The organism is Lactobacillus sp. C449L (assembly GCF_059900815.1).
The window spans coordinates 230,230-345,572 of record NZ_JBWXGA010000002.1; the positions used below are offsets into that span (position 1 = coordinate 230,230).

The 115,343-nt window shown below is 36.7% G+C and carries 97 protein-coding genes and 1 riboswitch (2 of these 98 only partly in view); of the genes, 26 read left to right on the forward strand and 71 right to left on the reverse strand.

What is annotated here, in order from left to right:
• Nucleotides 1–1,236, forward strand: partial view of a KUP/HAK/KT family potassium transporter gene (locus AC2JF9_RS04495; protein WP_500725596.1) — the 3' portion only. It extends 798 nt beyond the left edge of the window; only the last 1,236 of its 2,034 coding nucleotides appear in the window; the start codon falls outside the window, past its left edge; its stop codon occupies nt 1,234–1,236.
• A gap of 101 nt (nt 1,237–1,337) precedes the next feature.
• Here AC2JF9_RS04495 and AC2JF9_RS04500 read toward each other — a convergent pair whose 3' ends face one another.
• From AC2JF9_RS04500 to AC2JF9_RS04540, 9 genes are all read right to left on the reverse strand, one after another.
• Nucleotides 1,338–2,090, reverse strand: a complete 753-nt coding sequence (locus AC2JF9_RS04500; protein WP_500725597.1) for a DUF2705 family protein — start codon at nt 2,088–2,090, stop codon at nt 1,338–1,340.
• A gap of 25 nt (nt 2,091–2,115) precedes the next feature.
• The gene (locus AC2JF9_RS04505; protein WP_500725598.1) at nt 2,116–2,871 is read right to left on the reverse strand and encodes a DUF2705 family protein; all 756 of its coding nucleotides are present in this window, start codon (nt 2,869–2,871) and stop codon (nt 2,116–2,118) included.
• 3 nt (nt 2,872–2,874) lie between these two features.
• On the reverse strand, nt 2,875–3,765 hold the full coding sequence (locus tag AC2JF9_RS04510) for an ABC transporter ATP-binding protein (RefSeq protein WP_500725599.1): 891 nt from the start codon (nt 3,763–3,765) through the stop codon (nt 2,875–2,877).
• Between the two features lie 476 nt (nt 3,766–4,241).
• A complete protein-coding gene (yhfZ, locus tag AC2JF9_RS04515) occupies nt 4,242–5,165 on the reverse strand; it encodes a GntR family transcriptional regulator YhfZ (RefSeq protein ID WP_500725600.1) in 924 nt (307 codons plus the stop codon).
• 380 nt (nt 5,166–5,545) lie between these two features.
• Nucleotides 5,546–6,859, reverse strand: a complete 1,314-nt coding sequence (locus AC2JF9_RS04520) for a YhfT family protein (RefSeq protein ID WP_500725601.1) — start codon at nt 6,857–6,859, stop codon at nt 5,546–5,548.
• 1 nt (nt 6,860) lies between these two features.
• The gene (locus AC2JF9_RS04525) at nt 6,861–7,232 is read right to left on the reverse strand and encodes a DUF2620 domain-containing protein (RefSeq protein WP_500725602.1); all 372 of its coding nucleotides are present in this window, start codon (nt 7,230–7,232) and stop codon (nt 6,861–6,863) included.
• 360 nt (nt 7,233–7,592) lie between these two features.
• Nucleotides 7,593–9,542 carry a M13 family metallopeptidase gene (locus AC2JF9_RS04530; protein ID WP_500725603.1) on the reverse strand — a complete coding sequence of 650 codons (1,950 nt, stop codon included), beginning with the start codon at nt 9,540–9,542 and terminating at the stop codon, nt 7,593–7,595.
• Nucleotides 9,543–9,638: 96 nt separating this feature from the next.
• On the reverse strand, nt 9,639–10,859 hold the full coding sequence (locus AC2JF9_RS04535; protein ID WP_500725604.1) for an MDR family MFS transporter: 1,221 nt from the start codon (nt 10,857–10,859) through the stop codon (nt 9,639–9,641).
• 179 nt (nt 10,860–11,038) lie between these two features.
• Nucleotides 11,039–12,508 (reverse strand): FAD-dependent oxidoreductase, encoded by a 1,470-nt coding sequence (locus tag AC2JF9_RS04540; RefSeq protein ID WP_500725605.1) that lies wholly within the window; start codon nt 12,506–12,508, stop codon nt 11,039–11,041.
• Between the two features lie 113 nt (nt 12,509–12,621).
• On the opposite strand from AC2JF9_RS04540, the gene AC2JF9_RS04545 reads away from it, so the two are divergent.
• Nucleotides 12,622–13,458 (forward strand): LysR family transcriptional regulator, encoded by an 837-nt coding sequence (locus tag AC2JF9_RS04545; RefSeq protein ID WP_500725606.1) that lies wholly within the window; start codon nt 12,622–12,624, stop codon nt 13,456–13,458.
• A gap of 50 nt (nt 13,459–13,508) precedes the next feature.
• On the opposite strand, the gene AC2JF9_RS04550 is transcribed toward AC2JF9_RS04545, so the two are convergent.
• The 10 genes from AC2JF9_RS04550 to AC2JF9_RS04595 form a co-directional block, all read right to left on the reverse strand.
• The gene (locus AC2JF9_RS04550; protein ID WP_500725607.1) at nt 13,509–14,771 is read right to left on the reverse strand and encodes a carboxylate--amine ligase; all 1,263 of its coding nucleotides are present in this window, start codon (nt 14,769–14,771) and stop codon (nt 13,509–13,511) included.
• 18 nt (nt 14,772–14,789) lie between these two features.
• Complete coding sequence (gene asnB / locus AC2JF9_RS04555; protein ID WP_500725608.1) at nt 14,790–16,739, reverse strand: asparagine synthase (glutamine-hydrolyzing); 1,950 nt, start codon at nt 16,737–16,739, stop codon at nt 14,790–14,792.
• Between the two features lie 105 nt (nt 16,740–16,844).
• A complete protein-coding gene (locus AC2JF9_RS04560; protein ID WP_500725835.1) occupies nt 16,845–18,245 on the reverse strand; it encodes a metallophosphoesterase family protein in 1,401 nt (466 codons plus the stop codon).
• A gap of 54 nt (nt 18,246–18,299) precedes the next feature.
• Nucleotides 18,300–18,785, reverse strand: a complete 486-nt coding sequence (locus AC2JF9_RS04565) for a hypothetical protein (RefSeq protein WP_500725609.1) — start codon at nt 18,783–18,785, stop codon at nt 18,300–18,302.
• 254 nt (nt 18,786–19,039) lie between these two features.
• Nucleotides 19,040–19,852: a phosphonate ABC transporter, permease protein PhnE gene (gene phnE, locus AC2JF9_RS04570; RefSeq protein ID WP_500725610.1), complete on the reverse strand. Its 813-nt coding sequence runs from the start codon at nt 19,850–19,852 to the stop codon at nt 19,040–19,042.
• A complete protein-coding gene (phnE, locus tag AC2JF9_RS04575; protein WP_500725611.1) occupies nt 19,852–20,655 on the reverse strand; it encodes a phosphonate ABC transporter, permease protein PhnE in 804 nt (267 codons plus the stop codon). Before phnE (AC2JF9_RS04575) ends, phnE (AC2JF9_RS04570) begins: the two co-directional genes overlap by 1 nt.
• Nucleotides 20,648–21,421 (reverse strand): phosphonate ABC transporter ATP-binding protein, encoded by a 774-nt coding sequence (gene phnC / locus AC2JF9_RS04580; protein WP_500725612.1) that lies wholly within the window; start codon nt 21,419–21,421, stop codon nt 20,648–20,650. Before phnC ends, phnE (AC2JF9_RS04575) begins: the two co-directional genes overlap by 8 nt.
• 19 nt (nt 21,422–21,440) lie before the next feature.
• A complete protein-coding gene (locus tag AC2JF9_RS04585) occupies nt 21,441–22,376 on the reverse strand; it encodes a phosphate/phosphite/phosphonate ABC transporter substrate-binding protein (RefSeq protein WP_500725836.1) in 936 nt (311 codons plus the stop codon).
• A 320-nt stretch (nt 22,377–22,696) separates the two neighbouring features.
• Nucleotides 22,697–23,635: a phosphate/phosphite/phosphonate ABC transporter substrate-binding protein gene (locus AC2JF9_RS04590; RefSeq protein ID WP_500725613.1), complete on the reverse strand. Its 939-nt coding sequence runs from the start codon at nt 23,633–23,635 to the stop codon at nt 22,697–22,699.
• A 418-nt stretch (nt 23,636–24,053) separates the two neighbouring features.
• Entirely contained in the window at nt 24,054–24,521 is a 468-nt protein-coding gene (locus AC2JF9_RS04595; RefSeq protein WP_500725614.1) for a universal stress protein, read from the reverse strand.
• A gap of 161 nt (nt 24,522–24,682) precedes the next feature.
• On the opposite strand from AC2JF9_RS04595, the gene AC2JF9_RS04600 reads away from it, so the two are divergent.
• Nucleotides 24,683–25,483 carry a tyrosine-protein phosphatase gene (locus tag AC2JF9_RS04600; protein WP_500725615.1) on the forward strand — a complete coding sequence of 267 codons (801 nt, stop codon included), beginning with the start codon at nt 24,683–24,685 and terminating at the stop codon, nt 25,481–25,483.
• A gap of 19 nt (nt 25,484–25,502) precedes the next feature.
• A complete protein-coding gene (locus AC2JF9_RS04605; protein WP_500725616.1) occupies nt 25,503–25,979 on the forward strand; it encodes a nucleoside 2-deoxyribosyltransferase in 477 nt (158 codons plus the stop codon).
• Nucleotides 25,980–26,015: 36 nt separating this feature from the next.
• On the opposite strand, the gene AC2JF9_RS04610 is transcribed toward AC2JF9_RS04605, so the two are convergent.
• From AC2JF9_RS04610 to nagA, 6 genes are all read right to left on the reverse strand, one after another.
• Nucleotides 26,016–26,477, reverse strand: a complete 462-nt coding sequence (locus tag AC2JF9_RS04610) for a MarR family winged helix-turn-helix transcriptional regulator (protein ID WP_500725617.1) — start codon at nt 26,475–26,477, stop codon at nt 26,016–26,018.
• A gap of 4 nt (nt 26,478–26,481) precedes the next feature.
• A complete protein-coding gene (locus tag AC2JF9_RS04615) occupies nt 26,482–27,255 on the reverse strand; it encodes an SDR family NAD(P)-dependent oxidoreductase (RefSeq protein ID WP_500725618.1) in 774 nt (257 codons plus the stop codon).
• 335 nt (nt 27,256–27,590) lie between these two features.
• On the reverse strand, nt 27,591–28,817 hold the full coding sequence (locus AC2JF9_RS04620) for an ABC transporter permease (RefSeq protein ID WP_500725619.1): 1,227 nt from the start codon (nt 28,815–28,817) through the stop codon (nt 27,591–27,593).
• Nucleotides 28,810–29,703 (reverse strand): ABC transporter ATP-binding protein, encoded by an 894-nt coding sequence (locus tag AC2JF9_RS04625; protein ID WP_500725620.1) that lies wholly within the window; start codon nt 29,701–29,703, stop codon nt 28,810–28,812. The genes AC2JF9_RS04620 and AC2JF9_RS04625 overlap by 8 nt, the downstream gene beginning before the upstream one ends.
• Nucleotides 29,704–30,496: 793 nt before the next feature.
• Complete coding sequence (locus tag AC2JF9_RS04630) at nt 30,497–31,165, reverse strand: type 1 glutamine amidotransferase (protein WP_500725621.1); 669 nt, start codon at nt 31,163–31,165, stop codon at nt 30,497–30,499.
• Nucleotides 31,166–31,320: 155 nt separating this feature from the next.
• Nucleotides 31,321–32,478: an N-acetylglucosamine-6-phosphate deacetylase gene (nagA, locus tag AC2JF9_RS04635; protein WP_500725622.1), complete on the reverse strand. Its 1,158-nt coding sequence runs from the start codon at nt 32,476–32,478 to the stop codon at nt 31,321–31,323.
• Nucleotides 32,479–32,633: 155 nt separating this feature from the next.
• Here nagA and AC2JF9_RS04640 point away from each other — a divergent pair, with 155 nt between their 5' ends.
• Nucleotides 32,634–35,627, forward strand: coding sequence for a glycoside hydrolase family 31 family protein (locus AC2JF9_RS04640; RefSeq protein WP_500725623.1), 2,994 nt, complete (start codon nt 32,634–32,636; stop codon nt 35,625–35,627).
• A 145-nt stretch (nt 35,628–35,772) separates the two neighbouring features.
• On the opposite strand, the gene AC2JF9_RS04645 is transcribed toward AC2JF9_RS04640, so the two are convergent.
• The gene (locus AC2JF9_RS04645) at nt 35,773–36,702 is read right to left on the reverse strand and encodes a cytochrome C5 (protein ID WP_500725624.1); all 930 of its coding nucleotides are present in this window, start codon (nt 36,700–36,702) and stop codon (nt 35,773–35,775) included.
• A gap of 145 nt (nt 36,703–36,847) precedes the next feature.
• On the opposite strand from AC2JF9_RS04645, the gene AC2JF9_RS04650 reads away from it, so the two are divergent.
• Entirely contained in the window at nt 36,848–38,083 is a 1,236-nt protein-coding gene (locus AC2JF9_RS04650; RefSeq protein WP_500725625.1) for an MFS transporter, read from the forward strand.
• Between the two features lie 35 nt (nt 38,084–38,118).
• On the opposite strand, the gene AC2JF9_RS04655 is transcribed toward AC2JF9_RS04650, so the two are convergent.
• A complete protein-coding gene (locus tag AC2JF9_RS04655) occupies nt 38,119–39,354 on the reverse strand; it encodes an MFS transporter (protein ID WP_500725626.1) in 1,236 nt (411 codons plus the stop codon).
• Nucleotides 39,355–39,464: 110 nt separating this feature from the next.
• On the opposite strand from AC2JF9_RS04655, the gene AC2JF9_RS04660 reads away from it, so the two are divergent.
• Entirely contained in the window at nt 39,465–40,316 is an 852-nt protein-coding gene (locus tag AC2JF9_RS04660; RefSeq protein WP_500725627.1) for a helix-turn-helix domain-containing protein, read from the forward strand.
• A 91-nt stretch (nt 40,317–40,407) separates the two neighbouring features.
• On the opposite strand, the gene AC2JF9_RS04665 is transcribed toward AC2JF9_RS04660, so the two are convergent.
• The 4 genes from AC2JF9_RS04665 to AC2JF9_RS04680 form a co-directional block, all read right to left on the reverse strand.
• The gene (locus AC2JF9_RS04665; RefSeq protein WP_500725628.1) at nt 40,408–41,853 is read right to left on the reverse strand and encodes a glycoside hydrolase family 1 protein; all 1,446 of its coding nucleotides are present in this window, start codon (nt 41,851–41,853) and stop codon (nt 40,408–40,410) included.
• A 166-nt stretch (nt 41,854–42,019) separates the two neighbouring features.
• Entirely contained in the window at nt 42,020–43,465 is a 1,446-nt protein-coding gene (locus AC2JF9_RS04670) for a glycoside hydrolase family 1 protein (RefSeq protein ID WP_500725629.1), read from the reverse strand.
• A 24-nt stretch (nt 43,466–43,489) separates the two neighbouring features.
• The gene (locus AC2JF9_RS04675) at nt 43,490–45,460 is read right to left on the reverse strand and encodes a beta-glucoside-specific PTS transporter subunit IIABC (protein WP_500725630.1); all 1,971 of its coding nucleotides are present in this window, start codon (nt 45,458–45,460) and stop codon (nt 43,490–43,492) included.
• Between the two features lie 132 nt (nt 45,461–45,592).
• On the reverse strand, nt 45,593–46,471 hold the full coding sequence (locus tag AC2JF9_RS04680) for a PRD domain-containing protein (protein ID WP_500725631.1): 879 nt from the start codon (nt 46,469–46,471) through the stop codon (nt 45,593–45,595).
• Nucleotides 46,472–46,725: 254 nt separating this feature from the next.
• Between AC2JF9_RS04680 and AC2JF9_RS04685 the strand changes: the two genes are divergently transcribed.
• The 3 genes from AC2JF9_RS04685 to AC2JF9_RS04695 all read left to right on the forward strand — a co-directional run bounded on the left by AC2JF9_RS04685 (nt 46,726) and on the right by AC2JF9_RS04695 (nt 50,870).
• Nucleotides 46,726–47,673, forward strand: coding sequence for a class A sortase (locus AC2JF9_RS04685; protein WP_500725632.1), 948 nt, complete (start codon nt 46,726–46,728; stop codon nt 47,671–47,673).
• A 1,074-nt stretch (nt 47,674–48,747) separates the two neighbouring features.
• A complete protein-coding gene (locus AC2JF9_RS04690) occupies nt 48,748–49,569 on the forward strand; it encodes a MucBP domain-containing protein (protein ID WP_500725633.1) in 822 nt (273 codons plus the stop codon).
• Nucleotides 49,570–49,796: 227 nt separating this feature from the next.
• Nucleotides 49,797–50,870 carry a P1 family peptidase gene (locus tag AC2JF9_RS04695; protein ID WP_500725634.1) on the forward strand — a complete coding sequence of 358 codons (1,074 nt, stop codon included), beginning with the start codon at nt 49,797–49,799 and terminating at the stop codon, nt 50,868–50,870.
• Between the two features lie 59 nt (nt 50,871–50,929).
• Here AC2JF9_RS04695 and AC2JF9_RS04700 read toward each other — a convergent pair whose 3' ends face one another.
• The 7 genes from AC2JF9_RS04700 to glpK form a co-directional block, all read right to left on the reverse strand.
• The gene (locus tag AC2JF9_RS04700; protein ID WP_500725635.1) at nt 50,930–52,156 is read right to left on the reverse strand and encodes a phosphopentomutase; all 1,227 of its coding nucleotides are present in this window, start codon (nt 52,154–52,156) and stop codon (nt 50,930–50,932) included.
• Nucleotides 52,156–53,322 (reverse strand): alanine racemase, encoded by a 1,167-nt coding sequence (locus AC2JF9_RS04705; protein WP_500725636.1) that lies wholly within the window; start codon nt 53,320–53,322, stop codon nt 52,156–52,158. The genes AC2JF9_RS04700 and AC2JF9_RS04705 overlap by 1 nt, the downstream gene beginning before the upstream one ends.
• A complete protein-coding gene (locus AC2JF9_RS04710; RefSeq protein ID WP_500725637.1) occupies nt 53,322–54,419 on the reverse strand; it encodes an aminotransferase class V-fold PLP-dependent enzyme in 1,098 nt (365 codons plus the stop codon). Before AC2JF9_RS04710 ends, AC2JF9_RS04705 begins: the two co-directional genes overlap by 1 nt.
• The gene (locus AC2JF9_RS04715) at nt 54,406–55,305 is read right to left on the reverse strand and encodes a phosphotriesterase family protein (protein ID WP_500725638.1); all 900 of its coding nucleotides are present in this window, start codon (nt 55,303–55,305) and stop codon (nt 54,406–54,408) included. The genes AC2JF9_RS04710 and AC2JF9_RS04715 overlap by 14 nt, the downstream gene beginning before the upstream one ends.
• Before the next feature lie 340 nt (nt 55,306–55,645).
• Entirely contained in the window at nt 55,646–56,008 is a 363-nt protein-coding gene (locus tag AC2JF9_RS04720; RefSeq protein WP_500725639.1) for a PRD domain-containing protein, read from the reverse strand.
• Nucleotides 56,009–56,521: 513 nt separating this feature from the next.
• A complete protein-coding gene (locus AC2JF9_RS04725) occupies nt 56,522–57,295 on the reverse strand; it encodes a tyrosine-protein phosphatase (RefSeq protein ID WP_500725641.1) in 774 nt (257 codons plus the stop codon).
• 33 nt (nt 57,296–57,328) lie between these two features.
• On the reverse strand, nt 57,329–58,831 hold the full coding sequence (glpK, locus tag AC2JF9_RS04730; protein ID WP_500725642.1) for a glycerol kinase GlpK: 1,503 nt from the start codon (nt 58,829–58,831) through the stop codon (nt 57,329–57,331).
• 146 nt (nt 58,832–58,977) lie between these two features.
• Here glpK and thiD point away from each other — a divergent pair, with 146 nt between their 5' ends.
• The 8 genes from thiD to AC2JF9_RS04770 all read left to right on the forward strand — a co-directional run bounded on the left by thiD (nt 58,978) and on the right by AC2JF9_RS04770 (nt 66,374).
• Complete coding sequence (gene thiD, locus AC2JF9_RS04735; protein ID WP_500725643.1) at nt 58,978–59,790, forward strand: bifunctional hydroxymethylpyrimidine kinase/phosphomethylpyrimidine kinase; 813 nt, start codon at nt 58,978–58,980, stop codon at nt 59,788–59,790.
• A gap of 396 nt (nt 59,791–60,186) precedes the next feature.
• The gene (locus tag AC2JF9_RS04740) at nt 60,187–60,879 is read left to right on the forward strand and encodes a type 1 glutamine amidotransferase (RefSeq protein ID WP_500725644.1); all 693 of its coding nucleotides are present in this window, start codon (nt 60,187–60,189) and stop codon (nt 60,877–60,879) included.
• Nucleotides 60,880–60,945: 66 nt separating this feature from the next.
• Complete coding sequence (locus tag AC2JF9_RS04745) at nt 60,946–61,917, forward strand: LacI family DNA-binding transcriptional regulator (RefSeq protein ID WP_500725645.1); 972 nt, start codon at nt 60,946–60,948, stop codon at nt 61,915–61,917.
• A gap of 160 nt (nt 61,918–62,077) precedes the next feature.
• On the forward strand, nt 62,078–62,386 hold the full coding sequence (locus tag AC2JF9_RS04750; RefSeq protein WP_500725646.1) for a PTS sugar transporter subunit IIB: 309 nt from the start codon (nt 62,078–62,080) through the stop codon (nt 62,384–62,386).
• Nucleotides 62,386–63,675: a PTS sugar transporter subunit IIC gene (locus tag AC2JF9_RS04755; protein ID WP_500725647.1), complete on the forward strand. Its 1,290-nt coding sequence runs from the start codon at nt 62,386–62,388 to the stop codon at nt 63,673–63,675. Before AC2JF9_RS04750 ends, AC2JF9_RS04755 begins: the two co-directional genes overlap by 1 nt.
• Nucleotides 63,647–64,741, forward strand: a complete 1,095-nt coding sequence (locus AC2JF9_RS04760; protein ID WP_500725648.1) for a DUF871 domain-containing protein — start codon at nt 63,647–63,649, stop codon at nt 64,739–64,741. Before AC2JF9_RS04755 ends, AC2JF9_RS04760 begins: the two co-directional genes overlap by 29 nt.
• 11 nt (nt 64,742–64,752) lie before the next feature.
• Nucleotides 64,753–65,085 (forward strand): PTS sugar transporter subunit IIA, encoded by a 333-nt coding sequence (locus tag AC2JF9_RS04765; RefSeq protein WP_500725649.1) that lies wholly within the window; start codon nt 64,753–64,755, stop codon nt 65,083–65,085.
• 56 nt (nt 65,086–65,141) lie between these two features.
• A complete protein-coding gene (locus AC2JF9_RS04770) occupies nt 65,142–66,374 on the forward strand; it encodes an alpha-L-fucosidase (protein ID WP_500725650.1) in 1,233 nt (410 codons plus the stop codon).
• Between the two features lie 720 nt (nt 66,375–67,094).
• Here AC2JF9_RS04770 and AC2JF9_RS04775 read toward each other — a convergent pair.
• The 7 genes from AC2JF9_RS04775 to AC2JF9_RS04805 form a co-directional block, all read right to left on the reverse strand.
• Nucleotides 67,095–67,844 carry a LiaF transmembrane domain-containing protein gene (locus AC2JF9_RS04775; protein ID WP_500725651.1) on the reverse strand — a complete coding sequence of 250 codons (750 nt, stop codon included), beginning with the start codon at nt 67,842–67,844 and terminating at the stop codon, nt 67,095–67,097.
• Nucleotides 67,844–68,299, reverse strand: a complete 456-nt coding sequence (locus AC2JF9_RS04780) for a LytTR family DNA-binding domain-containing protein (protein ID WP_500725652.1) — start codon at nt 68,297–68,299, stop codon at nt 67,844–67,846. Before AC2JF9_RS04780 ends, AC2JF9_RS04775 begins: the two co-directional genes overlap by 1 nt.
• 218 nt (nt 68,300–68,517) lie before the next feature.
• Nucleotides 68,518–70,338 (reverse strand): FAD-binding protein, encoded by a 1,821-nt coding sequence (locus AC2JF9_RS04785; protein WP_500725653.1) that lies wholly within the window; start codon nt 70,336–70,338, stop codon nt 68,518–68,520.
• A gap of 24 nt (nt 70,339–70,362) precedes the next feature.
• Nucleotides 70,363–72,006 carry an FAD-binding protein gene (locus tag AC2JF9_RS04790; protein ID WP_500725654.1) on the reverse strand — a complete coding sequence of 548 codons (1,644 nt, stop codon included), beginning with the start codon at nt 72,004–72,006 and terminating at the stop codon, nt 70,363–70,365.
• A gap of 26 nt (nt 72,007–72,032) precedes the next feature.
• A complete protein-coding gene (locus tag AC2JF9_RS04795; RefSeq protein ID WP_500725655.1) occupies nt 72,033–73,151 on the reverse strand; it encodes an NAD(P)-dependent alcohol dehydrogenase in 1,119 nt (372 codons plus the stop codon).
• Between the two features lie 422 nt (nt 73,152–73,573).
• Nucleotides 73,574–74,869, reverse strand: coding sequence for an adenylosuccinate lyase (gene purB / locus AC2JF9_RS04800; RefSeq protein ID WP_500725656.1), 1,296 nt, complete (start codon nt 74,867–74,869; stop codon nt 73,574–73,576).
• Between the two features lie 4 nt (nt 74,870–74,873).
• Nucleotides 74,874–76,163 carry an adenylosuccinate synthase gene (locus tag AC2JF9_RS04805; RefSeq protein WP_500725657.1) on the reverse strand — a complete coding sequence of 430 codons (1,290 nt, stop codon included), beginning with the start codon at nt 76,161–76,163 and terminating at the stop codon, nt 74,874–74,876.
• Between the two features lie 193 nt (nt 76,164–76,356).
• Between AC2JF9_RS04805 and AC2JF9_RS04810 the strand changes: the two genes are divergently transcribed.
• On the forward strand, nt 76,357–77,349 hold the full coding sequence (locus tag AC2JF9_RS04810) for a GMP reductase (protein WP_500725658.1): 993 nt from the start codon (nt 76,357–76,359) through the stop codon (nt 77,347–77,349).
• Nucleotides 77,350–77,481: 132 nt separating this feature from the next.
• Here the strand turns inward: AC2JF9_RS04810 and scrK are convergent, their stop codons facing one another.
• From scrK to AC2JF9_RS04850, 8 genes are all read right to left on the reverse strand, one after another.
• On the reverse strand, nt 77,482–78,360 hold the full coding sequence (gene scrK, locus AC2JF9_RS04815; RefSeq protein ID WP_500725659.1) for a fructokinase ScrK: 879 nt from the start codon (nt 78,358–78,360) through the stop codon (nt 77,482–77,484).
• 75 nt (nt 78,361–78,435) lie between these two features.
• Entirely contained in the window at nt 78,436–79,560 is a 1,125-nt protein-coding gene (locus AC2JF9_RS04820) for a glycoside hydrolase family 172 protein (RefSeq protein ID WP_500725660.1), read from the reverse strand.
• 9 nt (nt 79,561–79,569) lie between these two features.
• Nucleotides 79,570–79,974 carry a PTS sugar transporter subunit IIA gene (locus tag AC2JF9_RS04825; RefSeq protein ID WP_500725661.1) on the reverse strand — a complete coding sequence of 135 codons (405 nt, stop codon included), beginning with the start codon at nt 79,972–79,974 and terminating at the stop codon, nt 79,570–79,572.
• 9 nt (nt 79,975–79,983) lie between these two features.
• Nucleotides 79,984–80,811 carry a PTS system mannose/fructose/sorbose family transporter subunit IID gene (locus tag AC2JF9_RS04830; RefSeq protein ID WP_500725662.1) on the reverse strand — a complete coding sequence of 276 codons (828 nt, stop codon included), beginning with the start codon at nt 80,809–80,811 and terminating at the stop codon, nt 79,984–79,986.
• The gene (locus AC2JF9_RS04835; protein ID WP_500725663.1) at nt 80,804–81,592 is read right to left on the reverse strand and encodes a PTS mannose/fructose/sorbose/N-acetylgalactosamine transporter subunit IIC; all 789 of its coding nucleotides are present in this window, start codon (nt 81,590–81,592) and stop codon (nt 80,804–80,806) included. The genes AC2JF9_RS04830 and AC2JF9_RS04835 overlap by 8 nt, the downstream gene beginning before the upstream one ends.
• Nucleotide 81,593: 1 nt before the next feature.
• Nucleotides 81,594–82,088: a PTS sugar transporter subunit IIB gene (locus tag AC2JF9_RS04840; RefSeq protein WP_500725664.1), complete on the reverse strand. Its 495-nt coding sequence runs from the start codon at nt 82,086–82,088 to the stop codon at nt 81,594–81,596.
• Nucleotides 82,089–82,264: 176 nt separating this feature from the next.
• A complete protein-coding gene (locus AC2JF9_RS04845) occupies nt 82,265–84,988 on the reverse strand; it encodes a sigma 54-interacting transcriptional regulator (protein ID WP_500725665.1) in 2,724 nt (907 codons plus the stop codon).
• A gap of 90 nt (nt 84,989–85,078) precedes the next feature.
• Nucleotides 85,079–85,993 (reverse strand): LysR family transcriptional regulator, encoded by a 915-nt coding sequence (locus tag AC2JF9_RS04850; protein ID WP_500725666.1) that lies wholly within the window; start codon nt 85,991–85,993, stop codon nt 85,079–85,081.
• Nucleotides 85,994–86,110: 117 nt separating this feature from the next.
• Between AC2JF9_RS04850 and vprA the strand changes: the two genes are divergently transcribed.
• Nucleotides 86,111–87,550: a vinyl phenol reductase gene (gene vprA, locus AC2JF9_RS04855; RefSeq protein ID WP_500725667.1), complete on the forward strand. Its 1,440-nt coding sequence runs from the start codon at nt 86,111–86,113 to the stop codon at nt 87,548–87,550.
• A gap of 59 nt (nt 87,551–87,609) precedes the next feature.
• Here the strand turns inward: vprA and AC2JF9_RS04860 are convergent, their stop codons facing one another.
• From AC2JF9_RS04860 to AC2JF9_RS04870, 3 genes are read right to left on the reverse strand one after another with little or no spacing between them, the layout of a single operon-like run.
• The gene (locus AC2JF9_RS04860) at nt 87,610–88,860 is read right to left on the reverse strand and encodes an MFS transporter (protein WP_500725668.1); all 1,251 of its coding nucleotides are present in this window, start codon (nt 88,858–88,860) and stop codon (nt 87,610–87,612) included.
• Nucleotides 88,861–88,873: 13 nt separating this feature from the next.
• Complete coding sequence (locus AC2JF9_RS04865; protein WP_500725669.1) at nt 88,874–90,355, reverse strand: FAD-dependent oxidoreductase; 1,482 nt, start codon at nt 90,353–90,355, stop codon at nt 88,874–88,876.
• A 14-nt stretch (nt 90,356–90,369) separates the two neighbouring features.
• Nucleotides 90,370–91,623, reverse strand: a complete 1,254-nt coding sequence (locus AC2JF9_RS04870; RefSeq protein ID WP_500725670.1) for an MFS transporter — start codon at nt 91,621–91,623, stop codon at nt 90,370–90,372.
• Nucleotides 91,624–91,757: 134 nt separating this feature from the next.
• Here AC2JF9_RS04870 and AC2JF9_RS04875 point away from each other — a divergent pair, with 134 nt between their 5' ends.
• Complete coding sequence (locus tag AC2JF9_RS04875) at nt 91,758–92,675, forward strand: LysR family transcriptional regulator (RefSeq protein ID WP_500725671.1); 918 nt, start codon at nt 91,758–91,760, stop codon at nt 92,673–92,675.
• 19 nt (nt 92,676–92,694) lie between these two features.
• On the opposite strand, the gene AC2JF9_RS04880 is transcribed toward AC2JF9_RS04875, so the two are convergent.
• The 12 genes from AC2JF9_RS04880 to lysA all read right to left on the reverse strand — a co-directional run bounded on the left by AC2JF9_RS04880 (nt 92,695) and on the right by lysA (nt 105,585).
• Nucleotides 92,695–94,398, reverse strand: a complete 1,704-nt coding sequence (locus tag AC2JF9_RS04880; protein WP_500725672.1) for an adenine deaminase C-terminal domain-containing protein — start codon at nt 94,396–94,398, stop codon at nt 92,695–92,697.
• Nucleotides 94,399–94,459: 61 nt separating this feature from the next.
• Complete coding sequence (locus tag AC2JF9_RS04885; RefSeq protein WP_500725673.1) at nt 94,460–95,515, reverse strand: ABC transporter substrate-binding protein; 1,056 nt, start codon at nt 95,513–95,515, stop codon at nt 94,460–94,462.
• 28 nt (nt 95,516–95,543) lie between these two features.
• Nucleotides 95,544–96,587, reverse strand: a complete 1,044-nt coding sequence (locus tag AC2JF9_RS04890) for an ABC transporter ATP-binding protein (protein ID WP_500725674.1) — start codon at nt 96,585–96,587, stop codon at nt 95,544–95,546.
• Between the two features lie 12 nt (nt 96,588–96,599).
• Entirely contained in the window at nt 96,600–97,388 is a 789-nt protein-coding gene (locus AC2JF9_RS04895) for an ABC transporter permease (protein ID WP_500725675.1), read from the reverse strand.
• Entirely contained in the window at nt 97,381–98,211 is an 831-nt protein-coding gene (locus AC2JF9_RS04900) for an ABC transporter permease (RefSeq protein WP_500725676.1), read from the reverse strand. The genes AC2JF9_RS04895 and AC2JF9_RS04900 overlap by 8 nt, the downstream gene beginning before the upstream one ends.
• A 239-nt stretch (nt 98,212–98,450) precedes the next feature.
• Entirely contained in the window at nt 98,451–99,515 is a 1,065-nt protein-coding gene (locus AC2JF9_RS04905; RefSeq protein ID WP_500725677.1) for an aspartate-semialdehyde dehydrogenase, read from the reverse strand.
• Nucleotides 99,512–100,702, reverse strand: a complete 1,191-nt coding sequence (locus AC2JF9_RS04910; RefSeq protein ID WP_500725678.1) for an aminotransferase class I/II-fold pyridoxal phosphate-dependent enzyme — start codon at nt 100,700–100,702, stop codon at nt 99,512–99,514. The genes AC2JF9_RS04905 and AC2JF9_RS04910 overlap by 4 nt, the downstream gene beginning before the upstream one ends.
• A gap of 15 nt (nt 100,703–100,717) precedes the next feature.
• A complete protein-coding gene (gene dapB, locus AC2JF9_RS04915) occupies nt 100,718–101,476 on the reverse strand; it encodes a 4-hydroxy-tetrahydrodipicolinate reductase (protein ID WP_500725679.1) in 759 nt (252 codons plus the stop codon).
• Entirely contained in the window at nt 101,476–102,399 is a 924-nt protein-coding gene (dapA, locus tag AC2JF9_RS04920; protein ID WP_500725680.1) for a 4-hydroxy-tetrahydrodipicolinate synthase, read from the reverse strand. Before dapA ends, dapB begins: the two co-directional genes overlap by 1 nt.
• 14 nt (nt 102,400–102,413) lie before the next feature.
• Nucleotides 102,414–103,556: an N-acetyldiaminopimelate deacetylase gene (locus AC2JF9_RS04925; protein WP_500725681.1), complete on the reverse strand. Its 1,143-nt coding sequence runs from the start codon at nt 103,554–103,556 to the stop codon at nt 102,414–102,416.
• A 4-nt stretch (nt 103,557–103,560) separates the two neighbouring features.
• On the reverse strand, nt 103,561–104,271 hold the full coding sequence (gene dapD, locus AC2JF9_RS04930) for a 2,3,4,5-tetrahydropyridine-2,6-dicarboxylate N-acetyltransferase (RefSeq protein WP_500725682.1): 711 nt from the start codon (nt 104,269–104,271) through the stop codon (nt 103,561–103,563).
• 9 nt (nt 104,272–104,280) lie between these two features.
• Complete coding sequence (gene lysA, locus AC2JF9_RS04935; RefSeq protein ID WP_500725683.1) at nt 104,281–105,585, reverse strand: diaminopimelate decarboxylase; 1,305 nt, start codon at nt 105,583–105,585, stop codon at nt 104,281–104,283.
• 96 nt (nt 105,586–105,681) lie between these two features.
• Nucleotides 105,682–105,858, reverse strand: a riboswitch (Lysine riboswitch).
• A gap of 173 nt (nt 105,859–106,031) precedes the next feature.
• Here lysA and AC2JF9_RS04940 point away from each other — a divergent pair.
• From AC2JF9_RS04940 to AC2JF9_RS04955, 4 genes are all read left to right on the forward strand, one after another.
• Nucleotides 106,032–107,384 (forward strand): aspartate kinase, encoded by a 1,353-nt coding sequence (locus AC2JF9_RS04940; RefSeq protein WP_500725684.1) that lies wholly within the window; start codon nt 106,032–106,034, stop codon nt 107,382–107,384.
• Between the two features lie 17 nt (nt 107,385–107,401).
• Nucleotides 107,402–108,388 (forward strand): diaminopimelate epimerase, encoded by a 987-nt coding sequence (gene dapF, locus AC2JF9_RS04945; RefSeq protein ID WP_500725685.1) that lies wholly within the window; start codon nt 107,402–107,404, stop codon nt 108,386–108,388.
• Nucleotides 108,389–108,506: 118 nt separating this feature from the next.
• Entirely contained in the window at nt 108,507–109,337 is an 831-nt protein-coding gene (locus AC2JF9_RS04950; RefSeq protein WP_500725686.1) for a CAP domain-containing protein, read from the forward strand.
• A gap of 183 nt (nt 109,338–109,520) precedes the next feature.
• Nucleotides 109,521–110,417 (forward strand): alpha/beta hydrolase, encoded by an 897-nt coding sequence (locus AC2JF9_RS04955; RefSeq protein ID WP_500725687.1) that lies wholly within the window; start codon nt 109,521–109,523, stop codon nt 110,415–110,417.
• A 137-nt stretch (nt 110,418–110,554) separates the two neighbouring features.
• Here AC2JF9_RS04955 and AC2JF9_RS04960 read toward each other — a convergent pair whose 3' ends face one another.
• Nucleotides 110,555–111,952 carry an APC family permease gene (locus AC2JF9_RS04960; protein ID WP_500725688.1) on the reverse strand — a complete coding sequence of 466 codons (1,398 nt, stop codon included), beginning with the start codon at nt 111,950–111,952 and terminating at the stop codon, nt 110,555–110,557.
• A 13-nt stretch (nt 111,953–111,965) separates the two neighbouring features.
• Nucleotides 111,966–112,694, reverse strand: a complete 729-nt coding sequence (locus tag AC2JF9_RS04965; RefSeq protein WP_500725689.1) for a gamma-glutamyl-gamma-aminobutyrate hydrolase family protein — start codon at nt 112,692–112,694, stop codon at nt 111,966–111,968.
• 244 nt (nt 112,695–112,938) lie between these two features.
• Between AC2JF9_RS04965 and AC2JF9_RS04970 the strand changes: the two genes are divergently transcribed.
• Nucleotides 112,939–114,036: an SLC13 family permease gene (locus tag AC2JF9_RS04970; RefSeq protein ID WP_500725690.1), complete on the forward strand. Its 1,098-nt coding sequence runs from the start codon at nt 112,939–112,941 to the stop codon at nt 114,034–114,036.
• Here the strand turns inward: AC2JF9_RS04970 and AC2JF9_RS04975 are convergent, their stop codons facing one another.
• Nucleotides 114,037–115,343, reverse strand: partial view of an ATP-binding cassette domain-containing protein gene (locus AC2JF9_RS04975; RefSeq protein ID WP_500725691.1) — the 3' portion only. 250 nt of this gene lie beyond the right edge of the window; only the last 1,307 of its 1,557 coding nucleotides appear in the window; its start codon lies beyond the right edge, outside the window; it ends in the stop codon at nt 114,037–114,039.

Sequence of the window (115,343 nt, forward strand, 5' to 3'; positions counted from 1 at the left end):
TGGATTTTAGAAAATCCAAATTACCAAACTCATGGCGGTGAACTTAATCCGTTTTTTGAAGCGGTACCTACTAATTTGCGTTTGTTTGCGATTATTTTAGCAACAATTGCGGCAATCATTGCTTCCCAAGCTTTGATTACTGGTTCATTCACCTTAGTTTCCGAGGCTAGCGGACTTAAGTTCTTACCCCGGATGAAAATCAACTATCCGACAACAGAACATGGCCAGATTTATATTCCTTCGGTTAATAAAATGATCTGCGTAGCGACCATCGCCATCGTGCTCTTTTTCAGAACTTCCGAGCACATGGAAGCAGCTTATGGGCTATCGATCACGGTAACCATGCTTATGACGACTTTGCTCTTATTTGAGTACTTGGGGTCTCGCCATTTCCCATTAATACTGCGAATCTGCTTCTTACTGGTCTTTGGCTTTATTGAAGGCATGTTTCTGGTTTCCAGCTTAACTAAATTTATGCACGGTGGTTACGTCACTGTTTTAATTGCTGGTTTTATCGGCGTTATCATGTTTATCTGGTACTTTGGTAACAAAGTTCGTGATAAACACGAAGGCGCACACAGTTATGTACGTTTAGATGAATATACCGATATGCTGACGGAATTAAGTCATGACGATGATTATCCAGTTTATGCGACTAATTTGGTTTACATGGCAAAGGTCAAATACAACAAGTTTATTAAACGAGAAATTCTCTATTCCATTTTAGATAAAAGACCTAAGCGAGCAGGCGCCTACTGGTTTGTTTCTGTTAACATTACCAACGAACCATTTACCGCAAAATATGCAGTTAACACGTATGGCACTAAAAATGTAATTAATGTTCAACTTTTTCTCGGCTTTAAAAAGCAAACTAGTGTGAACGTCTACTTGCGCCAGATTGTTCATGATTTAATCAAAGACGGTACCATTGAAGCACAACCGCAAGAATATACAACTACACCCGGAAGAAAGGTTGGTGACTTCTCGTTCGTTATTGTTAATGAAGTTGTCAGTCCGCTTACTAAAATAAAAGGCTTTGAAAAGTTGATGCTCAGGGCTCGAATTTGGCTACAAAATCTTTCTTCGAACCCGGCGTCCTGGTTTGGTCTGGAATATACTGATACGGTTGTTGAGCAAGTTCCGCTTATTTTGGGTAAACCTAAGAAAAATTGGCACATTAGACGAGTTGCACCACGCGATTACTCTCATTTAAAAGAACAAGAATTAGAAAATTAATACTTAAAAGAACAGTTTCTTAATATCTAAAAAACCATTATCTAATCCTAGATAATGGTTTTTTTATGCAATATTTGCAAAATTGTTCAAAAAGTTAGCTTTTAGAAACTTTTTTTGCGAAAGATGAGATACCCAATGATAAAGAAGACCACTGTGTAAATAATTGCTGCTAACCATATGCCCAAATTAGTTAAGTTAGTGTTCAAAATGTACTCACTATAATTGTAATATTGTCTGGTTAGGTTAAGAATATTAAACGGGTTCCACTTCATCATGCTTGCCACCTTAACCAAGTCTACCGAAACGGTTTGGCCAATTAAAACAATCAAAAAGCTGACCGTAATGACAACTGCATTATTATTAATTAAGCAAGAAAGTAGAAAGACCACAGTGATAACTAGCATTGTGGTTAGCATGTCGACTAGCATTGTCATTAACATGTTTTCCCATAGTGGTTGTTGATATGTATAAATCATAGTCCATTTTAATGTTGGAAATAAAATCATCTTCAATAATACAGTATAAATAATGGCCATTAGATGTAAAAAGACATTATAAATAAAAATGACCAGGTATTTTGCCAAGTAAACATAAATTTTACTCTTTGCTTTATAAAGCAAAGTTAAAATAGCATTATTTTGAAATTCCATGGAAAAAGTGGTTGAACCTACAATCACTAAAGTAAACATGATCCAATCAGGTGCATCAAAGCAAGCCATTATTACGAGTCTTGGTATGCCATTTCCTATTGAGTATGCAGTTATTATCATTAACAGTAGTAAAATGATCGGTGCAATCCAGGTGTTTTTTTTATGAACTAGTTTGTACATTTCTTGTTTTATGCTAAAAATCATTTTGTTTCACCGCCTTTTCTTAAAGTCAAGCACGGCGGCGCTTAAACGCGTAATAACCTAAAACGCTAAACAAGACACCATATAAGATTGTGGCCGTTATTAGTTGAATATTGGTTAAATGTGACGTAGTGATCAACGATTTTCTAGTTAACTGCTGTGAAATAAAAATCATGCTTAGTGGGTTCCATTTAATTATGGCAATTGCGGAAGGAAAAGTTTCCATTAAGGCTGCCGAGATACTTGAACCAAAGTAACATAAGACCAAACCGATACAAATTACGATTGCATTGACTTTAACTAACATAATCAAGAAAAACGACAAACCAATAATAAAAAAGCAATATAATCCTACTGCGCTCATATTAATCAGCAGGTTGCTAACCATAGTCTGACCTTGAATAATTTCTCCCCATTTGTATTTACCCGGAACAAGAACTAAACTTAGCAAAAAGGTAAATAAAACTGCAGCAATGCTTAAAACTATTGTGTATAAAAAGACAACAATAAATTTAGCTAGATAAATTTTTATTTTACTGGAGCTCTTATACAAAACCATAATAATCGTATTGTTGTTATATTCCATAGCAAAAAAAGCACTTGCAATAGCAATAATAATGATTGGGGTCCATTCAGTTGCCGCAAAGCTGTAAATTAGCGTTGTTCTATTTATTTTTCTAGTTAAGGCACTATAAGTCATAGCACCAAGCAGAAATAATAAACCATATAGGGAAATGCGCTCATGGTTAAATTTATAAAACTCTTCTTTAACAGCATTAAGCATGACTTAGCCTCTTTCCTTATCTAAAATATCAACGACTAGTCGTTCAAAGCTTGCTTCAATAGGCAGCATTTCTTTTAAATGGTTTTTATGCTCGAGAAGTACATCTTGAATTTTAAAAATGTCCGCTTGACCAACAATTAAATGCTGCTCCTTTTCAGTAAAGCTAATTTTATTTGTTTCGAGGATTTTCTTAGCTGCTTCATTGTTTTCAGTAGTTATCTGATATTGCTGTCGGCTGATTGCTTCAAAGCTATTTATGTCTTGGCTCAAAATAATCTTGCCTGCACTTATTAGCACAACCCTAGTCATCACTTTTTGCAGCTCACTTAGAATGTGGCTAGAAATTAAAAATGCAGTTCCATGATCAGCATAACTTTTTATCAGCTGCCTAACTTTAATTGTTGCTTCAATGTCCAATCCATTCATCGGCTCATCAAGAATAACCAAGTCGGGCTTGTTTAATAAGGCAATTGCAATGCCCAATTTTTGTTTCATTCCTAGTGAATATCCTTTAGACTTTTGTTTAATATAGGAATCCATTTGCAAAGCTGCGACAACTTGCGCCATGTCATCTTTACTATGAGCATACAATTCTAAATTTTCTTGCCCCGTTAAAAAAGGATAAATTGCAGGATGTTCAATTAGTGCACCAACTTTTGCTAAAGCGACATGGTTATTTTCGGTAACTTGTTCATTATCAACTGCAATCTTACCTGTAAACTTAGTAAGCCCAAGAATAGTTTTCATGATGGTCGTTTTGCCAGCGCCATTAGGGCCAACCAAACCAACAATTTCGCCTGGCTTAATATCAAACGTAGCTTTTTTTACAATCTCTGTGCGCCCAATATAAGTGCTAACGTTATCTACTTGTAGTAAATTTTTTGCTATCACCATTTTCTTTAAAGCTCCTTCAAGACACTTCTTTTAGTGTTATAGTCATCTAATACAATAATTATAACACAAAAAATAGAGAAACCACAACTACCAAAATAACTGTAATATCTAAAAAATTGCTTTTCATCTAACAATCTTATCTACTGTATGATGTTTTTACTGATTAGTAAATTTATAGAGCTTTTTTCGCTATGCTAAAAAACACCATTCCTTTCAGAATAGTGCTTTTCTCAATTACTATTTTTACTTATGTTTCGGAATAATGTCTGCGATAACACTAATAGCAAACAGCTCTGCGCACCTAGATAATATACCAATATACTGACATTTAAGTCATGGCACTGACTATCAAATTTATACAACTATTTTGTTTTTCATTAACAAAAACCCAAAATTCTTCAATTCTTGCAATTTAAAACAGTTATATAGAACTTACACCAAGAATGTAAATACAAACTTAGTGCAGTTTACCCCCTTTAATAATGAGGAATCATTTTCTTGGATACAACCTCTTTCTGAATCGAAATAATGTTCTCTTTTTCAATTATTCGCTTTAGTATCCTCTTTAATACTGGGTTGCCTTTTTTTATGACACATACAGCAGTACTTGCCAATTCATCCTCTTTCGACTTTTTTAAAAAAATATAATTTAAATGATTCAGTTTCTTATCTTTAATTTCATCAAAATTCCAAATACCAGCATCAATTTTTTTCTGCTCAAGAGCATAAATAAGTTGATGACTTGGTATTTCGACAAATTTAACATTCTTGTTCTTAGTAACGCATTCTGTAAGGATTTGCTGATCAAAAGAATTATGGTCTATTCCTACATGCATCCCGTCTTCTATATCAGAACTTTTTGGATTAGAAAATATAACTACGTGCTTTGACAAATAACTTTCCGCACCAAAATCTCTTATAATTTCAAGGTCCTTATCTTTTTTAACTGCACTCATAAAAGCTAATTTTGAAACAATTGCAAATTGAATCGAATTTTCTAAAATTAAGCCCATTCTTTCCTTAGAGCCACGAACATAAGCCATGCTAAGAGAAATGCCTGCCTTTTGAAAAGAATCATACATACCAGTAGCAAAGCCTTCATATAGTTTTGAATATGGTAAAGGCATGGTTCCACGTATCGTGCCACTAATAACAATTTCTTGTAGTTTCCTATAATTAATATATTGAACTACTGTTCCTTGACATCCCTTATTTACTGTCTTTATTATTTTTTCTTCTTTTAAATAGTTCAACGCATTTTGAACTGTCCCTCTTGACATACCATGTTTTTTTTGAAATTCAGAAATAATTGGCATGGATTCATTTGAATTCATTAGAATAAGATCACTGGCAATTAACTTAATTGCTTTTCCAGTTTTGCTAAGAAATTCCTCTTGCATCTATAAATCTCCTCTAAAATTGATGCTTTTTTATAATGATTTTAGAATATGGTTCTATTAATCCAAACTAGCCACATTCTCGTGTGTTCATAGCTATATTAAAATATTCAGAATTTTTCTAATGAATCTAAATTCTCATCTTTTAGTTTGAAGCAGGCATAACTGTCATTTTAATGGCTAACATATTACATTTTCTTTAAACCTATCAGTTAACTAACTAATTCAATATTGATATTGTTCTTAATAAATTTAATTACTAAGCAATTAGTTAGTGTTTAGCACCTATATGTTTTTCATTTGAACCTATTATAGTTTAGTTAGCAAATTTTGCCAATTATGTTGAAATTTCGTTTTTTTATCGCATCTACTTGCACTGCGCACTAAATTCCGGGAGGGGTCATGAGGTTAAACAATACTAGCACATTAGCAATTATTCCGACTAATAGGGCTCCTAACGGTCCTACAGCTAAAGTAACCATCTTCTTTTTAAATGTATTATTTAAAACGTATAGTCCAACAACGAATAAGGCTCCCCACGAAGGTGCTATAGCTGTAGCAGCAATTACACCACCTACTAAAAGCGCTATTTCTAACACTTTAGTTATTGATGTCCGTATATTATCGCCGGCATCACGCATCCCCGGAAACCTATCCAACAAAACAGAAAACTTAGTTAGAAGGAACACTTCAATAGTCATCCAAATTCCACCGGCAAGACAAGCTAAAAACGGATGTCCCGTTGCTGCTCCGATTGATCCAATTACAAAAACCATTTTTATTCCGGCAGGAGAATACGTACCGGTTGCAATTCCTGTAGTAACTACTAGAGGAATAAATCCTACTACTCGAGCAATTTCAGTCAAAGCAGCTGAATTAAATTCCTTTTTTTGGTATAGCGGTGCTGAAAGAGGAGATTCTGTTACTATAACTAATGAAGCTGCTAAAGCAAGTAATGCCCCTGAAAGTGCAAATAAATACCAGTACTTTTTAATTTGTTTAACGCGATCAGCAAATATATTTGCTAATTGAGTTTGTGTATCTGTCTGCTCTCTTTTGTCTCTCATTGCAAAAGTTATCATGAAAATCATACCAACCAATAAAGCAATTGCATTGGCATTTATTTCTATAGTATTTCCATTAGAAAGTTTAATCGATCCAAATTTTACTGCTAAAACTTGGGCTAAAACTGTAAAGCCAAAAGTGATTGATCCTTTTTTCCATCCATACTGCAAAGCTACTACAAGAGCAGGAAATACAGCAAAAGCTACCAATACAACGGAAGAAACTTGCCCTAAACTGTTTAAAAAATTATATGGCAAAATAGAGAACAATTTTTGAAGAGTTCCTAAACCGGCACCTAGCAATATTCCATATATACCGCCCACAATTCCAGAAAGAAGAATTGAATATTTTTTACCATCAGGTAAATAACTTCCGATAATATCTGTTCCTAAAAGTACTACGTGAATAATAATCACACCTGAGGCAATAGATTGGGGAATAAACCCAACAATATAACCTATTCCAAAGGCAAGTGCAGTTGTACCATATGCTGATTTGGTAATCTTGTTCTCTTTATATTCTAAGACAATTGGTCTTAGCGCATCATTAAATACAGCAATTTTTGTATTTGCCATAATTGTTGTCACGGCACATAAGGCAGCCATTACAAGTATGTTTAATATATTTACCATTCTATTTTTCCTCCTCGGATTCAAGTGCTTCAAGAACATTTGAAATAATAAACTCCATATCTTGAGACGTAAATCCAAAAGCGACCTTTCCATTTTTTACGCTTTGTTCAATTTCTTCTTTAGTAGCAGTTTTCCCAGGCATACCTAAAGTAACTGTTTTTTCACCTCCCAATATGGCAATCGCCATAGCTAAAGCACCGCCTCCACCAGTATTGCATGCGCCAAAATAGTAATCCGCAGCACCATTTTTTAAATCCATTGCTGCATCAATATCACTTTTAACTGAAATGTCATATTTACCTTTTCCATATTTCTTTACTAAATCTTCAATTGAATTTTTTTCAATCTGTCCACCTATTACAATCTTCTTCATTGTAGAAATCACCTTTTCCTTTTATACAAAATTTTGTATATTTGTAATACAACAATACATAGAGTTTAAATATATATCCGAGAGTAAATATATCACAGCCTTTTGTCTGTGTAAACCTTTTCAAATAAATTAAGAATCAAAAATATAAGCTTTAAATTGTAAACTCTTATTTGACTTTACTTATTCAAAAAAAATAATTATTTCGTATCTTTTCCAACTTATACGCTTAATATATCATTTTTCATAACTTCAACTGTCCTGCGCTTTATCATAAACTAAATTAGTTCATTCGATAATACACAAAAAATCCTCATCTTTTTGAAAAGACAAGGATTTCTTCATTGCTTAGCTTAAAACTAATTACCAGATTGCAACACGCTGGTCAGGATCAAGCCACATACCATCTTCTGGTTTAACATCATAAACTTTATAGAAGTCATCTTGACACTGAATTTGAACATTAGCACGTAGTGGACCGGGAGCATGAACATCAACAGCGGTTTGGCTCTTGATGGACTCAGTCAACTGCTTGTTAGCCCAAACGCGCGCAAAGTTTTCAAACAATTTCTTCAAGTCTTCGTTTTCGTTCTTAGCAGCTTCAACTGCAGCAGTTAAACCGCCTTGATCAGCAATGTTTTCTGAAACAATCTGCTTGCCGTTCAACTTAACTGGACCATATTCGATACCATCAAACAAGTCAATTTCATCTTGCGTACGCTTCTTGAATTCAGCATAATCTTCATCAGTCCACCAATTCTTCATGTTACCCATTTCATCGAATTGAGCACCGTTGTTGTCAAAAGCATGGGAAACTTCGTGAGCAATAACAGTTCCGATACCACCATAATTAGTCGCTCTGTCATGCTTCAAGTCATAAAATGGTGCCTGTAAAATGGCAGCTGGGAAAGTCAAATCGTTTCTTTGAGGATCATAGCAAGCGTTAACTAAGTTGCCGGGCATTGCCCAAACGGTGCGGTCAACTTCCTTATGCAATTGTTCAATATTATATTTTTGTTCTTCAATTGCAAATGCTCGTTCATTTGAATATAGACTGCCACCTTCATTTGCTGGAACAACTTTTAAACGATTGTATATTTCTTCAATTTTGTCAGGATAGCCAATCTTCAATTCCAAAGTATTAACTTTAAGAATTGCCTTTTTCTTGGTCTCCTCAGATAACCAACTATTGCTTTGTAGTCGTTCTTTGTATACGTCCAGCATCCGATGAATCATATCTTCAACGTCTTTTTTAGCATCAGCACCAAAATATGTTTGACCATAATAAGCTCCAACTACTTCACTAAAGGTTCCGTTGGCAATTTGATATGCTTGCTTTTCGCCGCTCTTAAGTTGTGGTTGACCTGATAATGCCTGGCTGAATGGAAAAGCAGCTTCGCGGAATTCTTGAGATAATTCAGAAGCAACACCGTTAATAAAGTTAACGATCGTCCAACCCTTGATTTCATCAAAGTTAGTTTCGTTAATCAGTTCATTGATATGGTCTAAATAACGTGGCTCTTCAACGATTATGCGCTCAGGTTCTTCGCCAATTGCTTTTTTCAAGTAGTAAGCAATTTTAAAGTCCTTGAATTTACCTTCAAACTCGTCAATTGCCATTGGGTTATACGACGCAGGATAATCTGCCCACTCTTCTGAAGACTTAACAACTTTAGCCAGCTTGCCATCAAATTTAATTGCAGCTGCAGCATATTTCTCAGCTTGATCTTCGACAACACCAGCCATTGTAAGCAAGTTTACTGATTGTTTTTGCAGAATAGCCAACAGTTTAGGCGCATCATCAGTTTCATAAGTTGTCGTGTCAGGAAGATAAGTGCCAGGTCCTGCAAAGTACAACGCATTGACTTTAGTGTTCTTCATGTCAGGCTCAACGTCAAAACCGAATGGCATTGACGCAAAGGTTGTAAGATCTGGTGCTTTCAAATTATAGTCAGAAAAATCTCTGATTTCTTCAAGAGCCGTCAAGTCATCCTGGACTGGATCAGCCCCATCGCTATTTCTCTTATCAAAGTCCTTAGCTAGCTGGTAAAGCTTCACTGCTTCAGCCATATTTGGAACATTAGGAACTTCTTTTTTACCAGAAGCAAAATCAGCTAAATCTTCCATTAAATGCTTTTCAACGTTAACATCAATACCATCGAATGATGCCATTCGTGAACGATCTTCAGGGATTTTGGTTTTTTCAAGCCATTCTGAGTTAACCGCTAGATAGATATTGTCTTGTGGTCTTGTACCAACTTTTGGCTCAATGACATCACCACTACCGCCACGAACCGCAAAAAAATTCTTCATTCAGAAAGTCCTTTCACTTTATTCAAAAATTAAAAATAGGCTAAATTAATATTATCATTTTAATCAATAGCCTAGTATTAAAAAGCCTTTACAAAGTTACCTAAATAGTTTGATATGCTTGCGTAATTTAGCATGGAGCGGTATAAGCATTAGCACCATCATAAAAATGCCACATGCTGCAACTACAAAGAACGGAATATAACCGGCTCGATCAATAATCATCCCGCCAAATAATGGTCCAAATGCTTGACCAATTCCACGCGCCACATTAATTTCGCCTTGATATTTTCCTTTGCTACCCATTGGCGATAAATCATTGATATATGCTGGTACTGCAGGAAAAGCAGTTGCTTCCCCTAAGGTCAAGACAACCATTGATAATGCAAAATGGGCAAAATCACGAGCAAAAATGAGCGTTCCAAAAGAAATTGCAAACATCACCGTACCAAAAACAATCTGGTGAAACAGGTTTTTAAAGAGATGCGGAAAGCGGGCCAAAATCACTTGGACTGTCACAATTATTGCCCCATTTAATGTCCAAAGCAGACTATACATATGAAAAGGTATGCCAAGTGATACCATGTAAACTGAAAGGTTAGATTCCCAGTTCATGTACATTAACCAAGTCACAGAAAGTGAAACCAGAAAGCCAACCATTAGCATCGCATTGTACTTAGGCATAGGTTCAGCTTTTGGTCTTTCACCCGTTGCTTTATTTTTTGCCTGACGTGCTTTATGAAAGTTGATAATTGGGCGATAGTGAACTGCGGCGTTAATACAGGCAATAGTAAACAATGAAGATGCCAGTATAAATAGAAATTCAATTGAAAAGTCATACAGATAGCCTACTAACAAGGTACCCGTGACAGTTCCGACATTCTGCGCAAAGTAGATTAAATTAAAAACATACCGACCGGGGTAGTTTTTTAGACTAGTGGCAATCGAGTCAATTATTGTACCATTCCAACCGCTGACAAAACCAGTGATAATTAACCAAATCCAGTATGCCGGCCAGCCATGGAAAAAGGCCATAAAAAATAAGACTAAGGCGTCAGTGCCCAGCCCAGCAACGATTAGCGGATATGGATTATAATGATCATAAAGTCGTCCAGCAGTAAACGAACCTAGTACATTACTTGCACAATTGCAAAATAATACCAGCCCAATTACTGATAAACTGATGTGTAACTGCTTATTAAGATAGACCGAAGTAAGAGGCCAAACAAAACTTGACCCAATCCTTGTTGCCAATTCACCTAGAAGCAACCAGCGCAATTTAACTTCATTTACACTATTTGATCCATGTGTATGTTTCATTTATTCAGTCCTTTCGGCTAAAATTCCATTTACCAGTTTAGCAAGAAGTGTCTCAAAAGAACACCCCCAGTTTGCTTTATTACTAATGCGAAAAGCACAATGGCAGTTTTGAGCACAAAAAAGATGATTACGACTTATGTCATAACCATCTTTTTCGTCTTATCTAATTAATTTGAAATTTAGCTTTTAATAAATCCGCTTGCTTTTTCACCGGCAATTCGCCCTGAATTCCAAGCAAAGGCATTGCTTAAGCCTTCAATTGTCGGATATGAAGAATCAAACATCCCTGCTGCATCATTACCAACTACATATACACCAGGAATTACTTCACGATTTTGCTTTAATGCTTCACAGTTCTCATTTACTAAACCGCCGCCAACAGTTCCTAAAGTAGTCGAGTTAGCTCTAATCGCATAAAATGGGCCATCTTCAATTCCAATAGACATAAACTTTTTGTTTTTATAAAAGTCAGTATCAGTACACTTTTTAACAAGTTGATTATAACGGTTAATATCTTGAACCATGTTATTCCTATTTACGTTTATCTTTACCGCCAGTTCGTCAATAGTATCCGCTTTAAATGCTACTTCTTCTTCAATTGCTTCGCTTATATCAGATTCTATTGTCTTAAATGGACCCACTCTGTGAGTCATCGGTTGTCCATCAAGAAGTCTAAAAGTCCTTTCAAAAGAACTAGTCCAATCTAAACTTTTTTCTTTCAAATAATCAACTAATTTTTGATCTAGTAAAAAGTAATAAAATCCACCATTTGAGTATACTGTATCACCCCAAAGGGCAAAGTCGTATACTAAATCTTCGTTTGTAAATCTCTTGCCTTCTTTATCAATCCAAAGCAATGGCAAACAGGTTAAGGTGAAAATAGTATCATTATGCCATTTAGGATTCTTTTTAGAAAATGCAGTTGCAGCATGGTTTTCAAAAATGCGCTTATAGTCATTGATGCCACCAGCTTCTTTGAGCATTCTTAAACCGTCACCAGTTGCTTTTCTTTCTCCCATTGAATAAAGATCATCAGAATCAATCGCTATGCTTTTAGCAATTTCTTCCTTACTACCAACAAAACCTCCATCTGCTAAAATAATTGCTTTTGTTAGTATTTTCTTTTTTTCACCTTTCGAAATCACTTCAATACCGGTAACTTTACCGTTTTCTTGAATAATTTTATTTCCCGCTGTTTCCGTCAGCAATGTTCCGCCAGCTTGAATAAAACTGTCTACAACACGCTGAAAGCCATTAAACTTATCAATAAACTGATGATAAGTTCTTGGATGCTCTTGATGAACTTCTTGTGTATTAGTAACTAGCTCTGTGTCAAGACCATTTTTCTTCATCCAGTCAATAGTAGATGCTGACTTCGCCAAAATTGCCTTGGTCAATCGGGCGTTAGATGAATGATGCGTATAATTAATTACTTCTTCATAGGCATCTTTTAGTGAGTATTTCTGTTCAGTTTCTTTTTGCGCCTTACTTTCTACTGCAAACAATCCTTGAGCGCCAAACATGCCTGCACCACCGAATTTATCTCCTTTTTCAAGTAAAGCAACATTAGCCCCATTTTGAGCTGCAGCCAAAGCAGCACTAATTCCTGAAGCACCAGCTCCAACAACTACAATATCAAATTTATCCATATTTGTTCTCCTTTTCACTATCTAAAGTAATTATAATGTTTTTTGTAAAAAGCGCTTTCTTAATTGTATTTACGCAGAGTTAAGGCTAGACTTTACTCTAAAGAGGTAATAATATGTATGATCACGACATTGACACTTTTATTATAGTTGCTGAAACCGGAAGCTTTTCTGCTGCTTCCAGAAAACTGTATATTTCTAAGCCAGCAGTTACTCAGCAAATTAATCTTCTGGAAAATAAGTTAAATTGTAAACTATTTTGTCGTGATTCTCATGGAGTCTATTTAACTGAAGCAGGAAAATTGTTTCTGGTCCAAGCAAAAAAAATTAAAGAACTTTGCTTAACAACCAAGCAAATGATACAGACATACCAAAACACTCTAACTGTTGGCACAGGTTATCTAAGCACTTCAAACCTATTAGATAAGTACTGGTCAAACTTCTCAAAAAATAAAAATGTTAAGCTCGAATTTCAAGAAATTAAAGACTATGAACAAATACCAGAAAATATTGATTTGATTGAAAGTGTCTACTCACAAGAGCCTATGCCAAAACAGGACTTTTTGTTTAAGCGAGTTACTACTACACCATTAATGGTTGGGGTTCCTCCCGAAAGCACTTTAGCAAAAAAAGATTCATTGACCTTAACCGATTTAGATAATCAAAAAATTTGGATTATTAAAAGCAATGTTCTACGGCAGTCTAGACAAATTCGGAAACTAATTCAAGATAATTGCCAAAATACTAGTTTTGTACAATATTCTGTCTACAATAAGGCGCAAATAAATGCCGCACTAATTGCTAATAATTTAATTTTGATTCATGAATCTCTTGCAAGTTCTTGTGCACCATTTATTATCAAAAGTATTGACTGGGATTTTGACGCAGACGTTGGCTTCTTTTATCGTAGCCAAGCAAGTAATATTACTCATCAGTTTCTCTCTGAAATTTAAGACAAAAAAAGATGATTACGACTTATGTCATAATCATCTTTTTAATTTATTTACTTTTCAAAAAATTGGCCCTTGTTAACTTGGTAATATTCCTTATACCGACCATTGTAATTATGGAACATATATCTCATCAATAACCAGCGTCTAAAGTTGCGATCCTTGTCATAAAAGACGGTCGTGCCATAGCGTCCTTCGTGAATCAGTTCTTCTGCTAACTGCTTTGCTTCATTATCGCGCGCGTATTGCTTAAAGACCTTAATTGGTAGGCCTAACCACAGCACATGCTTGGATTTCAACTTATTGCCAAAAACTGTTTCCTTGTCTTTCAAGCAGTCGTTAACGTAATCATCGACATACCATTTTGCCAAATTATAACCGTTCAAAGTGACATAAAAGCTCGAGCGGCCCTGACGCAGGTTGATTTCAAAGAACTTGTACTTGCCATCACGAGCATCGTACTTGATGTCAAAATTAGCCATACCAGTATAATTTAATTTTTCAAGAAAAGCTTCGACTTGCTCGTACAGCTTTTCGTTATATTCCGGTAAAATCGCCATGTAATTGCCAATCGCCTGCGGGGTCGGGTCTTCAAGCAGCGGATGTCCCAAACACATCATCTTGACATGATGGTCTTTATCAACGTATGCATTTAAAACGCGCATATTCGAATCGTCGCCAGGAATAAAATCTTGTGCAATCAAATCCGCCTTATATCCATTATCGTATATTTTGCCTACAATATCGCGCATTTCCGTTTCATTGTGAATCGTGAAAGCTTTTTTTCGACCTTCAAAGTGAACATCAAGCCAAGACACGGGGTCTTCTGGTTTCAATTCAATTGGATAACTAAACGGAAATTTTAAATAGTTCTCCGCCTTGAAGTCTGCCATGGTAATTATTTTTGTCTTGGGATAAGGCAAGCCATATTCTTCTGCTATTTGATAAAAGCCTTCCTTAGAAATCAGTTTTTCTAACAGATCATACTCAATGTATGGAACAACGAAAACTTCTTGGAGCTCATCTTTGTGCTTTGATAATAACTCGGCATAGCCATCCCCACAAGCAATTAAAATTACCGGTTCTTGATGATCCTGGTATATTTTCATTTGCTCGTGCATCACATCCATGAAAGTTGGATCCTCACTAAAACCCGGATGTAATTCAACATTGACAATCTCGGAGTAGCGTGTCGGTGCTAATTGCGTATCTGCCAAAGCTTTAACATTAATGCCATATTCTTCGTTAAACGATCGCGCCATACCATACACGTTAATGTCGCTACCTAGTAAAATAGGTGTAAAATCTTGTTTCATTTGAAAATTTGCTCCTAATTAAACTAGCTTTCCTTGTTCGATTAAGCTAGCTACTTCTGGTTGTACCCTTTGGTACTTGGCTACTGTTTCATCGTAATCAACAAAGAACAACTTATACCAAACCAGGAATGTGTAAATTGCCCAAACTTGTCGGCGATGCGAACCATCACCATTGTAGTTATCTTCTAGCAACTTTAATATCTTGTCTTGTTCAAAAATATCTTTCACGAAATCACTGCTAAATAGTTCGCGCACCTGTTTATAAAAGCGGGGCTCTTGCAACCACTGTTTAATCGGGGTTGGAAAACCTAATTTTGGCCGCTTAGCCCATTCATCAGGTAGTACTTTTTCGGCTGCCTTGCGCAAGGCATACTTGGTATCATACTGATTAACTAGGTAATCAGTTGGAATTGAGTTGGCTCGCTCGGCAATTTTCTTATCAAGATATGGAACCCGAAGTTCTAATGAATGAGCCATTGAAATCTTATCGGCTTTTTGTTCAATATCGTTAAGCATAAAGTGATGTAAGTCGATATACTGCATTTGGCGGACATTATCAAGATCTTTAACTTTCTTAAAATCGCTTTGATAGATGCTATTAACCGTTAATTTATTGCGATATGTTGGTTTTAAAACGCCATTTGCATCTTCAGAAGTAAAAATCGTTGGATAATCCATATCGTAAATTACCGACTGGCCAACATAAAATTCACTTGGTTCCGCCAAGTTAGTATACAGATGTACTTTCCCCGGGAAATTAGGCATTTTCTTTATGCGGCGAGCTAATTTTACTCTAGTGTTCTTAGACAGCTTTTTGCATTGCGAAGTAAACGCCTTAATTACGCTGTTGTGTGTGTGCATGCCATAGTTAACGTATCCTGCAAAAAGCTCGTCAGCGCCTTCACCTGACAGAGCAACTGTAACATGCTTACGCGCCATCTTGCAAAGGTACCATAGCGGAATAATTGACGGATTGGCATCAGGCTCATCCATATGATATTGCATTTCCGCGAAATCATGCATTGCTTCATCAGCATTGACCTTGTCTGAATAAAACTTCCAGCCCTTCAAATCAGCTAACGCTTTTGCTTTAGAAGCTTCATCATAGGTTGCATCATCAAAAGAAATTGAAAAAACATCGTCAGGATTTAAAATACTGGTAATGTAACTGGAATCCACACCTTCAGATAAGAAAGCTCCAACTGGAACATCAGCGTTATGGTATAGCTTAACAGTTTCTTGAAGGTCTTCATTAATTTTATTAACAGTTTCTTCAAAACTCAGAGAATTAGCTTTATATTCTGCATCCCAATATTGGTGAGTTTTTAGTTTACCGGCTTGATATTCAAACCAGTGTCCTGCTGGAAAACGATAAATACCCTTAAAAAATGTTTCATGCAAATCATTGTACTGATTCATTAAATAAGGCTTAACTGCTTCTGAATTCAGCCTGCGCTTAAAGCCTGGAAAGGCAAGAAAGCTCTTGATTTCCGAGCCAATAATAAGATGACCATCTTCGTTTGAATAATAAAGCGGTTTGATTCCGAAAAAGTCACGAGCACCGTAAAGCGTTTGAGTGTTATCATCCCAAATTGCAAAAGCAAACATGCCACGCACCCGTTTAAGTAAGCCATCCATGCCCCACTCTTCAAAGCCATGCAAAAGAACTTCTGTATCGGTCTTAGTGGTAAAATCATGCCCTGCTTTAAGCAGTTCTTCTCTTAACGGTTTAAAATTATAGATTTCACCATTAAAAATAATTGCCCGCGTTTTATCTTCATTGTAAATTGGTTGGCTACCACCACGTAAGTCAATAATTGACAGCCTTCTGAAGCCTAATGCAACTTTGTCATTAGTGTAATAACCATCAGAGTTAGGCCCACGGTGCTTAATTGTAGCCATCATCTTTCCAATGGCGGCTTGCTTATCATTTATTTCTGGATTATAAAATGCGACAATTCCGCACATAGCATATCTTCCCTTGATTTAAATTACTAGTTTACTTCTTTTTTAAAAGTTTAGCTTTTCCATTATATGCTAAACATCGGTTAAATTCCAAATCCTCGTTTTTTGCTAAATGTAAAAAATTCTGCGTTTGCTGGCTGCACCATAACCGAAAACTTGAATAAAGTGTCGATGCAGGTCAATATTAACAACATAGCCCGCAAATTCAGTTTGATGATCAATTTGCCGCTTCCAATTTTTGTTGTACTTAGTGGTTAAAACATGGTTTGGTCCCATTAACGCTGAACAGTTGAAGATTATATATTGGATACCATTTATTCTAAATTGATCTTCAACATGACGATGACCGCAGAAATAAGCGATAATTCGTGCGTTTTTAACATTTGTAAAGTCAAAATCATTAGCCAAACGGAATTCAGGCGGAATGCCGTGACTCGAATGCATCTGACCTTTTTCGCCCTGATTAAAAGCAACTAACAGCTCGTGCAAAGAGCGTCCATTGTACTTCAATGCATTTGAGCCCTTGCGGTTAATTGGATTACCATGGCTCATAAAGACAATCTTTTTATTTGAAGATTGTTGTAAAATTTCAATAATTTCTTCAATTTGATCTTCTCTGACTGCTAAGGTGATTTTAGCATCGTAACGCTTTTGGCCTTGTGCATTCAGTATATAAGGTAAATCCGAAGTATTAACGGAAATGAACCGGACATCATCTACATCATAGTAGGAAACACCATGCTGGCGCGAAATATAATTTACGCCTTTTTGCGCGTACATTGTCGGCCACATGATTTTTTCAAACTCATTTTCCGGAAAAGATGCTTTTAAATCATGATGTTCATCATATTTATCGTTCTCATCGTGATTACCTTTTATCATAATAAAAGGCACCTTGTCTGACTTAAACGAATTACGCAGTTTGATTAGTTCGCTTTCACCCAAAAAGCCAGTGTCAGAACCATCAATCCAATCCCCTAAGTGCACTTTTAAATCCAGCAAATCGGCTTGATCTAAATATGAAAACTCATTGACATGGGTCAGACCATTCCAACCGTAAAAGTCGATACTATTACGATCTTTATAGTGAGTATCAGTGATTACACTGACGTTAACCGAGTTCTTGCCAGTGCGAATATGGCTCTTTACCCGCTTAACGAACTCATCTAAATACTCTTCTACAATAAAGCGCCGTCCGGTTTTACGATTGACAAAAGCGCGATATCTTTCTAATTCAAGGCTGAATTCACGAACATATTCTGGAGCCAACTTTTCAGTGCTTTCCAAGCTAAGGGCCTGATGCAAAACATCGTCTTCATCTTTATAAACGGTCAAATTATACGGCTGGCCATGAGGGGTACCCTGCTTGCTATCAACGTGATATTCTCCGACAATCAAATAATCTTGCATTGGATCAAGTGGTACATCTTTTTCATTAAATAAGTCACGTGCTCTGGTACCACGTGTTCGATTAAATAATCCTGCTGTGTACTTTAAAAAATTATTCATCATTCCGCCTCAAGCCAAAGAAAAAAGCTGGGCAATTGCCGCAGCTCCATTAATTTATGCGTTGTCTGCCAAAGCGTGGGCTGCTAAACCGATTGACAAAACCGCATCTTTAGACAATACTCCTTGCAATACTTTTGGCGCAATTGCTTGAACTGCACCAATCACTTTCAAGCTATAAGTAACCACGTGTAGATCAACTGAATCATTATAAAAACCGTCTTCATAAGGATTTTCATGATTATAAGTCAGATTAATCTGATCTTTGTCAACATACCCATCAACATGATTAGTTAAAACTCGGTCATGCAAGTCAGTTAATTGCTCCGACATTTTAATCAAAGTTAGTTTATGGTCACTCTCAGTTTCATAATATTGCTCTTCTGTCATTTCAAAGTACTCTTTGATTGGTTTGTGTAATACATGTAAACTGTCGATAGCACGATAAACAGCTTCTTGATCAAAATCTGTTTCTTTATTTAAAATACTTTCTTGATTTTCGGCCAAGTTATCGGCCAGAGTCATTGTATCTAACTTTTCCATGGTATCCTCCTAGAATTTAATCTATATTATACCAAAAAAACTACTATTGCACTTTTTATGAGAGATTTTTTTACTCTTTTATAACTTAGACGAGCAATATTTCAATTGAGATGGTTAAATGCACTTAAAAATACTTATTTTAACGAGTGATTTACTTGAGTTTGATTTAAAAGCTAGTTAAGAAAACTTCTTTAATATTATGAATAAAAATAGTGGGTCGCTTTCGCAACTCACTATTGTTGATTTTTAATATTTTAAACTAATTTCTTGCGTATCCAACCGGAAATCCAATCAATTACAATAACCATGATAATGATACCAAGCAAAATAATTCCTACTCGATTCCATTGACGATACTGCAATGCAATGATTAGCGGGTAGCCGATACCACCAGCTCCTACTAAGCCCAAAATTGATGCGGAACGAATCGAAACATCAAATCGGTACAAAGTATTAGAAATAAGTGCCGGTAATAAATTAGGCAAAACAGAAAACATGATTACGTTAACTTTCGAGCCACCAGCCGCTGTCACTGCTTCATTAGGACCGTCATCCAAATTCTCAATTGCTTCAGAAAATAGCTTAGCTAGCATCCCAACTGAATGAAATCCTAGTGCCAGCACCCCAGCTGCAGAGCCAGGTCCCACTGCTTTAATAAACATTAGCGCCAAGACAATTTCAGGAAATGACCGCACAATTGCCAAGACAATTTTACCGGTGCGCGATACATACCATTTTTTGTGTCTAGTATGAGCTGCCCAAAAAGCAAATGGCAGCGAAATAAGTGCTGAAATAAATGTTCCTAAAAACGCAATACAGACAGTATCCCATAGCTGCGAAACTAAGTCTTCGCCTGTACCATTATATACATATGACCAATCTGGGTGAAAAATCCCCGAAAAGATAGCTCCCGCAATTTGACCAGCAGTTGCTTTAATTCCGCCAAAATCAATACCGGTTCCTGACCAAATAATCAATGCAATCGTAATAATTGCTACTGACCAGTGCATGACACGCTTTTTTACATCAACTGGTTTGGGAGGTAGTTTTTTCATTGAAGTATCCATTATTTCATCAACGCCTCCCGAGATTTAGACGAAACGTAGTCGATTAGTACCACCACAATAATAATTACAATAATAATTGTTCCAGTCTTAGGATAATCAAAAATTTGCAGTGTTTCTTGCAAATATAATCCAATCCCACCAGCTCCAATGTAGCCAAGTACAGTTGAAGCCCGCACATTAATTTCAAAGGCATATAAGCAATACGAAATAAAATAAGTAATAACTTGCGGTAAAACTGCAAAGACAATAATTTGAAACTTATTAGCACCAACAGCCGTTAAGGCTTCAATTGGACCTGGGTCAATTGTTTCGATAGCTTCATAGAACAGCTTAACAACAATCCCAAAAGTACAAATAGCAAGTGCTAAAACACCCGCAACCGGGCCAATACCTACAATTGCCACAAAGATTGCTCCCAAAAGCAGATCGGGAATTGTTCTGATAATGTTCATAATCACCCGCAAAACACCGGTAATTGCTTTGTTTTTCACAATATTGCGAGCAATCAGCAACGAGTAAATAAATGCAATTGCCGATCCAATGACTGTACCCAAAATTGCCATTTTAATAGTTTCAAGCAAAAGCGGAATTACGGTGCTGAGATAATCCCAATTAGGGTGCAGCATTTGCAAAAAGATTTCGGTAAATTGACTAAAATTGCTAAACAATGCACCCAGACTGGTTTTGGTGACATTAGTAGAAACCACAAGACCCACAATAAAAAGAAGCATCCAAAGCAAGTTGAGAACATTAAACTTCTTTTTAGGCAAAGTCATTAGAGTTTCCTTATCCGAGCTACTCATCTTGGTCACCACCACTGTATATCTGGTCAAAGGTTGATTCAGGTGTTTCGCTCATTTTGCCGTCATAAATAACCTCGCCGTCGCGAACGCCAATTACGCGCTTACCAAATTCACGGGCTAATTGCACACTATGCAGGTTAATGACCACAGTCATGCCATGCTTTTCATTCAACATCTTAAGATCCTGCATTACGCGACGCGACGTTTGGGGGTCAAGTGAAGCAGTTGGCTCATCAGCAAGAATAATATCCGGATTTTGTGTTAATACGCGGGCAATGGCAACTCGTTGCTGTTGTCCGCCTGAAAGTTCATCAGCCCGCGAATATACCTTGTCCGCTAGATCAACTTGCTGAAGCGCATCATATGCCCGTTGCTTATCTTCTTTTGTAAAAAGATTTAACGTACTTTTCCATGTGGGATAATAGCCAACGCGGCCAGTTAAAACATTGCGCAAAACACTAGAACGTTTAACTAAATTGAAACTCTGAAAAATCATTCCAATATTTCGCCGTAGCATTCGTAATTCTTTGCCTTTTGCTTTAGTAATTGATTCACCGTTAATTAAAATATCACCAGTAGTAATATCGATTAATCGGTTAATTGAGCGCAAAAGGGTTGATTTGCCAGCGCCTGATAACCCAACAATAACGACAAATTCACCCTTATTGATAGTTAAATTAACGTCTTTTAAACCAACAACATCTTTGCCATAGACCTTTTTAACGTTTTTTAGTTCAATTACTGGCTTAATTGCAGAATCTGCCATTATATACTTCCTTTATATTTTACTTTTTAGTTGATTCGATAATTTTTTCGTATTTACGAACAGTATCAAAGTCACTATCTTTGCTAGTAACATAGCCTTCATGGGTATAAATGCTCTCTATCACTTTTCTACCCTTCTTTGACTTACCAATATCAATGAACGCCTTAGCCAGCTTCTTACGGAATGCCTTAGACATGCTTGGGTCAACAGAAATGGTGTCATTTGGAATTGGTTTAGTGAAGTAGATTGGAACAACCTGACTCATAATTTTAGGATTGTCTTTCTTAACAATTGTGCGGGCATCCTCAAACACAAAAGCTGCATCAGTATCACCATTTAAAACGTTTAAAACAGACTGATCCTGACCAGTAACTGTTACCAACTTACAGTTCTTCTTTACGTCAAGACCTTTTTCCTTTAATTCAGCAATTGGATATACGTATCCAGCTGAAGAAGTTGGGCTTTGAATTGAAATTGATTTGCCTTTTAAATCTTTCCAGGTTTTAATACCTGAGCCCTTCTTAACAAGGATTTCCGCACGATAAAAGTTAACTAAGTTTTTAGTTGGTTTGCCGCCAGGCTGTTTAACGCCATATCTTTGCGCTTGCAGTAAAACATCTGCTGCGCCTTGTTTATGAGCTAGAACATAACCATTTGGTGGCAAGAAACCAACATCAACTTTTTTAGACTTCATGGCTTCAACCACTGTATTGTAGTCTGTTGACATTGAAACATGAACTGGAATCCCTAAACGATCGGAAAGCATCTTTTCAAGGGGCTTAGCGCGTGATTCTAATTCAGTTGCCGCTTGACTAGGTACAAATTGTACATTTAATTCCTTTGGCGTGCCATTACTGCTACTACTTTTATCATTGCTCTTACTTGAGCAGGCTGTAGCCATAATTGCCACCAAAATAACAGCAATTCCGGCAAGCACTCTTCTTATTTTTTTCATCATGCCCTCCCAGACATAAAAAAAGACTTAATTTAATTTACACTATGCGTAAATTATACTAAGTCTCTTAATAACATTACTAACTAAAAAGCGAACAATACCTTCTTCTGCGGAAAAGCGAAAAGAAATGCTTGCCAAAGCACTAGTGAGCAACTTGCTTCGATCAAACTTTAGCATCTTTTCCACTCTCCCTTCGGTAGTTCGAAATTATTCTTACAAATAATAGCAGAAATATTTTATTTAGAAAAGTGATTTAGCAGAAAACTTATCTTTTCAATTAAAAGGGTAATTATTCATAATTTACCTAGTATTAGTAATTATTATTTTTTAGTTGAAGCGACAATTTTGTTATATTGACGAATAATGTCATAATCGCTATCCTTGGCATAAGTGTAGCCTTCTTGGTTATATACACTTTCAATAATCTTTTTACCCTCTTTAGACTTTGCGATTGCAATAAAGGCTTTAGCTAGCTTCTTTTGAAATGCTTTTGGCAAACTTGGAATAACCGAAATGGTATCGTTAGGAATACGCTTAGTAAAGTAAATTGGAACAACTTCGTTCATAATCTTAGGTTCATCGTTTTTGACATTATTACGAGCGTCTTCGAAAACAAAAGCAGCGTCAGTATCACCATTTAAGACGTTAAGCACACCTTGATCAGCGCCTTTTACCGAAACAATCTTGCAGTCCTTTGTAACGTCAAGACCTTTTTGTTTTAATTCAGCTACTGGGAAAACATACCCGGAATCAGAAGTAATATCCTGAACCGAAATTGACTTACCTTTTAGATCTTTCCATGTCTTTATGGCTGAACCTTTCTTAACGAGAATCTCGCCTCGATAAGAATTAACTAGTTCTTTAGTTGCTACACCTCCGGGTTGTTTAATTCCGTAACGAACCGATTGTAAAAGCAAATCAGCGGCGCCCTGCTTATGGGCCATAATGTAAGCATCTGATGGTAAAAAGCCAACATCAACTTTTTTAGATTTCATTGCTTCAACTAAGCCATTATAGTCAGTCGACATCGAAACGTGAACTGGAATGCCAAGGCGTTTGGATAAAAGTTTTTCCATTGGCTTCGCCCGCGCTTCAAGTTTATTTGCAGCTACGCTAGGAACAAATTGAACGTTTAGTTCCTTTGGAGTATTGTCACCTTTACTCGTTGACTTGTTGCCACTTGAGCAAGCAGTAACGCCAATTGTTAATAATACTAAGAAAAAAGTTAACAGACATTGTTTGATTTTGGATACTTTCATTTTTTACTCCTAAAAAATTGACTATTCGCGGTTATTTACCTACTTTAATTAACTTACCAACTGTCTGATTTTCGGTTTGAGACGTCATCTTCTTTCTAGCGCTGCAAGAGCCAGCTTCCATTAGTTGCAAGGCCCAATTTACATACGCATTTAGTGATATAAACTCGAAAACAGCAAATGAATAATCATTTGCCAAAAATCACTTGCGAAAAACTTACCTGATTTTGTTTCCTCCACTGTTCGACTTCCTTTCAAAAAATCCGTTCATTTCACAAAAATAATATCATAAATATTCGCAATAAACCAATTAAATAATGGTAATAGTATTATTAGTTCTGCTATAAATATAGAAAACGAACATTATTCAAAGGAATTTCGTCATACAAAAAGGCATACGACTATTCCGTATGCCTTGATTTTATTTAATTGGTTTATTATCAACATCGGTTCTAACAATGAGAACATCCGCAAGGGCATGCTGGTTGACATACTCAGTAACTGAGCCCATCAGCATTCTTTCAACAGCGTTTAATCCAGTAGCACCCATAATGATCAAATTGTCATGATGATCCTTAATAAAATCATAGGAGATGATGGCTTTAGGACTGCCATAACGAATGTGATAATCAAGATCATCAAAATTCAGATTGTCATGCGCCCAGGTTTGCAAGCTCTTCAGATATTCTTCGGCATCCTGTGTCATTTGGTAAACTGTATCACCTGTAATTAAGGTATCCTGCATCTCGCCTAAGAACTGTCTGGTATCAATTACATTTAAAACATCAAGATGCGCATTCCTAGTCATTGCAATTTTTACTGCTTTATCAAAAGACCGCTCAGCTGATTCTGAGCCATCAACTGGAACTAAAATCCTGTTTTGTTTCATACGGCGTCACCACTCTTTGGAAAATACTATTCTATTCAGACTTATTTTAACATAATTCGATTGCACATTACTTTTTTTATATATAATTGTTTGCGCATAGATTTATTGCTAAAATGATAACTAAATGTTGTTCATTAAAATGGTAAAAGGTGGAGGAATCAATGACCATAAAACTAGAGAATCAATTACTTGAAATTAAAAACGGTCGCAACTTCCGTGAATTAGGCGGTTATGAAACTACAAGCGGCCAGACAATCAAAAAGCATAAACTGCTCAGAAGCGCAAACTTAGCAACTCTTGACGAAGATGATCTTAATTTCTTACAAAACTACGGTGTTAAGTACATTGTAGACTTCAGAAGTAAAGACGAAGTTGAGCGTGAACCTGACCGGGTACCAGAAGGAGCAACTTATGACTTTGATCCCGTTTTTAGCCAAGATTTAACTGATTCTTCAAAGACCATTGACGAAATTTTAAGTGAAGAAGAGCAGGATCCCAAAGCTGGCTTTAAGCACATGTTTATTGCATATGACGACATGATTAAAAGCGCGTCTGCCCAGCAAGCATATCGTCGCTTTTTCGATATTTTGTTGGCCAACACGGAAGATGATAAAAGTGTGATTTTTCACTGTACTGCTGGAAAAGACCGAACTGGATTTGGGGCACTATTAATCTTATCCGCATTAGGCGTTCCTCAAGAAACGATTAGGCAAGATTACCTTTTTACTAATGCAGCAACCACTGACTTTGTTAACGGCTTTTTACAAAAAGCAAAAAATGAAGGTGCCAACGAAACTAATCTAAGCATCTTAAAAGACTTGCAAACCGTACATCCCGAATACATTGATCATATTATCGAAACATTAAATAAAAACTATGGTGGCGTGCAAAACTACATACATGATATTATAAAAATAACTGATGACGAGATCAGTATGTTGCGCAAAATCTATCTCAAATAGAATATAGAGGAGGATGAAGATGAGTAAAACAAAAACTGTATATTTTGGTGCTGGTTGGTTTAATGAAAAGCAAAATAAAGCATACAAGGACGCAATGAAGGCCTTGGAAGAAAATCCGACAATCGACCTTGAAAATAGCTATGTTCCGCTAGATCATCAATATCAGGGCATTAATGTTGCCGAGCATCCCGAATATTTACACGACCGTGAATGGGCCACTGCTACCTATCGTGGTGATTTAACAGGCATTAAAGGTAGCGATATTATGATTGGCGTTTATTTACCAGAAGAAGAAGACGTTGGCCTTGGAATGGAACTTGGCTATGCGATGTCACAAGGCAAGTACATTGTTTTAGTAATTCCAGATGAAGACTACGGAAAGCCAATTAACTTAATGAGTTGGGGCGTTTGTGATAATGCCGTTAAGATTAGCGAATTAAAAGACTTTGACTTTAACAAAGCACGCTTTAACTTCTATGACGGTGCAGTATATTAAATCATTGAAAAGGTCTAGGAAAATTTCCTAGACCTTTTATTGTTCGATACTTTTTCTTTTTTCAATTTTGGCTAAAGTTTTCGTACCTTCAACCTGCTTTTTTAAGATTTTTAGCAAACGTTGAACGGTAATGTCTTTAGTAAGTTCCGCAGTAATATGCGCATCAAATTCTGTTTCAATTATTTGCGCCTTTTTTAAGACCGCTTTGCCCTCAGACGTTATCCAAATATTAACTATCCTACTATCTTTTTTACTATTATTTTTTTTAACTAGCTTTTTGGCAACTAAGCGATCAATTAGCCGGCTGGGGTTTTCTGATCCACAGATAAGCAATTCGCCAATTTCTGAAATAGACCGCCCATTTTTCAAAGATAGTATTTTTAATACTTCATATTGACTTGGCGTGATATTTATCGTCTTTAGTCTGTGAGCATAGTTTAAATCGCCTTCTTTATCAACTGCTTTGATAAGGTAACGTAATTCTTCAATATCGTGCAAAAAATCACTCCAATTGCTTTTTCATTATATTATATACTAATTTTGCCATTTGTTTCCTAGGTAATAGTCTTGGTAAAAAAGTACTTGTAACATAATTATTAAAACCGTCAATTTTGGAAATTTTGCCCTTGTTTAACGCATTAATTGCCACTTGGACAACATGCTCTGGGGTTCGTAAATTACCATAGGACACGCCTCCACCAGCTGAAAAGAAATTCGTATCGGTAGCTCCGGGACTAATAGCAAGAACCTTTACATTCGTTTGAGCACATTCAGTCGCTAATGCCTCGGTAAAAGATAAAACAAAAGCTTTACTTGCAGCGTAGACTGCCATAGTTGGGATAGGATGGTAGCCAGAGGTCGATGCTACATTAATAATTGTGCCAGTATCTTGTTCCACCATTGGTTTCAAAAAGAGCTTAGTTAAATCAAATACGGCTGTGACGTTCAAATTAATTTGCTGGTGTTGTTTCTCGTAGCTTAAGTCATTTACGCTACCACTTAAACCAAACCCGGCACAGTTCACTAAAGTGTCAACAAAAATATTTTCTTCCTTAACTAAATTAAAAATCTTTGGAGCACTTTCTTGCTCTGACAAGTCAAAACAAAGAATTTGTACTTTAACTTTGTACTCCGTTTCTAATTTTTGCTTTAAGTCTGCTAATCGCTTTTCTGACCGAGCAATCAATATTAAGTTCTGCTTTTCTTTAGCATAATATTCTGCAAATGCCTTTCCTATACCTGAAGACGCGCCTGTAATTAATGTAAATTTTTCCATATTTTTTCCTCACTTAAATATATGTCTAAACATGTATGTTTAGACATATATTACACCGAAAAAGAATAAAGATAAAGATATTTTGCTTACAAAAAGGTTCAAAAAATGAAACGACGCAAGAAAATAGCTTTCTAGTTCATTTTCTCTCTCAAACTACGTTATAAAAACTAAAAAGGCAGCGAAGTCACTGCCTCTTGTTTGACTGAAAAATTAGAAATGGTATGGTTTCATCAAAATTAACATTTGTTCTGATTTTATCTATTACGCAAAAGAAACCAGTAATTTTAATAAAAAAATACCAAGGCGATTAATTCAACCTCAGTATTTCTACCAAACTAAGCTTTACTATATGAAAGTCCACGCTTAAGCCTTTTCCAAAGACTGGTATCATCCGTTTGCAAAATTACGCCCTGATAAATCTTACTGATGTACGTTGTTAAGCAGACAATGGCCACCACCAAAACTAGCAGTGAAACCGCAACTTCGATCATGCTGACGTGGCCGTTAATTACTCTTAGCGGCATCACAAATGAAGAAAAGAACGGCACGTACGACAGGATTTTGGCAAAAATTTGTTCAGGATCCTGGAAAAACATAATGGTGAGAAAGAACGCAATTATTGCAACGGTAGCAACTCCTGAAGCAGCTTTGGAAGAATCTTCCGGTTTGGCTACCAAAGCTCCTGAAAATGCAGCGAGAATAGTATAGATAACTACGCCAAGAACTAAAAAGACCAAGTTGACATTAAGCAAATTGCCCAGCACCTTGTTAATGATTTGCTCGTTGCTGATGAAAAAATGAGCGGTTTTTTGGGCGGTTTGCGCAATTTTGTAAATTATTCCGCCTCCAATAATATAGATAACCACTTGTGTAAGAATTACGCCAAATATACCGAGAATTTTGCCGACAAAATATTTGGCTGCCGTAGTACTGGAAAAGATGATCTCCATAATTTTAGTGCCCTTTTCGGCGGCTATTTCCTGGGCCGTTATGCTGCCGTATAAAATTAAAATCATGTAAACCATCATTACCATTGCAAAAAAGGAAATATACTTAGCTAATTTGTCGTCTGCCTGCCTCTTTTCAATCACTTCACTGTATCGTGGCTGCTGCCTTAGGGCGTTGAACTGTTTTGGCGAAAGTTGCGCTTTTTGGATATTGAGCTGGCTTTGCACCGTTTGCGTGTAACCTTGAATTTTCGCCTTTAATGCGCTATCAATTTCCGAAACACCATGATAATTGGTCTGAACTTGCCCATTGTCTAATTTGAATATAACATAGCCCGCTACTTTTTCGTTTTTCACCGCCTTTTGTGCACTTTTTTCAGTCTTAAATGCTGCACTTACCTTGGCTTTATTTTGTCTGATAAAGTTTGCGCGCAGCTGTGAATTCTGACTCACCACCGCGATTTGGTCATTATCAGAACTGCTATTTTCACCAAACATTCCGCCGAAAAATGAGAATCCAACTAGCAAAAAGGGTGTTAATACCAATATAACAAAGGACCACGACTTAATTTGGTGCCAGTATGTTTGCCGCGCAACAAGCCACATTTTATTCATGTTCTTCACCTGCTTCCATTCTGAATATTTCGTCTAAACTCGGCGGCTGCTGACTAAATTCTTCAATATAGTTACCATGAGTCAGCTCGTTAAAGACTTCCGGACCGCTTTTTTCATTATCGAGCCGTAAGAGATAGCGGTCGTGCTTTTGCTCAACCTTTTGCACATGTGGCAATTGTTCAAGTTCGGCTTGTGTCTTGTCTGTTTTAACAAAAATTTCTGTCTTGCCAAAAGACTCACGTACCGTTTCCAGTTCACCGCTTAAGACTACATGGCCGTTTTTCAGCATGATTAATGTGTCGCAAAGCTCTTCGACATTTGTCATATCGTGACTCGAAAAAATAATAGCCGCCTGTTGCTGTTTCGCATTTAAAATTGCCCTTTTTAGGAGATCGGCGTTAACTGGATCCAAGCCACTAAACGGCTCATCCAGAATAAGCAATTTTGGCTGATGAATCAGCGTACAGATTAACTGAACCTTTTGTTGATTACCCTTAGACAAAGTCTTGATCTTGTCATTTTTTTGGCCCTTAACATCAAAGCGCTTAAGCCAATCATCTATTTGCGGTGTGATTGCTTTAGCAGTGCAACCCTTTAATTGGGCCAAATAAACAATTTGTTGTTCAACTGTCATTTTTGGAAGTAAACTTCGTTCTTCTGGCAAATAGCCAATTGTATTAAAAGTTTTTTCAGTAATTGGCTGATTCTGCCACGTAATTCTTCCGACATAGTGAAGAAAGTTTAATATACTGTGAAAAGAGGTAGTTTTGCCAGCGCCGTTTTGACCAATTAAACCCATAATCTGTCCAGGTTCAACTGTAAAATTAACGTCTTGCAGTGCGCATAAAGAGTTGAATTCTTTGCTTAAATGTTCTACTTTTAACATTGCTAGCCTCCTTATTAATATAAGCTTAAAATACCCTGATTATACCCTAGTGATTAATATAAGTCTAACCATTTTTTAATTTCATATAGATAATAGACTGATCTTTTCATGGTAGAGACTGCAAAGCTTTCATTATAAGGAAATCCACCGTTAATATCGCAATGGATTAGTAAATCAGCTTAATCTTGTGCAATTTCTTGAGCAAACTTTTGCTTAAACTGCCTTTATTTGGTCTGCAATTTGCTGGTAAAGAGAAATTTATTATCTATGTTTATTACTCGTACCCTATTGTTCATATCATGCTATAACAAAAGGCAGCGAAGTCACTGCCTTTTGTCTGGGTAATAAAATTAGATATAGTATTGACCATGTTCTAAAGCAGATTCATCAAAATTAACTACTTTAAATACATAGTTATCAAATGAGTACATCCAGTTATTACGATAATCTTCATAGTCTTTATAAGCTTTCGACCTTTTGAGTGCTTCAATAGCATCTGGTTCGTCTATATCTGCTTCGTCTATAAACGCTTTTTAAGAAACTCCAGTAACTCTCTTAATTTCGAAAACTTTTCATCATTCCATCCATTTAAAAGGCTGTGCTTGGAAACATGATTTTTCCTACGAAGCCAGCAATTTCACTGCTTAAAACTGCATAACCATAACGTCCACGCGTATAGGGCTGAGGGTACTGCCACCAAGTTTGGTATCGGCCTATACCTCCAACGCCATAACTGGCAGTTCTTGCTTTTTTAGAAAATCCATAGTTAATCTACAATGACAGTTGCAGCTGATTAAAATGAAGCAAGGTAATCTAATATTTCAAACATTGCAGCTTTATTTTTTTCTGGCACCGAAGTTTCCATAATCTGTTTAGCAGATTGGTTGAAAACTGAGCCAGCAAGATATTGCGCATCATTAACGACAATTTCTTTAACATTGTCGCTTTCCGGCTCTAAATGGAATTGTAAGCCAACAGCCTGATGACCTAAAACAAATCCTTGATTGGTCAAATTATCATTTGAAAACAAAACTTTTGCCTCTTTAGGTATTTCAAACATTTCTTCATGCCAGTGCAAAACAGTCAATTCATGCGGTAAGCCTTTAATCATGCTTGTTTGCAAGCTAACCGGGCTCCAGCCTACTTCTTTGACGGGGGCTTTTTTAACTTGATAGCCCAAAGTCTTCACTATTTGCTGTGCCCCATAGCAAATTCCTAAAATCGGAACTTGTTCATCCAACAACTTTTTAATTAATTGTCGTTCCTGCTTAATCCACGGCAAATCATCGTTAGGACTCATTGGTCCACCTAAAATAACCAAAAAATCTGTTTCTTCCGCTGTAGGTAAAATACCGAACTGATACGGATGATAGACGTAGAAATCATGGTGGTGCAAATGAGCCCATTCTTGTATAGAACCGGGACCTTCATTTGGTGTGTGCTGTAAAACGTTAATAATCATAATGAACCTCAAAAAAACATAGCATATTATATTTAGTATATTACTCTATGTTAGCCTTGGTTGTATAAATAAACTCACAATTTTCACCAATTGCTCAATCAAAAACTCCTGATAGGTAATAATCTATCAGGAGTTTTTAAAGTTATGATATTTAATTACTTGGCAATGTACCGCGACTTACCATTTAAATATGTTTCAGCCAAAGTCATATCTGGATTCAGTACAATAAAATCAGCTGCCTTATCTGGCGCAATTGAACCACATTTATCTAGAATATTAGCACTCTTAGCTGGAGCATAAGCAGCCATCATAATTGCTTCTTCTGGAGTAGCTGCATTCCAATCAACAACGTTCTTTACCGCAACATTTAACTGCAAAATACTGCCAGCAAGATTGTTACTGCCTTTAAGACGAGCCATTCCATCTCTAACATATACTGGCAGTTCGCCCAGCATGTAGTCGCCGTCAGGCATCATTCCAGCCTCCATACAGTCGGTAATTAAACAAATGTGCTCTGGCCCTTTAAGTTGTATAAGAGCACGAACCATTTCCTTTTTAACGTGGTGACCATCGCAAATTAGTTCATCAGTAACATTATGCAAAGACATAGCCGCATTTGAAATTGAGGAATCATGGTGAGACGGATCAGGCATCCCATTGAAAGTGTGTGTGAACATAGTTGCACCAGCTTCAACACCAGCTTTTGCTTCAGCATAGTTTGCGCTTGAGTGTCCTAAGGAAACAACAACGCCTTCTTGGACAACTTTACGAATAAACTCTTTGGCACCTTTTCTTTCTGGCGCAAGTGAAATTTTGTTAAGCAGTCCGTTCGATTTTTCACGCCAGTCGTTAAATTGGTCAATATCTGGATCAAGCAGATACTTTGGATTTTCTGCACCAGCATGCTCGGCTGTAAAGTAAGGCCCTTCAAAATGTAAGCCCTGAATTTTGGCACCCGTTCCTTCGCCCTTGTGGGCACCAAACATCTCACAAATTCCGGATAACGTATCAGCATCTGCAGTATAAGTTGTCGGCAACCAGCTTGTAACGCCTGAACGCAAAAAGCCTTCAGCTAAATGGTTAATTCCGTCCCAGTCACTCACCATAACATCTTCTTTGAGCGAGCCGTGAACATGGGTGTCAACTAAACCGGGCGCAATCCACTTACCTCGATAGTCCAAGATTTTACCTTCTGGTTTCTTGTCTTCAGGATAGTAATAACCAAACTTACCGTCGTCTTGAACTTCTAGATAGCCGCCTTCTTCGGTTACATTTTCAAGAAAGAACTTGTCTGCTTGAATAAAATAGGTCATAATTTTTTGCCTTTCTCTTAAAGTTTTATTTTTGGTATTTATAAGATAATTTTATCCTAATAAACTGGTATTTACCAGTTCAACCACAAATACTACAAAAAGTTTTAATTTTTTAGTTATAATGGTAATAGGTAGACTAATAGGAAGCTAAAATTATGATAAATAACACGCAAACAAACGAACATCAATTAGGGGCATTGACTGGGGCAAACAGATGTGAAAACTATTATGAACTATACTTTGCCACTGGTGAAGTTGCTCATTTTTATATCTTGGCGGATGGCATCTTTCGCCTTTTTATTGATCCAAATAAAGTATTTAATGACAACCATACCTCGTTTATTCAATTAGCTAACTTTGACAATACTGTTTTTGAGCGTTCGCAAGTACGCGCAACCAGCGATTCATTGATTATTCACTCAGGAAATTATCAAATCATTTTTGGTCAAAAACCAGTGGTGCTGAGTATTTTTGACGAATCTTTGCACAAAACCATATTGTCGCAAGCACAGCCACTTGAGCTAGCAGATAATCAAACTAGTGAATATTTAGTTCAAAATAAAAATGAATTTTACTTCGGCGGTGGTCTACAAAATGGTTATTTTAGTCATAAAGGCCACAAAATTGACATTAAATGTGACCGAATTACCGGAAAAGATGGCGTAATTAGTCAAGTGCCATTTTTTTGGTCGAATGCCGGCTTTGGTGAATTGCGCAATACAGCACAAGTTGGTACTTATGATTTTGGCAAACAAGATCATAATTTAACTACACTTAGTCACCATGACCAAATTTTTGACAGCTTCTATCTTATCGGAAATACGCCACAGTCAATTCTGACAAAATATTATCAATTGACTGGCAAGCCAACTTTGTTGCCAAAATACACTTTAAAATTAGGACATATCGGTAATTTCTGCACGACATTATGGCAGCCAAGTCAGGCAGCAGTTCGTAATGCAACTAGAATTGGCAATGATTTTTATACGCGGACTGCCGATGAAAATGCTGCTTCAGGTAAGGCATCATTAAATGGCGAAGAAAACTATCAGTTTTCAGCTCGTGCCATGTTAGATCGTTACCATGCGCTGCACTTTAACTTAGGCTGGTTTGTTCCAAACTATGGCGTGCAAACCAATTCTGACCAAGCTCTTAGCTTTTTTAATGACTACGCCTTAAATCAAGGTATTCATCCCGGTTTCTGGCATAAAGATGATGTAACCATCCCAGAAAAAACTGCTTTTGCCTTCACTGATAACAGTGCTTTGACTGCATTAGACTCGGAAAAATTAAAAAACAAGCTACCAGACCAACGTTCCTTTGTTCTCAATAGCAATAACTTCATGGGTATGCAAAAAGAGTCGGCACTCGTTTATGGTGATGTCGGTGGAAACTGGGAAAACATAGCAACTCAAGTTGCAGGCATCATTGGCTCAAACCTTTCCGGTCAGCCACTTACTGGTGCTGCAATTGATGGCATTCACGGCGGCGGAAATGCGCAAATTAATGTACGTGACTTTGAATGGAAAGCTTTTACACCGCTTTTATTTAATCTTGATAATCAAGGTGACTTCAGTAAAACACCATTTGCTTATAATAAGAACATCGTCGATATCAACCGGGCGTATTTAAGGCTACGTGCTAAGCTAGCCAGCTACTTACATACACTCAATGTACAAGCACGTGCTGGTTATCCAATTTTACGACCACTTTTTATTGAATTTGCTGAGGAGCAAGTAAATTATACTGATCAATTTGACAGTGAATTTATGCTTGGCAGTAGTCTTTTAATTGCGCCAATTTCTTGTGGCCGGGAAGACGCTGCTGGCAACGCCCGTAAAGATAACCTTTATTTGCCAAACGCGCACACGATGTGGATTGATCTCTTTACAGGTGAAAAGTACGGCGGCGGTCGCGTTTATAACACTTTGTCATACCCAACTTGGCATTTACCAGTTTTTGTTCGTGGCGGTAGTATTTTTGATTTTGGTAACCGCGATTATCTTTTCTATCCACAAGGAAATAGCGAAACGGTAATTTATGATGATGACGATAGCAGTGACTTTGAAGAAAATCATTGCCAGACTCATCTCAGCAGTGCGGTGAATACCGAAAAGCTAACAATTACAGTTGATCCAGTCGAGGGCAATTATTCTAGCTTTAAAGCTGAGCAGACCACTAATTTGACTATCTTGTCAGATTCTTTTCCTGACAAAATTACAGTTAAACTAAATGATCAGACCATTCCGATGCACTTTTACAGCTCGGCTAGCACTTTTAATCAAGTGGATGAAGGGATTTTCTTTAATGCCAACTATTCACTGCCTGAATTTGAACAATATCATGGTAAAAAGCAACAAGCCATTCAAATCAAGATTGCAAACCATGATGTTACTTGTACCAGAATCCAGGTGGTTATTTACAACTATTCGTATAACAATAAAGTCATGCTAGGCGAAATTACCAGTGGACTTTTACCATCACCTAAATTACCAGCAGTTGATGCAGGCAAAATAACAGCACATTCGTTCGAACTGGCATGGTCGAAAGCCAGTGAGGTTCAAGTTGAAATTAACGGCATTCTCTATACCGGAATTCGGGGTAATAGTTTCACGTTTCATGAGTTAAAACCTAACACTCGTTACATTATTCGCATGCGTTACGTATCTCAGAATAAAGTGTCAAAATGGTCTGAACTCTTTGGTATAATTACCAAACACGCTGCCGAGGATTACGCTATTGAAGATATATCAGTGGCATGCAATTTCTCAAGTCGACTAGACCATCCGCTGGAATATCTAACTGATTTAAAGCCAGCTAGCGAATGGCAAACTGAACAAGCAATTTCTCTCGACAATCCATTGATACTAACATTTACTTTTAATGATATTGAAAAGTTAAGCCGCATGTCATTTGTTCCGCGTAACATTGACCATAGTGGAGATCCAACTGATATTAGTCTCGCTATTTCAAATGATGGCGTGAATTACACGACTTATGTAGAACATCTCCAATGGAAAGCAGACAGTAAAAATAAAGTGATTGGCTTACGTGATGTTCGCGCTAAATCGGTTAAACTTGCCATCTACCAGTCTTCTGGCCCAATTATCGCAGCAAGAGAAGTAATCTTTTTCCGAGCTAAAAGCTAGCTTGAAACTTACGCTTTGATTGCTTAAGTTAATTTCAAGTGGTGCTAAACTTATAAAACAAAAAGGCTAACAACTGTTAGCCTTTTTTGCACGCAAAATTTCGTTTTTCTAGAGTAAATAAAAGCTGGACGTCAGCTCAAGGAATTTACTCGAAACGGTCTTGCTTAATCACTCGGTATATAGAAATCACTAAAACCAAAACCGCACAGAGCATAGCAACATAAGCCATCGGCCCGATGCTAATGGCAGCTTGGGCTTGCGCATTGGTCATGTGATTTTCCATTGCGTATTCAACAATCCACTTGCTAAGCAGACGCGGCGTCAAAACAAAACTAACTGTTGCCACAATTGCTGAAACAAGGGCAGTATTTCTAGAATACGGTTCACGGAAAAACTGCGCCATAACACAAAAAGCTGGAGCAATCATTAAAAGTAAAATCCACATAATAATAAGCCTTCCAGCACCACTACTCATCATTTGCGCACTATTAGTTGCGTAGCGATATTTGCCCCACAGCTGCCCTCCAGTAAAAGTGTTAAGCAAGCTCAAAATGTATGAACCGCGTTGACCATAGACACCTCCTCGATTCGACAAAATACCTTGAACGACTTGTAATCCATCGGTTGAACCAGCTGCGGGAAAGTTAACAGTTACTACTTTTTTCATATAAGTAGCTAGAAACATAAGAATTGCGCCACCAAATTGCAGTGCCCGCAACATATTTAACTTTCGCTTAGCTTTCATGGTGAATTCTAAACTAAGAACCCGATTGGGATGATGACTGTGACCAATAACAAAAATCCCAATCGTGACAATAACTGCTAATAAAGCTAATAGCCACCATAACTTAGCCATCACAAAGAAAATGGCTAGCACTACTATTGCTACTCCGACATATGGGCGATCTGAAAATATTTGCCAGAAATTCAACTTTAGGTGGCGATAATCTGTACGAGTTGGAGCACTAGCAGTTTCTTTACTGCGCTGATTTAAAGTATGGGGTTTCGCAGTTGCAGCTTTATGAACCTGTCTTTTACGATATTCACGCCTAGTTATGTGTGAATCTTTACTCATATAGCACATCTTCCTTTCAGATTGAATATCCTATCACGTTTTTTAAGCCAGATGATAGTTTTAGCAAATTCTTAGCAATTTTTTTGTGCTAGAATAAAAAAAGATAGTGTTTTTTAAAAAGTTAAAAAAGAAAGATGAGGATGTTTTGAAAAGTTCTGATAAACTACCTGATGGTTGGCACAAGGCTTTTTATACTTTATGGCTAGGCTGTTTCATTACTGGCATGGGCTACTCAATGACCATGCCGTTTATATCGCTTTTTATTGCTGATCTTGGTCATTATAGCCAATTACAAATTAGCCTTTATTCTGGACTTGCATTTGCCATGACTTTTATTGCCCAGGCAATAGTTTCTCCTTATTGGGGAAATCTAGCTGATCGCAAGGGACGCAAATTAATGTGTATGCGCGCCTCAGGTGTCATGGCTTTGACAATTACAGCAACTGGCTTTGCGCCTAATGCCATGTACATTGTGGTGATGCGGTTTATTCAGGGAGCTTTTTCGGGATATATCAATAACGCAACTGCATTAATCGCCGGCGAAACCCCTCATCAAAAAAGTGGCTGGGTAATGAGCCAAATGATGACTGCGGGAACAGCAGGAAACTTAGTTGGACCGCTTTTAGGAGGTATATTATCTAACTTCTTTGGCAATTGGCTTGGTGGGGCTTGGGGCTACCGCATTCCATTTTTCATTACGGGCTTTTTAATGGTTCTTGTCTTTTTAGGATCAACTTTCCTGGTCAAAGAGGACTTTACGCCGATTTCACGTGAAGAAATGAAGCCAATGAAAGAAATCATGCACACTTTGCCTAACGTCAAGTTAATTGTAGCTATGTTTGCCACTACTCTACTTGTACAAGCAGCAAACATGTCTATTGATCCAATTGTTTCTCTTTACGTAAAGTCAATGATGCCTAATAGTAAAAACATCGCTTTTGTAGCCGGAATTGTTGCTGCCACACCAGGTCTTGGTACCTTAATTGCAGCTTCAAGAATCGGGCATAAAATGGATGAAATCGGGCCATTAAAAATTTTACGCGTTGGTCTTCTGATGGGAGCAATTTTATTTGTACCAATGGCACTTACTCACTCACCGTGGCTACTTGCTGGTCTGCGTTTTTTACTGGGTATCGCCAGTGCGGCAATGTTACCAGCTGCTCAAACTGTTTTAACTCTGAACACTCCGGCAGAAAGTTTTGGTCGAATTTTTAGTTATAACCAATCTTTTCAAGCTGTTGGCTCAGTTTTTGGTTCGATTATGGGATCAACTATATCAGGTGTATTTAATTACTCAGCGGTATTCTGGACAACCGGCTGTACTCTACTTATCAACTTTATTTTAATCATCTTTTTCAGCCTTAGAAAAGTAAATAGATAATCACAAAAAGTCTAATCATCAGAGATTAGACTTTTTTATGCTTTTTTCACCTTGTTCATTACAGCAAAAGTAATAATAAAAATCACGACACTAGTGACTAATAGTGCCCCTAACGCGTAGTCTATCTGACTCACAGCTGAAATTGTTGTAAATGCAGTTGTCATTAAGGGACCAACAACAACGAGAATCGTGTTCAATAACCCAACTGATGAAGCTAAAATTTTGCGATCAACCGTCCCTACCATCCACTGCGTCAATTTGGGACTGGCAATACCGCAGAAGAATCCAAGTAAAGAATAGATAACTAAAATAAAAGTGATTTGCTTACCTATCATCGCCATAATCACACCGGTTGCTGAAGCAGTCGCAAACAAAGCCACAGCATATAGTGAAACGTTTTTAAATAGCTTTGTTCCAAAAATGCTTCCAAGGGCCATGCCAATAGCCGCAATTGCTCCTAAAAGTGCAATTGTAAAACTGTAAGTTCCAATTATCATTTGCTCTCGATTACCTGCAATAACAATTGAAACTAATGGCTCTATTGTACTTAAAATACCATTTAAAAGAGCACATACAAGAGTTGTAGTAAGCAATCCTTGGGCCTTTTTTACCTGCTTAAACGATAAGGCTAAAGTCTTAAAAAAGTTTTGATCATCAACTTCTTGGTTGTCAAAGGGAGTTTCTTTTTTATGCTTACGAGCTAAAGTTAAGTAAATTAACCCGGCCACAATAAAAGTTAGCCCATTGGCTACTGCTAAAGCTGAATAGGACATAAATAAAAGCATCCCTGAACCAACGAATTGAGCAATCATGGTAATTACTTGCGAAATACCGCTAGTAAAGCCTTCTGCTTCGGCGACTTGGTCTTCTTCAACAAGCCCAACAATCAGTGGTGTCACTAACCCAGATGAATAAATGCCTACTGAATCAGAAATAAAGTTAATGACAATTACCATCAGTACAAGATTCCAACCAGCGATGTTCTGGTTAAATAGAATTCCAACAAATAAATACAACCCGCCTCTAATCATTGCTAGCCAAACGGTTTTGCCATACTTATCGCGCGTGCGGTCGGCCAAATACCCACCAAGACTAGAGAAAAGCCTTGGAACAGACTCCGAAATTGCTATCAGTGATAGCGCAAGAGAATAATTTTTAAGCTTGCTGGCATATGTCATCAAAGCTAGATAAAAAAGAATATCACCAGCGGTTGATAAGATGCTGGCAATTGAGAACTTGCGATAATTTTTGTTTTTAATAAATACATCCATAGTTTTCTCTCCTAGTTAATTTGTTGATATTTTTAATTATATTTGAGATATAATTTTCAATATCAAAATGTCATATATGACATTTTTATTTTTAAAAGCAGGTTAATCAAATGACTATTGGAGATTTACTAAAACAATATCGAACCGCGGCGGGAAAAACGCGCAAAGCATGGATTGGCAACATTATCAGCCCCTCTTTTTATTCAAAAGTCGAAAAGAATGCAACCCGAATTTCAGCCGAAGACTTGACTGAAATTTTGCGCTATAACAACGTTAAAATTGCAGATTTTTTTGCTGAATTAGATTACCAAAGCATGACTGACGATGATTTATACAATATCCTGGTTCAACAAATTGTCAACGCATATTACCAGGCTGATAAGCAAAAAATGCAAGACATTCGTCTATCTCTTGTTGACAGTGCCTTGCCAAAAAAAGAAAAGCTAATATTAGATATTGATGCCTTTTCAACTATTATTAATGATTCTTCCAAAAAGTTGAGTCCTAAACTTAAAAACCAGTTGAAAGAAGAATTCTTTAATGCTGAAGAATTAAACAAAGACTCGTTAGAAATATTTTGCAATTTCATGTATTTTTACGATTTTGAAAGTAATCTAACCATTACTAGGAAAATCATTAAGCAATTTAAAGCTAGTACTGATTACATAATTCAGGGAATTGTATTAGCCATCTTAAGTAACATAATCATTATGTGCATTGAGCGTAAAAATTATGATGCTACTAAAGAATTCTTAAAAGCAGCATATGAAATTCCCGTTAGCCCCGAAGTGTGTTTTTATAAAATGATGATCTCAGTACTTAAAAATCTAATTAGCTATCATTACAACAAAAAGCAAGAACTTTTAGATAAATGTGAAAGTACACTGCAGCAATTTGCACAAATTGGAATGGAGCAGTTTGCTAAAGAAGGACATGATTTTATCGCCGAAAATAAAGGCTAATAAAAATGTAAATTTGAAATTCCAAACAAAAAATGAACCAAGTTCTACTTTAATCATAGAATATGGTTCATTTTTATTGTATTAAATTAATCTATGCTAAATCAGCGCCGTTAGTTTTGATAACCTTCTTGTACCAGTCAAAGGACTTCTTCTTGTAACGGTCAAAAGTTCCATTACCTTCGTCGTCTTCATCAACATAGATAAAGCCGTATCGTTTGGACATTTCTCCAGTTGAAGCACTGACTAAATCAATACAGCCCCATGGTGTGTAACCCATTACGTCAGCACCATCAGCAATTGCTTCTGAAATGGCTTCAACGTGTTCACGCAAGTAATCGATACGGTAGTCATCAGCTACATAGTGGTTTTCATCGGGCTGATCAACCGCACCCAAACCGTTTTCAACAATGAACAATGGCTTTTCATAACGGTCTGATAGCTCATTAAGAGCAATTCTTAAACCAGTTGGGTCAATTTGCCAGCCCCATTCACTTGACTTCAAGAACGGATTCTTAACGCCACCCATTAAATTACCGTTAACTTCTTCATGGTTTTCATGCGTAACATCAACAACAGAAGACATATAGTAGCTAAAACCGATATAGTCAACTGGATTCTTAGCTAATAACGCTAATTCTTCTTCTGAACAGTCCAGATCAGACAGTTTAACACCATTGCTAGCTAGCAAACTTTCAGTATATGCAGGATAATGACCTCTTGCTTGAACGTCAGCACAGAAGAAGTTATTTGCTTGATTGTTTTTCAAAGTAGCTAGTTGATTAGCAGGATCAGAATCAAAACTGTAAGTCGTGGTGTAAGCAATCATACAGCCAATCTGCAGACTGGCATCTAATTCATGACCAACCTTTACTGCTTTCGCGCTAGCAACAAATTGATTGTGCCAAGCTTGGAAAATATTCTTCTTATTATTTGCACCATTACTTGTAGTCAGGCCCTGACTAAAAATTGGAAAATGCGATGCACTGTTAATTTCATTAAAAGTCATCCAGTATTTAACTTTGCTACGGTAACGTGTCAGCACAGTCCGAGCAAAACGCTCGTAAAAATCAATTAACTTCTTATTCTTCCAGCCACCGTATTCTTTAACTAGATTTAATGGCATTTCATAGTGTGAAATGGTGATTACCGGCTCAATGTCATTTTTCAAGCACTCATCAATTAAAGCATCATAGAATTCGAGTCCAGCTTCATTAGGTTTTTCTTCATCGCCCTTTGGAAAAATTCGTGGCCAAGCAATTGACATTCGATAACACTTAAAACCCATTTCGGCAAACAGCGCAATATCTTCTTTGAAACGATGATAGTGGTCGTTTCCAACATGATTTGGATAAACTTTATTTGCATCAATAGTGAAATCAAAATCAGGTGAAGCAACAATTTTTATTCTGTCCTTGCCACCAGGTAATACATCAGCAAGTGATAAGCCTTTACCACCTTCTTGATAAGCACCTTCTAGTTGGTTAGCAGCAGTAGCTCCGCCCCACAAAAAACCTTCGGGAAAATTATTCGTTTTCATAAAACAGTCTCCTTTTTACTATTTAAGATTTAACAGCTCAACAGAAACAGTTCCATGTTTCACAAAAAAGCGAAATTAGCTCATTTTATTTACGCAATTCACAAATTAAAACAGTGCTAGTCACGATGAAGACGTCAAATCTCTTACTTCAGTTACAGTTAGACACCTAGGCTAAATCAGCACCATTAGTCTTAATAACCTTCTTGTACCAGTCAAAGGACTTCTTCTTGTAGCGATTAAAAGTGCCTTTACCTTCGTCGTCTTCGTCAACATAGATAAAGCCGTAACGCTTAGACATTTCTCCAGTTGAAGCACTGACTAAATCAATACAGCCCCATGGTGTGTAACCCATTACGTCAGCACCATCAGCAATTGCTTCTGAAATGGCTTCAACGTGTTCACGCAAGTAATCGATACGATAGTCATCAGCTACATAATGATTTTCATCAGGTTGATCAACCGCACCCAAACCGTTTTCAACAATGAACAATGGCTTTTCATAACGGTCTGATAACTCGTTAAGAGCAATTCTTAAACCAGTTGGGTCAATTTGCCAGCCCCATTCACTTGACTTCAAGAATGGATTCTTAACGCCTCCCATTAAGTTGCCATTAACTTCTTCATGGTTTTCATGCGTAACATCAACAACAGAAGACATATAGTAGCTAAAACCGATATAGTCAACTGGGTATTTTGCCAATAAGTCAAGTTCATCTTCAGTACAATCAAGGTCGCTTAGCTTAACGCCTTTGCTGGCTAGCAAGCTTTCGGTATACGCAGGATAATGACCCCTTACTTGAACATCAGCGCAGAAGAAGTTATTTGCTTGATTATTCTTTAAAGTAGCTAGTTGGTTAGTCGGATCTGAATCAAAACTATAAGTTGTAGCATAGATTATCATGCAGCCAATTTTTAAGTTGGCATCTAATTCATGCCCAATTTTTACTGCTTTGGCGCTAGCAACAAATTGATTGTGCCAAGCTTGGAAGACATTCTTCTTATCATTTGCCCCATTGCTTGCAGTTAGGCCTTGGCTCATGATTGGAAAATGGGCGGCACTGTTAATTTCGTTAAAAGTCATCCAGTATTTAACTTTGCTATGGTAACGTGTCAGCACAGTCCGAGCAAAGCGTTCATAGAAGTCAATTAACTTCTTATTCTTCCAACCACCATATTCCTTAATGAGATTTAATGGCAGTTCGTAGTGTGAAATGGTGATTACTGGTTCAATGTCATTTTTCAAGCACTCATCAATTACAGCATCATAGAATTCGAGCCCAGCTTCATTAGGTTTTTCTTCATCGCCCTTTGGAAAAATCCGGGACCAAGCGATTGACATTCGATAACACTTAAAGCCCATTTCCGCAAACAGCGCAATGTCTTCTTTGAAACGATGATAATGATCAATTCCGACATGATTTGGATAAACTTTATTTGCATCAATAGTGAAATCAAAATCAGGTGAAGCAACAATTTTCATTCGGTCTTTACCACCAGGTAACACATCAGGAAGTGATAAGCCTTTACCACCGTCTTGATAAGCACCTTCTAGTTGGTTAGCAGCAGTAGCTCCGCCCCACAAAAAACCTTCGGGAAAATTATTCGTTTTCATAAAATAGCTTCCTTTCTTTTCTTACTATTCTAAGTCAAGTAGTTCGTCACCAATTGAGACATTACCACTGGCAATTACATTAACCTTGTGATAATTATTGGCATTAGTAACAATTATTGGAGTTGTAACTTCGTAGCCGGCTTTCTTAATGGCTTCCAAATCAAACTCGATGAGCGGATCACCTGCTTTAACAGTTTGACCCTTCTCTACTAATATTTTAAAGCCTTTGCCGTCTAATTCAACTGTGTCCATACCAATATGAATCATCACTTCAGCACCTTTAGTTGATTTCAAGCCGATAGCATGTCCTGTTGGGAAAGTCATCGCAATTTCACAGTCAAATGGTGAGCATACTTTACCGTCTTTAGGGTCAATAGCAACACCTTGTCCCATTGAACCACTTGAAAATACTTCGTCTTTTACATCTTTTAATGGAACAATTTCACCATTTAACGGTGCAACTAGTTTTTCGGCTTCATTGTATGAAGCTTCAGCAGCTGGAACTACAGTTTCAGCTGCTATTTTTTCATTACCTTCGTTTGCTGGGGTATCAGCATTGGCAAGAGCAACTTGCTCATCAAGAGGTTCGTCAACTGATTTACGGCCAAAGATCATTTGAAGAACAAAACCAAGCACAGTTGCAACAACCATGGCAATGATTAAGCCATATACTGATCTATCTACTCCAGCTTTACCAATTACACCAGGTATTGAGAAAATACCCATTCCGGCCATCATGTAGAGTTTTGTACCAAAGAAACCGATTAAGCCACCACCGATTGCAGAAGCAATACAGCTGATAACAAATGGTCTCTTTCGTGGCAAGGTAATACCGTAAATTGCTGGTTCAGTAACACCAAATATTCCAGAAACAAAGGCCGGAATAGCAACACTACGAGTCTTTTCGTTCTTGGTTTGGAAAATAATTGCTAAAACAACACCGGTTTGCGCAAATGACGCAGCAAGTGACAAGCCAACAATTGGATCATAACCTAAGGCAGCAATGTTGGTCATCATGACTGCAACAAAGCCCCAGTGAACGCCGAAAATTACAAATACTTGCCAGAAGGCACCCATCAAAATACCAGCTAGAGTTGGGCTGAAATTGTAAACTGCACTTATGGCAGCAGCAATAATGTTACCAGCCCAAGTAGCAACAGGTCCGATTATTAAGAAAGTAATTGGAACTGTAATTAGTAAAACTACAAATGGCGCTAAGAAGGTTTTAACCACATCTGGAATGTACTTTCGTGCTATCTTATTTACCTTTGAAGCAAACCAAATTGCAATAATAATCGGAATAACAGAAGAAGTATAGTTCATTGAAATAACTGGAATGCCCAAGAAAGTCATATGAACTGGTGCTTGCAAAATAGTGCCTTTAAACACTGTAAACAAAGCTGTCTTGCTACCTGCCATTGCCACAATAGATGGGTAGCAAAGTGCTGCCCCAATTGTTGCTCCTAGATAACTATCAAGACCAAATTTCTTAGCTGATGAAATACCTAAAATAACTGGTAAGAAGTAGAATAAACTGTCGCCGATTGCATTTAAGATAGTGTATGTTCCGCTAGTAGCTGATACCCAGCCAAAGGCTACGAACATTGCATTAAAGCCTTTAATCATACCAGCCGCACACAATGTTCCCAGAAGTGGGCTAAAAATTCCAGAAATCAGGTCAATAAATTTATCTGATAAACTCATATTACTGGTATCAACGTAGTCATCGGGAACTTCACCGCCATCACCAAAACCACCGATTTTAATGAGCGTATCGTAAACATCAGAAACATGATTACCAATGACAACTTGATATTGTCCACCAGATTTAACTAATGAGATAACACCGTCCGTTGCTCTCATTTTCTCATCATTTGCTTTTGAAGTATCCTTCAATTTAAAACGCAAACGGGTTGTACAATGTACCACGCTAGCTACATTTTCTTTACCACCAACATTGGCGATAATCTCGCGACTTAATTCTTCGTAAGCCATCTTTTCCTCCATAAATTACAAAACCCGGGAACATAAAGAAAATTTCCTACATTAAATAATGCAATCTGATTTTCTTTATGTTCTCGGGTTAATGCCTGCTAAAAACAGTAACACACCGTTTAAACTTTTTAATTATTTGCTGACTGAATTCTGCTTTGAATCACCACTGTTTTGTCTGTGCGTTACTCGCCAGACATGAAGTGTTAAATAAACCTCATCATCAGGTTGCAGTTTCCAACCAGCTTGATCATATAAATAAGTGCCAATTTTCAAAACGGTCTCGTATGCTCTTTTGTACTTTACTTTCATTAACTCCAGTAAAGAATTATCAAGCTCGCTGCCACCACCATCACCAATTTCGTAAATATGACGTACCATAAACGAACGCAAATGAGTAATGAATCGATTAAAATTAAACGACTCAGTATCAAGCTGCATTCCGTATTGGTACTCAATAATCTGAATTACACCACGAATTAGTTTGGTAATTTTAATTGTGTCTTGAAGTTTAGTCTGATTAGAACTTGCATTGATGAAGTGATATGTTAAATACACCGTTTCTGATGTTGGAAAAACTAAATTTGTTTTTTCTTCAATCAGTTTCAATGCGCTTTTGGCAGCAGAATACTCCTTCGGAAACAGTTTATCCATTTCCCAGCCAAGTGTATCCTGACCTAATTCAAACCCCTCATCGGTTCTTTTCAGCATAAAGTCAATGTGATCAGCTAGAACCAGATACTGGTAATCGGAAAATTTTACGTTCAGCCGCTTTGAAACTAAGTTGATTACGTCAGTAGTCAGCGATAATGTACGCGTATCAAGATCGCTAACACTTTCAATCATCTCAATGTTCTTTTCAACCGCTACGAAGCGGCGAGTAATTTTCTCTTCGTCAATTAAATCGCCAGGCTTTTTCCCGAATCCAATTCCATTTCCAATTACTACCCAATCAACACCAGATTCATCCGACACCAAAGCAGCATTATTGTTAAAATTTTTGATAAATTTCACTCAGCGTACTCCTTCTTTTCAATAAAAAAACCTATGACCAACGCTAATCGCTTGTTGTTCATAGGTTAATGCCTGATCGAATCAGTAACACACTTATTTACATTTATGATTATAAATCAGTATTTAAGCGATTTCAATACTTATTTAATTATTTTTTGTCTGCATTTCTTTTATTACAAATAATTGAGCTTTAGCCAAATTTGTATTTAAATATAGGAAGAAATAAAAATTTCATCAAATAAGGGGCTATCTTAATGGCTAAAGAAAATCATTCGTTGAAACATAAAATATGGGCTACTATTAGCGTCATTTTTTTCGGAGCACTTTTTTATTTAGGTGTCACTTTAATCTTTTTTGGTTCAGGATTTGGCAGCTCATATCTTGTACAACAAAACGCCGATCAAGCAACTTCTCAGCTTACCGCTAAGAAGGCTGATGAAAATAAAAAACGCAAGACTACCTATGATGCCAGCAAAACAAAGTCTATCAGTACATCTAGAGTCTTACGCTCCAGACAAATTAAAGCGTATGCTATCGGCCGAATTTCAATTCCAGCAGTTAACATTCATAATCCACTATTTGCTGGATACGGTGACCGAAATCAAAACCTTGAATATGGTGTTGTCACTTGTTTGCCCGACCGAGTAATGGGTGGCAAAAACAATTATGTTTTAGCTGGTCATTATATGGGATCATACGGACCGGCAGTTTTGGACAACTTACATCTCGCAAAAACCGGCGACATGATATATGTTACTGATCTACATCATATTTATGCATATGAAACCAAAAGCATTTCTTTTGCGGTTAAGCCTACTCAAGTTGAAGTCGAAAACAATATTCAAGACAAAAGCATGATTACCTTAATTACTTGCTCAGATTTCAACACCTCCAAGTACGGCTATGGTCAACATCGGACCGTTGTTCAAGGAGACTTAGTCAGCAAAGTTAAAGCAACAAAGAAAAATCTTCAAGCGATGGAATTAACTGATAAAACTAGTTCAACTAAAAAGCACAATGTTTCTTTACCAGCTAAAAACGGACACAAGACGGTCAAGAAAGCCGAACAGATCCGTTCAGAAGCAAAGCCGCGCTTTTTTCAAGACATGAATATCATCAAAGTAGTAATCATTGGTTTCAACCTTATTTTTCTATTAATTATAGTTTGGCGATTAGTAACTATTTGGCTCTCGCGGAAATAGCCATTACTTCCGTACTACTGAAGTATTAATGATGGAAAATCAAAAAAAGCAATTACCAAAAATAACTTATAACTATTAATGCGCCTACTTCGTTGTCAATAACTGAAGTGGCGCTTTTTAATGAAACAAATTATAAAAACCACATAATATTGGAGAGTCTAACCGCCATTAAAAGCAACCAAATAAACTATTTGGTTGCTTTTAATTCAAATCGATTATTTGATCAAATTGTCTTTCAATTTCAGGTCGTAAATGGTGTGAAATATAGACCAAAGTTACACCTTTTTAATCAAGCGAACTCTGTTCGATTTTCTGACCACCTTTTTCGTCAATCGCTGATGTGATTTTGGCTCATTCAATAGTTGCCGTGCTAAAGCAATACTTCAAAGCTTTAATTTATTTTTTGCAAATATACCCTTTTTTTCTTCTTAGAAAATTAGCCTCACATAAATAACACACTAACTATTAATCATAACTTACTGGGAATTTATCTGATTTATAACCAAGTTAGAGCTTAGCTATTTATAGTAGCGACACAGATTGTTCTGCTATATTTCTTCCTTTAAAGATAACAATTAACAGTTTTTAATTGGCAAAAGTGGCTCGTTTAATTACTTTCTTACTTCTTTAAACACTTTTTAGGAAAAAGTTGTATTATTATATTCATTTTATTTTTGTTAATTCTTGCAGTTAATAAATAAATTAAACATATAAGATCGCTGTTGCAACGGGAAAAATCATCCGCTACAGTCTTTGTTCGTTACACAAATGTTAATTCGTCTAAAATGTTGTTTTAACAGGCTTTTCAGTCACAGCACTACCATAATTACATATGTTATGCCTGCTTTTAAAATAACAATGGGTTAAAAAATTGTCGGTTATTCTATTATTACAGCAAGCTGCTTCTTTTTTAAATAACACCAATCTTCTTTACCTACTTCTAAATACTCCCTTTACTATTAATTTATACTACACTTTCTTGAGCCGGCGTGATAAAATATATGTAGTATAAAGTTGATTCATATGATTAGACATGTTTAACTAATCTGGAAATTATGAAATAAAGTATATAAAATGAGTAGACAAGCACATATATTAGAAAATAGCAAAAGATTATTGTTAAGTGCTGTTGGTATCGTTGCTTTATGCGCGATACCAGCTAATGTTAAGTCGGCAGTAGTATATGCGACTCCCATAAACCGCGTAGCTAATAAGAAAGCTGCTACCAAAACACTTGGGTTGAAAGCTAGTTCTACAACAAAATTAGCCGATAGAAAAACCTATATTTCTGCATCTCCAAGTACGAAAAAAAAGACTAAACCGCAATCGGCAATAACCGCTTCAGAAACATTAGTATTAAATGCTGCCTCAGATAAAATTGGTGATTTAACAACTGCCGAAAAGCCAGCTACTTTTGTAACAGCTCATTATCAAGATCGAACTGGCAAGACCTTAGCTCCAGACAAAATTCTAACTGGAAAGCCCGGTGAAAGATATGCAACTTCTGCTATCAATATTCACAGGTATGTTCTCGCTACTGTTCCAGCAAATGCAACTGGAACTTTTACTGTTGAGAATCAAAATGTTATCTATACCTACGATATAAAAGGAGCAATTGTTGATCAAGATTCGATTGCTATTGGTGTTAATGAAAAGAAAATTCCGGTTGTAGCTAGCAGTTCCGACCTAGAAAACTCGGGTGCTGCTGCAAAGAGTAAAGCTAGCATCACTACTCACAGTGTAACTAGTGAAGAAAATAACCATAAAGCTAATTTTACTGCCAATAAACTTCCTCAGACTAACAATAGTGCAAAAATTCAGCCTACAATATTAGGGCTTGGTTCTTTATCACTATTTGGAAGCCTGTTAGGCGCATGGCGTATCCGAAAAAAATAGATTAGTTAGAATTTTATTTTAGACTCAAGAGTTTATCGCTAACAATAGTATTTAATCAGTAATCAAATTAGCTAAAAGTTAATCCAAAGGCACTCTACTTCAGTAAATGAAAAGAGTGCCTTTTATAATATACTTAATTAGGCTTTTTATTACGTAACTCCTTTTTTGCGCAAACTATAAATAAATACTAAAATTAACTTACTATCTTTTACAAACGAGGCAAACTCATGGGACTTAACAAACCGCTTTTATTTGCACTTAGTGCAACACCAGCAGGACCTAGAAATTTAATTACAGATGTTCCTGGCATCACCATTGGTCATAAAACCATTATCACCGACCGTCTTAGAACAGGAGTAACAGCAGTTCTGCCTTGCCAGGATAATATTTTTCGTCACAAAATGCCGGCTGCCTGCCATGTTATTAATGGCTTTGGAAAAAGCACAGGACTAGTACAAATTGACGAGCTTGGTACAATTGAAACTCCAATTGTTTTAACTAATACTTTAAGCGTAGGAACCGCAACAACAGCGCTTGTTAAAAGGATGCTTGATGAAAATCCTGAAATTGGCCTTTCAACCGGTAGCGTTAACCCTACAGTTATGGAATGCAATGATAGTAGTATTAACCACATTCGTGATCTTGGCGTAACTGAAAAAGATGTCAACAATGCTTTTGCTGCTGCGTCAACCACTTTTGAAGAAGGTAGCGTAGGCGCCGGAACCGGGATGCGTTGCTACGAACTTAAAGGGGGAATCGGATCAGCTTCACGACAGGTTAAGATTGATGACAAGACTTTTACTATGGGAGCCCTAGTAATGTCAAACTTTGGCTTGAGTGCTGATCTTAACATATATGGCCATGCTATTGGCAAAAAGATTGTTGAAAATAAAGACAATACAGAAAAAGGCAGCATTATCACCATAATCGCAACTGACATCCCCTTCAATTCTCGTCAATTAAAACGAATCGCAAAGCGCTCTAGTATTGGTATTACTCGTAGTGGCTCTTTTAGCGGCAATGGTAGCGGTGAAATTACCTTAGCATTTTCTACTGCAAATCGCGTTAGCCATTTCCCTAAACACGAATTGAGTTATATTCAGGCGATTACTGATGACAAAATCGATAAATATTTCAGAATTACAGTTGATATCGTTAACGAAGCCATTCTTAGTTCCTTGGTTCATAGTAAAACAACTCCGGATCGTGATGGCAAACCAATTTTAGGTTTATCAGATGCTTTAACTAAGCTTGGACCTGACAAAGATGCGCTAGCTCTGCGAATGGAATTAGGAGTTTAAAAAATAATAAAGCTCGTGAATTAGCAAACTAACCCACGAGCTTTTAATTAAACTATTTTTTAAGAAATATCTACACCGCCATTAATTCGGTTAAGAAAGCTAGTTCCATTTTGTGGCATTTCTACGCCAAAGAACTCAGAACCTGTCGCACCAATATCTGATAAAGATGTTCTTTCACCAACATATTTATGATGAACATTTTCCTTATAGATTAGCAGTGGAACCTTTTCTCTAGTATGTTGGGCATAGCCAATTGTTGGATCATCACCATGATCGGCCATAACAATTAAAATATCATCACCCGTAAATAACTGCTCAGCAGCTGGTAACCGTCTATTCACAGTTTCAAGAACATCAGCATAATGATCCGTATCTTCTGAGTGCCCGGCAAGATCAGTTTCTTGAATATTCATAAAAATTAATCCATTATCAATTTCCTTGGCCTGCTCTATAAATTGATCAAATAAGTAGTTACTGTCTACCCCCGGAAACCTTCTTTCCGTATTACCCCTAACAATATCAGATGCTTTACCAATTAAGGCAACATCAATACCGTGGCTGATTAAAATACTTGCTAGTTGAACTTTTGGATCAATGCCATAGCCTAGATGAACTACATGATAGTTTTTCTTATAAACACCAGATTCCGGAGCCGAGATACCAACATAGTTTTTATTTTTTATATGTCGAGCATTGAGTATATTATCAATGGATACATCGCTACCTCCAAAAGCAATAACCCTAGACACTTTAACTACTTTTCGTACAGATTCCCCAAGTTTGGTAATCTCGTCAAATGTCATTTTATCTAGCGTCGCAGTCACATTGTATACTTGTCCTGGATCTGCTTCTAGATTATCTGCTACTGTCGCGCAATTATTAACAACTAAAATTTGTAAACCTGGATCACCATATCGCTTAACAGAAAAGCCATCTTCTTTTACTTGCTTTTCTACTTTATCAATAACTTCATTGAAAGGTTGAAGCAAAGGCATCGGTGGATTAGTTCCCATAATTTCTTGATGTCCTAAATAAGAGTCTGCTCCATGGTGTTTTAGTAAAGCTGTTCCCCAATTAGCATCAGCTGCAAAAATATGTCTACCTCTTTCAACACCAATTGCATTCATTAAACCCAGTCTTTCAAGATTTGGAATATCAATATTGGGTTCAGCTTTAATTATATTTAACGCCGTATTGGATCCAATGTCGTGAGGACGTACTTTAGGTACATCTTCCATTGCTCCAACACCAAATCCATCCAAAACGATCACACCAAATTTACTCATTATATTATCTCCTTTGGCATTAGCTTTCCCTGACTGTCATAAAATCCTAATAATGTAGGGTTGCCTGATTGCACTCCATCTGCGATAGCAATTACGCTTCTTGTAACAAAAATCTGAGTTCTGAAATCAGTAATAACTGTAGAGCCTTCAGGGTATGAACTGTTCAACTCTAAGTAATAATCAATGCTTCCATCATCAAACGGGAGTACAGTACTTTTATACTTTTGCTCACCATCAAAGATTAGAGCGTGCGACAAATGGCCTCTCCTATAGTATCCCCCACCGTAGAAATACCCCCGATCTTTGAAATTATGCGATATTTCACTTACATAGCAGTAAGCCGGAATTTCCGGTTGCTTTGTTATTGCATGCAGTGGTGTAGTACCTGATAATCCGTGCCCAGGCTCACCTTCATTACCCCCTAATTTTTTAATTAGGGGAATAGAAGCCGAACAAGTTGCTGAAGGCAAACTTACAACTTTTAAAGGATAATCATGATTCTTAAATATCTTTTTTACTTCTTCAACCGTTTTAATATTAGAAGTAGGCTCAATTTGTTCACTTTTGTCATTAAATAGCAATGCTGGAAAACAGGTAATTCCAACTAATTCTATATTTTGCAACTTAGTTATTTGGGCAAAATTTTTGTCAAATTCTTCTATAGTTAGACCACCAACTTGACCTGGATATAATTCGTCATTATTACCAATGATTTTTAAAAGGATTTTTTGTCTTATATCAAGTTCTTCGGCAACTTGATTAATGTACTGCAAATTACTTAACGAGTATACAGTGACGTATTTTGTTCCATAAGCTAAGACTTTTTTTACAAAGTGTCTAGGCATTTGAACCAAATTGCCAACATTTCCAATATGCAAATTATTATGCATAAAAACTTCTGCTTCCCTATAATCCACAACCACAGCAGATTGCATACCTGCTTTTTCGATTGCCTTAGCTATAACTGGATTACGTCCAAATTGCTTGGTCATATATAGCATTTCAACATCATTTTCTTTTGCAACTTGAACCATTTTTTTCGTGTTATTTTTAATAGCTTCAAGATCAATAACATAAGTATCAGGTAAAATCTTACCGTTTTTATGTAGCTTTACGGCATATTCAATTAGTTTAGGATTATATTTTTCAAGAGAAGGTAAAAACATTACCTAACCTCCTTCATACATCTTTTTAGAATATTAATAATAGTGTCTGGTCCTGTTCTGTATGGATTAATTCGAATAGTATTATCAAGTAGCGTAGGGTCATAAGCCTTAAACGTGCCAGAAACACGATAAATCATCGGAGCAATTTCGTATTTCGACTCTGCTCCAATTGGGTTAGGCACGCCACCATACTTAACAACATGCTTTAGAACCTCTTTGGCAATTGGCTTTTCAAACTCAACTAATAGTACTTTCGACTGAGCATTTGCAATATAGGCCCTCTTGATTCCGGGAATCTCCTTATTGTTAAGTCTTTCCCTCAATTCTGTAACAACCCGAGCCTGATTTGCCAATGCAACCGGTGCATAAACTAAGCCTCTCAGAACATCCAAAGCTTCATGGCCCTGAACTTGCAAACCCCCTGAATAATTTTCCTTTCGCAGTATGTCTAAGTACTTCTTCTTGCCAACAATACAGCCTATCCCTTCGGGCCCTAATAACTTAAACGTAGAAAAGCAACTCAAATCTGCACCGAGTTCTACGCCAATCTTACGCACCTTCATAACTGCATAGTTATCATCTGTAATAATCGGCATTTTTTCACTGTAATATTTTCTTAATATTTTCAATACATAACCCATGTCATAAGAGTCGTCTGGTTTTTGTCTTGTATATTGAACTAAAATTCCGTCGATGTCATTTGGCAAGCTAACAGTATCAATATTGTTAAAATTGACTTCTTTTCTTTTAATACCCATCATATCTAATGAAACTTTAGTTGTTGGATAAACAGGAGCCTGATGAATTAACAAGGTTTCTCCGGACTTCATAGCAGAATGAATAGCGTTTCTAATAGCTCCCGTTCCGGAACCTCTTACAAGCATCGCTTCTTCTACATCAAAGAACTTAGCTATAACTTCTTCAGCTTTTTTTGTAAAGCGAGGTTCATTTAATCCAGGAATAACCCCCAAATCTCCTCTAGTTATAATTTCATCGCCATGAAAAACTTTAGTAATAGCGTCAACAAGTTTCCATTGTTTTTGTAGTGCTTCGTCCAAAGAAATGCTCTCTAACGGATATGTTTTAAACTCTGTCATTCCACTCTCCTCCAAAAATCCTTTTTGGATTATCAATCAACATTTTTTGAATAGATTCTTCAGACACTCCGCCTTTTCTTAGCTTTGGTAGGAAAACATCAAGAAGATATGCATAGCCATTACCACCGTTAGCTTTTAAATGAGATTTCCTAGTAATGTCCATCGATAATACTACTTGATTTGAAAATCCTTTGTCTTGTGCTGCTTTAATGATTTCGACTCTTTTTTCATCTGACATGTAATTGTTTTTACCAATCGTATCAATTTCAACATTTATTCCAGTTTTTAACATATCTAAAACATAATTTGGGTCTCCAGTTAAATCAACGTGTCCAATGATAATTTTTGTCAAATTTGCGTGTTCTCTTTCGAAAAAGTTTACCTGTTCATGACCTAAAGTGCCATTTGACGTATGAGTCATAATTGGCGTGCGAGTTTCATTACTAGCAATAACTGCTGCTTTAAAAACCTTTTCTTCTTGTTCAGTCCATTGGTTTTTCGTAGTTGCAATTTCACCAATAACTCCAGCTTTTATATTTGTATTTTTAATTCCTAAGGTTATATCCTTAATCATCATTTCAGCTAAAAAAGTCACAGATGATCGATATACTTCTATTGGTAAATATGCCGACTGATACCAACCAGTTGCTTGAACAATATTAATTCCTGTTTCATCCGCAACTTTTTGAGCGTATTCAATATTTCTTCCTAATCCTCTGCATGTTGCCTCAATAATATTCCTAACGCCTTTTTCATACAGGTCTTTAAATTCATTTATTACCAAATCTTGAGAGTCAAGCAACGTGTCCTCATTTTCAGTAACTTCTGAACGATCAATTGGAATATGCTCATGTGCATATGTAATCCCAGATTTTAAGTTTATCATTTTATTTCCTCAAAATAGTCTTTCAAATTTAATAGCACTAAGACACTTATAACATTTAAACAAGCAAGCACTTTACATAGTAGGTTCTTTACTTTTTATTAGTAATCGAATACTATTTGCCCTAAATATCAAGAATCATTCTATTGCAAGTATTAACGGTACAGACCAAAAAGTTTAGGTAATTTCCATAAGTTTTATAAGAAAGTGCCCATCCAGTATCACAAAGTCTAGAGAATTTATACCTTTTACTATAATGTCTTAATTGCTTTTTCTTTATTTACCCTTTACATTTTTATTTATAAATGCACCTACGCGACTTCGTCATCTATTACAAATTTTGTCACGTTAAGTCATTCTTTTCAGTGAAAATATTTACTAAGTGCATAATAATATATTGATTTTCATTTTTATCTAGTGTTACTGGCAACTCTAATTCCTTTTTACTCCAATATTCTTTTGCATGCGAATATGCTAACTTATTTGTTATTTGCTTCCATAATTCTTTCGGCATAGTCTCAATTGTTGTTCCATCTTTTTGCCTCGAGAGTACCATTGCTATGTGTATCAGTAGCATTTCTTCTATATCGCCATTATCATAGCTCTTTAGGTCTTGATCTATTTCATTTAAAAACTTAATATCAAGATCATTAATTTTATTAGCTTTAACCAAAATATCTAATTTTCTTTTAGTTTGTTCTTGCATTACTTTGACACTCCCTAATATTCTGGAAAAATTCTCCAAAAAATAACTTTTTTCTGTATCTACGACAACTACTCAATATCTTATTGTTATTTGTAAAGTGCCTTTTATGAAAGTATTTACTTTTTCAGTAATGACGCTTAAGCAAATCCTTATATTAATTTGCAACTCACTTTTTTACCATTTGAATGATAGATAAGTTATATTCTATAACTTATCTCTATCCAATCAGCAAAGTGTTTAAACCTTTTTTAGTGTTCTTATCAACTTGTTTATAAAGCACTTAAACCAGGTTGTTCTGTTGCCGTAATGTACCTAATCAATTGCATAGTTTGCATTTTAAAATTCCCTTTTTTGCATAATATTCAAAATATTGTATATTAGATATAACTAGAGTATGTCTAAAATATTCTGTTTTGTCAATATCAATACTAAAGTAATTTTTCTATTTACTAAAGGATTTCAAAACAAATCAATTAATACATACTTCTGCCTTAACAAAATCAATGTTCTATATCATTCTAAGTACATTTGTCGCAATTTTGTCAAATCTGTATCAGTAAAACCCAGTGCTTTTTTGAAAAAAGTTTCAAAGTCACCCCAACCGCCACGAATTGTTTCTGTAATACCGCGAATAGCAATGCCATCTCCCTTAGTTACGTTCATTTTTGCAACCATCTGAGCTATTTCATCATTGCTTGGTAATTGCCGTGAAAGGGCAAAGTCATACAGTTTATTAGTTAACAAGTAATCGCGAGCAATTGTGTCATCGTTAATACCTAGAGCCATTAAAATTAAAGCTGATACCATACCCGTTCGATCCTTACCAGCACTGCAATGATAGACTAAGGCTTCATTTGCTGGTAGCTTTAAAAGCTCAGTAAAAATTCGCGCAAACATCTTGCGGCTATGTTCACTAAGCAAAGTTTGTTGGTATATTTGACCAATAAAGTTATTATTCAAATCTGGAATGTGGTGCAGGAAACGAAAAACTTTGTGTCCATTTGGTCGATCTCCGGGATCTTCAGAATAAACTGGTAAGTCGACATAATGAACCCCTGACCATGCTTTATCAGGAGAAGAGTATTTTTCATACTGCGAACGTAAATCACAGTCAATTGAGACATTCAGTTCTGCCAACTTAGTTTGGTCTTTTCCAGTTAACGAACTAAGTGAGTCGGAACGATAAATCTTATTCCATTTAACAGTTTTTCCTTCTTCATTTTGATAACCACCAACATCCCTAAAATTTAGCGGTCCATCTAACTTAACTATTCGATCATGTGCCAATTTTCTCACCTCTTCTTATCTTAATTATCTCACTTAATTACCATGCGCAAATGCCTGGGTTGCTTTGACCGCTCGTTTCCATCCTTGATACAAATGATCACGTTCTGCCTTTGCCATTTTACTTTCAAAAGTTTTGCCAACAACAAAAATATCTTTTAGCTCATCAACGTTTTTCCAGTAGCCAACTGCAAGACCAGCTAAGAAAGCTGCGCCCATCGCTGTTGTTTCTAAAGTCTTAGAACGCTCAATTTTTATACCCAAAATATCAGCCTGGAACTGCAACAAATAATTATTATTAGATGCGCCGCCGTCAACTCGCAAAGTCGGAATTTGGATTCCCGAATCAATTTGCATCGTATCGACAACATCACGTGTTTGATAAGCAAGCGACTGCAAAGTTGCCTTGATGAAATCATCCTTACTTGTTCCACGTGTGACTCCAAAAACTGAGCCGCGAGCTTCCGAATCCCAATAAGGCGCACCTAACCCTGTAAATGCAGGAACAACATAAACTTCATTTTCAGATCTAGATGCTCTTGCAGCCTGCTCAGAATCAGCTGCTTTTTTAATCATCTTCATTGAGTCACGCAGCCATTGAATCGCACTGCCAGAAACAAAGACTGAACCTTCAAGCGCATAATTGATCTCGCCATCTAGCCCATAAGCAATTGTGGTCAGCAAATTATTATCAGATTCTGTTGGTTCTTTACCAGTATTCATCACAATAAATGATCCGGTACCATAAGTGTTTTTAACCATACCTTTTTTTAAGGCTAACTGGCCAAAAAGAGCTGCTTGCTGATCTCCTGCAATTCCAGAAATCGGCACTTCGCCCCCAAAAAACTTATATGCCTTTGTATAGCCATACACTTCCGAATTTGACCGTACTGCTGGCAATATCTTTTTGGGAATATTAAGCATGTTTAAAATATCGTCGTCCCATTGCAAGTCGTGAATATTAAAAAGCATAGTTCTAGATGCGTTAGTATAATCAGTAACATGCACTTCTCCATCAGTCAGTTTCCACAATAACCATGTATCAATCGTTCCAAAAAGCAAATCCCCTTTCTCAGCTCTTTCTTGGGCGCCATCAACATGATCCAAAATCCAACGGATTTTAGTCGCGCTAAAATATGGGTCGATAATTAAGCCCGTTTTTTTATGAATCATCGCACTATAGCCATCAGTTTTTAACTTTTCGGCTAATTCGTTAGTTTGCCGCGATTGCCAAACAATTGCATTATAAATTGGTCTGCCAGTTTTTTTATCCCAAATTACAGTTGTTTCACGTTGATTAGTGATACCAATACCCTTAATTTGCTCCGGCCGAATCCCTGAGTTAATAATTGCATTAGCAATAGTGGTTTGCACCGCATGCCAGATTTCTTCAGGATCATGCTCTACCCAGCCAGGTTGGGGAAAGGATTGTGGGAACTCTTTTTGCGAAGAAGAAACCTTATGACCTTCATGATCAATAATCATTGCTCGGGTTGATGTAGTTCCTTCATCAATTGCCATAATATAGCTTTTCAACATAATGTGTCCTCTCTTAAGAAAGCGGTTCATTATAATTTTACTATTTGACCGGGCTTTTACAAGAAATAATTATCGCACCGCTGACATTTTAGGTTATACTGATGAGGTCAAACATAAGAGTTTCATTAAGAAGAGGACATATTATAATGAAAAAAGAAATAATCGCCTTAACTATTGCCGGAAATGACAGCGATGGTAGTGCAGGGATGACCGCCGACTTGCATTCATTTTACGCAAGACAAGTATACGGCATGGGACTCTTAACTGCCGCTGTTGCAGGCAATACAATTGGAATTTATGCGCAGGAAGTAATGCCAATTTCATTTATTCAAAAACAATTTGAAGTACTAAATGAAGACTTTAAAATTGATGCTTTAAAGACCGGAATGCTTGCCAATAAAGAAGTCATCGCCTGTGTAGCTGCTAATTTACACAAATATGATATGGGTAAAGTTGTTCTTGATCCGGTCATCATGACCAAACACGGCGATACTCTGTTAGATGACGATGCTTACCAAGCCTTTTTGAATGATTTATTACCTCTTGCCGATATCATTACACCTAATTTCTATGAGCAACAAAAGTTAACGGGACTAAAATTAGATACTGAAAATGAAATTAAGCAAGGTGCGCAAAAGCTGCAACAGATGGGCGCCAAAAACGTCTTGATGAAAGGACGCCATGATAATACTGCGCAAAATAAAGTAACCGACATTTTGCTAGCTGAAGATGGTCACTTTCATGAGTTCACTAAACCATTCATCAACACTGAAAGAATAAACGGAACCGGTGATACCTTATCTGCGGTTATTGCTGCTGAACTAGCTAAAGGCACATCGATTATTGAAAGTGTGACGATTGCTAAGGACTTTACTTATGAAGCAATTGCTCATCCAATTGAAGTAGGCTCCAAGTACGGGCCAATTAATCATTTTGCTGCGCAAGAGAATATTGACTAGTTTTAAAACGGAGTAAGAATTGATTGTCAATTTGAAATGACTCACTTCTACTGACCTCGACCAGATACTAGCTATTTGGCTACAAGACAACATCGATGCACATGATTCCGTCTCTCCAAGTTATTGGCAAAACAACTTTGATGATATTAAAAAGGCTTTATCATCTGCTAGAACTACAGCTATCTGCTTACGCAAAAAATATGAGTGCGGCATGTTTTTACAAGTAAAAGCAGTTTGAAATTATTACACAGCAAATTGACTCAGCGACTCAAGAAACTGAATATCGGATGCGGCGCAAAAATTAACATTTTATAGCGATTGGAACTGCTGAATAATTTTTTTGCCCCTCGCGCACCTTTAAGATATACTTGAACAAGATATAGGAGCTGGTACACGATGGCGAATAAGACTATTAAGATTGCATACTTGTATGAAGATTTAATGAACACCTATGGTGATTCCGGTGATGTTAAAATCATTCGTTTTTTGTTAAAGAAACAAGGCTATTCTACCCAGATAAATAATGTTTCTCTAGGCGATGAATTTAATGCTTTTGACTATGACTTTATTTTTTTTGGTGGCGGTCAAGATTTTGAACAAACTGTGATTGCCAAAGATTTGCCTAGACATAAGAAAACTTTAGCTAAATACATTAATGAAGGAAAACCCATGCTTGGCGTTTGTGGTGGTTACCAACTAATTGGAACTGACTATAAGACTAGTTCTGGTGTTACGATTAAAGGGCTGAACATCCTACCTTTTCACACTGTTTTCAAGGCAGACAAGCGAATGATTGGCGATACCCGCTATATGAGCGAATGGGGCGAAGTAAAAGCTTTTGAAAATCATTCAGGACAAACATATTTTGATGATTCTGATAAGCTTCATCCCCTGGGCGAAATGATTGAAGGCTACGGCAATAACCCACAAGACCACGTCGAAGGGCTACGCTACCGCAACTTTATTGGAACATATTCACATGGCCCTCTTTTGAAGAACCTCAATGTCGCTAACGCCATTGTTGAAATTATTTTGAAATGGCATGACGAACGTGTAAAACAAGCAGCAATGAAATATTCAGCAAACTAAGCAGCATTTTTTGAGTGCTGCTTTTATAGCATATTAATTTTCAAATACTTTAAAAAGGTGATAATTTTGACAACAGCTAAAGACGTTGCAGCATTGGCCGGTGTTTCAATTGGATCGGTCTCAAATTACTTAAACGGTAAGCATCAAAGAAAAAATACAACAGAAAATATTAAAAAAGCAATGGAACAGCTAGACTACCATCAGAACATTATAGCTAGTGGCCTTAAAAAAAATAAAACCATGTCTATCGGCATCGTCATAAATCAACTAACTGATTTCTTTTCCATGTCAATTGTTTCGTCAATTGAGAACTATGTTGAAAAATTCGGATACAGTATCATTGTTTGTGATTATCATGATGATAAAGAACGATTAGAGAAAAAAATTGATTTTTTGTTAAAACGGTCAATTGATGCAGTAATTGTTTTTCATCAAGATCAATGTACGCCTATGTTAAAAAAAGTTTCTGATAGCAACATTCCACTTGTTGCAATTGACGCTCCAATTAAAGGGCTTAAATCGGACGTAGTAGTTGTTAACAATTATGAATCTTCAAAAGCAGGTATCAATCACTTAATAAGTAAAGGATATCGCAATATTGGAATTATAACGGGGTCAGCCCAAAATTATATTTCTCAAGAACGTCAACGGGGATATGAAGATGCTTTGAAAGAAAACAAACTACCTATTAGCAAAAAAGTAATCTGGTCGGGAAACTATACCGTGCCTGCTGGTTATCAAGGATTTAATGAATTAATTAGCAAAAATCCAGATTTAGATGCGCTTTTTGTTATTAATTACTATATGTCCTTAGGAGCACTAGAAGCATATCGCCAACAGCATCAGAAAAAAATTGAATTCTTGGTATACGACCATTTCTTTATCAATGATATCTTCTTCCCTGAAATCAGTTCAATTGAGCAGCCTGTTAGTCAAATCGGAATAACTGCCGGAAAGCTATTAATTAATAGACTATCGCACCAATCTAGCGCTGATTTTCAAACTATTTATTGCAATAACATTTTCCACAGTGAATAGAAAGCGTTTGCTTTAAGCTGGGTAACGGTATATAATTGAGTTTGAATTTGAAATGGTTCATTTTTAAAGTGATTTTGTTTTTACCTTAAATATCGATACATTTTTAAATTCTGATTTTTTAGCAAAACTTGAATCGTTTCAAGTTAAGGAGGAAAAGAAAATGAATATTCTATTAGCCTGTGGTGGGGGGATGAGCTCATCTATTTTAGCGACTGCTTTAACAAAAGAAGCTGCTAAACATAATCAAAACTGGAAGGTTCATGAAACCAGTATTGATAAAGTAGCTGACGATTTAAGTGAAGTCGACTATCAATTAATCTTATTAGCTCCACAAGTGTCCTTTAAAAAGAAGGATTTCGAAGAAGAAGCAGAAAAGAAAAATGCACGGTTCATCTTAATCCCGATGACAATGTATAATCCTGCTAAAGTTGACAAACTGTATGAACTAATCATAAAGGGGACAGAATAATGAATTTTGATAAGATTTCAGAAAAAATGGGAGCTATAGCTAATAACCGCTACTTGACTGCCATTAGAGACGGTATGTCAGTTATTATTCCTGTATCAATAATCGGGTCATTCTTTACTATTCTATTGAATTTACCAATTGACTCATGGAAGAGCTTTATCCAACCATATGCTTCAATGCTCTCGGTACCGATGTATTATTCCATTAACTTGATGGCTATTTATTGTGTATTTTCAATCACTTCTCACTTATCTAAGTTTTATAAGGTTGATCCAATTTCAACCAGTGTCTTAGCTGAAATGTCATTCTTTATTTTAGCCATTGACCCAATTGTTTTGGATAAAGCAAAGGCTGGAATTGCTCCCGGCACCTATATGTCAATCGGGAATATGGGGGCTCAAGGATTGTTTACAGCTATCCTATGTGCAATTTTCACTGTTGAAGTTGTTCGCTTATTCAACGAACACAATTTAGTAATAAAAATGCCAGACGGTGTCCCTGCTGCGGTTGGTAAGTCATTTAGTGCACTACTGCCTGGCGTCTTAATCATTGTCATTTCTTTTGTTCTCAAGGAAATATTCAAGCTAGATATCAACAAAATTCTAATTTGGATCTTCTCACCAATTGGATATTTTGGCCGTGATACATTCTTATCTGCAATTATTCCAGTTCTTTTAATTACAATTGTTTGGCTTTTTGGAGTTCACGGAATGGTTATTGCAACACCTATTCTTTATCCATACTGGTATGCAAATCTGAATGCAAATGTAACTGCTGTTGCTCACGGGCACGCTCCGGTACACTTCATGACTGAACAATTCTTCCAATGGTTTGTTTGGGTTGGTGGTGCAGGTGCTACCCTTTCGTTAGCAATTCTTTTATTAGTATTGGGCAAATCTAGATTTAGTAAAACAATGGGAGCTGTCACAATTGTTCCCGCTATTTTCAACATCAATGAACCTTTAATTTTTGGTATTCCAATTATTATGAACCCATACTTTGCAATTCCATTTGTTTTGGCTCCAACTGCCATGGCTGCAATGACTTATGTTGCAATGAAATTGCATCTTGTTGCTTACACTACTGCAGTTGCCCCTTGGACTTTACCAGGACCGATTGGCGCATGGATGGCAACCGGGTTTGACTGGCGAGCAATCATTTTATGTCTGGTCAACATTCTAATTTCTATGGTAATTTACTATCCATTTTTCAGAATGTTTGACAACAACCAATTAAAACTAGAAAAGGAAGCCCAAGAAAATGAAGGGGATCTCAGTTTATCCGAATAAAAGTAGCGTTAATGAGTGCATCGAATATATTGATCGTGCAGCAGATTTAGGCTATAAAAGACTTTTTACTAGTCTGTTGGAACTGAACGAAAATAAGGAAGAAATTCTTAATAAATTCAAGAAAGTTCTTGTTCATGCTCATGATAAAAAGATGTGGGTAAGTTTAGATGTTAATCCCGGGCTATTTGAAAGTTTAAACGTGAGCTATAACGACCTGTCTTTTTTTAAAGAGTTAGGTGCTGACATAGTTCGTCTAGATTCAAACTTTGATGGTATGCCTGAGTCTATTATGACTTATAATCCCGAGGATTTAACAATTGAAGTTAATATCAGTAATGACACAGGAAATATCGAAAATATTCTAAGTTATCGGCCAGCCAAAGATAAAATCATTGGCTGCCACAATTTTTACCCTCAACGCTATACTGGTTTAGATACTGATTATTTTTTGAGTACTACACGTAAATATCAAGATTTAGGCATTAGAACAGCAGCCTTTATCTCATCTAACACTGGAAAAGTTGGTCCACATCCCTATAATGCTGGTCTACCCACCCTTGAAATTCACCGAAATTTGCCAATTGAAAAACAAGCTCAATATTTAGTCAATACACAATTAATTGATGATATTATTATTGGCAATGCCTTCGCTAGCGATGACGAACTTAAAAAAGTTGCTCAGTTAGATTCGAAAATCCCTCAATTTTTTATCGAATTTACTCCAAATGCATCAAATTTAGAAAAAGAAATTGTCTTGGACAACTTACATTTCAATCGTGGTGACATTAACAGTTATGCTATTCGTTCTACTTTTGTAAAACTAAAATATAATAAGCATGATTTACCTGTTAATAATTCTGTAGATACGCTCAAAAGAGGAATGGTAACAATTGGAAATAATGATTTTAAACAATATAAAGGTGAACTAAACATTGTTAAGCAAGAAATGGACAACCATGATCATTTAAAAAACGTGATAGCACAAATTATCCCTAGTGACTTGCAGTTTATTGACTTTATAAAACCGTGGGATAAATTCAAGTTTATTGACCTTGAAAGATATTAAAGGAAGTATATATGGAAGGTTTAGAAGAAATTAGTTTTGAAATTATTAGTCATTCAGGACAAGCAAAATCTGAAATCATGGAAGCCGTTTCGCGCTCAAGAAGCGATAGTGCGGACCCGCAACCATTACTTGATTCCGCGAAAGAAGAATTAAAAAAAGCTCAAAATTTGCACTTAAAAGTTTTATCAGATTTTGCGAAAACTGCCGAAAATAAAATAGATCCATTGTATATGCATGCCGAAGACCAAATGATTACGGCTGAGAGCTTTTTAGATTTTGCAACAGAACTAATTAAAACAAATATGGAACTAAATAAGCTAAAGCTGGAAGATAATGAAAAGTAACTAGTATCAGTTAATTAAAAAGTACTCTGTAGTTTGGAACAAGTGAAAGAAAGATAATGAAAGTAGAAACTAAAATCAAAAATTTTGAAAAAATGGGAATTGGCATGTTTGTGCATTGGGGGCTATACTCTAAGTTTTCTAAGGGAGAATGGTCTCAAAATATTTTAGACATTCCTTCATATCAAAAGTCATTTAATGAATTTAATCCTACAGAAGAAAATATTCGTAACTTAGTCAAACTAGCTAAAAAGAGCGGCTTTAAATATATCGTACTAACAGCTAAGCACCACGATGGATTTTATCTATTTGACACAAAAGGCATCAACAGTTTTGACTGTGTCCATACCCCCTTTAAAAGAGATATTATTAAAATTTTTACGGATGAATGTCATAAGCAAAAAATTGCTCCTTTTATTTACTATGCCACTTACGACTGGAATAACGATAAATATCTGAATGATTTTAATGGCTATTTAGCGCAAATGCGGAAGCTAATTAAAATTCTGTGTACTAATTATGGTGAAATTGGTGGTTTTTGGTTTGATGGCAATTGGGATAAGCCAGATGCTGATTGGCAGGAGAACTTACTTTACGAAGAAATTAGACAGCTTCAGCCTAACGCCATCATTACTAATAATACTGGTCTAGAAAAGCAAGGAGTTAGTGAAGGGCGTGAAGTTGATGTATTGACTTTTGAACGGGGTAATCCCCAAAAAATTGATCATATGCAAAATCACCGATACTTAGCCGCGGAAACCTCCCTAACCCTCAACAAACATTGGGGAAATGCTCAAAACGATCTTAATTATCTTTCTAGCCAGCAACTAATTGAACAAATTTGCAAAACACGTAAAGTAGGTGCAAATTTATTGATTAATGTAGGCCCCGAATTTGATGGTTCATTAAATATTCATTGTCAATCACTAATTCAACTAGTTGGGCAATGGATGGCTATCAATCATGAAGCTATATATCAAACTGATAACTGTGAGCACCAGACTTGCTCAACTACTTCAAACAATAATGATTTTATTAAAGGTGACTATTTATTTGTTGACGGACTGGGCAATATAGGCAACAGCAATGTTGTACTTGGTGGCGAAAAAGCTCGAAAATTAGTATTTACTAATTTCCCTGTTCAAAAGATTGACCATATCACTTGGCTTGACAATAAAAAAACAATTATATTTAAGCAAGATCTTACAACTAATACCCTTGAAATAGAAGCTGATGGTTTTGAATATGGTACTAATTTAGTTGAACGAGTAGCCAAGATTTATTACCAATAGAATCTAGTTTTTGTTAATCGTAAATAAATGCTAGTTACTAATAGCAAGAAAAAGACCTAGTTTCACTCAAAATTGTGAAACTGGGTCTTTTTTAGTTAAATCTTGTCTTTTGTCCAACTCTACTCATCGTAAGCCACTTGCCAGAATTGCAATTTATGATAGCAACTCCACGCAAGAGCATCTTCATATGATTACGTTGTTCTTCAGAGACATTTTTGCAACTGGATTAGCTAAATGGTCTCATTGATATTCTTGAAAGGATAGCTGTACTAAATAGTTCGTTCAAGTCTTCAAAAGTAAAAGCTCGAAAATTATCTGTTTTTACAACTTTTCTGCGAGCCGACATTCAAGTCATCTTTGGTCTAACTGTTGTTCTGATCAACCTAAAGTCGTTTAGCCGCATTAAAGAGTTAAACAATATGTAGTGCATAATCATATGTAACAATTGCCTGCTTTTTGGTAGCGCGAGCAACCTGCTCAAAGTCTGCCATGATTCCCAAAAACATCTTTTTTTGATCAGCAGCAATATGTTCTGATGAAATATAAGCAACAACATTTAGAGAATATGATGAAAATCATTTAACCAATATGTTCCGCTTGCAGCCTTTTTACTTCCCAAAAATCATCTACTTTGCGAGGGAAACTTTAACTGCACCTCTTTAATCATTCGATTCTGATTAACGTTTATCAGCAAATCTAAGCCTGTCATAACGACACCTTTTAAACGTAATTTATTGAAATAGAACCAAACCTGCTCGACCCTTGGAGAATTACTGTTGGTCCTTTACCTCTAGGCGCACCATTAATTTCCACTTCACCAAAAATAGCTGATAAGTGGTCTTCCACCTTCCAAGACTGCGGCAAAAAGATTGACACTTCTCCCATTGATGAGTTGATATCTATGGTTACAGTATCCCCAGCGGGTTTAGCAGAATCTAGATAAACGCTAGTCTCACCCATTGTGGAATTGATGGTTACCGTTTCAAGGTTTTGTGAGTGTACATAACGAGAAACCTCAGACAATTTTTGATTAATTACGACATCACGTTCATCGTTTCCATTATTATTAAACTCACGTTTAGTAGATGTGAATTCTCCGTCTTGCCAACTATCATTATTTCGTCTGCTGTTTACAAAAAATGTTGCAGAGTGATACCAATTTTTAGGAAAAATCAAGCACAATCCAGCATAAACCAAACAAGCAGCTAAAAGCAATGTCCATGGAACAATCTGCGTAATATGCAGAGGTTCAGCATAAACGATCAGCAAAAATGCAATGGAAAAGACCATTCCAAAAATATTCTTTCCGGCAATACTATTAATCAAAGTTATTCCAAAAATAATCGTCCAAATAATTGTACCTACTCCAAGATGAAATGATAATATATGTAGTTGATTCATGATAATAAAGGCAGCTGCTCCAACCAGACCAATCCCCCAAAGTACTTCTTTAATTTTTTGCTTTCTCATTATGATGACCTTCTTTCATTTAATCGATCACTTAAGCTGTGATAATAGCGGCGTGAAACATATACAACCTTGTAAGAATCTCGGAAATGTACTTGACAGTTAGAAATTGACCTTGTTAAGGCATATATTTGTTTTAGGTTCAAAATGGTCGATTTTGACACTCTCATAAACTGACTACTGAGCAAATTCTCCAGCTCATATAGTTTGTAATTGACACTAAACGAATCACGTTTTGTGTGGGCAATCACTTGGCGTCCTTCGGTCTCAAAGAACAAAATGTCATCTAAGTCTAGGTAGTATGTCAGCTCATCTTTATTGCACTCAAGCTGATCAGGCCTTTCACTTAGTTCTTGCAATTGACGATAAATTTGTTCAACTTCTGGTGACAATTCCTTAGCGTGAATTGTTACCATTGGCTCATCCGTTTCTGGGTCAAGATCAATTTTCACTTTCAAGATTCTCACCTGCCTTTCATCTGATGTTTTTATTAAACGCTAATTCACAATTAAATGCTAGTCCATTCTCGCAAGCGGTCGATTTTGAAGACTAAGTGGTCAACAATTATGTCAGTTATATTAGTTCACTGCTACCCATTTCTATTTTTAAGTAACAAAAACAAAATTAGAACAAAAAAGCAGTTCACAAAATGTGAACTGCATAAATATTAGTGCTTTTATTTAATCTTATTCAAAGCATCCTTAACAGCTTCTTTTAACCCACGGGTCGTATTGGAAGCTCCCGAAACTGCATCAACATCAACCGTATTTTCTTTTACCATTTGATGTGGCAGTTCATTGATAACTTTTTGACCATAGTCGTCGGATTCAGCTTGCTTTAAGACTTCAATATTCTTCAAATTTTTTTGTTTATCCGCGGTCACTCTAACCACAATTTCATCACCCATACCTTTAGTGGACTTGCCAATGTACTGGTCAGGGCCAGTCGGAAATTCTTCTTTTTTTAGGTCAGAAGAAATAGGACGCGGGGGAGCTGGTTTACCAAGCTTTTCATTTTTAACTGAACCTGCACATCCATCCTCAATATCATCTTTTGGATGAGCTGCATTTTGACCTGCAATCTTACCAAAAATCAGACAATCTCCTAAATCAGAGCCGCCTTGATACAGATTTGACATGTTGCTGCCAAGCTCGCCAGCACCATATAAGTGTGGAATTGGCTTGTGATCAGGATCAAGTATTTCTGCACGGGCATTTCTTCTCGGGCCTGCTTCTGACCAGCCAATGGTTTGAACAAGCGGAACGGCATAATACGGACCGCTTTCTGAAAATGCACTCAACGTTTCTGGGGCACGGTGAAAGGCATAATCATGTTGCTTTTCTGCAAAGAAGTTGAATTCGTCAACTGTACTCTGCAGTTTTTCTGCTTCAACGTCCATCTTTTCCGCAAGACTGGCAATAGTTTCAGCCTTAACGACAGAATTAAGTGCCTTGTTGTCTGGGAAAGTATCAATCGCACTAATCTTGTCATATTGCTTTTGATCGAAAACAAAGTACGGGTGAATCGGATTAAGCGGTTTGTACCATGATCCGTGGTTTTCAATGTACCCTTCTCGAGCAATTTGGTCTTCCTTAAAGTAACGTGTCCCATCATCACCAACAGTAAAAATACTGCCAGTAAAGAAAATTGGGTTGCCCATGTAGAACGGCGCGCGCTTCATTCCTGGTTCATAAAAAGCAAAACTTTGCTGCATTCCACCAGCAGCATACATTGACATATGCCACATATCAGCGCCTGCCTCATGAGCCAAGTCTATTCCTTTACCCTTGTTGTAAAGTGAACCAAGCGGTACTAGTTTATGTGAACCAATATAGTCTTGAATCATTTGCGGATTATTTTCAATACCGCCTGTTGACAAAACAACGCCATTTTTAGCATAAACATTAAGCAAAACATGGTCACGTTCAATCTGTGCACCAACGACTTTCTTATCAGGGGTTCGCAAAAGATGAACAACTGGCGATGAGTACCAAACATCAATCTTATCACTGCGATCAAGTACATTTTGTCGCAGGATATTCCACAAAGAAGCATTAAAGATGCCTTTTTCCATCGTAATCATGTCATAACTTTTGGCCCCGGGAAGATCTGGATGGTCTGCAATCACGGCATCGTCTGGTAATCCCAGTATTGTCTTATAGCTTACCGGCTTATCTACACCTAAGTACTTCTTAAAGTATTCTTTCATGTGTGTTATGCCGTGAACAACTGTATTCTCAATTTCAGGATCAATATTGAAATGCTGCGCCAGGTGCTCATAATATTCACGGTAATCACTTTCGCTACTGCTGTAACCAACCAGTTCTGCCGCATACCTAGTGTTACCACCTTCATGTCCTTCAGGAGCTGAATCAACAATTAAAATTTTAGCACCACAATCTGCAGCAAAACGTGCAGCTGTCGCACCGGCACCACCAAAGCCCAAGACTACTACATCGTAACTTGCATCATAATAAGTGTTTTTATTTACAATCATTATCTATTAATCTCTCATTTAACTTTAGTTTGCTGCAAAAGCAGCTGCGTTTTTACCGGCTATCCTGCCAAAAACCGTGCAAGTGGTGAGCATTGTTCCAGTAGAAGGATAGGTATGAACGAAAATTTGGCCAGTAGCGGATTCACCCGCTGCATATACGCCTGGAATTGCATGGTTCATGGTATCCAGAACTTGTGCATTTGTATTAATTTTTAAACCGCCAAAACCAGCAACAGTTGTTGGATAACCTTCAACTACGTAATACGGGCCTTTTTTAGCTACCGCAACGATATCATCACGACCAAATTCTATATCTTCTTTACCAGCGAATGAGTTGTACCGCTCAACTGTTTCTAAAAGGGTTTGATAATCGCACCCAATGGCCTCAGCTGCATCTTTCAATGACGCACATTTTTTGGCTTCCGCAACCTGACTAGCTGTTTCAAAGGAAGGATTATTTTGATCAAAAACCCAGAAAAACTTGTCACCTTTTGACTTTAATGCATCATTGTACATTAAGGAATAGTGCTGACCTTCTTTAGTGAATCTTCTGCCTAAATTGTTAACGGCAAGGGCTTTGCTCAAAACGATTAGGGAATTGGCACCACCACCTACGGAAAGATAGTTTGCGGTCATAATACCCATTACGCCGTCTTTAAATTCTGTTGCGGCATGCAAGTTTTTAGTCAACCCAATATAATCGGCATTGTTATATGGCGTAGAAAGTGACCTTGTACCCTTAGCGCTTGGTGCATATTCATCACGAACCTTGCGTGCACCATCAAAACCACCAACTGCAATGACAACTGCTTTACACTTAATATCATAACTGTCATACTTGCCCTCAGTTGTGACACCAGTAACTACATTGCCAGTAGTCTTAATCTCTTCATGAATTTGCTCATAAAGAATTGGAATATTTAACTCCTTTACCCGTTTAATCACTGGATCCATAATTGCCACTGGACCGAGCTTGAAATTAATATGCGTTCTGGGTTTTTTAGATATTCCCAGTGGCATTGCAGTAAATTCCACACCATATTTGTCCGCATAATAATCAACAGCTGCTCCTGAATTTTCAGCAATCACTTTTACGAGATCGTGATTAACTTCTCCACCATCTTTTTTGGCAAAGTCTTCGTAAAAATTAATCAAGTTGTCAGGGGCATTATCTTGATCTTTATTAAATTTACTGCCAGTTGCGTACATAAACCCGCCGGAAACCACTGAATTTCCACCTAGGCGACCAGTTTTTTCAATTAAAACAACATCAGCACCGTTTTCCTTGGCTGTAATTGCAGCATCTAAGCCTGCAAGACCAGTACCAAAAACGACTACATCGGTTGAAATTTGGTGATCTTTTTGAACAATTTTCTCATGATTTGCAAATTCAGTACTTTTGGCTCCAGCCTCACTTAGCGCCTTCCTGACGGCTCTAGTTATTCCCTTAGAAGTAAATGTTGCACCTGTAACTGCATCAACTTCAGTTGATTGGTTTTTAAGTATTTTTTGGGGAATTAAATTGAGTGCATTATCAGATAAAAGTGCCGTTTCCTGATGCTCAATTACCTTTACATCAGTAATTTTTCCGTCACTTAAAGATACAGAAACCTTAATATCCGCATTATGTCCTGGTGCTGTTTTTTGATATAAGCCATCCTTTATCATTGCTAAATTCTCCTTAATCAAATATTTTATTCACACTGATCATCAAAAACAATAATTGGTTTAATCGTACTACCTTCAACAGAGTCTTTAATAGCTTGATTAATTTCCTCTGGTTTATAAAGTTTAACAATTTTATCAATTGGGAACTTACCTGCATGATATAAATCAACCATTTCAGGAATAAATTCTTGTGGAACCGAGTCGCCCTCGATAATACCAGTAATACTCTTTGACGCTGCTAAAATGTCAATCATCGGGCTGAGTTCTTTAATGGCTTTAGTACCCATCGCAACAACTGCAAATTGACCCTTAATCGTTAGCGCAGTCAAACCCTGTTTCATTACATCAGGCTCACCAGTAGTGTCGACAATGTAGTTCAAACCTTCAGGTCCTACAATCTCATTGATTTTATCAATCATGTTTTCCTTAGTATTGTTGATAGTTTCAGTAGCTCCAAACTCTTTAGATACTTCTAGCCGCATATCACTTTTGTCAATTGCAATTACGTGTTTACAGCCGGAAACAGCAGCACCCATAATTGCAGCTAAACCAACAGAGCCGGTTCCTAAAACCGCTAAGTTAGAGTTAACTTCAGGTTTTATGGCATTAAGAACTGTGCCAGCCCCTGTCATATAGCCACATCCTAAAGGCCCTGCTATGCGTAAATCCAAGTCGTTCGGTACCTTAACCAAGTTATTTACATTGGCAACTATATGGTCTCCAAATGAAGATTGACCGAAAAATACCCCTATATTTTGTCCATCCTGCTTGTGTAAACGATAGGTACCATCAAGCATTGGCCCACCACTAGTATTTAATTTGCTAAAGTTAACACATGATCCGGGTAGCCCATTCCTGCAAAACCGGCAATTTCCATCATATGCGAAGCCAACCGCAACGTGATCGCCTTTTTTGAAATCTGTTACATTTGGACCAACCTTTTCAACAATTCCTGCCCCTTCATGACCCAAAATAACTGGCAATTGAATCGGAAACCCACCATTTTGGAATTCAATATCACTATGGCATATTCCCGAAGCAACAGTCTTTATTAAAACTTCATTGCTTTTCGGATCATCTAGAATAACATCTTCCAAATTTAAATCGGAATTAGATTTGTTTAAAACAGCTGCTTTGATTTTCATAATAATTACCTCTTCATTCTTAAATTATTAAGCTTTGCTATTTTACTATGTTACTTATATCACATAATAACTTGAAATTGAATACAATTTATCAAAATTTAATTTGTTTTTTGTAAAAAAAAGCTAAAAATCCTTTTAAATAAAGCGATTTTGTAATTATATTTTATTTTAGACTTTAAAGAATAAAATTGTGATTTTTTTCACTTTATAACTATTTACCAATAACTTTCCTAAAGTCAGCACCATAAGATTGTTCAAACTTAAGAGCCTTTTTTGGCGGTTAATATCCTTAGTTTTGCTTACAATTTAGTTAATTATTGCTTTCGAAATTTTTTCTAACCGAATGTAAACTGTAAAAAAAACTAACTCCTATTAAATAACAGAAATTAGTCCGATAGTTTTAAATTAATATTTTTCTTGTTTTACTCTAAACCCACTTTTTTGAAGATTTCGTCAACGTAACGCAGGTGATAATGATAATCAAATGCATCAGCCACCTCGGTTTTTGATAGATAGTCCATAATTTTACTATTTTCAACCAAATTTTTGAACGAAACTCCTTCATTCCATGACTTCGTAGTCAGTTCTTGCACCATATCATAGGCTTTCTCGCGGGAAAGTCCTGCCTCATCAATTAGCTTGAGAAGTAATCTTTGTGAATAAATTAAGCCGTATGTCTTATCCATATTTTTGAGCATGGTCGTCGGAAAAACATCAAGATTAGTCAAAATACGGTTAAACCGATCAAGCATATAGTCAATAGCAATTGTAGTATCTGGCAGAATAATTCGTTCAGCACCTGAATGTGAAATATCCCGTTCATGCCATAAGGTAACGTCTTCATATGCTGTCACAATATGCCCTCGTAAAACTCGGGCCATTCCGCATAAGTTCTCTGAACCAATTGGATTACGCTTATGTGGCATCGCAGAAGAACCCTTTTGCCCAGCACGGAAGTGCTCTTCAACTTCATGAATTTCGGAACGTTGTAGTCCGCGAATTTCAGTTGCCCAGTTTTCGATGCTAGTTGCTATTAAAGCCAACGTAGCAATATATTCAGCATGTAAATCACGTGGCAAAATCTGGCTTGTAATCGGCTGTTGAGTTAAACCAAGCTGTTGCAATACACTAGTTTCAATTTCCGGTGGAATATTAGCAAAAGTACCAACTGCGCCAGAGATTTTACCGGACTCAACGCCTTTAGCAGCATGCTCGAAACGCTCAATGTCACGGTTTATTTCTGCATACCAACGGGCTAGCTTTAAACCAAATGTAGTTGGTTCGGCGTGAACACCATGAGTGCGCCCCATTTCCACCGTATTTTTATATTTTAATGCCTTTTCGGCAATTGTCTTTTTTAAAGAAAGCAAGTCTTGACGAATAATTTCATCGGCTTGTTTAAGGATATATCCTTGTGCAGTGTCAACTACGTCAGTCGAAGTAAGACCAAAGTGCACCCACTTTTTTTCTGGACCAAGGCTTTCAGAAACAGTCCGCGTAAAGGCTACAACGTCATGATGAGTTACTTCTTCGAGTTCAGCCACTCTTTCGGCGGTAAAACTGGCATTTTTTGCAATTTTAGCAGCATCTGCTTTTGGAACTTCACCGGCTTCACTCCAGGCATTTGTGGCCGCAATTTCTACTTTTAGCCAGGCAGCATATTTATTTTCGTCTGACCATATTTTACCCATTTCGGGGCGTGTGTATCTTTCTAACATAAAATTACATTTCCCAAGGGTTACGCAAAACAATCGTTTGATCACGTTCAGGTCCAACTGAAACCGTTACTAGTGGGATGCCAACAAGTTCGGAAACACGATTCAAAAACTTTTGCGCATTTTCAGGAAGATCATCCCAGGTTTTGGCTCTAGTGATATCTTCTTTCCAAGCAGGTAATTCTTCATAAATCGGGTGGCAACGTTCTAGTTCTTTTAAACTTGCTGGATAATAATCAATTGTTTTACCGTCTAATTCATATGCAGTTGCAATTTTAACAGAGTCAAATCCGCTAAAAATATCAAGCAGGTTAAGGCTCAGGCCATTAATCCCTGATACTCGTTTAGCATGACGCAGTGCAACTGAATCAAACCAACCAACTCGCCGCGGACGACCAGTAACTGTTCCGTATTCATGAGCAGTTTCACGAATACGGTCACCAGTATCATCAAGCAGTTCGGTTGGAAAAGGACCAGCTCCAACTCGCGTAGTGTACGCTTTACAGACACCAATTACTGTATGCAAACGATTAGCACCAACACCTGCACCGCTAGTAATTCCTCCAGAAATTGAGTTTGAAGACGTAACAAATGGATAAGTCCCTTCATCCAGATCTAGCATTGTGCCTTGAGCACCTTCAAAAAGAACTTTTTCATCGTGATCTAAAGCATCGTTAACTAGTACAGAAGTATCTGCGACATACTTCTTCATTTTCTGACCGTATTCATAGTATTTATCAAAGACATCACTAAATTCAAATGCCGGTTTTTTGTAGATTTTAGTAAATAATTCATTTTTTTCTTTTAAGTTGATACGCAGTTTTTCTGTAAATGTGTCTTTTTCAAGTAAATCGCAGACTCTAATTCCAATCCTAGAAGCTTTGTCCATGTATGCTGGTCCAATGCCGTTTTTGGTCGTGCCAATCTTATTTGCGCCCTTTGCTTCTTCCTGATATTCATCCATCTTAACATGATACGGCATGATGACGTGTGCACGATTGGAAATTTTCAAATTGCTAGTATCAATACCATTTTCTTCTAAGTTTTCTAGTTCGCCTAATAAAACTTGCGGATTAATTACTACACCGTTACCAATTACCGCACCTTTTTTGGACGCAAAAATACCTGATGGCGTTAAACGCATCTTAAAAGTTTGATTATCAATTTCAATCGTATGTCCAGCATTATTACCGCCGTTTGAGCGAACCGCATACGCAGCATCCTTACTCAAGAAATCAGTAATTTTACCTTTTCCTTCATCGCCCCACTGGCTTCCAACAACTGCAACTGCTGTCATATTTATTCACCTCAAAATAAAATCTACAAATATCACGTAAATAGTCTATCAATTTACTACTTGGTAGTCAAATTTAAATGCGAATTATTTTTACAATAATTCGACTAATAGTTCGATTTTTTGTTGACAAAAATTGTTTTTTTTAATATAGTTACTTCGTTTTTAAAAAAGCAAAATAGGAGCCGATTTACTTATGAGTAATTATTTTAGTATGGAAGCCTTTGATTATGATGACATTCAACTTGTGCCAAACAAAGGTATTATTAAGAGCCGACACGACGCAGATGTCAGGGTTAAGTTTGGAAACCGAACATTTAAAATTCCGGTTGTACCAGCTAATATGGAAAGTGTAATTAATGACGATTTAGCTATTTGGCTGGCTCAAAACGATTACTACTATGTAATGCACCGTTTCCAGCCAGAAACGCGCTTCAGTTTTATTAAAATGATGCATGAAAAAGGGCTCTTTGCTTCCATTTCAGTTGGAATTAAGCAAGATGAGTATAATTTTATTGATCAACTAGTTGAAGAAAATATCGTTCCTGAGTACATCACGATTGATGTTGCCCACGGGCATTCCGTATACGTTATTAACATGATTAAATATATTAAAGAAAAATTACCTGACACTTTCTTAACTGCTGGTAATATTGCCACCCCAGAAGCAGTCCGTGAATTAGAAAATGCCGGAGCTGACGCAACTAAAGTCGGAGTTGGTCCTGGTCGTGCTTGCATTACTAAACTTAAAACAGGATTTGGTACAGGTGGCTGGCAACTTTCTGCACTCAGAATGTGTAGTAAAGTTGCTAGTAAGCCAATTATTGCTGACGGAGGTATCCGTTATAACGGCGATATAGCAAAATCTGTCCGTTTTGGCGCAACAATGATTATGATTGGCTCAATGTTAGCTGGTCATGAAGAGTCTCCGGGTAATGTCATTAAAATCAACGGCAAAACATACAAACAATATTGGGGGTCTGCTTCAGAAGTGCAAAAAGGAGCATATCGTAATGTTGAAGGTAAACAAATGTTAGTTCCTTACCGGGGCTCAATTGCGGATACTTTGACCGAAATGCAAGAAGATTTGCAGTCATCTATTTCATACGCTGGCGGGAAGGACCTTAGTTCAATTAAGCTTGTCGATTATGTTATTGTTAAAAACACTATCATGAGTGGCGACAAGTAGTTAATAGCAAGTGCAAAAGTTTTTGTAGCATTGCTATAGTATTTCCGTTAAAATGTACTTATCTCAGTATTGTTAGGTAGGCAATACTGAGATTTTTTGTGCGCTTTTTTAGATAAAGAAAAATGTTCTTAATTAATCAAGCACTTTTAAAGTTCTTTTTGCTAAAGCAAAATTGCCAACTGTAGCCGAACCATTGTCTGAAATTTCCGGCATTGTGATATACTTCGACAGTTCTGGCACCTGAATATATCCGTTAAGTAATTTGGCAAAATCTTTTCTTACTTTTTGTAAAAAAACTTCGTTTGTTACACCTCCACCAAAAACAATTTTGTCTGGTCGTAGAATCAGGGTAGTCTGCAACGCAGCTTGTGCGACATAGTAACTCATGATATTCCAAACATAATCTGTTAGAGGAACATCTGCTCCTTTTTTGCCTGTTCTGACTTCAAATGTTGGACCTGAAACCAACCCCTCTAAACAATCCGAATGGAATGGACAAATACCAGCAAAGTCTAGATCTTTTGGATGACGTTTAATAAAAACATGCCCCATTTCAGAGTGCCCAAGCGAGCCAACAAATTGTCCATTAATAATAGCTCCACCACCAACCCCAGTTCCAATAGTGTAATAAACGAGTGAACTAATATCTGAATTCGATAAAATTGACATTATATATTCTCCATAAGCAGAACTATTAACGTCAGTAGTAAAGAAGGTTGGTACATTTATTTGCTTGTTAAGCATTCCAATAATATTGGTGTTTTTCCATCCCTTCTTTGGCGTGGTCGTAATATAACCATAATCCAGCGCTGTTTTTCTGATTTCAATTGGTCCAAATGATGCAATACTTATAGCATCAATTTTAAATTTTTTGAAATAATTCACTGCTTTATTCATCGTTTCTTCAGGACTAGTAGTTGGAAAGGTAACTTGATCTTCAACCTGATAATTTTCATTTCCAACGGCACAAACAAACTTAGTGCCTCCTGCTTCAATTGAACCTAATAACATTTTTCTCCTTAATTATTTTCTAAATAAAAAAGCACTGATGCCATTTTCATGATTATATCAGTGCTTTTAGATTTCTTACCTTGGCTCCCGATCTTGTTTGGGTAAAAAGCTGCTGAATGAAGCGTGCGGTTCCGTTTGGTACCAATATGCAACCGTAGAAACATCATCAGATCTTTCATATAAGCTAATGTCGTTATTGCCAATATCTTGAAATGTTACTTTTAAACTCTCCGAAAAAGCAATTGGATCAGGTAAGTGCCACCTATACAAACCGTGTTGAGGTAATCCGTCATTACCACACGCATGAACTGAATTAGGATCAGCCTTTCCAGCACTAAACATATCTCTAGTATGGTCTTGTGTTTCATGGAAAGGATATCCCTGATATAGTGTAGAATAGGTAAACGTTTTAGGCAGCTGCCCATACTCTTGCTTTTGAAATGCCCAAGCTCCACCAAAGTAATCTTCAGCACCAGTTGAAGTTACTGTAGGATAGTTATCATCACTGTCAATATAAAATTTGAATTCACCTTCACCCCACCAATATCTTTGCAAAGCGCAAAGAGCCATATAAGTACCTACATAGTAGCCTTTACCCTTAATTCCATCTATTAATGTATAATCTTGTCCTTTTTTGACAGGATTCTCCCGGTTCCAAAAAGCATGAAAATATAATAATTCAGAATCTACTTCAGGTTTTTCTACATAGTTTATTGTATAAAAGAAGTGCTTAATAAAAGCAGGATGTTCATTAGTGATAGTGATTTTTGCATGCTTATTAAACGGCATTTTAAAGTAAGAATTCATTCCGCCAATTGGATTCACAACAATCGGTGCCGAATTAACTAAGCAACGAGTAGCAAAGCCATTACAGAAAAAGTCACCTAGAGGAACTTCAACAGAAGGGCTTTCTTCATTGTCCCAGTACATTCGTAGAACTAAGTCTCTAAGAACAAAACTACCCATAGTTGTTTTGTCAGTGACAGTGATCCATATGTGCCGGATCGCTCCAGGTCCATCGATATCAGCTATAGTAACAGTTTCGCCTTTCTCTAAGGAAATATCAGCACTCCCTTTTCTTTGAGGGCCTAACTTGCCAGTCGCCATCGCTGCCTTTCCAGGGGCACCAGTTTTATTCTCACCGGAAATAGTTCTGCTTTTCTCATTTTTAAAATGTAGTACGTCATCTAAAGTGCTCATAAGCTCCACCTATTCGTCGTCATCATCAGTAACTGAGTCAGCTATTGATACCTGAAATAATTGTCGTCTAGCTCCTTCAACCATTTTATTAACATCAATTGGTTGATTATTTTTTACTGCTAAAGCAAGTTCAAGCGTAAAGGGCAGATTGACTCCCGTGATCACGTGAACCTTGTCAGACAAAAATTGACTCACAACTTGGTTAACACTTCCGAAACCCAAATCGGTTAATAAATAGAATTCATCACTCGAGTTAAGCATCCGACCAATCTTTGCCTTCAATTCTTCTGTCCCTTCATTATTCATATACGCACAAACAGAAATCACTATTTCTTTATCGCCAGTTAAACCAGCTAAAGTTTCTTGATATCCCTGTGCAAGTGTATAATGAGTAACAACAATTATTTTTTTCATAGATATTCCTTACTTCAAAAAACCAAAGGCTGCTCCAAACATTGCTATAACAATAAATAGTAAGATTACCCAGGTCATGCTCATTTTCTTTGACTTTAAAAGCTGGTAAGCAAGTAAAACCAACAGTGCCGGAATCATTTGCGGCAAAATTTTGTCTAGCATAGGTTGAATCTCCATTGAAACCTTGCCAAATTGGAATTTTAATGGAGAAGTTACAGAAATAACAGAGCCAATTAACGATCCAACAACTGTGATTCCAAGTACAGAAGCAGCTTCTGTTAAATAATTAATCTTATCACCATATTCAGTAATAATTTTGGATCCTTGACGATAACCAAACTCAAAACAATGCATACGTAAAAAGAAGATAACTGCAATCAAAACTCCCCAGAGTAAAATGCCAAATGGGTTATTCTGTAACGCCATATATGCAGCAATCGACCCCATAATAGTTGGAATCATTGTCATTAATAGTGAGTCACCTATTCCAGCTAATGGACCCATTGTACCAACCTTAAAGTCATTAATTGCACTTTTAGCAGCTAGGCCTTGTTTTTCTTCCATTGCTACGCAGGCACCTAAAACAATAGCTGCAAGCCACGGTTGAGTGTTGTAGTATTGGAAGTGATTGTCTAGAGCTTCAACATAATCATCATCATTCTTATATATTTTACGCAAAATTGGAGACAATGCATAGGCTACTGAAGCACCTTGCTGAGTTTCATAGTTAAAGGTTTCAACACTCATTAACCAGCGGTAGTTAGCCCTGTGCAAGTCTTTTTTTGTTACAACTGAACCATAAATGTCTTTTTCGTTTTTCTTACTCATTTTATTCATCCTCTCCAATTCCAGAAGCTACATCGGCTATACCTGCTGTTCTAGCTTGACCATCTTTTTCAGCTTGTTTGTATGTTGCAAATGCAGCTGCAAAACCGATGATTGCAGCGCCCATAATTGGAACTTTTAAAAAGGCTGCTAAAAAGAAGCCAATCAACAAATAATTAACTAGTTTCCCAGTTGGCATGTAATTAAGCAACATTGCGATACCAACCGCTGGCAACATTTCTCCAGCTATTGTTAGCCCAGTCATAAACCATTTCGGCATAACTTGCAAAATAAAATTAACTGCAGATTGACCTAAAGTCACAGAAATGAAAACTGGAATAGCTGCTGATAGTCCAAAAAATAACGGCCCAAGCCAAGTTACTGCGTTCATTTTTTTAAATTCTCGAGCGTCGGCATAGCTTTTAGCCCTTTTGGCAACGAAGCCATTCAAGATTTTTACAATAACATCTAATTGAACACCAAGCATACCAACAGGTAAGCCAATTGCTAATCCTGCGCTCTTTCCCATCGAAACACCGAAAGCTGTTGCGATAATAGCTGTTGTTCCATAATCTGGAACAGATGAGCCGCCAAATCCAGCAACTCCAAGAGACATCAGCTGAACTGTACCTCCGACTAGCAACCCAGTTTGAATATCACCCATTATAATTCCAGTGAACAATCCCCAGAATACAGGATAGTTAACAAATAACATCGGAATACCATAGTAATCAATATGTTTAATAAACGCTAAAAGTGTCAAAAGAATGATTTGTAATATAGTAAATTTCATTTTATATATTCCCCTTTCCTTCTAAAAAATCTTTTGTAACATTAATTTCTTTATCTGCTGGGACATATTGTGAAACCAATTCGACGCCTGCATCGATCAGTGCTTCATAGTCTGCAACTTCGTCTGTATCAGCGAATGCTCTCTTAGAGATTTCAATACCATTCTCCCTTGCAGTAGTTCCGCCGATAATTAATTTTTTTATTTCAACTCCGTTGTTAACCAAGTCTAAAAAAATTCTGGGCTCTTTAGCTAAAATAAGAAGCTGCTCAGGATTATATTTGCCACTTTTAAAATTGGCTATTGCTTTCTCTTCAGTGATGATGGAAATAGCATTTCCGGCAGGACGCGCCATTTTCATAGTTGCTTTACTTACAGCATTATTTGCAGTTTCATCATCAATTACCATTACTCTGTTTGACCTGGATTGCGGTGCCCACTGGGTCACAATTATCCCATGCAGTAAACGATTATCGATTCTTGCTAATACAACACTCATCTTTATTCCTCCCTCAGAATATTAATTCTATTTAATTGCTTTCACATTTATTTATAGCAATTTTTGTGCCAAATTAGTGTCAAAAAAGCAGTAGCTTAGTTAGCCACTGCTTTTCCAATTTTTGGTTCACTTGATTTAATTATTTAGACAGTAAAGTCAATTATTTGACTTTACTGTCAAACTTTATTTTCTATATTAAAGACTAATTCGTAAATATACTGTATTTCCGTTAAAGGTATCTTGATATTATAAATTTCTTCTAGCGGCTGTAACGAAGCTTGAATATAGCCCATGCCTCTTTGTTCTTCTGAATTATTCTTAAAATTTTGAGGGCTGTTTTCTAATGATTGATTACGGATGATCCGCTCAATCATACAACTAATGTGAACATATAATGCCATCACGGTTTGATTTGATAGTCTGGTATCTAAATATTTATTAAGTCTATCAATACAAAAACCAATATTTTTAATTACTGCTTTAGTATCCAATATGGTTAGTGAGTTAATTACGCGTTCAATGCTAAAGTTTTTAAGAATTGAGTCGTTGAATTGGTATAAGTCCTGGTTGCTTAGATCTCCTTTTAGCGATTCTTTTAAAACGTTCAACTTAGAACCATTTACTAGCTGATCTATAGAAATAAAAGTAGTGCCTTCATATTTTGGATTGGCTGTTCCAATAATTGCTAATATATTGTATTTACGTTTAATTGCACTTTCTTGGTCTTCAATTTTTAAAGAATCGTAAGAATATGCTTTAACATCAACCTCCGTTTTATTTGGCAGGCTCTCTTTTATCATATCCTTAATCTTAATTGCAGTACCCACACCTGTCGTGCAGCAAACAATAATAGCGTCCTGTTTAATCATCTTTGGATAGATAATGCGATAATCATTACGAATGCTCTTATCCATATTTCTAACCATTGTTTCAATTGGTTTTCTTTTTTTTATAAAATCGGCTGCAAATAAAGCTAATTGTGTGGAAACATTGTTAAAAATGACAATCGGAAAATTTATTTCCGCTTTAAGTAATTCGGGGATTTTTTCAAGTGATCCCATATCAGCCATTAAAATTATTCCATTTTTCACATGACGCATATGGATATAATTTGATACCTTTTGAGCAATATTCTCTGGTTTAATATCAATCGGCATATCAAAAGAATCAAGCAGTGGCTCTCCTATTATTTTATTAACTGTATCGGCAATACTACTAGCGGTTGAATAACCATGAGCTAATAAAATACAGTGAATTAAATCGGAGTTTTTCTCTCGTTGAACGCTTCCAAGATAAATCGTTAAAAACAGTTGATCAATTTCATCAGTATACAAGTTGAGGGTGGTATTTATTGTGTCTAATATCAGTTGAACTACTGGTTTAACATAAATTGTTTCATTTATTTTACTGATGACTTCATTAGCTAGTTGACTCTCTTCAACAGTCATTTCCCAATTATTTTCCTGGCGAAAATAAAAATAGTACGAAATTGCAACAATGATGTTTCCATTAAAATCATTACGAAGATCATCTTGGAGATAGCCTACTTTTTTATTAAGCATATTTTTGATTAACTCAAGCGGTAATTCACCAATATTTAAATCATCTTTTTTAAAAATCAAATAATCGCATAATGAATTGATCGTTTCAAATGCCTTAGTTTTAAAGGAAGAAAATTCTTCTTGACGATAAAGAAGAAAAATCTTTTGAATGGTCTTTTTTATATAGTTTGAGCGTTGATTATTCTCTAAAAAGTCAGCAATTCTGCTGTTTGGCTTAATAACTAAATCTGCTGTTCCGCTCGATGAAATTTCTTCCTCATTAACACTTGAAAGTAAAATGTCTTGTGGCAAATCCGCAAGCTTAATGTTCACTTCAGTAGAGCGTGAGCTCTTCTCTAAAGCACTTGCAACAGAAAGAAGTACATCATTTTTCAGTTGTCCAATATTGTTACTAAAACAGGTTCCAGCTAAAGTTGAAAAAACCTGACTATTAATTTTGATGCTTTTGTTTGTTTTTTTTGCATGTTGAATATAAAAGTAAATAATAAATGCTCGAATTTCGTTTATCGTCCGCTCATTAAGTGGCGGCATAGTTATCTGAACTGGTATTCTTCGAATAAAAGTTGCTAAAAAACTGCTTTGCACATCTTCAGTTGTAGCACAAATTAAACGAACATTGACTTTTTTACTTTTGCCAGCATTACCCAGGGGAGAAATCATCCCTGTATCTAAATAAGAAAATAATCTTTCTTGCCCTTTCGGATCCAGCCTATGAACTTCATCTAAAAAGAGCATCCCCCCATCTGCATCGTCAAAAAGTCCAGAATGATCATCGTCTGCACCAGTAAATGCCCCTTTTACATAGCCAAATAAAGTACTTGTTAATAATTCAGGATTGTCAGCATATTCAGCACAGTTAAAACTAATAAACTTGCCTTCAGGTGGAATATAATCTTTTGAAACACAGTAATCAAAATATTTTTTAGCAATATAACTTTTTCCTGTACCTGTTTGTCCATTAATTAATACTGGCAAACTTCCAGGATATGATGCCGCTGCTTTCAGTTTTTTAATTTGACTATAAAGTGATTTATCATTACCAATTACATTTGTAAAAATGTTTTCTTGCTTATAGGTATTATGGAAATCTTGCAGGCTTTCATATTCGTCATCCAACTTGCGCCCTGAAGTTTTTTCTGCTTGTTTTTTTTCAATAAAAATAGCTGGTCTGGTATTTATTTTTATTAGCTTTTTTTCTTTTACAAGCTGATTTAAGTAATGGCTTACCGTATTACGTTTAACATCTAATCTATTTGCTAACTCGTTGGTTGAAAGGTAATTGCCTTCGCATTGCTCGCTATTCTTTATTAATAATAATAGTTTATCTTTCACATTCATGCTAAATTCCTCATTGCATAACCTTTACGATTATGTTAGCGGTTTTACAAAAACTGTTCAAGTTAAAATATTTCTCTGAAGTAAATCCTGCTATTCTGATCGTCTGCCAACATTACTCTCCAAATACCTGCAACTCTTTTTAAAAGCAGTAATGATTTGTTTAATTAGCCTGTCACTTTTTCTTCTAGCTAAAAATGCAATACCATATGAAAAATCATCATCATATGCTAAATTACGATAACAAACTCCTGATGGAAAACAGTCAGCAATAAAGTTAGGAAGAATAGCAACATTGGATGTAGCAGATAACACATAGTTATACATTAAGAAGTAATTATCAACTGCTTTAACATTTTTAGTTCCAAGCTTTCTATAAATAGTTTGGTTAAGCCTGAAGGTACATGGATATGATTGATCAGTAAATGGAATAAAGACTCTGCTATTGCTTAATTCTGTTAAATGAACCATATTAGTAAAATTATACGGCGAATTTTGATTAAACATTATTACAAACTTTCCAGATAATAATTCTTCAAATTCAATCTCGGGATCACCCTTGATGATATCATTAGTGACAAGTGCAACATCTATTTTTCCATCCGCCAGCTGTGAAATGTAATCGCCTAAATAATTAACAACAAAGTTGAAACTTCCAGGCTCAAACTGTTTCAATACTGTCGTTATCAGCTGTTTTTCAAAGGGAGAATAATCTAGTCCAACGTTAAAATCTCTAAATGATGATTTTTGATGTGCGCTTTTAATTCTTACAATTGCGGAATCTTTTTCTTTTAGAATACTTAATGCAACGTTATAAAAATATTTTCCATCCTCAGTTAAGGCAATTTTGTGAGGATTGCGAATAAGTAGTTTAGTTTTTAGTTCTTTTTCTAATTCATTAATATTTTTAGAAACTGCTGGTTGCGAGAAATTAAGCTTTTGGGCTGCAATCGTAAAACTCAAGTTATCAGCCACATAAATAAAGCAACGTAGTTGAGTGAAATTCATTTTTATTATTCCTTTTAGTAATAGAATATTCCGTTATGAAGAAGGCGATGCATCTTTGGAGAGATATCATTAGTGTTAGTATTATACCCATTAATGGATGGAAGGAAATTATTATATATGGATAATAGATATGATGTTGTAATTATTGGTGGAGGTCTATCAGGAGTTACTGCTGCTACTGCAGCGGCCGACAAAGGTCTTAAAACGCTTCTTCTTGAAAAAGGGCATACAACCGGTGGCACCGGGAATTATGTAGAAGGAATTTTTGCAGTACAGTCCGATATGCAAAAAGTAGCTGGAATTAACATTAAGCCTGAGAGTATTTTACAAGCTGAACTTGATTACTCCCATTACGAAGCTAACAGTATGATCTGGAAAAAGTACATTCAAAAATCTGCTGAAAATATTACTTGGATGCAAAATCACGGTGTGAAATTTAGTGGTGTTGTCAATATGGGGACAGGTTTTGCAACATGGCACCTATTTGATGGCTATGGAGACAAAGCAATTCATGAAGGGCTAGAACCTTATATCAAGGAAAAAAGGGTTGAAATCAAGACGTTAACTCGTGCTGAAGAGCTATCTATCAGATCAGCCGGAGATTTTTCACTTAAGATAGTTGACCTTGCAAAACAAGAAGAAAAAATTGTCAAAGCTACTAATGTTGTGTTGGCATCCGGCGGCTATTTAAATAACAAGGAAATAATGACCAACGCTCATAAATATAATCCCGAAAAAATCGTTGCGGTTAATTCTGGAAAAAACACTGGAGATGGCCTTCAAATGGCGTGGTCAGTTGGTGCGCGAAAGTTCTTTACTGGTATGACAATGAACTTTGGTGGCCAAATCTACGACAAAACAAACCAAATTCCAGCATATAAACTGTCAGATTGGAATCTTGGAAGTGCAGTTTGTGATGAACCAGTTTTATGGGTTAACGAATTAGGTGATCGCTTTGTTAATGAATATGATTGTGTAACAAATTGGGCAAATGAAGGCAACTCTATGCTCCGCCAAGACCGCGTTTTCGCAATTCTTGATCAAAAGACAATTGATGACTTTACTGACAATGAATTCCCGCTTGACCTCCATCCTTTCTATGAATTGCCAAATTACCCAAACTTAAAGCTGGAAATCCAAGAAGCAATAGACAAAGATCTCAGCTTCATCAATAAAGCAGATACTTTAGTCGAGCTTGCCTCCAAAATTAATACTCCTAATTTAGTTTCAAGTATCAAGCACTATAATGATTTGGCTTCAAGTGGCTTTGATATAGACTTTGGTAAAGAAGCGGAGTACCTTTTGCCTGTAAAGAAGAGCCCATTTTACGCTTTTGAAATGGAAGTTGGTGCTTTTACTACTGGCGATGGTCTAAAAGTTAACCTTAATAATGAAGTAATTGATACAATTGGACGACCAATAAAGCATTTATATGCGATTGGTAGCGATGGCTCAGGTGTTATTTATGGTGATACTTATGGCGTTGAAGTTAGCGGCACTCATGCAGGTTATTGCATTTACTCAGCAAGAAATGCAATAGACAATATTACGAAGTAGTTTTATCGTAAAACCATATAAAAGGATTGCTCTGCAAAAGCAGAGCAATCCTTTTCTTATTATTCACTGCTTACTTTTCGATAGCCAAAAGCAAGCATCAATAGCATTATTGTCAATAGTGCAATGCCGAATGCAAAAACAACATTCCAATTTAAAAAGTACTCATAAATCAAACTAATCATAGGTATTGCAAAGGCCCCTACCAAGTACGTAATTGAGTTGATGTAAGAGTATCCAATAGCAAAATGCTTGCCTAAAATATCTTTAGCAAAAATTTGCTCTCCTGGACCATAGATATCCGTTAAAATATCTGCACCAATTGCACTAATTAGTGCCAAGGACGCTTCCTGTCTGAACGTTGCCAAAATCAGCAAAGGGAAAGTTAATAAACCAAGGAATGTCCATACTGGTAATGCTTTTTTTCCACCAAATTTCTCCGCAGAGATTGCGAAAAGCGGTGTAATAATAATATCAACACCTGTCATGATCGTTTCCATTAGACCACCAACTTGGGCTCCAAAACCTATTTCAACTGCATATGTTGGAAAAAGCTGACTCATATTTGAAGCAAATGCTATTGCAACAAAGAAAATTAGTGTAACCATAAAAGGCTGCGAAAATACTACATTTTTTAAACTAGTAGAACTATTACTTTTATCAGAGACTTCACTTTTTATCGCTTTATCTTCAAATCCATACGGTTTTATTCCTAAATCTTCAGGTTTAGTTCTCATAATTAGAGCGCACGGTACACCCAAAATAATCGTAAGCCATGTCAAAACCTGCATTGCATACCGCCAACCAAACGAACTGATTAAATGCGTTAATACTGGCGTCATAATTAATAAATAAATTGTTGAGATAAATGATCCCATTGTAAAAGCAAAGTTTTTTCTTTTTATAAACCAATTATCAAGGACAATACCCTGAACTACAGTTCCACAAGTCGAACTACATATTCCTACAATTATTGCCAAAATATACAATTCCCATACATGATTAATCATTGAAAATGTCCAAATACTAATTGTACCTAAAATTACTGAAACAAGCGTAAGCTTGCACAAACTGATCCGGTTTATAATTTTGTTAATCACTGACAACATTGCAGCAATAGAAAAGCTAATTAGCGTATAATAGATCGATACAATTGACATTTTACTGTTTAATGATTGAACTAGAGGATTTAAAAATAAGCTAAACAAAAGTGTGTAAGTATACTCGAGCAAACTCATTAACAGCCCTGAAGCAATAATTATCAGCCATGGATAAAATTGTTGTTTTTTATTCGCCTTTTTTCTAATAAACATTAATATATCAAAATTACAAAGCTGCTTGTTGACCAGCTAATCTGCCAAAAGTCTGAGCATGACTAACTGTCAAACCTGGAACATGGTCTGGATATGATCCCCAGAAAAAGCCTCCACTGGCATTACCTGCTGCGTATAAATGAGGGATAACTTGGCCTTGCGTATTAATAACTTGCATCTTTGTATTAATCCGTAAACCATCAAGTGTTGCTAATAAGCGTCCACCATAAACAGCTCCGTAAAAGGAACCTTCGGTAATTGGCAGCAGTCTAAAGCTTTCCTTGCCAAACTGCGTATCCTTACCTTGCTCACACATTTTGTTGTACGTATCGATACTTTTCTTAACGTTTTCAATCGGTAAGTTCAACTTTTTGGCTAATTCTTCGATTGAATCTGCTTTCTGAATAAAGCCTTCCTTGACTCTATTATTTATTTCCTCTTTGTTTTCATCTTCATTATAGAAGCCTGGCCAGTTTAGCCTTGCACATCCAAGGGTATGGAATTGTTGCAAGTTATTCATTGTTGCGTCGCTCCAAATTGCTACCTGCAAATAGCCTGGTTGTTTAGTAGCTCTGTTCATATCAAACTCGTATGGTGCACTTTCGTTTCCTACCCGTTCGCCATTCAAGTTTAGCTTTAATAATGGATAGCTACCCATCCAGAAGTAACCAATATCTTCCCAAGACTTAACATAGTACTCATTTGTATTAGTGCCTACTGGAACAGAGCCCCGGTCAAAAATAATTTCAGCAGGTTCTTCATCACGCCAAGCACCAATTTCAACAGCTGCAACTTGACCAGAACCGTCATCACGAGGGCTATCAGAATAAACGTTCTTCTTTAATCCAAGTGGATTCCATTTTTGCATTAATGCTTCATTAGAACCATAGCCACCTGAACAAATAATAACGCCTTTTTTAGCCTTAAATTCCCTCACTTCCGAAGTTTCCATGTTTTTTGTAACAATGCCCGTGACAACACCATTTTCCGTAATTAAATGTTCTAATTTGGTTTGCCACAAGAATTCTGCACCCAACTCTTTTGCCTTTTCAACAACCCAATTGCCATAGAAGACATCTTCATTTTTGTCATTAGTAACATCATGCTCAGTTGGAAAAGCAGTATTAATTAGTGATTCATAATGAGCATCTTTTTCAGGATAAAGATGTGCGCCGTGTGGTTTTAGTACATTGTCTTCAAGCCAGTCAACTGTCGAAGCGCTGTTGTTAACCCATGTCCAAAGTAGTTTTTGATCAACATTGTCTTGAGCAAAAGCACATAAATAGTTGATTAACTTATATTTGTCGATTTCGATTCCAGCTTTTTTCTGTGCTTTAGTGCCGACAGCTGCAAGAGACAAGCGATACAAAAAGTTAGTACTTTTCATTTTGTCAATAACTAAAACTTTAGCGCCTTTTTCTGCAGCCCCACAGGCTGCCATTCCACCTGAATTACTTGCACCAACAACAATTACATCATATTCATTTTTATCCATAAGTCTTTTTTCTCCTAATCTGTTAACTTTCGTGCTCTATTTTCACCAAAAATAACGGCTAACAAAACAATAAACTCACATATTGCTACAATTCCAACTACAATATTCCAGTTATGTGTTGAATCCGCAATGTTACTTAAAACTGGTGTAGCAAATGCACTTACAACATAAGTAATAGAACTAGCATAAGAATATCCCGCATCAAAGTTTTTGCCTAAAATGTCTTTCGCAAAGACTTGTTCTCCTGAGCCCATAACAACGGAAATTGCATCTGCAGGTACTGCTGCTACCAAGGCTAATGGAACAAGTCTAGTTTGATTTGCTATAATCATTAATATTGGTGCCAAAATTGTAAGAAGCAGCCACCAAGGTAACGTTTTTCTACCGCCATATCGGTCACTTGTAAGACCAAACAACGGAGTCATTATCAAATCTGCAACAGTAATAATTGTTGCAATCATTCCTCCAGTATTGGCGCCAAATCCCACACCTTCAGCAAATGAAGGCCAAAGTGACGTCATATTACCAGCGAATTCATTGAAACAGAAGAAAATTAACACAAGGACAAAGGATAATGAGAGAATCACTTTGCTTGTACTTAATCCACTTCTAGTTTCCTCATCATCTTCGGCATTGACTTGATCTAGTTCGTTTTGTGAAGATACTCCGTAAGGCAAAAGCCCAATTTTTATAGGATCAACTTTTGTAACTATTGAACAAGGAATACCAATGACTAGCATGATTATTGCTAGAATTATAAACGCTCTGCGCCACCCATTACTTTGAATAATTTGCGACGCTACTGGTGTTATAACAGCAAGAAAGATTGTGTTAAAGAATGCACCAGCAGTAAAAGCAAAGTTTTTTCGCTCAACAAACCAATTATTAATTACAACTCCTTGGACAACATACCCACTAAATCCACAACAAATGCCAACAATACCAGCTAAAATGTAAAACGCAACAACACTATTTGCCATTGAAAATAGCCAAGTGGAAACTGCTGCGACTATAATTGAGCCTAAGAGAATTAGTGAGACATTGACTTTATGAATAAATCTTCCCACCAAAGTTGTACCAACAGCTGTAGCTAAAATCAAGACAGTGTAATAATAAGATACTGAACCTAATTTACCGCCGCCAATCGAGTTAGCCAATGGTGTCAAAAATAGTCCCATTACTTGTGTGAAAACACCAGCGACAACTCCACATAATAGCCCTGTGGTAACAATCATCATCCACGGATAGATCTTTTGCTTTCTGCTCATTTATCCTTTCTCCTTTTTTATTTCTTTTATCATATTTATTTTATGGTAGCATTGAGTTAAGCACTTTCAGCAGATATAAAAGAAAACAGCTTTGCCAAATCGGAAAAGCTGTCTATTGTTTTTAGGTGAAATAGATGAATACTAATCAAATAAAATACTTTTTATCATTAGTGAGAACCAAAAATATTACCGAAACCGCCAACCAATTATTTGTCTCACCCTCAACTGTTTCTAAGAACATCCATAAACTGGAATCTTTTTTAGGGACTAAGTTAATTAAACCGGGACGGCGTGGAATTGAACTGACTACTAGCGGTGAGTTTTTTTACGTTAAAGCAAAAAGAATTTATAAGGATATCGACGATACAGTCACTGACATCAAAAATAGTAACTTAAGAGCGTTTGAGCCCATTACAATCGCATTTACAGGTTCTTTATTTGAAATAGAATTTTTATCCAAGTTTATTCAAAACCTTGATAAAAAGTTACAGTCAAGAATAAATTTAGAAATTTTTGATCCTAATGATGGTAATGGAATTTCTACGTCTTTAATTCAAGGTAGATATGACTTCGTGTTGTACCAAAAAGATTTTTTTATTGACAAAAAAGAAATCACTTTTGAACCCGTTTTTTCAACAGGACTTTCAGTTATTACTCCGAAAAACAACCCCTTGAGTAAGAAAAAATCTGTTACGATCAAAGATTTGTTTAAGCAAAACGTTTATATTTGGAATTCTGTCCCTCCCCTTCCCTTGATTAACCACTTTAAATTTGAATTATCGCTTAAATATCCAGAGTTTAATTTCAAAAACATTAGTGATGAGGTTGTTTTGGAAATTTTTTGTGCAAGTAATCAATGCTTAGGTATTGTTCCGAGCATTCTCTATGACAAGGTAAATGAAAATCTAAATTTTGTTTTGTTAAATTACAAAATATCATTTGAAAATGGGATTGCTTATCGCAAAGGCTACGAAAAAAAGGACTATTTCAAACCGATTTTTACTGCACTTAAAAATGCAGAATTGGAAGAAAAGAAAAATTGGATTGATTAATTAGGGCTTTTCGAAAGGCTCAGCCAATTTTTTCAAATAGCGGAATTTTAGTCTGGCTCTTTACGTCGAATAGTCCTTTGTCAGATATTTTAATAAATGGAGACGCAAGTAATGATAAAGTAGAAAACGACATGATTTCATTTGTGTTTTGATATCCTAAGTCCTGCATAGTAGCACGGACTTTACCTATTCTTTTACCTAAAATTGACATAGGTTGATCGCTTACTACTCCTCCGATTGGTAACGGGGCATTAGCTACTATCCGCTCACCTTTAGCAGCAATATAGCCGCCTTGCTCGTCAACCAGTTGATGCTGTATTTTAAGCATAGCCTTGATGTTAGTTCCCATTACCATCAAATTATGATGATCATGAGCATATGTTGTTCCGATCGCACCGTCTTTTAATATCCCTCGAGAAACGAGTCCAATGCTATAACGTCCACTTTTGCTGCTGTACCTATCTTGCACAAGAATTAATGATAGGCTAGCTTTTTGCCACTGAACCATATAGTTCTTAACGTCCAGTTTTACTTGAATATGTGTGGTAAAAGTTCCAATTGGGTTTATCTGTATTACATTTGCCATTATTTGCCCGTTAGCAATAAAATCCGTTTTAACAATGAAATCTTTTTCCGTTAACTTTGGAGCATTAACTGAATGACGTAAGATTGGTAAAAAGTCGTAATCATGTTTAACTACAATATTTTGAGCATTAATACCATTTTTGTAAACAGCTTCTATTGATAAGTCTCTAGGATCGCTTAAAACAATAAAGTCAGCTACTCGACCAGGAGCAATAGCACCACGATCCCACAATCCCATATGTCGAGCTGGTGTATAAGTAGAAATATAAATTGCTTCTTCTGGAGTCATACCCATTTCAATTGCTTTTTTTACCAAAAAGTTCAAGTGACCGTGAAGCAACGTGTCAGGCATTGTATCATCAGTTACCAAGGCTATATGCTCAAAGTACTTATGCTTAATAATCGTATCAATTACTTCCTGATGCATTGATTTAAGCTGCACTTCAACAAACATACCATTTGCCACTTTTTCTTTAACTAGTGCTGCTGTTTGCTGAGTATGATCTGTGGTAATTCCAGCAAACAAAACTTGGGCTAAATCTTCGCTAGCATATGCAGGTACATGTCCTTCAAGTGGCATAGTTGGATTTTGACTATGGCAAGTTTTAATAATGTCTTTGATTATAGTATCGCCTTTAGCCGTCATTCCTTTGAAATTCATCACTTCTCCAAGACATATGAAACGAGGATCCTTAAGCAGTTCGCGAACTTCTTGGACACCAATTTGCCCGCCTGTCGTTTCCATTCTCGAATTAGTTGACGGCACTGATGAAGGGATGCCAAAAAAAATATCAATTGGTGATGGTTCATTGATGAAATCTTTAAGACCAGTAATACCAGCAGTATTGGCTATTTCATGGTCATCAGCAATTACTGTGGTGGTACCATATTTTAAAATAGTTTCTCCCATGATTGCAGGCGTAGTCATCGAAGAATCGATGTGCATATGCGCATCGATGAAACCAGGAATTAAATATTTTCCATTTAAATCGATGGTCTTTTTAGCTTCGATTCCAGATAGCTTGTTATCAATCCAATAAAATTTTCCGTCTTTTACTGTGACTTTAGTGTCCACAAATTCACGCAAGAACACATTGAAGACATGAGCATTTTCAATCAAAAGGTCAACTTTAGTCATTTTTATCTCCTATAAATAAAGAGTTGGAATATTTCCAACTCTTTTAGTATTTTTTAAAAAACTAGTGATTCATAATCTTATTCCACTGATTAATCCATGAAGACATGTGACTATTTACATAGTAAAAATCAATAGTCTTGGCACGTTTAGCGATTGCACCATACGTTTTATTAACTGCATCAGTTGACGATAATTTAACCTGAGAATTCACTGGAGCATTGTTAAGGGATTTTGTATTGGCGACTTTTTTTTGAATAGCTTTACTTAAACGGAAGTCAATCAATTTATATGCTTCATCAACATTCTTACTGTTCTTCAGAATACCCATGTTATCGTAGTTAGCATAGGTCCCCGAAGCTGGAACCATGTATTTTAGCGTTGGATTGGTAGCCTGTAGCATCCCAACTGCATAATCACCAACTACAGCAACACTAATTTCACCAGTTTTGAACATATTACTTAAGTCAGAACTTTGAGTATAAGTTTTAACAACATTTGGCTTTAGTTCCTTAATAGCCTTAAAAGCAGCTTTACCATCATCACTTGGAACAGCTGTTTTAGCATGATTACCAGCAATATAAAGCATAGCTGGACCAAAAGTAGTGGCAAAGTCCGGGATTGCTATTTTTCCTTTTAGATTTTTTGCCCATAAATCGTCCCAGTCTTTAATATGAACTTTCTTAGGATTATATATAATGCCTAAACTATTAACTGTATATGGAACCGTATTAGTATCTTTAGCTAATTTCTGTTGATCACTTGATAAATACTTAAAGTTTTTAAGCTTAGAAAAATCTAATTTCTTAAATAGCTGCTTTTTAGCACCTGTAACAGCATTATTTTGTGCTAAGTCAATAACATCAACTGATGAATTTGGGTTATGTTCAATTTGCGTCAAACGTGTTGAACTGTCACCAAACTGTGTAGTGATTTTAACATTATTTTTTTTAGCAAAGGGATCAAGGACATCCGAGCGTATTTGCTTGGTTGATAAGCCGAAAGTTGAAACTACTAATTTTCCGCTATTGCTTGTATTTGAAGAACATGCAGACGTGGCAATGGCAACACCTGCAACAACTATACTAGTGGCCAATGTACATATTTTTTTGAATTTCATGATTACACCTTTCTTATTAAATTTTAAACTATTTTAGTAATGGATGAAGATGCTTTGTTGGAAAAGTTAGTGTTACTTCGTCACCTGAACTGCGCATCTTTTGTCGTGCCTCTTCAACCTGAAACTCTCCAATGGCTGATTGAACTGTATATTTAAAGCTCTGACCCAAATATTCGCGACTAGTAATTGAACCAATAATGGTATTCCCATGTGGACTGTCTGAGTCCAAAACAATATTCTCAGGACGTATTGTTAGTACTTTAGCGTTCTTATTTGTCTCAGCAGTAGTTAATACCGTTGCCCCGACTTTAATGTGATACTCATCTTGGTAGTTGTCAGCATTTACAGTGATGAAGTTATCGTAACCAATAAAACGAGCGACATACTCGGTACGCGGATGGTGAAAAATATTTTGTGGTTGATCGAATTGTTCAATATGTCCTTCTTTCATAATTATAACTTTATCAGAAATAGCAAAACATTCTTGCTGATCGTGTGTAACAAATAGTACTGTCATTTTCATTTTCTTTTGAAGTTGCATAATTTCTTCACGCATCTTCAAGCGTAACTTAGCATCCAGATTACTCAATGGCTCATCCATCAGTAGCAGTTCTGGATTAGTAACCAACGCTCTAGCCAATGAAACTCTTTGCTGCTGTCCTCCTGAAAGTTCATCAGGAAACTTCTTTGCTAGTTCACTTAAACCGGTCATTTTCAACATAGCATCCACTTTTTCTTTAATCACTTTTTTTGGCAGCTTGTGCATTTTTAAGCCAAAAGCTACGTTTTCAAAAACGCTTAAGTGCGGAAAAAGTGCATAACTTTGAAAAACCATTCCAAAATTTCTTTTATACACGGGAACTTTTGTAATGTCCTTACCATCAACCAATACCTGACCCGACGTTTCTGGAATTAAGCCAGCAATAATTCTTAATGTAGTGGTTTTACCGCAACCTGAGGGTCCAAGAATTGAAACGAGTTCGCCGTTTTCAACTGAAAAAGAGATATCCTGTAGGACTTTAGTTTTACCATCATATGATTTCGCTAAATTTTTTACTTCTAAATCTGCCACTGTAATGCCCCCCTATCTAGTAATATTCTTAATGCCAATTGCTTTCTCAACTAAAAACATCATAAGAGCAGTAAAAACCATTAAAACTACAGAAATGGCTGATACGGTTGGATCGTAGTTGTTTTGCAAATAATTCAAAATTGCCGGCGGCAACATCGTAAGCGATGGCCCATTCATGAACAAAGAAATAGGTAAATTATTAAATGAATTGATAAAGCACATCATGAATGCAGCAATAATGCTTGCCTTAATGTTTGGTAAAACTACCAAGAAAAAACTTTTTTTCTGAGAGCAGCCGCACATCCATCCTGCTTCTTCAACATGAGGATCCATCAACAACATACTAGCCGTAATCAGACGAATGACATATGGCAAGCACACTAAAAAGTGGCCAATGATTAAGCTTATAAAAACAGGAAATCTTAGTGCAATAACTGTTGCTTGGTAGAGTGCAAAGCCAATTACAATTTCTGGAATTAATGTGGGACTGAGAAAAAACGATTGAAACCATGACGCATGATGAATGTTATAGCGAGTTAAAGCATAAACCGCAGGGATACCTATGAGCAGAGCCAGAGTACTGGCAATCAAAGCTACAATTAAGCTTGACTCAAAACCGGCTACGAAGTCCGGCTGCTGAAATATATTGGCATACCAAGAAAAAGTAAAACCGTTAATCGGAAACGAAATTGAGCTTTGACTGTTGAAAGAAGTTATCACAACCAAAACCAGTGGGAACATTATTAGTGCCAAAATGACAATTGAAATAATTGTCAAAGCTCTGTTTTTGCGGTCAAGCATGGTTTGGTCTCCGATCAAGATAGTAACCTATTCGCCTCATTACCCACATCGATAAAGTAGAAATTAAAATTAAGATTAAGGCAATTACACTAGCATTTTGCCAATTGCCTAAAGTCATCGCTTGTTGATATAACAAAGTTGGCATTACTAGCTGTCTGTTGCCTCCAAGAATCTGTGGTGTGGTATAAGCAGTCATTGTGCCAGCAAAAACCAAAATACAACCAGTTAAAATAGCTGTTGCTAATTGAGGAATAATCACTTTGAATAGTGTATGCCAAGGATTAGAGCCCAGAATCGCTGCTGCTTCTTCGATTTCTATATTTAACTCCGAAATGCTGCCAACTAACGAATTAATCATAATTGGTAAGAATAAATATACTGAACCTATAATAATTGCAGCACTAGAATAAAGGATACTTAGGGGTGACTCAATAATATGAAGTGTCATTAATATTTTGTTTACAATCCCATCGTGACCTAAAATAATAATCCAGGCAAAGTTTCTAACTACGGCATTAGTCAACATCGGAAAAAGGACTAATAGACTTAAAATTTGCCGTATATTTGCGTTTTGCCTGCCAATCCAAAGTGAAATTGGTAAACCTAAAATCAAAACAACAATAACAGTGATAACTGCGATTAAAAAAGTTCTTCTAATTACTTCCCAATTAAAAGCACTGCTAAGAAATTGAATATACAGAGCAAAAAACCCCTCACGATTTTTAAAGGTGGGAATTGCGATTTCAATGATTGGAAAAAAAGTAAATACTAAAACTCCCAAAAAAGCCGGTAAGATTAACCAAAACGCTGATTTTCTGTTCATATATAACCCCCCAATATAATATAGGTTACCGGTCTTCTAATCATCTGTCAATAGTTAAGACGAATATAATTGTAATTATTTTTGTAAAATGTTTTTATTTTTTATGTTAATTTTTCAAAAAAATAAAAATAATACACTTCTAATTAATAAAAACCGAACATTTAGCTAATTACACATCATGATTTTATTAAACTTTTTTCCTAAGAGATACAAAAATAGAAATCTCACAAGTAATTAGTCTAATTTCCCGGAACCATAACTAAGTTGTCTCGCACCAAACATTCAGCAATTTCGACCGTGTTGCTGGCAGCTCCCCTTAACAAGTTGTCTGCTACCACCCACATGTGAAAGGCACCTTTATTTTCTTGATCAGCGCGAACACGGCCAACAAAAGTTGCTCTCTTACCTGCAGCCAGCAATGGCTGCGGATATACTTGAGCCTGCGGATTATCTTGTAATACCAGACTAGGAAAAGCGGCAATCTCTTGTTGAATTTCATTTACAGTTACATTTTTATCATCAACCGTAAAATAAACTGCTTCTCCATGACCAATTTCAACGGGGACACGGACACAGGTTGCAGTCACCTTGATACGGTCGGAATTTTGATCATTAAACAAAATTTTCTTTGTTTCATGAATCATTTTCCATTCTTCATGGGTATAGCCGTCATTTTCAAAAACATCAATTTGGGGTAACAAGTTAAATGCTAGAGGATAGTGTTTTTGATCAGCTGCAGTTGGCAAAATTTCAGCCTCAGGTTCTTGATGGTTCAACCGAGCTTGGGCTTGCTTAAGCATTTCATTCCAGGCAGACTTGCCCGCTCCTGAAACTGCTTGGTAAGTCGCAACAACAATTTGCTTAATCCCCCAACGTTTAAAAACTGGATACAAAGCTGCCACCATTTGAATTGTTGAACAATTAGGATTAGCAATAATACCGCGATGATTAACTAACTGTTGATCATTAACCCCAGGAATTATGAGCGGTACATCTTTATCCATTCTAAAAGCACTAGTGTTATCAACACATACAGCTCCACGTTTAACTGCTTCCGGCAACAATTCTTGGGAAACAGCACCGCCTGCAGATGATAATACTAAATCGACACCGTTAAATGAATCCGGGCAAGCTTCTTCAACTGTTACTTCTTGATTATTAAACTTTAACTTTTTACCGGCGGAACGCTTAGAAGCTAACAGCTTAACTTGCTTGACCGGAATTTTCGATTGTTCTAACTCGCTGATTAAGCGTTGACCGACTGCTCCCGTAGCTCCAAGTACTGCTACTGTATACTCTCTCATTTGTTATCATCCTTTGCTGCTAAAAAAGTTCGAATACGTTCCATTGCTACACGCAAGTTTTCATCGCTAGCAGCATACGAAAAACGAATATATCCTTGCCCACCTTCACCAAATGCACTGCCAGGAGTACCGCCAACTTTAGCTTTATGAGCTAAATCCAAGGCAAAAGCTTCATCATCGGTACCATAAGAAGTGGGAATTTTTGCAAAAACATAAAATGCACCTTCGCTAGCTAATGTTTTTAACCCCATTTTATTTAATGCACTAACAATATAGTCGCGACGTTTTTGATAAATTTTACGCGCTGTAATTGGGTCGGAGTCGCCATTCTCCAAAGCTTCAGCGGCTGCAGCTTGAGCTGGATTAGACGGAGCGGTAACTAAAAATGCATGCATTTTGGCAATCAGTTTAATCAATTTAGCCGGACCAGTAACATAACCTATTCGGTAACCCGTCATTGCGTGTGACTTTGATAATCCATTAATTAGCAATGTTCGGGATGGTAAATATCGCGCAATTGAAATGTGCTTAAAATCATAGGTTAATTCACCATAAATTTCATCCGAAATCACGTATAGCTGATTTTTTTCAATAATTGGTGCTAACTCTTTTAAGGTTGCAGCAGAGCATTCACGGCCCGTTGGATTTGTCGGGTAATTGAGTAAAATTGCCTTAGCCTGCGGGTGCTTTTTTAAGGTCTCTTCTAAAGCCTTAGGAGTCAACACAAAGCCAGTATTTACGGTATTAATCGGAACTAGTTTTGCTTTAGTATATTGAATTAGCGGAAAATATAAAGCATATGACGGAGTCGGGACAACAATCTCATCACCGGGCTGAAATAATGCCAACATGGTTGCAGCAATTGCTTCGGTTGCACCAACTGTTACAATTACTTCACTTTCAGGATCATATTTTAGGCTTTGCTTTCTTTTTAAATATGCACTAATTGCTCGCCGTAACTTAAGCGTTCCTTTTTGAGCTGAATAGTGCGAATCATTATCTAAAATGCTTTGGACTGCTGCTTTTTTAACATGCTCAGGCGTATCTAAGTCAGGCTCGCCAAGAGTTAATTTAATCAACCCAGGAATATCATCAACTTTTTGAGCAAATGCCCGAATTCCTGAAGCGGGAATCTGTTCAAGAGGTGTATGCGTAATTCTAGTTAAATCTGAAGCTAAGTGTGGCATTTTTTCTCCTTTTCTTTATAGTATTTTTTCTAAACCAACAACTAATTCAGACAAATCCATTACATGATTAAGTGCTACTTTTACGCCTTGCATAAACGAAGAGCGATCAAACGAATCTTGTCTAATCGTTAAAGCCTCCCCAGGGCCTCCAAACAGCACTTGTTCATGAGCCACATAGCCTGGTAAACGTACTGAATGAACTTGAACTCCGTCATAATCTGCACCACGAGCTTTTGAGTCATCTTTTGAATTTTTAGAAGCTGTTTGCTTTCGATTTGCTGCAATCATTTTTGCCGTAGTAATAGCCGTGGCAGAAGGTGCGTCAAGCTTATCTTCATGGTGCATTTCAATTACTTCTGCGTCAGGGAAGTAGCGTGCAGCTTCTTGGGCAAATTTCATTAATAAAACGGCAGAAAGACCAAAATTTGGCGCGATTATCCCGCCAAGGCGTTCTTTTTTAGCCAATTGCTGCAATAGTTCTGTTTGCTGGGGAGCAAGTCCACTTGTCCCTACGATGGGTCGCATATGGTGCTTAATTGCAAACTCAACATTGGTAAACACTGCCCGTGGACTAGTAAAATCAATCCAAATATCAGCAGAAATATCAATATCGGTTAACCGATCAAAGCGGTGCACTGAACTACTAAAAAACGTGCTTTTGGTTGCATCTGGTGCCAAAACACCTACTAGTTCACAATCAGCAAGCCGATCAACTAAATTAACGACCTGCTTACCCATCGAACCGGTAGCGCCCGCAATTAAAATTTTTTTCATTAGTCTACTCCTAAGTCTATTGGTAGGTTGTGCAACAAAGCCTCTTCACTTAAGCCTAAATGAAGAGCTAACTGTCGCTTTTCCGCTTCGTTTAAATCAACAATTGGTAACCTGCATCCCCCTGCTGCTAAACCCTGTGCCTTTAATACTGCTTTAACTGGTGAAGGTGAAGGGTACATAAACAGTGCCTGCATTTTTGGCATTAATTGGCGTTGCAATTTTCCTGCAGGTGCAATTTTTCCTGCGGCCAGATCATCATACATTTGTCGCATTGCTAGTCCATAAATATGGGAAGCAACTGAAATTACGCCCTGAGCTCCAAGTGTTTTTGCTACTAAAGCTTGCTGATCTTCTCCGGTATAGACTAAAAATCCCCTCTCCGCATGCTCAATCACGTATTCCAAATCTTCCAATTCAGTGCACTGCTTAACGCCAGCAATATTCGCATTATGCGCTAGTTCAACCAATGTTTCTTTAACAATTTTTATTCCCGTACGACCGGGAATATTGTAAATTAGCAAAGGTATTTTCGACCTACTTGCTACAGCCTCAAAGTGGGCTTTAATTCCGCGCTGATTAGGCTTGTTGTAATATGGTGCAACCACTAACGCCATGTCAATTCCAGGAATTTGACTAACCTCCTCAGTAAATTCTGCGGTTTGCTTCGTGCTATTGCTTCCTGTGCCAGCGATAACCGGAACTCGCCCATTAATTATTTGAGCAAACTTAGTGTATAACTCAATTTTTTCATCATGGCTCAGCGTCGGCGTTTCGCCAGTAGTACCGCCAATAACAAACCCACGACTGCCAGTAGCAATTAAATGCTCGGTCAATTTTTCTAAACCGGGATAGTCAACTTCACCTTGCTTGTTAAATGGCGTAATGATTGCTGTTAACAAATCAGCCCTTGTAAAATCTGCCATCTTTATTCTCCTTCTTAGTTACTTGTTTGCTCTAAAAAGCCAACCATAGCATCAATTCCTGCTTTGATTGCTCTTTCTTGGGGGTTAAAAGTTGCCGAATGTAGTTGCGAATCATCTTCTACACCTAGCCAAAACATGGTTCCGGGAATCTGAGCTAGCAAATAGCCAAAATCCTCGCCAGTCATTGCTGGTTGAGTTTCTTGATACTTAATTTTAGGATTTTTTTGCATATAGCTAATAAATTGAGCAGTTATCTGCGGATTATTTTCAACGGGCCAATATCCGCCTTGATTAATTTCAACTTCGACTTTGGCGTTATAGCTTTGCGCTATACCAGCAGCTACCTCGCGCAAGCGTTGTTCAATTCGTTCAATCATGGTTTGAGTTAAGCCACGAATCGTTCCCTCTAAATGAGCATGACCAGCAATTATATTTCTAATTGTTCCTGCTCGTAATTTTCCAATGGTAATTACACCGCCAGCAATTGGATCAATACTGCGAGAAATTATGGTTTGCACTTGCGTTATTAAGGCCGCCGCGGCAACGACCATATCATTAGCTCTTTGAGGGTATGCTGCATGACCGGCTTGTCCATATAAATCAATATTAATTTCAGCAGCTCCGGCAAATAAAGTGCCGTTTCGACAACCAATGGTGCCAGCCGGTAAATCAGGCGTAACATGCAGAGCAAAAAATTGCTCAGGCAGCCATTGCCCTGCAAAAGCTCCCTGCTCATATGCTAATTTTCCGCCATTTTTGCTTTCTTCAGCTGGTTGAAAAAAGAAGATCAAATTATCTTTTGGCTGATGTTCACTAAAGTAGTTTAAGATGCCTAAGGCAACAGTCATATGAATATCATGACCACAGGCATGCATTTGCTTTTTATTTTGTGATGAAAAAGCTAAGCCAGTTTTCTCATTAACTGGTAAACCATCAATATCTGCTCGGTAACCTATCGTTTTAGTCGGCTGTTTACCCGTCACTCTAACAAGTAGAGCAGTTGGCAAATTCGGTAAGGTTCGAATCTGCAAATATTGTTGGTTAAATTGACGAACAACTTGCAACAAATATTTTTGAGTTTCAAATTCATGTAAAGCCAACTCAGGTATTTGGTGCAGTTTTCGCCTGACTTGTATCAATTGTTTAATAGTTAGCATTGCCTCACAGCTTTCTTAAACCTTCTTCGACCTTCGTCTTGCCACTAGTTTTTTCATCACGCTCTTTAATTATTCTTGCTGGAACACCAGCAACAACACTATTAGCTGGAACATTTTTAGTAACCACTGCTCCCGCAGCTACCACGGCACCATCGCCAACTTGAACACCTTCCAAAACTACTGCATTTGCTCCAACCAGAACATTTTTTCCAATTCTAACCGGTTCGGCTGAAGCAGGCTCGACCACGCCAGCAATTACTGCACCTGCTCCAATATGACTGTTAGCACCAACAATTGCTCGACCACCTAAAACTGCATTCATATCAATCATGGCCTTTTCGCCAATTTCAGCACCAATATTAATTACTGCGCCCATCATTACTACAGCGTTCTTTCCGATGCTAACCTGTTCACGAATTAGCGCCCCTGGCTCAATGCGGGCAGAAATTGTCTTTAAGTCTAATAATGGAACGGCAGAGTTGCGGCTCCAGTTTTCAACTTGATAGTCATTTATTTTAGCTGCGTTCGCTCTTAAAAACGGTACTAAATCTTCCCAGTTACCGAAAACTACTCCACTATGATCTTCTAAAAAAGTTTTAACCTCAACGGGCCAATTTAATCCTGCTAAATCACCTTTAAGATAGACTTTCACAGGTGTTTTTTTAGGTGAATTAGCAATAAAATCAATAATCTCTGCTGCTGACATATTCTTCATCTGATAACCTCATTTCGCTTGATAATAACAATCGTGACTGACTAAATCATCATAAGTTTCACGTGTAACAACTTCCTGCGCTTGTCCGTTTTCGGCAAAAATAACTGCAGGACGTGGTACCCGATTATAATTTGATGCCATACTGTAGCCATAAGCACCAGTAGAAAGCACTGCAATCACATCGCCCGGCTTAGTAACAGGCAGTGGGAGTTTGTTAATTAAAATATCGCCGGATTCGCAATAGCGGCCAGCCAAATGAACAGTTTCTACTGTTTTAGCTATAGGGGCTCGCGCTAAAAGTGCTTCATATTTTGCCTGGTATAGAGCGGGACGAATATTATCTCCCATGCCACCATCAACTGCCACATAGGGCAATAGTCCAGGAACTTCTTTTCTTGACCCGATGGTGTATAAACTGTAGCCTGCAGCGCCAACAATTGAACGTCCTGGTTCAACCCAAACTTCTGGTACCTGTAATTGATATTGCTGGGCGCAAGTGCGTATTGTGTGAACTATTTGCTCTACAAAGGTAGCAAGCTCCAGCACTTGATCTTGAGCCGTATAACGAATACCAAAGCCGCCGCCTAAGTTGATTACGGACGGTTGATAATCATATTTTTGCGACCACTCATTAGCTAGTTTCATCAGCTTTTCTACTTCCAGACTAAAGCCCGCTGTTTCCAGAATTTGTGAGCCAATATGCGCATGGATTCCAATTAGTCTCATCTGCTTATTTTCTTGTACCTGTAAAAAGGCCTGCTCAGCCTGCCCCGATTTGACGTCAAAACCAAACTTGCTATTTTCCTGCCCAGTTTGATCGTATTCATGGGTATGCGCTGATATGCCAGGAGTTATTCTCAGCATTACCTGAACTTGACTGTCAGTAGTTGCTAAAACTTCTTTTAGCAACGTAATTTCATGGAAATTATCAAGAATTATCACACCAACATGATGTTGGACTGCCATTATTAACTCGGTTTTAGTTTTATTATTGCCATGAAAACTAATTCGGTCTGCAGGAAACCCCGCTTTAAGTGCAGTATAAAGTTCACCGCCTGAGACTACATCAATGTGCCCGTCAAGTTGATTGATTAGTTGATACATCGCAATTGCGGAAAAAGCTTTACTAGCATAACTAATTGCAAAACTAACATGCTGTTTTGTAAAAGCATCCCTAAGGGCATTAAACTGATGACGAATTTGTGTAACGTCATAAGCTACCAGTGGTGTGCCAAACTCTTTTGCTAAGTCTAATGCATCAACACCACCAATAACTAAATGTCCTGCTGCATTTGTCTGATAATAATCGCTCACTGCTATTTAATACCCCCGTAGTGTAACTAAAAAGGACTCCTTTGTGCGCGTAACACAAAAGAGTCCTTCAAATTAAAAATTATAATTTGATTCAATTTTGGCGATAGCGCTCCGCAAATCTAATATTTGCGACAGTCCGTAATCTATTGAATTACGTCCCAGCTTTTAACTACTGCAATAATTAATGCTTCGGCAATCTCCCCTTTCACTAGCTTCTTAATTTTTGCAGAAACTCCACTAGCTAATCTTGTCGATTGCGACCTCTTCGTTTTATTTATAAAAATATTAATATCATTTACCATATCTGTCAAGAAATTTTCATAAACAGTTAACTAAATATTTTATAAGAGCTGCTTAATCAACATTTTAGTTGCAGATTAAAATTAAAATGTTAAAATTCATTACTAATCAAATTTAAAAAAAGTTAATCAAGTAGGTGTACAGGAATGAAAGTTGTTAAGTTTGGCGGCAGCTCTTTAGCCAATGCCGAGCAATTTCAAAAAGTTATTAATATTATTAACGCTGATCCAACGCGTAAAGTAATCGTTACTTCAGCTCCCGGAAAAAGATTTGCCCAAGATATTAAGGTGACCGATCTGCTAATCAAATATGCTGAAAAAACTATAAATAAGCAAGATAGCGCTGAAATTCTTAAACAAATCTGGTCAAGATATCGGGAAATTGCGACTTTTTTTGGCCTTACGGCAACAGAACTTAAGCCTTTGTACGAAGAACTAGTAGAGTTACCAAATGGTGCCTATCCCAATCAGGCTTTTTTGCTTGATGCCTTCAAAGCTCATGGGGAGAGAGTCAATGCTCAGCTATTAGCGCTCATCTTACAAAAACAAAAGCTACCTGTTCGTTATCTTGACCCTAAAGCAGCAGGTTTTTTGGTAAGCAATGTGGCGGGTGACGCTCAGGTTTTAGAGCAAACTTATACTAATTTATTAAAATGGCGAGCTGTACCTGAATTATTAATCGTGCCTGGTTTTTATGGCATTACCACTAACGGTAATATCGCAACTTTTTCACGAGGTGGCTCTGACATTACGGGAGCTATATGGGCACGTGGAATTCAAGCCGATATGTATGAAAACTTTACTGATGTTAACGCAATTTATGCTGCCGACCCGCGTATTGTTGATCAGCCTCACGCAATTATAATCATGACTTATCGGGAACTACGAGAATTATCATATGCGGGTTTTTCAGTGTTTCATGACGAAGCACTGATTCCAGCCATTCAGGGCCACGTACCTATCAACGTCAAGAATACAAACCATCCCGAACTTCCGGGTACACTAATTGTTCCCGAAAAAGACGTTCGTCCTAAAAGTGTCATTACCGGAGTGGCAAGTTCAAACCATTTTTCTGCCTTATATTTGCATCGGTATTTGTTGAATAAAGAAACAGGTTTTACCCTGAAACTACTAGAAATATTTTACAAGTTCAACATTTCTTATGAACATATGCCATCGGGAATCGACGATTTAACTGTTATTTTTGATAAACGGCAGTTTACTGATGAATTGCGCGCACAAATGTGCCAAGAAATTAAAAAGATTATCCACCCTGACCAACTTGAGTGGATTGACGACTATGCCATTATCATGGTGGTTGGTGAAGGCATGCGTAATAAGATTGGTGCAATGAAAAGTATTACAACCTCGTTAGCAGATAAACACGTGGCAATTCATATGATCAATCAAGGTGCATCAAGAATCTCAATTATGTTGGGTACTAAAAAGGCTGATGCAGCAACTGCCGTTGCACAAATTTATCACCAGTTTTTTAACTAGTATTAAAGGAGTTTAACATGGTGCAAATACTAAAAGTTCATGGTTCACAGAACAAATTTTTCTTACTTGATCAAGCATTACTTAAAAAGCCGCTCACTAAAAAAGAATTGATATCTCTTGCTCAGCAGCTAACTAACCCGCAAACTGGTCCTTTAGGCGGAGCTGACGGCTTGCTAGTTGTCAGTGAATCGACTCATCCTCAAGCTTTGGGAAAAATGCAAGTTGTTAATGCCGATGGTTCTTTTGCCTCTATGTGTGGTAATGGTTTACGAACAGTTGGCCGCTATTTGGCCCAAAAATATCAAAAAAACTTGTTCAAAGTTGAAACTGAACAAGCTGATCTACGGGTTACCTGCCAGCCTGACTGGGCACCTGAAGTTAAAGCAGTCGGAGTCGAAATTAGCCCGGTTAGCTTTCAGCGGCAAGACTTACCTTTTGCTGGTTTAAATACGAAGCAATTAATTAATCAACCTGTGCCTGCATTTGCTCCCGACTTAAAATTTACTGCGGTAGCTGTGCCCAATCCACACCTAATCAGCATTGTTTCGCCAGAAATTTTAAATAGTAACCTGTTAGAAAAATTGGGCACACAGTTGAATCAGTCCAACCCTTACTTTCCAAATGGTGTCAATGTTAGCTTTGCCCAGATTATTAGCCCAAAGCACTTGTTTGTACGAACTTTTGAACGTGGAGTTGGCTTTACTAATGCTTGTGGAACTGGCATGTCAGCTGCTAGCCTGGTGTTTGCACTAACGCACTCTGAAGAAAAAATTTTTGAACAGCGACTTAAAGTTTCTAACCCGGGCGGTTTTGTTCAAACTATTGTTCATCAAGAAAAAAATCGCTACTGGATTGAACTAATTGGCAATGCAACGATTACGCATTATTTCGAAATCAGCGAAAACGAACTGCACCAAAAGTGCCTAAATTTTGAGCATTTAAACTACAAAGTCACTACCGAAGATGAATCATATCAAAGCTATCTTACCAATCAAACAGAGTAAACGATTTTCACTATATGGCAATTTTTACTTTCTTAAAATTAATTAATCCAAACAAGCATATTCTGCTAGAATATATGTGTAAGTTTTTGGTTAACACTCTTGAAAGAAGTAAATTAAAATGAATAAGAATAAAAAATTTTTAGTTCCTATGATTGCAAGTGCACTATTTTCTATTGGAATCAGCGGGTTTTCATGCAGCCAAAATGTTATGGCTGCTACAACTGCAGACACTAGCACAGCCTCTGTTAAAAATGCCGCAGGTTTAATGGATTTTATTGCTAAAAAAGGTCACTTAACTGCTGCTCAGAAAAGTGAAGCCAAAAAAGCGGCTAAAATGCTCAGAACTGGTAAGCTTGGCAGTCAAACTGCGCCGTCTTGGTTTAAGACTTATGTTTCTTTAAGTGATGCCGATGATGCGACAAGTAGCTCAAATGTTGTGGCCACTATTGCAAACCTTGAACAAGTTAACAAAGAAAGAGCAGCTATCGGTAAAAAGAAATTGAAAATCTCATTGATTTCTACTGCCATTTCAATGATTGATTGTGATTACCAAAAACGTGACTCGTTAGTTCATCCACAATATTATAAGCATGCTGGCAATATTGAAAATTTAGCCGCCGGTTCAGATCCCGTTAGCATGTGGATGAATGAAAAAGCTAACTGGCAATGGGATGTTCAAAAATCACCTAGTCTAACCCGCTACCAATTTTCACCAAATTGGAATAGTGCTACTTATAATCACGCTGTCTTAGGCACTAATGGCTATAAGACTGCTGGACATTACACTAATATTGTTAATAAGAAACATCGCGTGATGGGCATGGCTCACATGACCAAGAATCCCACTTATGGGTATGCGGATGCATACAATGCAACCAGTAAAGGAGCTAAAAGCGCAATTACACTAGCTAAATATAAATCATTAGTTAATAAGTGGTTAGCTAAATAACTATTTTTCCTCAAGGTAATGTAACTACAAGTTAGTATTTTAAATTAAGCCGTCTGAACTTTAGGCGGCTTTTTTTGCAAAATGCTTTTTCGCCAATTCGAAGTGCTTTTAAGGACTTTCATTTCTTTTTTGATGAAGTACAATATTCTAATAAAGCGATTACATTAAGAAGGAGTTTTAACTATGACTGAATCAGAATATCAAAAATTAGTTAATGATATGCGAAGAGATTTTAAAAAAGGCGATGACCAGCGAGATGCTGGTTTGCCAACACATATTCCTGAAGTAGATCGATTCGATGATATTCCTTACGGCAAAGATCCGAAATATCAGATACTTGATGTCTATTTACCAAGCAACCGCACTGACCATAAGTTGCCAGTAATTGTTAATATTCATGGTGGTGGCTGGGTGTATGGCACTAAGGAAACTTATCAATTCTATTGTATGGCATTGGCAAAAGAAGGCTTTGCAGTTATTAATGCTAACTACCGTTTAGCGCCAGATGTTGTATATCCGGGCGAACTTGACGATATTAATCGGGTCTTTCACTGGGCCGCAAAAGCTGAAAATGCCAAACAGTACCAGCTAGATTTAAACAATGTTTTTATTGTTGGCGATAGTGCCGGCGGACAAATGGGGGAGCAAATTTTAGCTGTCTACACTAACGACGAGTATCGTAAATACTTTGGCTATGACATTCCTAAGTTGAAAATCAAAGCTGCCGCACTGAATTGTGGTGCTTATTTCCTTACAGCTATTAACTCAATCGCTGGCGCTCCTGAAGCATATTTTCGTCCAGAAATTCGCTTAGCCGAGCATGAACAGCTTAACGTTGAACAATTTTTAACTACGAATTTGCCACCAATCTTTTTGATGACTTGCACTAATGACTTCTTACGTGACAATGCGTACATGCTGGCAGGTTACTTACGGGCAAAGGAAATTTTTCATGAAATTCACTTCTACGGTGATGATGAACATCGCCGTGGCCATGTTTTTCACGTTAATCAAAGAGATGATTTGGCTAAGCAATGTAACTTAGACGAGTTAAATTTTTTCCGTAAGTACTTAAACTAAAACTCCTATCGTTATAAAGTAATGGCTGGGCTATAAAGAAGTTCAGCTCGTCAGTCACACAACTTAACTCTTTTTAAATAATTTTAACCATAATAAAAGTCTTGCAAATAATTTATTACTAACTGCAAGACTTTTTGTTACTGCTTTTTGCTGCTTTTAGAAAGCCAAAACATTAATAATGGCAAAATCACAAAGCCAAAAACCATCATCATGATTGCATACCAGTTAACGCCAACTACTTGGCCATTTTCAATTATGCCAAACTGGGCTTGCCAGTTGTAGTTGACAAGTAAGAAAATAACTAGAATAATCGACAAAACTGGAACAAAAATATCGGTCCAGATATTTTTTGATGCCGGTAAAACTGGTTCCTTGTTTTTACCGTAATAAAAACAAATTACGGCAAGTGGAACAATGATAAATCCTAAAAATCTAACCATTGCACTTAAAGTAATCAAGTTAACCATGTTGTACTGAAAGGCAAGCGGTACTAAAATCGCTAAGGCCTCTGAAATAAAAAATGTTCTAATTGGAAAATTGTTTTTTGTTCTTTTGGTAAGTGAAGACGGTAGCTGATTTTCACGTGCCATTGCCTCTAAAATTCGAGGTGCATTAAAACTGGAAGCGACATTAATTCCTAGCATTGATACTAATGCACCCACTAAGATTACATTACGCAAAATCTCATTATCAAAGATTGCGCTAATAGCCACAACTTGCTTAGTTGTCATCAAGGCTTTAGGATTTAAAATAAGTGCAACTGCCACAACACCAATGTAGATTGCAGCAATCACAAAAATGGCTAGCGGAATGGCTCTAGGCAGGTTTTTTTCAGGTTCTTGCATATCATCAGAGCCTGAAGCAACAGACTCAAAGCCAGTAAAAGCATAAAAAGCTGATACGATAGCCATTACGAAGCCTGTGGTAGTTAATGTAGGGACAATTTTATGACCATTTTGCGTAATTTGATCAACCATTGTCAGGTTATGGGAAACGCCCGTCGTTATCAATAAAACTACTCCAGCAACAATAATCAATATCAAAGCAGAAAGTTTACCAGCGGTAGCAATGTTCATTACCAACTTAACAAACCTTTGTCCAAACAAGTTGATTACTGTAATTATGAGCATTAAAACCAAAAACCCAATAGTAACGTTCACGATACTATCTGGATTACCACCAAAAATTGAAATAGTCGATTTAATTACTCCAACCGCCATTACACCCCAAGCAACGCTCGCCGAAAAATACCTTAATATACCAATATAAAAACCGATATTATCGCCAAAAGCTGCCTTGGCATAGGCATAAGAAGCACCAGATTTAGTCACATATTTCGCTGCCGCAGAAAATGAAACAGCTAAAACAGCGGCAAAAATAGCTGCAATTAAGTAAACCAAAAGTGACTTACTACCGGCCTGACTAACAACACTTCCTGGTGTTAAAAAAATTCCTGATCCGATAATTGAATTGATTGCCAATAACACTATCGACCAAAAACCTAGCTTATCACTTGTTCTATTATCTATCTTCATAATTAATCTTCTTTTACTTAGCTTTTTCAACTAAAAACTTAAACAAATTGTTCATGTACTTAGTATCAGGATTTTTGTGTAACATCTCCGGGTGCCATTGAACAGCTAAAATTGTACCCTCTTTATTTTCTAGCCCTTCAGGAACGCCATCGCTTGCGCGTGCAACCTCAATTAGATCACTTGCAACATTTTTAATTAACTGATGGTGAAAAGAATTAACTAAAAATTCGGTTTTACCCAGAGTTTTCGCAAGTAAGCTGCCTTCTTTTACTCTCATACCATGTGTTGGCAAATCCGGAGTATGACCTTGATCATGCTTTAAGGTTTGTTCATTACGATAAGCAACATCCTGGTAAAGACTGCCACCATGTGCAACATTGATAATCTGAGCCCCTCGACAAATGCCCAGAATAGGCTTACCCATCTTTTCAGCAATTTTCAAAAGTAACATATCAAAATGATCGCGTGCTGGCCAAATCTCACCAATATTTGGTTTTAGCTCTTCTCCATAAAGGTGGGGATCAACGTCATGCCCACCTGAAAGAATCAAAGCTTGAACATGTTCCATTTGACTTTTAATTACTTCTTCATTCGCAGTATACGGAATAATATATGGTACGCCTCCGTTTTGCACAACTGAATCCACATAATCTTCATTAACATAGCTACGACGGTACCCAAGAAATAGACCAGAATCATCAATCATTTCAGAGCCAGCAATACCTATAATAGGTTTAGTCATTTTTTCACCTGCTTTTAAATTAATCTACTTACTTTTAATAAATACATTATAGCAATAAAAAACTCAAATCTGGATTTATATGTTTGAAGCCGAAACTGATATTAGTAAATAGTTTTTTTAAAAAAACACTTGGTTAACTGAAAAGTAGTTCAATTGCTAATATTAACAGCTGTGCTAGAATTTCTTAATAGAAACATTATTATTTTATAGTTGATTACGTTTTGCTATTAACGCGAGGATCATCATGACATTATTTAATAAAGTTCTTCGGCAACAAAAAATTCTGTGGGTAACTTTACTTGTTTTAGTTTGTGTTAGCATTATTTGCCAGTCTTTTCCGCAAATAACTGATGTCAACTGGCAAACTATTCTTTCTTTATTCAGCCTAATGCTCGTAACTCAGTATCTAATTAAAATTAAGGCACTAGACTATTTAAGCCAAAAAATCATTGATCTAGCAAACAACGAGCGCCAAGTTACACAGCTATTAGTATTGCTGGCAGCGGTTTTAGCCATGTTTTTAACTAATGACGTAGCCATTCTCAGCTTGATTCCTTTGTTTCTAGTTGTTCACAAGCAAATTCATGGTTCCTTTGTTTGGCCGCTAAGCTTAATTACCATCTCAGCTAACTTAGGCAGCGCCTTAACGCCATTTGGTAACCCCCAAAATCTTTATTTATACAACCACTTTAAGCTAAGTATTGGTAATTTTCTTAACCTGTCTTTTCCACTAACAGCTACCAGCTTTGTTTTATTAGCAGCCGCGACTTGGATGGTTCCTAAGACCCCATTATCCCCAAAGTCAGAAATAAAATATACTTTAAAGCCACTACAATTGTTTGCTGCATTATCTCTACTTGGACTTACATTACTAGGGGTTTTACATTTTATTCCATTAGTCTACACTTCAGTTGCAGTTTTATTAGCTATTTTAATACTAGATCATTCAATCATAACTCGAGTCGACTATGGCACCTTATTAACCTTTATCAGCTTTTTTCTAATCGTTGGGATATTGGGAAGAAACCTGCAAATCATCAACTTAATTACACTCTTTTTAAAAAAAGGTGCAAAGACAACATATTGGACCGGCATTATCCTAAGCCAAATTATTAGCAATGTACCAGCTACATTTTTAATTGCAAAATTTTCAACTAATATTGCTGCGATTTTTTTAGGTGTTAATGTGGGTGGATTAGGAACTCCTATTGCCTCATTTGCTAACCTACTAGCCTTAAAACAAGCCCATGTCCATAATTGGCAAGTATTAGGTGGTTTTTTAGGAGTTAACTTTGGTTTTTTAATTATTTTAGCCTTAATTATCCTGCTGTTTATACCTTAACTATTGCCCTTGACCAGATAGCTTGGCAATTTTTTGTTTAATTTCTTGTAGCTCAGCAATCGTTACACTCGGATCCGCAATTAATTGAGCTAGTTTGTATTTCAACAAACTTAACTCACTATCTTCCTGTAAGCCCAATTGGCGATTTTTACTTGAGGTTAGCACCAATTTGTGATTATCGATACGCCAAGTTGGAAAATCCAAAGCTTTCAAAAAATTCTGATCATGAGAAACTATAATTACCGAAAAGGGATAATTTATTAGAAATTCTTCGACTGCTTTGATTGAAGGTAAATCTAGAAAATTAGTTGGTTCATCAAGAACTAACAAATTATGTTCACCTAATAAAGCTCTTGCTAACTTAAAACATATAAGTTGTCCACCACTTAAATCGCAAATCTTGCTGGTCAAAAGGTGCCTTAAGTGCAAGTCGCTTAACAATTTAAGGCTATCTTCTCTATTAAAAATTGAGTTTTTAATGATTTCAGCTTGTAGCGTTACACTCTTGTTTATGTCATTAGTCAAGTTTTGAGTAAAGAAACCTATTTTAACTTTGGGATTAACCCATTCATTGATTCTATGATGAACTAGTTGATTTAAAAAAACTGACTTTCCACTCCCATTAGGTCCAATCAAGGCAATTTTTTGACCATTTTTAATTTTTATTTCCTGGGAAATACTAAATAATTCTTTTTCAGAAATTATCACCTTCTGGGGTTCAATTCGAAATAAGCTGCTATTCTTTTCAATCTGAATGCCAATATGTTTGATATTCTTAAGCGTAATTGGATGGCGTACTTGCGGTTTGCTAATCCGTGCAGTTGAAACTTCGATGCGTTTTTTTAGAACTTTATTAGTACGAAGTAATTTGCGTTCCTTACCACCATAGTCTCTTGTCTTCCATTCAGATCTTGATTCCCCTCGTTTGGGTTTATCAGCATGAAAAGCTTTAGTTTCTTTTCGCCGCTGCGCTACTTTTAACTTAGCAATTCTTTTTTGTTGCTCTTCATATTCATTAATCTTTTTTTGTTCTTGTTTTTTAATCGTAGTTTCGAATTCTTTAAAGGTACCTTTGTATTCACTGACTTTTCTGTCGTTTAAAAGCCAAACAGTATTTACTGTATTTTCCAATAAGTTTTGGTCATGGCTAATAATAATTATTGGATTGTGAACACTATTTATCAGTTTCATTAGCCATTCTTGTTGGTCAATATCTAAATTTGAAGTTGGTTCGTCAAGTAAAAGTAGACCATTCTTTTTGTGGGTAGCTTTATTAAATGCGGATTTGATAACTTCTTTTTCATTTT

Excerpts from the sequence above, each read along its gene's own strand:
- AC2JF9_RS04500 (WP_500725597.1), bottom strand. The coding sequence starts at position 2,090 with ATGATTTTTAGCATAAAACAAGAAATGTACAAACTAGTTCATAAAAAA.
- AC2JF9_RS04505 (WP_500725598.1), bottom strand. The coding sequence starts at position 2,871 with ATGCTTAATGCTGTTAAAGAAGAGTTTTATAAATTTAACCATGAGCGC.
- AC2JF9_RS04510 (WP_500725599.1), bottom strand. The coding sequence starts at position 3,765 with ATGGTGATAGCAAAAAATTTACTACAAGTAGATAACGTTAGCACTTAT.
- yhfZ (WP_500725600.1), bottom strand. The coding sequence starts at position 5,165 with ATGCAAGAGGAATTTCTTAGCAAAACTGGAAAAGCAATTAAGTTAATT.
- AC2JF9_RS04520 (WP_500725601.1), bottom strand. The coding sequence starts at position 6,859 with ATGGTAAATATATTAAACATACTTGTAATGGCTGCCTTATGTGCCGTG.
- AC2JF9_RS04525 (WP_500725602.1), bottom strand. The coding sequence starts at position 7,232 with ATGAAGAAGATTGTAATAGGTGGACAGATTGAAAAAAATTCAATTGAA.
- AC2JF9_RS04530 (WP_500725603.1), bottom strand. The coding sequence starts at position 9,542 with ATGAAGAATTTTTTTGCGGTTCGTGGCGGTAGTGGTGATGTCATTGAG.
- AC2JF9_RS04535 (WP_500725604.1), bottom strand. The coding sequence starts at position 10,859 with ATGAAACATACACATGGATCAAATAGTGTAAATGAAGTTAAATTGCGC.
- AC2JF9_RS04540 (WP_500725605.1), bottom strand. The coding sequence starts at position 12,508 with ATGGATAAATTTGATATTGTAGTTGTTGGAGCTGGTGCTTCAGGAATT.
- AC2JF9_RS04545 (WP_500725606.1), top strand. The coding sequence starts at position 12,622 with ATGTATGATCACGACATTGACACTTTTATTATAGTTGCTGAAACCGGA.
- AC2JF9_RS04550 (WP_500725607.1), bottom strand. The coding sequence starts at position 14,771 with ATGAAACAAGATTTTACACCTATTTTACTAGGTAGCGACATTAACGTG.
- asnB (WP_500725608.1), bottom strand. The coding sequence starts at position 16,739 with ATGTGCGGAATTGTCGCATTTTATAATCCAGAAATAAATGATAAGCAA.
- AC2JF9_RS04560 (WP_500725835.1), bottom strand. The coding sequence starts at position 18,245 with ATGAATAATTTTTTAAAGTACACAGCAGGATTATTTAATCGAACACGT.
- AC2JF9_RS04565 (WP_500725609.1), bottom strand. The coding sequence starts at position 18,785 with ATGGAAAAGTTAGATACAATGACTCTGGCCGATAACTTGGCCGAAAAT.
- phnE (WP_500725610.1), bottom strand. The coding sequence starts at position 19,852 with ATGGATACTTCAATGAAAAAACTACCTCCCAAACCAGTTGATGTAAAA.
- phnE (WP_500725611.1), bottom strand. The coding sequence starts at position 20,655 with ATGAGTAGCTCGGATAAGGAAACTCTAATGACTTTGCCTAAAAAGAAG.
- phnC (WP_500725612.1), bottom strand. The coding sequence starts at position 21,421 with ATGGCAGATTCTGCAATTAAGCCAGTAATTGAACTAAAAAACGTTAAA.
- AC2JF9_RS04585 (WP_500725836.1), bottom strand. The coding sequence starts at position 22,376 with ATGAAAAAAATAAGAAGAGTGCTTGCCGGAATTGCTGTTATTTTGGTG.
- AC2JF9_RS04590 (WP_500725613.1), bottom strand. The coding sequence starts at position 23,635 with ATGAAAGTATCCAAAATCAAACAATGTCTGTTAACTTTTTTCTTAGTA.
- AC2JF9_RS04595 (WP_500725614.1), bottom strand. The coding sequence starts at position 24,521 with ATGAAACAAAACAGGATTTTAGTTCCAGTTGATGGCTCAGAATCAGCT.
- AC2JF9_RS04600 (WP_500725615.1), top strand. The coding sequence starts at position 24,683 with ATGACCATAAAACTAGAGAATCAATTACTTGAAATTAAAAACGGTCGC.
- AC2JF9_RS04605 (WP_500725616.1), top strand. The coding sequence starts at position 25,503 with ATGAGTAAAACAAAAACTGTATATTTTGGTGCTGGTTGGTTTAATGAA.
- AC2JF9_RS04615 (WP_500725618.1), bottom strand. The coding sequence starts at position 27,255 with ATGGAAAAATTTACATTAATTACAGGCGCGTCTTCAGGTATAGGAAAG.
- AC2JF9_RS04620 (WP_500725619.1), bottom strand. The coding sequence starts at position 28,817 with ATGAATAAAATGTGGCTTGTTGCGCGGCAAACATACTGGCACCAAATT.
- AC2JF9_RS04625 (WP_500725620.1), bottom strand. The coding sequence starts at position 29,703 with ATGTTAAAAGTAGAACATTTAAGCAAAGAATTCAACTCTTTATGCGCA.
- AC2JF9_RS04630 (WP_500725621.1), bottom strand. The coding sequence starts at position 31,165 with ATGATTATTAACGTTTTACAGCACACACCAAATGAAGGTCCCGGTTCT.
- nagA (WP_500725622.1), bottom strand. The coding sequence starts at position 32,478 with ATGACCTATTTTATTCAAGCAGACAAGTTCTTTCTTGAAAATGTAACC.
- AC2JF9_RS04640 (WP_500725623.1), top strand. The coding sequence starts at position 32,634 with ATGATAAATAACACGCAAACAAACGAACATCAATTAGGGGCATTGACT.
- AC2JF9_RS04645 (WP_500725624.1), bottom strand. The coding sequence starts at position 36,702 with ATGAGTAAAGATTCACACATAACTAGGCGTGAATATCGTAAAAGACAG.
- AC2JF9_RS04655 (WP_500725626.1), bottom strand. The coding sequence starts at position 39,354 with ATGGATGTATTTATTAAAAACAAAAATTATCGCAAGTTCTCAATTGCC.
- AC2JF9_RS04660 (WP_500725627.1), top strand. The coding sequence starts at position 39,465 with ATGACTATTGGAGATTTACTAAAACAATATCGAACCGCGGCGGGAAAA.
- AC2JF9_RS04665 (WP_500725628.1), bottom strand. The coding sequence starts at position 41,853 with ATGAAAACGAATAATTTTCCCGAAGGTTTTTTGTGGGGCGGAGCTACT.
- AC2JF9_RS04670 (WP_500725629.1), bottom strand. The coding sequence starts at position 43,465 with ATGAAAACGAATAATTTTCCCGAAGGTTTTTTGTGGGGCGGAGCTACT.
- AC2JF9_RS04675 (WP_500725630.1), bottom strand. The coding sequence starts at position 45,460 with ATGGCTTACGAAGAATTAAGTCGCGAGATTATCGCCAATGTTGGTGGT.
- AC2JF9_RS04685 (WP_500725632.1), top strand. The coding sequence starts at position 46,726 with ATGGCTAAAGAAAATCATTCGTTGAAACATAAAATATGGGCTACTATT.
- AC2JF9_RS04690 (WP_500725633.1), top strand. The coding sequence starts at position 48,748 with ATGAGTAGACAAGCACATATATTAGAAAATAGCAAAAGATTATTGTTA.
- AC2JF9_RS04695 (WP_500725634.1), top strand. The coding sequence starts at position 49,797 with ATGGGACTTAACAAACCGCTTTTATTTGCACTTAGTGCAACACCAGCA.
- AC2JF9_RS04700 (WP_500725635.1), bottom strand. The coding sequence starts at position 52,156 with ATGAGTAAATTTGGTGTGATCGTTTTGGATGGATTTGGTGTTGGAGCA.
- AC2JF9_RS04705 (WP_500725636.1), bottom strand. The coding sequence starts at position 53,322 with ATGTTTTTACCTTCTCTTGAAAAATATAATCCTAAACTAATTGAATAT.
- AC2JF9_RS04710 (WP_500725637.1), bottom strand. The coding sequence starts at position 54,419 with ATGACAGAGTTTAAAACATATCCGTTAGAGAGCATTTCTTTGGACGAA.
- AC2JF9_RS04715 (WP_500725638.1), bottom strand. The coding sequence starts at position 55,305 with ATGATAAACTTAAAATCTGGGATTACATATGCACATGAGCATATTCCA.
- AC2JF9_RS04720 (WP_500725639.1), bottom strand. The coding sequence starts at position 56,008 with ATGCAAGAACAAACTAAAAGAAAATTAGATATTTTGGTTAAAGCTAAT.
- glpK (WP_500725642.1), bottom strand. The coding sequence starts at position 58,831 with ATGTTGAAAAGCTATATTATGGCAATTGATGAAGGAACTACATCAACC.
- thiD (WP_500725643.1), top strand. The coding sequence starts at position 58,978 with ATGAAAAAAGAAATAATCGCCTTAACTATTGCCGGAAATGACAGCGAT.
- AC2JF9_RS04740 (WP_500725644.1), top strand. The coding sequence starts at position 60,187 with ATGGCGAATAAGACTATTAAGATTGCATACTTGTATGAAGATTTAATG.
- AC2JF9_RS04750 (WP_500725646.1), top strand. The coding sequence starts at position 62,078 with ATGAATATTCTATTAGCCTGTGGTGGGGGGATGAGCTCATCTATTTTA.
- AC2JF9_RS04755 (WP_500725647.1), top strand. The coding sequence starts at position 62,386 with ATGAATTTTGATAAGATTTCAGAAAAAATGGGAGCTATAGCTAATAAC.
- AC2JF9_RS04760 (WP_500725648.1), top strand. The coding sequence starts at position 63,647 with ATGAAGGGGATCTCAGTTTATCCGAATAAAAGTAGCGTTAATGAGTGC.
- AC2JF9_RS04765 (WP_500725649.1), top strand. The coding sequence starts at position 64,753 with ATGGAAGGTTTAGAAGAAATTAGTTTTGAAATTATTAGTCATTCAGGA.
- AC2JF9_RS04770 (WP_500725650.1), top strand. The coding sequence starts at position 65,142 with ATGAAAGTAGAAACTAAAATCAAAAATTTTGAAAAAATGGGAATTGGC.
- AC2JF9_RS04775 (WP_500725651.1), bottom strand. The coding sequence starts at position 67,844 with ATGAGAAAGCAAAAAATTAAAGAAGTACTTTGGGGGATTGGTCTGGTT.
- AC2JF9_RS04785 (WP_500725653.1), bottom strand. The coding sequence starts at position 70,338 with ATGATTGTAAATAAAAACACTTATTATGATGCAAGTTACGATGTAGTA.
- AC2JF9_RS04790 (WP_500725654.1), bottom strand. The coding sequence starts at position 72,006 with ATGATAAAGGATGGCTTATATCAAAAAACAGCACCAGGACATAATGCG.
- AC2JF9_RS04795 (WP_500725655.1), bottom strand. The coding sequence starts at position 73,151 with ATGAAAATCAAAGCAGCTGTTTTAAACAAATCTAATTCCGATTTAAAT.
- purB (WP_500725656.1), bottom strand. The coding sequence starts at position 74,869 with ATGTTAGAAAGATACACACGCCCCGAAATGGGTAAAATATGGTCAGAC.
- AC2JF9_RS04805 (WP_500725657.1), bottom strand. The coding sequence starts at position 76,163 with ATGACAGCAGTTGCAGTTGTTGGAAGCCAGTGGGGCGATGAAGGAAAA.
- AC2JF9_RS04810 (WP_500725658.1), top strand. The coding sequence starts at position 76,357 with ATGAGTAATTATTTTAGTATGGAAGCCTTTGATTATGATGACATTCAA.
- scrK (WP_500725659.1), bottom strand. The coding sequence starts at position 78,360 with ATGTTATTAGGTTCAATTGAAGCAGGAGGCACTAAGTTTGTTTGTGCC.
- AC2JF9_RS04820 (WP_500725660.1), bottom strand. The coding sequence starts at position 79,560 with ATGAGCACTTTAGATGACGTACTACATTTTAAAAATGAGAAAAGCAGA.
- AC2JF9_RS04825 (WP_500725661.1), bottom strand. The coding sequence starts at position 79,974 with ATGAAAAAAATAATTGTTGTTACTCATTATACACTTGCACAGGGATAT.
- AC2JF9_RS04830 (WP_500725662.1), bottom strand. The coding sequence starts at position 80,811 with ATGAATAAAATGAGTAAGAAAAACGAAAAAGACATTTATGGTTCAGTT.
- AC2JF9_RS04835 (WP_500725663.1), bottom strand. The coding sequence starts at position 81,592 with ATGAAATTTACTATATTACAAATCATTCTTTTGACACTTTTAGCGTTT.
- AC2JF9_RS04840 (WP_500725664.1), bottom strand. The coding sequence starts at position 82,088 with ATGAGTGTTGTATTAGCAAGAATCGATAATCGTTTACTGCATGGGATA.
- AC2JF9_RS04845 (WP_500725665.1), bottom strand. The coding sequence starts at position 84,988 with ATGAATGTGAAAGATAAACTATTATTATTAATAAAGAATAGCGAGCAA.
- AC2JF9_RS04850 (WP_500725666.1), bottom strand. The coding sequence starts at position 85,993 with ATGAATTTCACTCAACTACGTTGCTTTATTTATGTGGCTGATAACTTG.
- vprA (WP_500725667.1), top strand. The coding sequence starts at position 86,111 with ATGGATAATAGATATGATGTTGTAATTATTGGTGGAGGTCTATCAGGA.
- AC2JF9_RS04860 (WP_500725668.1), bottom strand. The coding sequence starts at position 88,860 with ATGTTTATTAGAAAAAAGGCGAATAAAAAACAACAATTTTATCCATGG.
- AC2JF9_RS04865 (WP_500725669.1), bottom strand. The coding sequence starts at position 90,355 with ATGGATAAAAATGAATATGATGTAATTGTTGTTGGTGCAAGTAATTCA.
- AC2JF9_RS04870 (WP_500725670.1), bottom strand. The coding sequence starts at position 91,623 with ATGAGCAGAAAGCAAAAGATCTATCCGTGGATGATGATTGTTACCACA.
- AC2JF9_RS04875 (WP_500725671.1), top strand. The coding sequence starts at position 91,758 with ATGAATACTAATCAAATAAAATACTTTTTATCATTAGTGAGAACCAAA.
- AC2JF9_RS04880 (WP_500725672.1), bottom strand. The coding sequence starts at position 94,398 with ATGACTAAAGTTGACCTTTTGATTGAAAATGCTCATGTCTTCAATGTG.
- AC2JF9_RS04885 (WP_500725673.1), bottom strand. The coding sequence starts at position 95,515 with ATGAAATTCAAAAAAATATGTACATTGGCCACTAGTATAGTTGTTGCA.
- AC2JF9_RS04895 (WP_500725675.1), bottom strand. The coding sequence starts at position 97,388 with ATGCTTGACCGCAAAAACAGAGCTTTGACAATTATTTCAATTGTCATT.
- AC2JF9_RS04900 (WP_500725676.1), bottom strand. The coding sequence starts at position 98,211 with ATGAACAGAAAATCAGCGTTTTGGTTAATCTTACCGGCTTTTTTGGGA.
- AC2JF9_RS04905 (WP_500725677.1), bottom strand. The coding sequence starts at position 99,515 with ATGAGAGAGTATACAGTAGCAGTACTTGGAGCTACGGGAGCAGTCGGT.
- AC2JF9_RS04910 (WP_500725678.1), bottom strand. The coding sequence starts at position 100,702 with ATGCCACACTTAGCTTCAGATTTAACTAGAATTACGCATACACCTCTT.
- dapB (WP_500725679.1), bottom strand. The coding sequence starts at position 101,476 with ATGAAAAAAATTTTAATTGCGGGCGCTACCGGTTCGATGGGTAAGCAG.
- dapA (WP_500725680.1), bottom strand. The coding sequence starts at position 102,399 with ATGGCAGATTTTACAAGGGCTGATTTGTTAACAGCAATCATTACGCCA.
- AC2JF9_RS04925 (WP_500725681.1), bottom strand. The coding sequence starts at position 103,556 with ATGCTAACTATTAAACAATTGATACAAGTCAGGCGAAAACTGCACCAA.
- dapD (WP_500725682.1), bottom strand. The coding sequence starts at position 104,271 with ATGAAGAATATGTCAGCAGCAGAGATTATTGATTTTATTGCTAATTCA.
- AC2JF9_RS04940 (WP_500725684.1), top strand. The coding sequence starts at position 106,032 with ATGAAAGTTGTTAAGTTTGGCGGCAGCTCTTTAGCCAATGCCGAGCAA.
- dapF (WP_500725685.1), top strand. The coding sequence starts at position 107,402 with ATGGTGCAAATACTAAAAGTTCATGGTTCACAGAACAAATTTTTCTTA.
- AC2JF9_RS04950 (WP_500725686.1), top strand. The coding sequence starts at position 108,507 with ATGAATAAGAATAAAAAATTTTTAGTTCCTATGATTGCAAGTGCACTA.
- AC2JF9_RS04955 (WP_500725687.1), top strand. The coding sequence starts at position 109,521 with ATGACTGAATCAGAATATCAAAAATTAGTTAATGATATGCGAAGAGAT.
- AC2JF9_RS04960 (WP_500725688.1), bottom strand. The coding sequence starts at position 111,952 with ATGAAGATAGATAATAGAACAAGTGATAAGCTAGGTTTTTGGTCGATA.
- AC2JF9_RS04965 (WP_500725689.1), bottom strand. The coding sequence starts at position 112,694 with ATGACTAAACCTATTATAGGTATTGCTGGCTCTGAAATGATTGATGAT.
- AC2JF9_RS04970 (WP_500725690.1), top strand. The coding sequence starts at position 112,939 with ATGACATTATTTAATAAAGTTCTTCGGCAACAAAAAATTCTGTGGGTA.